General features: G+C 39.8%; 107 protein-coding genes, 1 pseudogene, 1 riboswitch and 1 other annotated feature (1 of these 110 cut by a window edge). Of the genes and pseudogenes, 97 read left to right on the top strand and 11 right to left on the bottom strand.

The features are described from left to right. The first annotated feature begins 161 nt into the window (after window positions 1-161). From QE450_RS11480 to lipB, 15 genes are all read left to right on the top strand, one after another. Window positions 162-1,094 carry a carbohydrate ABC transporter permease gene (locus QE450_RS11480; protein WP_273612922.1) on the top strand — a complete coding sequence of 311 codons (933 nt, stop codon included), beginning with the start codon at window positions 162-164 and terminating at the stop codon, window positions 1,092-1,094. Between the two features lie 124 nt (window positions 1,095-1,218). Then, a complete protein-coding gene (locus tag QE450_RS11475; RefSeq protein WP_274172901.1) occupies window positions 1,219-2,007 on the top strand; it encodes a carbohydrate ABC transporter permease in 789 nt (262 codons plus the stop codon). A 48-nt stretch (window positions 2,008-2,055) separates the two neighbouring features. Beyond that, complete coding sequence (locus QE450_RS11470; RefSeq protein ID WP_307299454.1) at window positions 2,056-3,375, top strand: ABC transporter substrate-binding protein; 1,320 nt, start codon at window positions 2,056-2,058, stop codon at window positions 3,373-3,375. Window positions 3,376-3,912: 537 nt separating this feature from the next. Continuing rightward, window positions 3,913-5,787, top strand: a complete 1,875-nt coding sequence (locus QE450_RS11465; RefSeq protein WP_307299452.1) for a sensor histidine kinase — start codon at window positions 3,913-3,915, stop codon at window positions 5,785-5,787. Between the two features lie 56 nt (window positions 5,788-5,843). Further along, window positions 5,844-7,457 carry a response regulator transcription factor gene (locus tag QE450_RS11460; protein WP_307299450.1) on the top strand — a complete coding sequence of 538 codons (1,614 nt, stop codon included), beginning with the start codon at window positions 5,844-5,846 and terminating at the stop codon, window positions 7,455-7,457. Then, entirely contained in the window at window positions 7,454-8,647 is a 1,194-nt protein-coding gene (locus QE450_RS11455; protein WP_307299448.1) for a glycoside hydrolase family protein, read from the top strand. The genes QE450_RS11460 and QE450_RS11455 overlap by 4 nt, the downstream gene beginning before the upstream one ends. A gap of 281 nt (window positions 8,648-8,928) precedes the next feature. After that, window positions 8,929-9,144: a hypothetical protein gene (locus QE450_RS11450; RefSeq protein ID WP_307299446.1), complete on the top strand. Its 216-nt coding sequence runs from the start codon at window positions 8,929-8,931 to the stop codon at window positions 9,142-9,144. A 289-nt stretch (window positions 9,145-9,433) separates the two neighbouring features. Continuing rightward, the gene (locus QE450_RS11445) at window positions 9,434-9,898 is read left to right on the top strand and encodes a MarR family transcriptional regulator (RefSeq protein ID WP_307299444.1); all 465 of its coding nucleotides are present in this window, start codon (window positions 9,434-9,436) and stop codon (window positions 9,896-9,898) included. Between the two features lie 118 nt (window positions 9,899-10,016). After that, window positions 10,017-10,430: a nuclear transport factor 2 family protein gene (locus QE450_RS11440; RefSeq protein WP_307299442.1), complete on the top strand. Its 414-nt coding sequence runs from the start codon at window positions 10,017-10,019 to the stop codon at window positions 10,428-10,430. Window positions 10,431-11,299: 869 nt separating this feature from the next. Then, window positions 11,300-12,007 (top strand): class I SAM-dependent methyltransferase, encoded by a 708-nt coding sequence (locus QE450_RS11435; RefSeq protein ID WP_307299441.1) that lies wholly within the window; start codon window positions 11,300-11,302, stop codon window positions 12,005-12,007. A gap of 61 nt (window positions 12,008-12,068) precedes the next feature. Beyond that, a complete protein-coding gene (gene lpdA, locus QE450_RS11430) occupies window positions 12,069-13,493 on the top strand; it encodes a dihydrolipoyl dehydrogenase (RefSeq protein ID WP_307299439.1) in 1,425 nt (474 codons plus the stop codon). A 312-nt stretch (window positions 13,494-13,805) separates the two neighbouring features. After that, window positions 13,806-14,834 (top strand): thiamine pyrophosphate-dependent dehydrogenase E1 component subunit alpha, encoded by a 1,029-nt coding sequence (locus QE450_RS11425; RefSeq protein ID WP_301263241.1) that lies wholly within the window; start codon window positions 13,806-13,808, stop codon window positions 14,832-14,834. After that, a complete protein-coding gene (locus QE450_RS11420) occupies window positions 14,834-15,820 on the top strand; it encodes an alpha-ketoacid dehydrogenase subunit beta (protein ID WP_273612911.1) in 987 nt (328 codons plus the stop codon). The genes QE450_RS11425 and QE450_RS11420 overlap by 1 nt, the downstream gene beginning before the upstream one ends. A 118-nt stretch (window positions 15,821-15,938) precedes the next feature. Next, the gene (locus tag QE450_RS11415; RefSeq protein WP_307299436.1) at window positions 15,939-17,408 is read left to right on the top strand and encodes a dihydrolipoamide acetyltransferase family protein; all 1,470 of its coding nucleotides are present in this window, start codon (window positions 15,939-15,941) and stop codon (window positions 17,406-17,408) included. Window positions 17,409-17,482: 74 nt separating this feature from the next. Then, window positions 17,483-18,175, top strand: a complete 693-nt coding sequence (gene lipB, locus QE450_RS11410) for a lipoyl(octanoyl) transferase LipB (protein ID WP_273612909.1) — start codon at window positions 17,483-17,485, stop codon at window positions 18,173-18,175. Here lipB and prli42 read toward each other — a convergent pair. Then, window positions 18,170-18,265 (bottom strand): stressosome-associated protein Prli42, encoded by a 96-nt coding sequence (gene prli42, locus QE450_RS11405; RefSeq protein WP_137220660.1) that lies wholly within the window; start codon window positions 18,263-18,265, stop codon window positions 18,170-18,172. The two genes, lipB and prli42, sit on opposite strands and share 6 nt — an antisense overlap. A gap of 138 nt (window positions 18,266-18,403) precedes the next feature. Between prli42 and QE450_RS11400 the strand changes: the two genes are divergently transcribed. From QE450_RS11400 to QE450_RS11365, 8 genes are all read left to right on the top strand, one after another. Further along, a complete protein-coding gene (locus QE450_RS11400; protein ID WP_307299434.1) occupies window positions 18,404-19,543 on the top strand; it encodes a M20/M25/M40 family metallo-hydrolase in 1,140 nt (379 codons plus the stop codon). A 45-nt stretch (window positions 19,544-19,588) separates the two neighbouring features. Further along, window positions 19,589-20,149: an NUDIX hydrolase gene (locus tag QE450_RS11395; RefSeq protein WP_307299432.1), complete on the top strand. Its 561-nt coding sequence runs from the start codon at window positions 19,589-19,591 to the stop codon at window positions 20,147-20,149. Then, entirely contained in the window at window positions 20,146-21,330 is a 1,185-nt protein-coding gene (locus QE450_RS11390; protein WP_307299430.1) for an endonuclease Q family protein, read from the top strand. Before QE450_RS11395 ends, QE450_RS11390 begins: the two co-directional genes overlap by 4 nt. 157 nt (window positions 21,331-21,487) lie before the next feature. Further along, window positions 21,488-21,961, top strand: a complete 474-nt coding sequence (gene fur / locus QE450_RS11385; protein WP_273612905.1) for a ferric iron uptake transcriptional regulator — start codon at window positions 21,488-21,490, stop codon at window positions 21,959-21,961. A gap of 90 nt (window positions 21,962-22,051) precedes the next feature. Next, on the top strand, window positions 22,052-22,951 hold the full coding sequence (gene xerD, locus QE450_RS11380) for a site-specific tyrosine recombinase XerD (protein ID WP_273612904.1): 900 nt from the start codon (window positions 22,052-22,054) through the stop codon (window positions 22,949-22,951). A gap of 28 nt (window positions 22,952-22,979) precedes the next feature. After that, the gene (locus QE450_RS11375; RefSeq protein ID WP_301263245.1) at window positions 22,980-24,170 is read left to right on the top strand and encodes a phosphopentomutase; all 1,191 of its coding nucleotides are present in this window, start codon (window positions 22,980-22,982) and stop codon (window positions 24,168-24,170) included. A gap of 73 nt (window positions 24,171-24,243) precedes the next feature. After that, window positions 24,244-25,068, top strand: a complete 825-nt coding sequence (locus QE450_RS11370; protein ID WP_204823471.1) for a purine-nucleoside phosphorylase — start codon at window positions 24,244-24,246, stop codon at window positions 25,066-25,068. A 182-nt stretch (window positions 25,069-25,250) separates the two neighbouring features. Further along, the gene (locus tag QE450_RS11365; RefSeq protein ID WP_307299425.1) at window positions 25,251-25,388 is read left to right on the top strand and encodes a hypothetical protein; all 138 of its coding nucleotides are present in this window, start codon (window positions 25,251-25,253) and stop codon (window positions 25,386-25,388) included. 418 nt (window positions 25,389-25,806) lie between these two features. Here the strand turns inward: QE450_RS11365 and QE450_RS11360 are convergent, their stop codons facing one another. Next, the gene (locus QE450_RS11360) at window positions 25,807-27,366 is read right to left on the bottom strand and encodes a M14 family zinc carboxypeptidase (protein ID WP_307299424.1); all 1,560 of its coding nucleotides are present in this window, start codon (window positions 27,364-27,366) and stop codon (window positions 25,807-25,809) included. 280 nt (window positions 27,367-27,646) lie between these two features. Here QE450_RS11360 and lysA point away from each other — a divergent pair, with 280 nt between their 5' ends. After that, entirely contained in the window at window positions 27,647-28,981 is a 1,335-nt protein-coding gene (lysA, locus tag QE450_RS11355) for a diaminopimelate decarboxylase (protein WP_307299422.1), read from the top strand. Window positions 28,982-29,234: 253 nt separating this feature from the next. On the opposite strand, the gene QE450_RS11350 is transcribed toward lysA, so the two are convergent. After that, window positions 29,235-31,121: an ABC1 kinase family protein gene (locus QE450_RS11350; RefSeq protein ID WP_307299420.1), complete on the bottom strand. Its 1,887-nt coding sequence runs from the start codon at window positions 31,119-31,121 to the stop codon at window positions 29,235-29,237. A 596-nt stretch (window positions 31,122-31,717) separates the two neighbouring features. Between QE450_RS11350 and QE450_RS11345 the strand changes: the two genes are divergently transcribed. From QE450_RS11345 to QE450_RS11330, 4 genes are all read left to right on the top strand, one after another. Next, on the top strand, window positions 31,718-32,149 hold the full coding sequence (locus tag QE450_RS11345) for a peptidylprolyl isomerase (RefSeq protein ID WP_069327881.1): 432 nt from the start codon (window positions 31,718-31,720) through the stop codon (window positions 32,147-32,149). A gap of 166 nt (window positions 32,150-32,315) precedes the next feature. Then, window positions 32,316-33,365, top strand: coding sequence for a Kiwa anti-phage protein KwaB-like domain-containing protein (locus tag QE450_RS11340; RefSeq protein ID WP_307299418.1), 1,050 nt, complete (start codon window positions 32,316-32,318; stop codon window positions 33,363-33,365). A gap of 43 nt (window positions 33,366-33,408) precedes the next feature. Further along, window positions 33,409-34,062, top strand: coding sequence for a hypothetical protein (locus tag QE450_RS11335; protein ID WP_307299416.1), 654 nt, complete (start codon window positions 33,409-33,411; stop codon window positions 34,060-34,062). Window positions 34,063-34,101: 39 nt separating this feature from the next. Beyond that, a complete protein-coding gene (locus QE450_RS11330) occupies window positions 34,102-35,703 on the top strand; it encodes an amidohydrolase (RefSeq protein ID WP_307299414.1) in 1,602 nt (533 codons plus the stop codon). A gap of 109 nt (window positions 35,704-35,812) precedes the next feature. Here QE450_RS11330 and QE450_RS11325 read toward each other — a convergent pair whose 3' ends face one another. Beyond that, entirely contained in the window at window positions 35,813-36,184 is a 372-nt protein-coding gene (locus tag QE450_RS11325) for a hypothetical protein (RefSeq protein ID WP_307299412.1), read from the bottom strand. A gap of 250 nt (window positions 36,185-36,434) precedes the next feature. Continuing rightward, window positions 36,435-36,596, top strand: a riboswitch (FMN riboswitch). A gap of 467 nt (window positions 36,597-37,063) precedes the next feature. Here QE450_RS11325 and ribD point away from each other — a divergent pair. The 6 genes and pseudogenes from ribD to scpB all read left to right on the top strand — a co-directional run bounded on the left by ribD (window position 37,064) and on the right by scpB (window position 42,019). After that, window positions 37,064-38,165: pseudogene (ribD, locus tag QE450_RS11320) on the top strand (bifunctional diaminohydroxyphosphoribosylaminopyrimidine deaminase/5-amino-6-(5-phosphoribosylamino)uracil reductase RibD). Window positions 38,166-38,206: 41 nt separating this feature from the next. Beyond that, the gene (gene ribE / locus QE450_RS11315; RefSeq protein ID WP_274172391.1) at window positions 38,207-38,878 is read left to right on the top strand and encodes a riboflavin synthase; all 672 of its coding nucleotides are present in this window, start codon (window positions 38,207-38,209) and stop codon (window positions 38,876-38,878) included. A 192-nt stretch (window positions 38,879-39,070) separates the two neighbouring features. Then, window positions 39,071-39,721, top strand: a complete 651-nt coding sequence (gene ribB, locus QE450_RS11310) for a 3,4-dihydroxy-2-butanone-4-phosphate synthase (RefSeq protein ID WP_307299411.1) — start codon at window positions 39,071-39,073, stop codon at window positions 39,719-39,721. A gap of 24 nt (window positions 39,722-39,745) precedes the next feature. Then, window positions 39,746-40,213, top strand: coding sequence for a 6,7-dimethyl-8-ribityllumazine synthase (gene ribH / locus QE450_RS11305; protein WP_137220647.1), 468 nt, complete (start codon window positions 39,746-39,748; stop codon window positions 40,211-40,213). Window positions 40,214-40,518: 305 nt separating this feature from the next. After that, a complete protein-coding gene (locus QE450_RS11300; protein WP_204823481.1) occupies window positions 40,519-41,313 on the top strand; it encodes a segregation and condensation protein A in 795 nt (264 codons plus the stop codon). Continuing rightward, entirely contained in the window at window positions 41,282-42,019 is a 738-nt protein-coding gene (gene scpB / locus QE450_RS11295; protein ID WP_307299408.1) for an SMC-Scp complex subunit ScpB, read from the top strand. The genes QE450_RS11300 and scpB overlap by 32 nt, the downstream gene beginning before the upstream one ends. Window positions 42,020-42,174: 155 nt before the next feature. Here scpB and QE450_RS11290 read toward each other — a convergent pair whose 3' ends face one another. From QE450_RS11290 to QE450_RS11280, 3 genes are all read right to left on the bottom strand, one after another. Then, entirely contained in the window at window positions 42,175-43,182 is a 1,008-nt protein-coding gene (locus QE450_RS11290) for a FecCD family ABC transporter permease (RefSeq protein ID WP_307302680.1), read from the bottom strand. Beyond that, complete coding sequence (locus tag QE450_RS11285; RefSeq protein ID WP_307299406.1) at window positions 43,182-44,198, bottom strand: FecCD family ABC transporter permease; 1,017 nt, start codon at window positions 44,196-44,198, stop codon at window positions 43,182-43,184. Before QE450_RS11285 ends, QE450_RS11290 begins: the two co-directional genes overlap by 1 nt. A gap of 77 nt (window positions 44,199-44,275) precedes the next feature. Next, the gene (locus QE450_RS11280) at window positions 44,276-45,226 is read right to left on the bottom strand and encodes an iron-hydroxamate ABC transporter substrate-binding protein (protein ID WP_307299404.1); all 951 of its coding nucleotides are present in this window, start codon (window positions 45,224-45,226) and stop codon (window positions 44,276-44,278) included. A 339-nt stretch (window positions 45,227-45,565) separates the two neighbouring features. On the opposite strand from QE450_RS11280, the gene QE450_RS11275 reads away from it, so the two are divergent. From QE450_RS11275 to QE450_RS11225, 11 genes are all read left to right on the top strand, one after another. Beyond that, window positions 45,566-48,199 (top strand): beta-mannosidase, encoded by a 2,634-nt coding sequence (locus tag QE450_RS11275; RefSeq protein WP_307299402.1) that lies wholly within the window; start codon window positions 45,566-45,568, stop codon window positions 48,197-48,199. A gap of 152 nt (window positions 48,200-48,351) precedes the next feature. Beyond that, a complete protein-coding gene (locus QE450_RS11270) occupies window positions 48,352-49,074 on the top strand; it encodes a pseudouridine synthase (protein ID WP_273612891.1) in 723 nt (240 codons plus the stop codon). A 48-nt stretch (window positions 49,075-49,122) separates the two neighbouring features. After that, on the top strand, window positions 49,123-49,839 hold the full coding sequence (locus QE450_RS11265) for a response regulator transcription factor (protein WP_069327893.1): 717 nt from the start codon (window positions 49,123-49,125) through the stop codon (window positions 49,837-49,839). Further along, the gene (locus tag QE450_RS11260; RefSeq protein ID WP_307299398.1) at window positions 49,840-51,288 is read left to right on the top strand and encodes an ATP-binding protein; all 1,449 of its coding nucleotides are present in this window, start codon (window positions 49,840-49,842) and stop codon (window positions 51,286-51,288) included. Between the two features lie 195 nt (window positions 51,289-51,483). Then, window positions 51,484-53,748: a carbohydrate-binding protein gene (locus QE450_RS11255; protein ID WP_307299396.1), complete on the top strand. Its 2,265-nt coding sequence runs from the start codon at window positions 51,484-51,486 to the stop codon at window positions 53,746-53,748. 172 nt (window positions 53,749-53,920) lie between these two features. Then, window positions 53,921-55,651 carry a sensor histidine kinase gene (locus QE450_RS11250; RefSeq protein ID WP_307299394.1) on the top strand — a complete coding sequence of 577 codons (1,731 nt, stop codon included), beginning with the start codon at window positions 53,921-53,923 and terminating at the stop codon, window positions 55,649-55,651. Continuing rightward, a complete protein-coding gene (locus QE450_RS11245; RefSeq protein WP_307299392.1) occupies window positions 55,648-57,276 on the top strand; it encodes a response regulator in 1,629 nt (542 codons plus the stop codon). Before QE450_RS11250 ends, QE450_RS11245 begins: the two co-directional genes overlap by 4 nt. A 116-nt stretch (window positions 57,277-57,392) precedes the next feature. Further along, the gene (locus QE450_RS11240; protein ID WP_307299391.1) at window positions 57,393-58,706 is read left to right on the top strand and encodes an ABC transporter substrate-binding protein; all 1,314 of its coding nucleotides are present in this window, start codon (window positions 57,393-57,395) and stop codon (window positions 58,704-58,706) included. Between the two features lie 91 nt (window positions 58,707-58,797). Next, the gene (locus tag QE450_RS11235) at window positions 58,798-59,688 is read left to right on the top strand and encodes a carbohydrate ABC transporter permease (protein WP_307299389.1); all 891 of its coding nucleotides are present in this window, start codon (window positions 58,798-58,800) and stop codon (window positions 59,686-59,688) included. A 24-nt stretch (window positions 59,689-59,712) separates the two neighbouring features. Continuing rightward, window positions 59,713-60,558, top strand: coding sequence for a carbohydrate ABC transporter permease (locus QE450_RS11230; RefSeq protein ID WP_301262217.1), 846 nt, complete (start codon window positions 59,713-59,715; stop codon window positions 60,556-60,558). A gap of 42 nt (window positions 60,559-60,600) precedes the next feature. Beyond that, window positions 60,601-62,709, top strand: coding sequence for an alpha-galactosidase (locus QE450_RS11225; protein ID WP_307299387.1), 2,109 nt, complete (start codon window positions 60,601-60,603; stop codon window positions 62,707-62,709). Between the two features lie 131 nt (window positions 62,710-62,840). On the opposite strand, the gene serA is transcribed toward QE450_RS11225, so the two are convergent. Then, window positions 62,841-64,433, bottom strand: a complete 1,593-nt coding sequence (gene serA, locus QE450_RS11220) for a phosphoglycerate dehydrogenase (protein WP_274172405.1) — start codon at window positions 64,431-64,433, stop codon at window positions 62,841-62,843. Window positions 64,434-64,641: 208 nt separating this feature from the next. Then, window positions 64,642-64,871 (bottom strand) — a binding site (T-box leader). A 234-nt stretch (window positions 64,872-65,105) separates the two neighbouring features. On the opposite strand from serA, the gene QE450_RS11215 reads away from it, so the two are divergent. Both QE450_RS11215 and QE450_RS11210 read left to right on the top strand, forming a co-directional pair. Next, the gene (locus QE450_RS11215; RefSeq protein WP_307299385.1) at window positions 65,106-65,699 is read left to right on the top strand and encodes a type II CAAX endopeptidase family protein; all 594 of its coding nucleotides are present in this window, start codon (window positions 65,106-65,108) and stop codon (window positions 65,697-65,699) included. Next, the gene (locus QE450_RS11210) at window positions 65,696-66,136 is read left to right on the top strand and encodes a hypothetical protein (RefSeq protein ID WP_273612881.1); all 441 of its coding nucleotides are present in this window, start codon (window positions 65,696-65,698) and stop codon (window positions 66,134-66,136) included. Before QE450_RS11215 ends, QE450_RS11210 begins: the two co-directional genes overlap by 4 nt. Before the next feature lie 91 nt (window positions 66,137-66,227). On the opposite strand, the gene QE450_RS11205 is transcribed toward QE450_RS11210, so the two are convergent. Then, entirely contained in the window at window positions 66,228-67,127 is a 900-nt protein-coding gene (locus QE450_RS11205; RefSeq protein ID WP_273612880.1) for a polysaccharide deacetylase family protein, read from the bottom strand. A 397-nt stretch (window positions 67,128-67,524) separates the two neighbouring features. On the opposite strand from QE450_RS11205, the gene QE450_RS11200 reads away from it, so the two are divergent. From QE450_RS11200 to QE450_RS11010, 39 genes are all read left to right on the top strand, one after another. Next, window positions 67,525-68,136 carry a genetic competence negative regulator gene (locus tag QE450_RS11200; RefSeq protein WP_069327899.1) on the top strand — a complete coding sequence of 204 codons (612 nt, stop codon included), beginning with the start codon at window positions 67,525-67,527 and terminating at the stop codon, window positions 68,134-68,136. Between the two features lie 129 nt (window positions 68,137-68,265). Further along, on the top strand, window positions 68,266-68,964 hold the full coding sequence (prsW, locus tag QE450_RS11195) for a glutamic-type intramembrane protease PrsW (RefSeq protein WP_204823492.1): 699 nt from the start codon (window positions 68,266-68,268) through the stop codon (window positions 68,962-68,964). A 205-nt stretch (window positions 68,965-69,169) separates the two neighbouring features. After that, window positions 69,170-69,814, top strand: coding sequence for a flagellar brake protein (locus QE450_RS11190; RefSeq protein ID WP_307299381.1), 645 nt, complete (start codon window positions 69,170-69,172; stop codon window positions 69,812-69,814). A gap of 110 nt (window positions 69,815-69,924) precedes the next feature. Next, window positions 69,925-70,626: a (d)CMP kinase gene (cmk, locus tag QE450_RS11185; protein ID WP_373461972.1), complete on the top strand. Its 702-nt coding sequence runs from the start codon at window positions 69,925-69,927 to the stop codon at window positions 70,624-70,626. A 3-nt stretch (window positions 70,627-70,629) separates the two neighbouring features. Beyond that, window positions 70,630-71,208: a lysophospholipid acyltransferase family protein gene (locus QE450_RS11180; RefSeq protein WP_204823498.1), complete on the top strand. Its 579-nt coding sequence runs from the start codon at window positions 70,630-70,632 to the stop codon at window positions 71,206-71,208. 73 nt (window positions 71,209-71,281) lie between these two features. Then, complete coding sequence (gene rpsA / locus QE450_RS11175) at window positions 71,282-72,517, top strand: 30S ribosomal protein S1 (RefSeq protein WP_204823499.1); 1,236 nt, start codon at window positions 71,282-71,284, stop codon at window positions 72,515-72,517. A 316-nt stretch (window positions 72,518-72,833) separates the two neighbouring features. Beyond that, window positions 72,834-74,159, top strand: a complete 1,326-nt coding sequence (der, locus tag QE450_RS11170) for a ribosome biogenesis GTPase Der (RefSeq protein ID WP_274172408.1) — start codon at window positions 72,834-72,836, stop codon at window positions 74,157-74,159. A gap of 12 nt (window positions 74,160-74,171) precedes the next feature. After that, window positions 74,172-74,807 carry a glycerol-3-phosphate 1-O-acyltransferase PlsY gene (gene plsY / locus QE450_RS11165; RefSeq protein ID WP_273612877.1) on the top strand — a complete coding sequence of 212 codons (636 nt, stop codon included), beginning with the start codon at window positions 74,172-74,174 and terminating at the stop codon, window positions 74,805-74,807. Beyond that, complete coding sequence (locus tag QE450_RS11160; protein ID WP_273612876.1) at window positions 74,800-75,843, top strand: NAD(P)H-dependent glycerol-3-phosphate dehydrogenase; 1,044 nt, start codon at window positions 74,800-74,802, stop codon at window positions 75,841-75,843. The genes plsY and QE450_RS11160 overlap by 8 nt, the downstream gene beginning before the upstream one ends. 73 nt (window positions 75,844-75,916) lie before the next feature. Then, window positions 75,917-76,534 (top strand): hypothetical protein, encoded by a 618-nt coding sequence (locus QE450_RS11155; protein ID WP_273612875.1) that lies wholly within the window; start codon window positions 75,917-75,919, stop codon window positions 76,532-76,534. 12 nt (window positions 76,535-76,546) lie between these two features. Next, complete coding sequence (locus tag QE450_RS11150; protein ID WP_273612874.1) at window positions 76,547-76,921, top strand: 2Fe-2S iron-sulfur cluster-binding protein; 375 nt, start codon at window positions 76,547-76,549, stop codon at window positions 76,919-76,921. Window positions 76,922-77,109: 188 nt separating this feature from the next. Then, window positions 77,110-77,382 carry an HU family DNA-binding protein gene (locus QE450_RS11145; RefSeq protein ID WP_069327910.1) on the top strand — a complete coding sequence of 91 codons (273 nt, stop codon included), beginning with the start codon at window positions 77,110-77,112 and terminating at the stop codon, window positions 77,380-77,382. A gap of 98 nt (window positions 77,383-77,480) precedes the next feature. Continuing rightward, window positions 77,481-77,717 (top strand): trp RNA-binding attenuation protein MtrB, encoded by a 237-nt coding sequence (gene mtrB / locus QE450_RS11140; RefSeq protein ID WP_204823510.1) that lies wholly within the window; start codon window positions 77,481-77,483, stop codon window positions 77,715-77,717. 247 nt (window positions 77,718-77,964) lie between these two features. After that, on the top strand, window positions 77,965-78,825 hold the full coding sequence (locus tag QE450_RS11135) for a heptaprenyl diphosphate synthase component 1 (protein WP_307299370.1): 861 nt from the start codon (window positions 77,965-77,967) through the stop codon (window positions 78,823-78,825). Window positions 78,826-78,884: 59 nt separating this feature from the next. Next, entirely contained in the window at window positions 78,885-79,607 is a 723-nt protein-coding gene (locus tag QE450_RS11130) for a demethylmenaquinone methyltransferase (protein WP_273612872.1), read from the top strand. 1 nt (window position 79,608) lies between these two features. Further along, on the top strand, window positions 79,609-80,484 hold the full coding sequence (locus QE450_RS11125; RefSeq protein WP_274172412.1) for a UbiA-like polyprenyltransferase: 876 nt from the start codon (window positions 79,609-79,611) through the stop codon (window positions 80,482-80,484). After that, window positions 80,478-81,107, top strand: a complete 630-nt coding sequence (locus QE450_RS11120; protein WP_274172904.1) for a UbiX family flavin prenyltransferase — start codon at window positions 80,478-80,480, stop codon at window positions 81,105-81,107. The genes QE450_RS11125 and QE450_RS11120 overlap by 7 nt, the downstream gene beginning before the upstream one ends. Next, on the top strand, window positions 81,088-81,957 hold the full coding sequence (locus QE450_RS11115) for a menaquinone biosynthesis protein (RefSeq protein ID WP_274172905.1): 870 nt from the start codon (window positions 81,088-81,090) through the stop codon (window positions 81,955-81,957). Before QE450_RS11120 ends, QE450_RS11115 begins: the two co-directional genes overlap by 20 nt. After that, window positions 81,954-82,928, top strand: coding sequence for a polyprenyl synthetase family protein (locus QE450_RS11110; protein ID WP_069327916.1), 975 nt, complete (start codon window positions 81,954-81,956; stop codon window positions 82,926-82,928). The genes QE450_RS11115 and QE450_RS11110 overlap by 4 nt, the downstream gene beginning before the upstream one ends. Window positions 82,929-83,283: 355 nt before the next feature. Further along, window positions 83,284-83,727, top strand: a complete 444-nt coding sequence (gene ndk, locus QE450_RS11105; protein ID WP_204823516.1) for a nucleoside-diphosphate kinase — start codon at window positions 83,284-83,286, stop codon at window positions 83,725-83,727. Between the two features lie 51 nt (window positions 83,728-83,778). Then, complete coding sequence (locus tag QE450_RS11100; protein ID WP_273612868.1) at window positions 83,779-84,582, top strand: CheR family methyltransferase; 804 nt, start codon at window positions 83,779-83,781, stop codon at window positions 84,580-84,582. Between the two features lie 312 nt (window positions 84,583-84,894). After that, window positions 84,895-86,064 carry a chorismate synthase gene (gene aroC, locus QE450_RS11095; RefSeq protein WP_274172413.1) on the top strand — a complete coding sequence of 390 codons (1,170 nt, stop codon included), beginning with the start codon at window positions 84,895-84,897 and terminating at the stop codon, window positions 86,062-86,064. 8 nt (window positions 86,065-86,072) lie between these two features. Further along, on the top strand, window positions 86,073-87,167 hold the full coding sequence (aroB, locus tag QE450_RS11090; RefSeq protein WP_307302675.1) for a 3-dehydroquinate synthase: 1,095 nt from the start codon (window positions 86,073-86,075) through the stop codon (window positions 87,165-87,167). Window positions 87,168-87,170: 3 nt separating this feature from the next. Continuing rightward, the gene (aroH, locus tag QE450_RS11085; RefSeq protein WP_273612866.1) at window positions 87,171-87,542 is read left to right on the top strand and encodes a chorismate mutase; all 372 of its coding nucleotides are present in this window, start codon (window positions 87,171-87,173) and stop codon (window positions 87,540-87,542) included. A gap of 619 nt (window positions 87,543-88,161) precedes the next feature. Beyond that, the gene (gene trpE, locus QE450_RS11080) at window positions 88,162-89,718 is read left to right on the top strand and encodes an anthranilate synthase component I (protein ID WP_307299361.1); all 1,557 of its coding nucleotides are present in this window, start codon (window positions 88,162-88,164) and stop codon (window positions 89,716-89,718) included. A 52-nt stretch (window positions 89,719-89,770) separates the two neighbouring features. After that, window positions 89,771-90,811, top strand: a complete 1,041-nt coding sequence (trpD, locus tag QE450_RS11075) for an anthranilate phosphoribosyltransferase (RefSeq protein WP_307299359.1) — start codon at window positions 89,771-89,773, stop codon at window positions 90,809-90,811. Continuing rightward, window positions 90,801-91,637: an indole-3-glycerol phosphate synthase TrpC gene (gene trpC / locus QE450_RS11070; RefSeq protein WP_273612863.1), complete on the top strand. Its 837-nt coding sequence runs from the start codon at window positions 90,801-90,803 to the stop codon at window positions 91,635-91,637. Before trpD ends, trpC begins: the two co-directional genes overlap by 11 nt. Further along, a complete protein-coding gene (locus QE450_RS11065; protein ID WP_307299357.1) occupies window positions 91,630-92,337 on the top strand; it encodes a phosphoribosylanthranilate isomerase in 708 nt (235 codons plus the stop codon). Before trpC ends, QE450_RS11065 begins: the two co-directional genes overlap by 8 nt. Continuing rightward, window positions 92,337-93,530, top strand: a complete 1,194-nt coding sequence (gene trpB, locus QE450_RS11060; RefSeq protein WP_273612861.1) for a tryptophan synthase subunit beta — start codon at window positions 92,337-92,339, stop codon at window positions 93,528-93,530. Before QE450_RS11065 ends, trpB begins: the two co-directional genes overlap by 1 nt. Beyond that, window positions 93,527-94,354 (top strand): tryptophan synthase subunit alpha, encoded by an 828-nt coding sequence (gene trpA / locus QE450_RS11055; RefSeq protein ID WP_373461971.1) that lies wholly within the window; start codon window positions 93,527-93,529, stop codon window positions 94,352-94,354. The genes trpB and trpA overlap by 4 nt, the downstream gene beginning before the upstream one ends. A 72-nt stretch (window positions 94,355-94,426) precedes the next feature. Continuing rightward, window positions 94,427-95,524, top strand: a complete 1,098-nt coding sequence (hisC, locus tag QE450_RS11050; protein ID WP_273612860.1) for a histidinol-phosphate transaminase — start codon at window positions 94,427-94,429, stop codon at window positions 95,522-95,524. 117 nt (window positions 95,525-95,641) lie between these two features. Continuing rightward, window positions 95,642-96,739 carry a prephenate dehydrogenase gene (locus QE450_RS11045; RefSeq protein WP_301262201.1) on the top strand — a complete coding sequence of 366 codons (1,098 nt, stop codon included), beginning with the start codon at window positions 95,642-95,644 and terminating at the stop codon, window positions 96,737-96,739. Window positions 96,740-97,240: 501 nt separating this feature from the next. Next, window positions 97,241-97,690 carry an ASCH domain-containing protein gene (locus QE450_RS11040; protein ID WP_307299354.1) on the top strand — a complete coding sequence of 150 codons (450 nt, stop codon included), beginning with the start codon at window positions 97,241-97,243 and terminating at the stop codon, window positions 97,688-97,690. 497 nt (window positions 97,691-98,187) lie between these two features. Continuing rightward, window positions 98,188-98,787 carry an RNA polymerase sigma factor gene (locus QE450_RS11035; protein WP_204823529.1) on the top strand — a complete coding sequence of 200 codons (600 nt, stop codon included), beginning with the start codon at window positions 98,188-98,190 and terminating at the stop codon, window positions 98,785-98,787. Continuing rightward, entirely contained in the window at window positions 98,784-99,413 is a 630-nt protein-coding gene (locus QE450_RS11030) for an anti-sigma factor family protein (RefSeq protein WP_273612856.1), read from the top strand. Before QE450_RS11035 ends, QE450_RS11030 begins: the two co-directional genes overlap by 4 nt. 158 nt (window positions 99,414-99,571) lie before the next feature. Beyond that, window positions 99,572-100,153, top strand: a complete 582-nt coding sequence (locus tag QE450_RS11025) for a histidine phosphatase family protein (RefSeq protein WP_274172422.1) — start codon at window positions 99,572-99,574, stop codon at window positions 100,151-100,153. Window positions 100,154-100,250: 97 nt separating this feature from the next. Then, on the top strand, window positions 100,251-100,757 hold the full coding sequence (locus tag QE450_RS11020; protein WP_307299351.1) for a gamma carbonic anhydrase family protein: 507 nt from the start codon (window positions 100,251-100,253) through the stop codon (window positions 100,755-100,757). A gap of 24 nt (window positions 100,758-100,781) precedes the next feature. Then, window positions 100,782-101,021 carry an IDEAL domain-containing protein gene (locus tag QE450_RS11015; RefSeq protein ID WP_273612853.1) on the top strand — a complete coding sequence of 80 codons (240 nt, stop codon included), beginning with the start codon at window positions 100,782-100,784 and terminating at the stop codon, window positions 101,019-101,021. Between the two features lie 290 nt (window positions 101,022-101,311). Next, the gene (locus QE450_RS11010; RefSeq protein WP_307299348.1) at window positions 101,312-101,950 is read left to right on the top strand and encodes a DUF1405 domain-containing protein; all 639 of its coding nucleotides are present in this window, start codon (window positions 101,312-101,314) and stop codon (window positions 101,948-101,950) included. A gap of 318 nt (window positions 101,951-102,268) precedes the next feature. Here the strand turns inward: QE450_RS11010 and QE450_RS11005 are convergent, their stop codons facing one another. Next, entirely contained in the window at window positions 102,269-103,141 is an 873-nt protein-coding gene (locus tag QE450_RS11005; protein WP_274172425.1) for a YitT family protein, read from the bottom strand. Window positions 103,142-103,360: 219 nt separating this feature from the next. Here QE450_RS11005 and QE450_RS11000 point away from each other — a divergent pair, with 219 nt between their 5' ends. The 10 genes from QE450_RS11000 to panD all read left to right on the top strand — a co-directional run bounded on the left by QE450_RS11000 (window position 103,361) and on the right by panD (window position 111,986). Further along, window positions 103,361-103,708, top strand: coding sequence for a nucleotide pyrophosphohydrolase (locus QE450_RS11000; protein WP_274172426.1), 348 nt, complete (start codon window positions 103,361-103,363; stop codon window positions 103,706-103,708). 37 nt (window positions 103,709-103,745) lie between these two features. Further along, on the top strand, window positions 103,746-104,549 hold the full coding sequence (gene dapB, locus QE450_RS10995; RefSeq protein WP_273612849.1) for a 4-hydroxy-tetrahydrodipicolinate reductase: 804 nt from the start codon (window positions 103,746-103,748) through the stop codon (window positions 104,547-104,549). A 33-nt stretch (window positions 104,550-104,582) separates the two neighbouring features. Continuing rightward, a complete protein-coding gene (locus QE450_RS10990; RefSeq protein ID WP_273612848.1) occupies window positions 104,583-105,002 on the top strand; it encodes a methylglyoxal synthase in 420 nt (139 codons plus the stop codon). Continuing rightward, window positions 105,002-105,700, top strand: a complete 699-nt coding sequence (gene bshB1 / locus QE450_RS10985; protein WP_273612847.1) for a bacillithiol biosynthesis deacetylase BshB1 — start codon at window positions 105,002-105,004, stop codon at window positions 105,698-105,700. Before QE450_RS10990 ends, bshB1 begins: the two co-directional genes overlap by 1 nt. A gap of 124 nt (window positions 105,701-105,824) precedes the next feature. Continuing rightward, window positions 105,825-106,985 (top strand): N-acetyl-alpha-D-glucosaminyl L-malate synthase BshA, encoded by a 1,161-nt coding sequence (bshA, locus tag QE450_RS10980; RefSeq protein WP_273612846.1) that lies wholly within the window; start codon window positions 105,825-105,827, stop codon window positions 106,983-106,985. A gap of 12 nt (window positions 106,986-106,997) precedes the next feature. After that, complete coding sequence (locus QE450_RS10975) at window positions 106,998-108,326, top strand: CCA tRNA nucleotidyltransferase (protein WP_307299341.1); 1,329 nt, start codon at window positions 106,998-107,000, stop codon at window positions 108,324-108,326. Next, window positions 108,323-109,294: a biotin--[acetyl-CoA-carboxylase] ligase gene (locus QE450_RS10970; protein WP_307299339.1), complete on the top strand. Its 972-nt coding sequence runs from the start codon at window positions 108,323-108,325 to the stop codon at window positions 109,292-109,294. Before QE450_RS10975 ends, QE450_RS10970 begins: the two co-directional genes overlap by 4 nt. A gap of 541 nt (window positions 109,295-109,835) precedes the next feature. After that, complete coding sequence (gene panB, locus QE450_RS10965) at window positions 109,836-110,708, top strand: 3-methyl-2-oxobutanoate hydroxymethyltransferase (RefSeq protein WP_273612843.1); 873 nt, start codon at window positions 109,836-109,838, stop codon at window positions 110,706-110,708. Then, the gene (gene panC / locus QE450_RS10960) at window positions 110,705-111,610 is read left to right on the top strand and encodes a pantoate--beta-alanine ligase (RefSeq protein ID WP_307299334.1); all 906 of its coding nucleotides are present in this window, start codon (window positions 110,705-110,707) and stop codon (window positions 111,608-111,610) included. The genes panB and panC overlap by 4 nt, the downstream gene beginning before the upstream one ends. Next, on the top strand, window positions 111,603-111,986 hold the full coding sequence (panD, locus tag QE450_RS10955; protein ID WP_273612841.1) for an aspartate 1-decarboxylase: 384 nt from the start codon (window positions 111,603-111,605) through the stop codon (window positions 111,984-111,986). Before panC ends, panD begins: the two co-directional genes overlap by 8 nt. A 398-nt stretch (window positions 111,987-112,384) precedes the next feature. On the opposite strand, the gene QE450_RS10950 is transcribed toward panD, so the two are convergent. Further along, complete coding sequence (locus tag QE450_RS10950; RefSeq protein ID WP_307299331.1) at window positions 112,385-112,597, bottom strand: hypothetical protein; 213 nt, start codon at window positions 112,595-112,597, stop codon at window positions 112,385-112,387. Between the two features lie 81 nt (window positions 112,598-112,678). Between QE450_RS10950 and dinG the strand changes: the two genes are divergently transcribed. Beyond that, on the top strand, window positions 112,679-115,343 hold the 5' portion of the coding sequence (dinG, locus tag QE450_RS10945; protein ID WP_307299330.1) for an ATP-dependent DNA helicase DinG. Its footprint extends 230 nt past the window's final position; the window shows 2,665 of its 2,895 coding nt (coding positions 1-2,665); the start codon lies at window positions 112,679-112,681; the stop codon falls past the right edge of the window.

Here is a 115,343-nt window from a genome sequence, read left to right as displayed (position 1 = left end):
AATTTCTCATGAAATCGTAAAAGGTAAAAATTGTTTGTAAACAGGTCAGTTCTGTGTCTTAAATGAACAACTGTTCCACGATACACTTAGAACATAAGATATCAACTGAATACCTGCTACAGTCCGCGGCTGTGGCACTATTCTACAAGGAGGTACCAATCGTGGAACGTTCTGCATCGCAATCTACAGCTTCATCTTCGTCCAAGCGCTGGCTTTCAACAACAGCCAAAGAAACGATTGCTGGTTATCTATTTGCTGCTCCGATGTTGATCGGACTTACCGTTTTTATTTTAATTCCGATGGTCTCACTCTTTTTTATAAGTCTAACCAAGTGGAACTTTATTCAAGGGTTTCGCGGAGTTGAGATGATCGGACTTGATAATTTCCGTCATTTGTTCCAAGATAAATCGTTTTTTGTATCGATGCTGAACAATATCAAATTACTATTAGCTGTACCATTCACACTTTTATTTTCATTAGTTATAGCGATTGTAGTGGATGAGAAAGTGTATTTCAAAAGCTTTTTCAAAATTATTTACTTTATGCCGTATATTTCAAGTGTGGTTGCCGTAGCAATTGTATTTCAGATTTTATTTCATCCTTCTCAAGGGCCTGTAAATGGATTTCTAATGTCTCTAGGTGTTACCAATCCACCGAAATGGTTAGCAGATCCTACCTATGCGCTACCTTCGATTATGATGATTACAGTCTGGACATCGATAGGCTTCAATATGGTCGTCTATCTAGCAGGGTTACAGTCGATTCCCAAAGACTTGTACGAAGCAGCCGATATTGATGGAGCTTCATCATGGCGTAAGTTCCGTTCGATCACTGTACCGATGTTATCACCAACTACATTTTTCTTATTGATTACAGGTATCATTTATTCGTTCAAAACGTTCGACCTGATCGCTGTACTGACACAAGGTGGCCCTGCCAAATCAACCAATGTTATGGTCTATGAAATTTATGATCAAGCTTTTGTAAATTTGAAAATGGGATACGCCGCCGCAGAATCGGTCTTTCTGTTCGCTGTGATTTTACTGATTACAGTTGTTCAATTTTGGGGTCAGAAAAAGTGGGTTAACTACTAAATTATTATGATGCTATAAGGAGGTGTAGCTGTTGGAACATCCGATTTCAGCTCCACATGTATCTTCATCTCAACGTCCGACAAAAGATAAACTGTCTTTGACGAAAATTATTGTAACCGTTATCATGCTGGTGATAGGCGTTATCTTTTTACTACCTTTTATCTGGATGTTGTCAGCATCGTTCAAGCCAGAAGCTGATGTATTCAAATATCCGGTGCAATGGATTCCGCATAACTGGAATGTAGTCGAAAATTATCGTGCTGTCTGGTTCGGTGATCCGCCATTTATGCTGTATTACTGGAACTCGATCAAAGTATCGGTGATGACCATTCTAATCTCAGTCATTACCTCAGCAATGGCAGCATATGCGTTCTCCAAAATCTATTTTCGCGGTCGGGATACATTATTTATTATCGTCTTACTGACTTTTATGATTCCAGGGCAGGCGGTACTGGTTCCTCAATTTATTATGTATCGCAGTCTAGGGCTTTTTGATACCCATATCGGATTGGTATTGCTCGAATCGTTCAGCGCACTAGGCACATTTATGTTACGACAAGCATTTATGTCGATTCATAGTGAATTTATTGAATCCGCTAAGATTGATGGAGCAGGGCATCTACGAATTTTTGCTCAAATAGCATTACCGTTAGTGCAACCATTTATCGCTACATATGCGATTCTGCGTTTTATCTGGACATGGAACGATTATCAAGCACCTCTAATCTTTCTACGTTCGCCAGAACTATTTACGGTTCAACTAGGAATTAACCGCTTTGCCGATGCGACCGGCGAATACTATTCGCTGATTATGGCAGGTACATGCTCGGCTATTTTACCGCTAGTGATCGTCTTTTTACTGGCTCAAAAACATGTGATTGGTGGCATTGCACTCGGTGGTGTCAAAGGATAAACGTAATTTATTTTTATACACAATGTATACATTCTAAGGGGGATTATCATGAAATTGAATCTACGATGGAAATCAATGATTATTATAAGTTGCTGTCTACTATTGGTACTCGCAGGATGTGGCCCGGCTAAAGATGCAGCAACAACCGCAGATGGTAAAACGAAAATCACATTTTACACATGGTATACCAAAGATCAATTCCATTGGGATGATGTCTATACAGCATGGCAAAAAAAGAATCCAGATATCGAAGTGCAATATGTAGGCTTGTCTGAAAAAAGTGATACTGATGAATATATCAAAAAGTTAGACCTTGCCGCAGGTTCGGGTGATCCGATCGATGTTGTGATGGTCAACAATGCCAATACGTATGCTCAACGTGTCGATATGGGACTATTTGCACCGCTAGACGATCTGATTGATTTTAAATATGAAGATGAATATCTAGCAGACTTCGCTGTCGATGGTAAACGTTATGCACTGCCAGGTAAGCGTGCAATTACGTATGTATTGTTAAATAAAGATCGTCTGGATAAAGCAGGCTTAAAAGTACCTACCGATTGGACATGGGACGAATTTCGAGAATATGCCAAAAAATTAACAGCACCGGATCATAGCTACTATGGTGTATACTTCCATACATGGGCATCTCAGACGCTACTAGAACTATTGAATCAACCGGAGAACAATAGTTATCTCAAAGCAGACGGAACATCCAATATGGACGATCCGAATTTCCGAGCATCGTTTGAACTTCGGTATAATGCAGAACATGAAGACAAATCCGCTGTTCCTTATAGCGATGCTATTTCCCAAAAGTTAAACTATCGTGATCAATTTCTAGGTGGATCGGCAAGTATGTTAGTCATGGGAAGCTGGATGAACTCTAATATCGCAGGTAGCAAAGAATCTGCACCAGACTTCAAAGTAGCTGTCGCACCTTATCCCAAAAATAGCGCAGATGCCAAAGAAATCTATTCTAGCAATGACTACGATTACTATGGAATCGGTGCAGGTTCAGACAAACAAGACGCTTCGATGAAATTTATCCGCTGGATGACTACAGAAGGTATTCAAGCGCAAGGCACAGATATTTCTTCTTGGCAAAAAGCAGATGTAAGCAAAGCATTGGAGAGTATTATCAACAATGGTACCCATCCAGAAAATGTCGATCTAGACTCACTCATCTATACTTTCAAAGTCAGCAAAGGCATCAACAAAGCTCCTGCTGTCCCATATTTGAGTGAAATCGAACAAGAAGTCAACGCCGAGTTCGAAAAATATATCCTACAAAAACAAGACATCGACACCACCATCACCAACGCCAAAGCCATCGTCCAACAAATCATAGACGCCAACAAAAGCTAATCTATAGCATCTATACAAAGACTATAAAAAAACCAAATCATAAACCAAACAAAAAAAATGAAATGAATTTCTCTAAAATAAAAACAAACCTATATACTAACTAAACCAACTAAAAATAAAATCACACCATTCATCTAAAACATTCTTATAAAATAGCCAAAACTCTATACTAAAGAACTCTATACTAAAGCTACAAAACCCATAACAAAGAAATCCCAATCACCACAAAACCAACTATTCTTATAAAACAAACTAATTTCTTTCAGCCCTAAAACGGCTACCCCAAATTAAGAAAGCTTTACATCAAGAAATTGCGTGGGAGCTAAGGAGCGTCGGAGCGGAGGTAAAGGAAATTGTCCTGAAAAAGCGAAGCGGTCGCCTTTGAATAAAAATACCGACCGTTCAGGTCAATCAAGGTATTTTTGTTCAACAGCGATGACAAGGACAATTCCTTTACCGCAGCGGACAACCTCCTTCACGCTCCCACCCACCATTTTTGATGTAAACTTTTAATCCACAATGAAAGGTCATATGAGCATGAAGGCATGGAGGAGAATCTGGCACACTTCACTAAGGGGCAAGCTAATTGCCTCCGTAGCCTGTTGCTTACTGTTAACGATCGGCGCAGGCACAATGTTATCTAGCTGGCTAACCAAAGACATGATGAAAGAAACCGTTTTGCAAAATGCAGGCAATTCATTGGATGCAGCGAATCTGTACTTAACCGATCAGATCAATCGGCTGATCTATATTTCCAATTACCTGTACTTGGATCAAGAACTCAATCTAGCACTTAAATATCGGCGTAGCGGAATCTATGTAGGACAGACCGAAGCATCTGATGTCACCAAAAAGCTAGACAATCTTTCTTATGCAGGCGAACAAGTCTATATTTCGGTCTGGACAGGAAATGGTAAAATGGTATATAGCAATTTCCAGTCGGATCAATACCAGCTTGATAAGCTCGATATCCATCAACTGACCAATAGCGGTTCATTTGTAACAGGTGGGAAGCTGAATTTTTTACTTCATCCATCGTATCTGCAATCGAAAGAAGAACCACCAACATATATGCTTTCGGTAGCTCGTAGTCTACGTTTATTATCAGGTAAAGTCTATGGTTATGTGATCGTGAGTATGAATGAAGAACAACTCAAAGCCGTACTCAATAAGTACAATTCTACGATTCAGATGATGATCGTTGGAGCCGATAACAAGATTATTTCTCATCCGAATAACGCATGGATCGGTAGCGATTTTACACAGCTATATCAACAACGAGAAGGTATTCTTGAACTGGAAAGAGACATGTCTGTCGCTGGATGGAGATTGGAAGGATTAGTTCCTTATGGCGTTGCCGCTGAAAAGATTAATCGTATCTATCAAGTGACTAATTTTGTACAGATGGCAGTGTTGATCGTTTTTCTGATTTTGCTGGTACTAGGGATTGCACGTTTGACCCGTCCGATTGTCAAATTAACAGGAGTTGTTCGCAAAATTGATAACGATAATCTCAGTATTCGTTCCGGTATTCGTGGAGAAGATGAAGCAGGTGTACTCGGTCAATCGCTAGATGCGATGTTAGATCGAGTTGAAGAGATGATTATCCAGATAGAATGCGAACAAAGCGAACGTCGCAAAGCAGAGCTGGAAATGCTCCAAGCACAGATCAATCCTCATTTTCTTTTTAATATTCTAGGTGCGATCCGGATGGATCTATTGTTAAAAGGTTCTGAAGAAGCGGCAGTGTTACTAGGCTCACTATCTTCATTGCTACGCATGACAGTGAATCGGGGCAATGAGTGTATTCCACTACAAGAAGAAATAGAAACGGTACAACATTATATTCGTTTGGTGGATTTTCAGCGCGAAGTTAAAGTACATGTAGAAATGGAATTAGCTACAGATACGGTTGGTATTTATGTTCCACGATTTATTGTTCAACCATTGGTTGAGAACGCTTACCATCATGGATTATCGAAGTACGGCGGTATTTTGTGGATACAATCCTGGTTGAAAGGTAATGTGCTATGGATCAGTATTCGTGATAGTGGCGAAGGGATGAACGAAGAACGTTTGCAAGCAGTACAACAAGTGATAGATCAGATTCAGAAACCAAACATAGAATACGCTCAACATCCTTTATCATTATCAGCATCTACACATACGGACTTATCCAAAACAGATGTAGCAACAGCAGATACAGACAACATGAGTGAAAAGACATCATCCGATCATAGCTCAGCAGAATACAAGTCAAGTTCACCCTCTGTGCCTGCCATCTCAGGAATTGGTTTGACGAATGTGATCCGTCGTTTGCAAATGATCTATGGTTCTGCTGTACAAGTACACATCGAAAGTCATCCCGGCGAAGGAACAGAGATCAAGATCGGATTGCCGCATAAGCAATAGATTGGAGCCCTAGCTATAGAACATAATTTAGCTTGAGATATCAAAGGAGGTTGATGATGATGTATAGCGTCATACTGGTCGATGATAGCATGCCCGTACTTCATTATTTGTCTCGCGCTGTCCCGTGGGAGCAACTGGGCTTTCAGTTAGCAGGTTCTTTTAGTGATCCAGAGGAAGCGCTTACTTATGGGCAGGAACACACTCCAGATGTATTGATTACCGATATTGGAATGCCTAAGATCGATGGGATTCAATTCATTTCTACGCTCAAGCAGACACATCCATCACTAATGTCAGTCATTATTTCTTGTCATGGAGAATTTGCTTATGCACAACAAGCGGTGAAGTTAGGCGTACAAGATTATTTGCTCAAAGAAAATCTAACCGCAGATCAATTGGTACCTATCCTTGAACAGATACGCCAGCGACTGGATCAAGCTCAATCGCATTCCAGTGAACATCAACGGTTACAAGAAGATCATTTGCGACATCGATTATTAATTAAGCGCAAATTCACCAGTGAATTGTTGTCAGGTAGTATTCAAGATGAAGAATATGGGATTCAGCGATTGACTCATTTTGGATTAGACACACGTGGCAAATTGATTCTACCTGTCTATTACACTGTCACAGCCAATGAAGAGCGCAAACAGCGATTTCATGATCTAGATTTGCTTTCATTTACTGTAGAAAATATTGTCGAAGAAATAGTAGAACATTCAGGAACCGCTGTGCATTTGAGCAAAAGCCCTGGCGAAGGCTTTATCTGGTTTGCTTTGCCGATTCGCTCTAGTGCTGAACAAGAAAGAATACTGCATGAAGTGATGTACCAATTGATCTATAGTGTGCAGAAATTTGCCAAAGCAGAGATTGTTACCGTGTGTGGTTCCAAAACAATGCATTTGCAAGAAGCGATAAACGATACTATTCAATTGCAAGCAGAAGCTGATCGTTATTTTTACTTACCACCGTCTACACTATGCGATTCTAGCTATCGACTAGATTTTCAAAAAGAAAGTGATTTATTTGCCAATTATGGAACTGCGGCAGAATCATTGTCATTGGCACTTTTGCCTGATGGTGAGATTAATCTCTGGATTAGCAATTGGATTGAACGTCTCAAGCAAGAACGTTATCATCCAGAAACAGTCAAAACATTTATGCTCAAATTAGCAATCGACTGGCAATTAAAGCAACAACAATTGCATGAGCGACCGTTTGCGTTCTCAGTGGAAGAATTACACCGTGAAATGGGGCATATTCGTCATATCCATGAACTTACCGAATGGATGAATATCCGCTTTGGAGCGCTGGCTATATTATCAAGAGATTGGACATTACAAGCCAATTGTCGCTCTGAAATTATTCATGCTCGCAATTATGTCGAACAACATATGAATCGTCTGGTCAAATTAGAAGAGGTGGCAGAACATTTACATTTGAATGCCAGTTATTTTAGTCGATTGTTCAAAAAAGAAACCGGTGAGACCTTTATTGAATATGCGACACGTGTCAAAATGCAGCGTGCTAAAGAATGGATTACCGCAGGAAATGGTACAGTTGATGAAGTATCCCAGATGTTAGGTTATCAGTATAAAAGCTATTTTCTCAAGCTATACAAATTGTATACAGGGCATACGCCTGTGAAAAGCAAAGGAGATACGATATGAATACTACAGCACCGACCGTCTGGCAGACAGAAGCATGGAATTGGGTCGTTCAACAAACATCCACTACAGCCACAGTGATTCAAGATCAATTTCCTCATGTGGCTGAACAAGGTGAATATGATCGTCGTGAAGCAGAGTGGTGGACAGCAGGATTTTGGCCGGGATTGTTATGGTTGGTTCATTCTACACCTGCACGCCCGAATTCAGCTACAGATTCCTCTACGCAAGAACAAGCGATTAACAACCATATCGATGTCTCTGCATGGGCGGAAAGTTGTGAAGTTCAATTGGAGCAATGTCTCTATGATCCAGAAAAAGTCGATCATGATCTAGGATTTACATGGCTTCTTAGCGGAGTAGCACATTACCGATTATCCGGTAATTTAGAATCTCGTCGTCGTGGATTGCTAGCAGCGAATCTATTGGCAGCAAGATATAATGTGCGTGGTCGTTATATTCGTGCATGGAATTTTGGCTCTACTTTTATGGATACACGCGGGGTGGCTATTATTGATAGTATGATGAATCTACCGCTATTGTACTGGGCATCCAAAGAAACAGGAGATCCACGTTATCAAGCACTTGCGATAGAGCATGCCGATACGATAGCAAAAGAATTTGTACGGGAAGATCATTCGATCTGTCATGCAGTTGAATTTGATCCATTTACCGGCGAAAAGGTAAAAGAACATGGCGGACAAGGATTCGCTCCCGGTTCAGCATGGGCTAGAGGAACAGCATGGGCACTTCATGGATTTGCTTTGTCTTATGCCTACACAGGAGAACAACGATATCTGGAGATTGCGAAGCAAACAGCTCAATTTTTCCTGACCGAATTAGGCGAAGACATTGTGCCTTTCTGGGATTTTCGTGCACCGGATGAGCATCGGATAGCCTGGGATTCGTCAGCCGCAGCGATAGCAGCCAGTGGATTGTTAGAACTGGCTCGCCATGTACCAGAGCAAGAGCAGTCTTTTTATCAACGTGCAGGTGAATTGTTAGTGCAAGGATTATATGAACAATTTTCGTCGCGAGAAACAGGGGGCGAAGGATTGATCTCCAAAGGAACGGTTCATTATCCAGAGCAGAAGTATCTAAATGTCTCGATTATTTATGGAGATTACTTTTTTGCAGAAGCATTAGTGAAACTTCAAGGTAAGCAAGGATTGTTCACACCGGAAGCTTATTGAAGAACAAGCTTGATCTATCTGTAACGTAAATAGATTGACGATTATTATCATTTGTGGAACTATAAAAGGGTACTGATGTACCTGATAAGTATTAATCTATTGTTAGTATTGAACCGGGCGCACACTGTTGCCCGGTTTGTTGATGTTACAGATACAGTATATACAATAGCGGTCATCGTAAAATATGATAAGGTGTGGATATAACCTTTTAGGTAGAATCCAATGATGATCAAGCAACATACACAATAATGAATAATAATGTATGACAGAGGAGAATACCGATGAATGAAGAAGAGCGAATTTCTTTAGAACAACAACTGAATGAGTTGTTAACACGATCAGAATGGACAGCAGGTGATGCTCCTTTAATTGAGCAATTACTTCATACGTTACAGACCGTGTCTGCCGAAAATAAACGTCTGCGTACAGCATTGCTTAAAGTGAATGCTCAACAGCCCAAAATGTCCAGTCGTTTACGTGATGCTCTATACGAATAGTTTTTCTAAAAAAATCACGAGTAAACACATCATTGTGATACGAATATATTGCATAGAATAGTTAACTACCGGATATAAGACTATTACTTTACAGCTATCCCGATCAATAACAAGCCAGCTTTTCTACCCACTGTATTTCATAATCAGTTGGATAGGAGAACTGGCTTGATATGGTTTATACAACTCATACAGGTAGAACAGTCTGGCAAAAAAGCATGGTTGACAGACATATTGTTAACCAGTAAACTATTATTATTAACCGGTTAATAATATAAAAAGGAGTGCAGTTATGAATTCAATGCATGAGAAAGCATTTCAAGCGGTAGAGCAGCTATTGTTGAAACGTGAAGATAATATACAGCGACAACAGCAACTGGCTGAACAAATGGCAGCAGAGATGGAGGCGCCCACTCGCAAATGGACGATTACGCAGTTACATCTATTGTCTATTTTGCACATACAGGGTGAGGTAAATAATATGCATCTGGCTGAGCAATTACGCATTTCACGACCAGCTGTTACAAAAGCGACGGCTATACTTCTGAAGCATGAGCTAATTCGAGAAGTGCGCAGCCCCCATAATCTGAAAGAAGTCTATTATACACTTACACCAACAGGCGAGCAGCTCGCCACCATTCATGAACGACTTCATGATCGTCTACTGGAACAATATGAGCAGTTGTTTAGTCAGTTTGATGAGGGAGAACTGTCTACAATTATTCGCTTTTTGCATACGTGGACAGAGTATATATAATGACTTTGATATTTGATATCGATATGGCTTAGTAGCTGAATCTGCCTGAATGTACAAAAACGCGCGCATCTAATGAAATATAGATAAATCACTTTTATACAAACTGGAGGATTACACAATGATTAGACAATTAAACAAATCCGAAGCAATGATATTTTTAAACGAAATGTACCGCGATATTGTTATCGGTATGGATGATACCTGTATTGATCAGTATTTTGTACCAGAATACGTACAGGTTACCGATGGTGTACGTAGTGATCTAGCGGAATTTAAGCATCATATTCGTATGCTACGACAAGAGTTACAATCTGTACAAATTTCGCCATTTACCCATTATGTATATGACGAACCGTTACAAACAGCCACTTTACGTTATACAGTCGATGTGGAAAAGAAAAACGGCAAGCGTGGACAGGTGGAGCTAATTGCTATTTTTGAGCTACAAGGAGAGAAGATACTGCGTTGCTATGAGTTGTCCTGTCCGTTAGATCAAAAAGCTGAATTTAAGGAAATTGCCAGCTTGAGCTAACGCTGTAGAAGTTCCATAATCTCCATATTCACTACAACATGCTCACTGTCCAATCGCAGTCCTAAATTGTAGCTGTCTGGTATCAATAATTTATGACCGATTACGAGTAAATGATTAAACTGAATCAAGTGAGCCAGTTAAGAACTATTGCCTCTGTTTATACCTAATGATTCGCCTTACAGCATTAATTGGGATCGTGTTCTTTATCTGGTTGTTGGTAGGATTATTGATCTACTTCGCTTTTGGACGTAATTATAGTATAATCTCTCTCAACGAAAATCCTCTGAATTGTGGTCTATTCCACAGTTTAGAGGATTTTTTATATATAATTATTCATTCTATGCCGACCCCACATTATGATATGCTAAAATAGTTCAATCAAGAATTGATTATAGCTCTTCAACCATAGGATGCGGCGGCATTCTTTTTTTGCATTTATATATGATCGACCACATACAGATGAGCAACTGTTGCCGATATCGTAGCATAGGAGCAGCCTGTTTCCTCATGAAATAAGGAAGCAGGCTGCTCCTATAAGTGGGTCAAAATCGCCTCATTTGTAAATCATAATGTATTATGTTCTTGACGGTAGTGTTCATGAATCAGCTCTCCTTTGGATACCTAAAATGAATAACCATATACAAAGTTGCTGAATAGTCTCGATACTTTGCAGCCGTTCAATCATTTCCTGCATCTGTGTATCATTGAACATCATGAACAGGCTGTGCAGTACGGTAATGAGCGCAGCAGCATAAGAACTGAGCAGACTTGTAGCTATAGATATGTTAAAATAGACGGGCAACATAGAGGTTGCACCAAAATGGTAGATGAGCCGAGCATAGTTGAGCTGAGAAAGGAATTGAGCTGAGATGAGTGAGAAGGTACATGCAGGTGGTCTTCATTTAGATCGGATTATATTTATAGGCAGAACGTACAACGAGTATATGTCCATGTTTGATCTAACCGAAAAGCAGTTGCAAGGACGACGAATATTGGATTGTCCGGCAGGTGCATGCTCGTTTACAGCTAAAGCTTCAAAGTATGGGTTGGATGTGATAGCTACAGATATCGCGTATACATTTGATACTGATGCTCTGCACGCTAAAGGAACACAAGATATTGCCCATATGTTAGAACATATGCAGATAGCACATCATGAATATGACTGGACGATGATGGGAACGATAGAGCAATTAGGCAATACACGACTATTTGCACTGGAAACGTTCTGTCAGGATCGAGCACAGTATGACCAACGTTATATTTCGGCTACTTTGCCACAGTTACCATTACCGGATAAGTCTGTAGATTTGACTTTGTCTGCTCATTTTTTGTTTATGTATGCAGATCGGTTAGATTTGTCGTTTCATATTCAATGTTTGCGTGAGATGATGCGTGTAACTACTCAAGAAATACGCATTTTTCCGTTAGTCAATCTGCAAGGAGAACGTGTTTCTTTTATAGAAGAAGCGATCTTTACAGCAAGTGCAGGAGAATGGATAAGCGAAGAAAAGCCGACGCCTTATATTTTTCAAAAAGGTGCAGAATCAATGCTTATTTTAAAACGAAAATTATAAAAAACTCATTTTAACGCAATAGTACTGTATATAGATATAGAAAAGAGAGTGACTGTTAACGATGACGATTAATTGTGATATTGCAATACTAGGTGGAGGAACAGGTGGCTATGTGGCTGCGATTCGTGCGGCTCAATTAGGGAAAGAAGTAGTGATTATTGAACAGGATAAATTAGGCGGAACTTGTCTACATCGCGGCTGTATTCCAAGCAAAAGCTTACTGCGTAGTGCAGAGGTGTTTGCACTTATGCAAGAAAGCGAAGACTATGGCATCGCAGCAGACAATATCACATTACAATTTGCCAAAGTACAAGCTCGTAAGCAAGGTATTGTCGATCAATTGCATCAAGGTGTACAGTATTTGATGCGTAAAAATAAAATCAAAGTTGTTCAAGGTAAAGGACGTGTAATCGGGCCTTCTATCTTTTCTCCGCAAAGTGGAGCAGTTGCTGTCGAGTATGAAGATGGCGAAATGGAAACGGTCGTCTCCAAAAATCTAATTATCGCTACAGGGTCTCGTCCTCGTGCTCTTCCAGGACTTGAAGCAGACGGTCAACTTATTCTGAATAGTGATCATGCGCTTCAATTGGAATCATTGCCTGAATCGATGTTAATTGTCGGTGGCGGTGTGATCGGAATGGAATGGGCTTCGATGTTAAGTGATTTTGGTGTGAAGATTACTGTGGTTGAAGCGGCTTCTCAAATTCTACCTGCTGAAGATCAAGAAGTAGCTCGCGAATTGCGTAAATTGCTCGAAAAACGCGGAGTAACTATTTATACAGAAGCGACTTTGCTTACAGATACATATGCACCTGCATCGGATCAACAGCAACTATCAATTACGATCCGTCATCAAGAACAAGAGCATGTGTTAACCGTATCCAAAGTACTGGTATCGATCGGTCGCCAAGCCAATGCCGAAACGATCGGACTTGCTAATACCGATGTACAGATCGTGAACGGATTTATCAAAGTCAATAACAAAATGCAGACTACAGAATCACATATTTATGCAATCGGCGATGTCATTGGCGGGCTTCAATTAGCACATGCAGCCAGTCATGAAGGTATCGCAGCAGTGAATCATATTTGCGGAGAAGAGGTTCACTACAATCCGCTTCAAGTTTCCCGTTGCGTTTATACACGTCCGGAAGTGGCAAGTACAGGTATTACAGAACAAGAAGCAACAGCGCAAGGAATAGATGTCAAAGTAGGCAAGTTTCCTTTCAAAGCGATCGGTAAAGCTCTAGTCTATGGAGAAAGTGACGGTTTTGTGAAAGTGATCGCCGATCGCAAGACAGATGATCTGCTCGGCGTTCAGATTATAGGACCACAAGCGACCGACTTGATTAGCGAAGCGGCACTGGCGCAATTCCTTGATGCCACGCCGTGGGAAGTTGCTCAGACGGTTCATGCTCATCCGACACTTGCCGAAATTTTGGGTGAAGCAATGTTAGCTGTAGATGGTAAATCTATCGGAATGTAATCTCAATTCTACTCTTTTTGACACTAAATATAACGATTTATAAGCGAAGATGGAGAAATCCGTCTTTTCTTTTTGTCCGTGATGTGATTATAATAGGTTTAGGCTCAAGTCTTAGTACCAGGTTTTAAGACAAGCATTAACCTGTACTTGAAGTCGAACAACCTGATTGTTGAATAATCTGTTCCAGTAGCTTAAAATAACTGATCAAAGGTTGTTGTAGTGACGGACACGTATTGTACAATCTTCTATTTTAATCAAAAAGACAAGCTAGCTTCGCTATAAAGCTTATCTAATTTTAAGGAGGTACCTGCTATGAAAGCGGAAGGTACTATTGACCAACAAACTAGACATGAACAAATAGGATTGACCGATGCTCAAGCAATCGAGATGTACAAATATATGCTTTTGGCACGTAAATTCGACGAACGTTGTCATTTATTACAACGTGCAGGTAAAATCAATTTCCACGTATCCGGTGTAGGACATGAAGCGGCGCAAGTGGGTGCTGCATTTGCTCTAGATCGGGAAGAAGATTATTTTTTACCGTATTATCGTGATTATGGATTCGTTCTATCTGTCGGTATGACAGCGCGTGAATTGATGTTGTCTGCGTTTGCCAAAGCAGAAGATCCGAATAGTGGTGGACGACAAATGCCAGGTCACTTTGGTAGCAAGCGTCTACGCATTGTGACAGGTTCCAGTCCGGTAACGACTCAAGTTCCTCATGCAGTCGGTGTTGCACTTGCAGCCAAAATGAAAAATAAAAAGTTAGTTTCTTTTGTTACATTTGGTGAAGGGTCAAGCAATCAAGGTGATTTCCACGAAGGCTGTAACTTTGCTGGCGTACATAAATTGCCAGTTATTATGATGTGTCAAAATAACCAGTATGCGATCTCTGTACCTGCACATAAGCAGATCAGTGGTAAAATCAGCGATCGTGCATTAGGTTATGGATTCCCGGGTGTACAAGTAGATGGTAATGATGTGCTTGAAGTATATCGTGTTACCAAAGAAGCGCGTGAACGTGCGATCAATGGTGAAGGCCCTACTTTGATTGAAGCGATGTTATATCGTCTGTCTCCACACTCTACATCAGATAATGATCTGGCTTATCGTACTCAAGAAGAAGTAGATGAGAACTGGAAAAAAGATAGCTTGCCTCGTTATAAAAAATACCTGATGGATTGTGGTATTTGGACAGAAGAGCAAGATGCAGAATTAAGCAAAGAATACGTTCAAATTATGAAAGAAGCTACGGAATATGCGGACAATGCCCCTTATCCGCGCGCTGAAGATACATTGCTGCATGTGTTTGCAGGCGATGAGGAGGGTAATCAGTAATGGCTATGATGGAATATATCGATGCAATTCGTCTGGCAATGAAAGAAGAAATGGCGCTGGACGATAATGTATTTGTTTTGGGAGAAGATGTAGGACTTAAAGGTGGCGTATTTACAACCACCAAAGGATTGCAGGAACAATTTGGAGAAGATCGTGTAATGGATACACCGCTTGCAGAATCTGCTATCGCAGGTGTAGCTATCGGAGCAGCGATGTACGGGATGAAGCCTATCGCAGAGATGCAATATTCTGATTTTATGTTACCAGCAACGAATCAGATTATTAGTGAAGCTGCCAAAATTCGTTACCGTTCCAATAACGATTGGAGTTGTCCATTAGTGGTACGTGCTCCTATCGGGGGTGGCGTATTCGGAGGTCTTTACCATTCTCAGTGTATGGAATCAGTATTTTTTGGTACAGCAGGATTGAAGATTGTAGCACCTTATTCGGCTTATGATGCTAAAGGTCTATTGAAAGCCGCTGTTCGTGACCCTGATCCAGTACTCTTTTTTGAAAATAAAAAATGTTACAAACTAATCAAAGGTGATGTACCTGATGATGATTATGTTGTGCCAATCGGTGAAGCGAATCTGCTACGTTCAGGCGATGATATTACAGTGATTAGTTATAGCTTACCGTTACACTTTATTATGCAAGCGGCAGAAGAGTTAGAACAAGAAGATGGCATTACCAGTCATGTTCTGGATCTGCGTACGATTCAACCGTTAGATCGTCAAGCAATTATTGATGCTGCTCGTCATACTGGTAAAGTATTGATTGTGCATGAAGATAATCTAACAGGCGGTGTAGGCGGAGAAGTTGCGGCTATTATCGCAGAAGAATGTTTATTCGAACTAGATGCGCCTATTCGTCGTCTTGCTGGACCGGATACACCACCAATGCCTATCAATCCACCGCAAGAGAAATTCTTTATGTTGAACAAAGATAAAGTAAAAACAGCTATGCGTGATCTAGCTTTATTTTAAAATGAACGAATGACTTTAACGCTGATGTGTTGATGTGTTGATGCCATCAGCGTAACTATACAAATTGTGAGAAGATGTTTGCATAGCAAAATATCTAATCCTTTAGGAGTGAAATGATATGTCTGCAAAAGGAAATCCGACAGATGTGGTAATGCCACAACTTGCGGAATCTCTTGTATCTGCAACGATTGCCAAATGGCTCAAACAACCAGGCGAATCTGTAGATCAATATGAACCGATCTGTGAAGTGATTACCGATAAAGTCAACGCTGAGATTCCTTCTGTATTAGAAGGTATTATGGGCGATATTATTGCATTAGAAGGTCAGGAAGTAGCTGTCGGTGAAGTGATCTGTCAGATTCATACCGAGCAAGCACCATCTGCGACTACAGAAGATATTTCTCCAGCTTCACCTGAAATTACAGTGCATGATGATCTACCTGCGGAGACGTTAGCAACACCAGCTACTTCTCAATCAACATTATCTGTAGCATCTACACCATCTGCACGTCCGGCAACAGCTCAAAGTTCTAATAATGGATCAATGAGTGGACGATATTCACCTGCTGTCCAGTCTCTTGCAGCAGAACATAATGTGAATCTATCCGGTATTCAAGGTACAGGAGCAGGTGGACGTGTTACTCGTCGTGATGTGCTCAAAGCATTGGATAATGGAACAGCTCATACACCAACAGCTACACCTGTTTCGAATAATAGCAATGCAGCACAGCAAGCACCTTCAACAGCTAGCAATACAACAGCACCAACAGCCGCAAATATGCCGACATCTTCTACTGAATATGAAGTACGTCACTCCGGTATTCATTTATCAGAGACACCAGCTATTCCTAAAATCGTTATGGAAGAAGATCAAGCGAATCAATTGGGTCAAAGCGAGCATTTGATCAATGTTACGCCTCTTCGTAATGCGATTGCACGTAATATGCGTCAAAGTGTATCCGAGATTCCACATGCATGGACCATGATTGAAGTCGATGTAACAAATCTAGTTATGTTACGCAACAAAGTAAAAGATGAATTTAAACGTAAAGAAGGCATCAATTTAACCTATCTATCGTTCTTGCTCAAAGCGGTAGTCAATGCGATTAAAGATTATCCAATTATGAACTCTGTCTGGGCAGTTGATAAAATTATCGTCAAACGCGATATCAATATTGCGCTTGCTGTAGGTACAGAAGATTCAGTGATGACGCCTGTTATTCACAAAGCAGATCAAAAAAATATCGCTGGTCTTGCCCATGAAGTTGAAGATTTGGCACGCCGTACACGTGATGGTAAGCTCAAATTGGATGATATGCAGGGTGGTACATTTACAGTGAATAATACAGGTTCATTTGGTTCGATTTTATCGTATCCGATTATTAACTATCCACAAGCAGCGATTTTGACATTTGAATCGATTGTCAAAAAACCTGTTGTTATTAACGATATGATTGCCGTTCGTTCAATGGCGAATCTGTGTCTATCCTTAGATCATCGTATTCTAGATGGGGTTATCTGTGGGCGTTTCTTACAACGTGTCAAAGACAACTTAGAAAGCTATAATACCGATACAAAGTTGTATTAAGAACCTCAATACGGTAAATTAAGATAAAGGTACACTACAATAGAATAGTCATCAGGGAAGGGACGTGTCTGCATATGAGTAAATTCATTCAAGTCTCCTATACGCCCTCGATGGATTACGCGCAAGCGTGGGAGAAGCAGAAGGAGATTGTTCGCGGGATTGATGCCGGTGAGCAAGAGGAACACCTTCTGCTTCTTCAGCATCCACCGACGTATACTATCGGTTCTCAGCGTCATCCAGAACATTTATTATGGAATGAACAAGAGCTGGCAGAGCGAGGCATTACACTGTTTCAGATTGATCGAGGCGGTGATATTACATACCATGGCCCAGGGCAGTTGGTCGGTTATCCGATTCTGCTACTGGATGCCGCCAAAGGCATCGATCCTCATCGATATTTGAGAACACTGGAACAAGTTATTATTGATTATTTAGCAGAGCAGGGTATTGAAGCTGGACGCAAAGAAGAATACACCGGCGTATGGATCGGTGATCTCAAAATCGCTGCGATAGGCATTAAATTTAATAAATGTCGTCATCGCAAAGGGTTTATTACCAGTCATGGATTTGCGTTTAATATTTCTTCGGGGATTCAAAATGAAGGGTTTAGCGGTATAGTTCCATGTGGCATCGAGCAATATGGAGTGACTTCGCTTGAGGATATTACCGGCCGTACATTTACAGTTGAGCAAGTGGCACAGGAGATTTTGCCACATTTTATGCGCCATTTTGAGTATGCACAGCCGGACGAACCATTATCCTTATAAAAACGGTTGAATGACCATCAGTAGAGTAGAACCGACCATTGCAATCAACATGATATAAATAAAGACTTTGAACCATTTTTTCTTTTCCATAAGCGTACTCCTTTATGTCTGTAAAATAGGGATTGGTACATGTACCAATCCATCTCATCATACCGATTATAAGGCTATTTTGCAAAAGGAAGTACGCGAATATGTGTATATTTACGTAAACTCAAAGGGGCGAATATTGTGATATCTGAATCTCGTTTAATAGAAGAATTTAAAGAGCTTGTCCAAATTGATAGTGAAACTAAACAAGAACGTGCAATAGCCGATCATTTGACTGAAAAGCTAATCGCTCTTGGATTCACGGTGATTGAAGACGAATCTGCTGCTAAGACCGGTCATGCGGCAGGGAATTTGATTGCAACATTGCCTGCTAATACAGACAAAGCAATCCCTAAATTATTTTTCACTTCTCATATGGATACAGTTAAGCCGGGTATTGGTATCGTACCGGTTATCGATGAAGCTGGTTATATTACAAGCTCTACCGATACGATTCTAGGTGCAGATGACAAAGCAGGCATCGCTGCTCTTTTTGAAATGATTCGTGTATTAAAAGAACAACAAATCGAGCATGGACAGATTCAACTGATTATTACTGCGGGTGAAGAATCAGGTCTGATGGGTGCACGTTCAATGGATTCATCTTTGGTCGATGCTGACTTTGGCTATGCGCTTGATTCCAATGGAACAGTAGGCACGATTGCTGTGGCTGCACCTACTCAAGCACGCATTGTCATGGAGATTTTTGGCAAGTCTGCTCATGCAGGGGTAAATCCTGAAGATGGCATTAGTGCAATTCAAGTGGCTGGCAAAGCAATCTCACGGATGAAATTAGGACGGATCGATCATGAGACGACTGCGAATATTGGTAAATTTGAAGGCGGCGAAGCAACCAATGTAATCTGTGATTATGCACGCTTGGAAGCAGAAGCACGCAGTCTTGTACATGAAAAAGTAGAAGTGCAATTAGCGGCTATGAAGCAATCTTTAGAGAGCACATGTGCCGATTTTGGAGCGACCGGTAAATTTCAAAGTGTTATCGTCTATCCAGGGTTCAAATTTACAGAAGACGATGCAGTAGTACAACTGGCGCAACGTGCAGCGAGCAAGCTAGGCGTACCTAACGATATTTTTCATACAGGTGGCGGTAGTGACGCGAATATTTTCAATAGCTTTGGGATTCCGACAGCGAATCTAGCGGTAGGCTACGAATTTATTCATACAACAGATGAGCGTATTCACAAAGACGAATTGATTCGTGCAGCCCATCTAGTAACAGAAATTGTACGTGAGACTGCTCAATTAACAGAGTGGAAATAAAACAACCAACGTATTGAACGATAAACGATAAGTGGAGGAATTGAGATGACAGCGAACAAAGCATTAGACGAAATCACACTGTCCACCGAATCTATCTTTGAAGGGAAAGTAATCTCTTTACAAGTGGATACTGTACAACTTCCTAATGGCAATACCAGTAAGCGCGAGATTGTTCGTCATCCGGGAGCAGTAGCTGTATTGGCGATTCACAATGATCGTATGTTAGTCGTAGAGCAATATCGTCAAGCATTAGGTCGGACAGAAGTGGAAATTCCTGCTGGTAAATTGGAAAAAGGGGAACAACCGGAAGAAGCGATCAAGCGTGAACTGGCAGAAGAAACAGGCTATCGCTGTGATCAAGTGACCTTGCTGAATTCCTTTTATACATCACCAGGATTTGCAGATGAGATCATTCATTTATACCTTGCTGAAAATCTAGAAGCAGGTGAGCTCAATCCAGATGACGATGAATTTCTGGAAGTGACAGAGATTACACTGGAAGAAGCATATGAACAGATTCGTGATGGACGTATTAGCGATGCGAAGACGATTATTGCGGTACAAGCTTGGCATCTAATCAAAGTGACAGGCAAACCAAGTCTGTGAGTGAATTGCAATCTGTCTACGCTGATCTTCATATTCATATCGGTAGAAGTGAAGATGGACAACCGGTGAAGATCAGTGGTAGCCGTAATCTGACTTTTGCTAATATCGCCAAAGAATCTTCAGAACGCAAAGGAATCGGATTAACTGGAATTATCGATTGTCATTCTCCCGGTGTACAGCAAGATATCCGCAACTATATCGCTAGCGGTGAAATGGTCGAAGTGCCCGGTGGAGGTATTCGCTATAAGGATACAACCATTTTACTGGGTTCAGAGATTGAGATACGTGAACCGGGTTATCATGAAGCCCATGTACTGGTCTATTTTCGTGATCTAGCGACGATCACTGACTTTAGTCAATGGATGAGCAAGCATATGAAAAATGTCCAGCTAAGTTCACAGCGTCTGCATGTATCGTTTCACGAATTACAGAAGCAAGTGAAACAACGTAACGGTATTTTTATGCCTGCGCATATGTTTACTCCGCATAAAGGAATCTACGGAAGTACGGTAGCACGTATGAGTGAAGTGTTAGATTTGAATCAAATAGATGGTGGAGAACTGGGGTTAAGTGCCGACACTACGATGTCGAGTTATATTAGTGAACTTGATCGCTATCCGCTACTGACTAATTCAGATGCGCATTCACTTGGCAAAATTGGACGGGAATACAATATTTTTGCGATGCGTGAAGCAAGTTTTGATGAATGGGTATCGGTATTACGCGGAGAAGAAGGACGTCATATTGTTGCGAATTATGGACTAGATCCTAGACTCGGCAAATACCATCGTACGTACTGTATGAACTGTAATAGCATTATTGATGATGCTTCACCGGCTATTGAGCGTTGCCCTTATTGTGGTAGTACCAAATTAACAGTAGGTGTGATGGATCGGATTCTTCAGATTGCAGATCGAGAACAATCGATTGTTGATGCTAAGCGTCCTCCATATCATTATCAGGTGCCCCTTTCATTTATTCCGGGCTTAGGGCCTGCGAAGATGAATCGATTGCTGGCTGAATTTGGGACAGAGATGAATATATTGCACCAGAGTTCGACTCAACAACTCACCGATATTGTAGGTACTGAAATAGCTTTGTCGATTGTTCAAGCGCGCAGTGGCGAATTGCTGTTAAGCTCCGGTGGTGGCGGAACATATGGCAAAGTCATGAAGAAGTAACATCATAGCATATTGACGTGATAAACTTAGGGATTTGCTTTGAATTGCAAGCAGACACACCTGTTCTAAAAAGTTTGACTTTGTCAAAGAATTCCCCCTATAATAATAGAAGTGAGCATTTACACGATGCAGTGATTTCCACAGGGGGAGGTATAGAATGGAAGCACGGATCGATAAAATTAAACAACAATTGCAATCCAAAGGTTATAAATTAACGCCCCAGCGGGAAGCCACCGTTCGAGTGCTTCTTGAGAATGAAGAAGATCATCTAAGTGCAGAGGATGTCTTCATGTTAGTGAAGCAAAAAGCTCCCGAAATCGGTCTTGCCACTGTGTACCGTACCCTTGAACTTCTGAGTGAACTGCATGTCGTGGAAAAAATCAACTTCGGTGACGGTGTAGCGCGATATGATTTGCGTACCGACACCAGCAAGCACCATCATCATCATCTTATATGTGTGCAATGCGGAAGTATGGATGAGATCCGCGAAGATTGGCTAGGACCACTCGAAGAACGACTGGATAAAGAATTCGATTTTACGGTTCTGGACCATAGACTCGACTTTTACGGAATTTGCTACCGTTGCAAAGACAAAAACGATAGCAATCAAGACGAACAACCTGACAACTAAAATGGATACCAGAGACTCTCGCCCGATATTTGGCTGTTCGGGAGAGAGTCTTTTTGCCGTAACCATTCCTATGAAGGGACCTGATTTCCGATGAATGAATATTTGCAGACGTTTATCCGCTATTTAGCCGAAGAAAAAGCACTATCTCGAAATACCCTAGAATCGTACCAACGTGATTTAAATCAATTTCTAGAATTTGCAAAACAGCGCGATTTACAAACGCCGGATCAAATTCGTAAAACACATATCGCTCTTTTTTTAGGAGAAATGAGACAAATGGGAAGAGCATCGTCCACGATTACGCGGATGACTGTTTCAATTCGTTCATTTTGTCATCATCTTGTAAGAGAAGGGATTATTCAGCAAGATCCTTCAGTACATATGGAAGCGCCCAAAGCAGAAAAGCGTCTACCGAATGTGATGACGATCGAACAAGTAGGGCATTTAATCGATGCTCCTGACCGTCAATCACCGCAAGGCAGACGTGATCGTGCTATGTTAGAAATGTTGTATGCTACAGGTATACGCGTTTCTGAATTAATATCGGTCAATGTCGATGATGTGCGTCTGGATTTGAAGTTTTTGCGCTGTGCGAATAATGCAGGCAAAGAACGGATTATTCCGATCACAGGTGTCACAGCGAAGCGTGTAGGTGAATATATAGAACAGGGTCGCCAGCAACTCATTCGTAATCATCCTGAAGAACTGGCACTCTTTGTGAATCAGCTTGGCACAAGACTTACACGACAAGGCTTTTGGAAAATTATCAAAAAGTATGCTCGTGAAGCTGGAATAGAAGCAGATATTACACCTCATACGTTGCGTCATTCTTTTGCGACTCATCTGTTGGAGAGCGGAGCCGACTTGCGTTCAGTACAAGAAATGTTAGGACATGCTGATATTTCGACGACTCAGATTTACACACAGGTATCCAAAAAGAATATGAAAGATGTGTATGAAGCTCACCATCCACGTGCCAATGTAACCTGATTCACCACAGAATAGGGAGGCATTGATCATGACACAATCAGACACACGGTTTAAACGTATTAGCGTTATTGTAATGGATAGTGTAGGTATCGGTGAATTACCTGATGCATCGAAATTCGGTGATAAAGGTGCACATACATTAGGTCACATTTTGGAACAAGTTCCAGATATTAAGATCCCTCACTTGCAACAATTGGGACTCGCAAATATTACGTCTTTATCACCATTGGAACCGGTAGAACAACCACAAGCGTATTATGGCAAAATGGCACAAACGTCGATCGGCAAAGATACGATGACCGGTCATTGGGAAATGATGGGCTTACAGATTAGTTCTCCATTTAATACGTATCCGCATGGGTTCCCTCAGGATCTTATCACTGAACTCGAAAAGCTTACCGGTAGACGTGTAATCGGTAACAAATCGGGTGCAGGGTTAGATATGATCGAACAATATGGCGAAGAACAGATGAAAAGTGGAGCATGGATCATTTATACTTCTGCCGACAGTGTGATGCAGATAGCGGCTCATGAAGATATTATTCCACTAAATAAATTGTATGAAGCTTGCAAAATCGCACGTCAACTGACCATGTCGCCTGAACATTCTGTTGGACGTATTATTGCTCGTCCTTATCGCGGGGAACCCGGACAATTTGTGCGTACCGCCAATCGTCGTGATTTTGCGGTGAATCCACCAGAACCTACTGTATTGAATACATTGCAGAACTTTGGCTATGATGTTATTTCAGTCGGCAAAATCAACGATATTTTCTCAGGTCACGGCATCACAGCAACCCATCCGACCAAAGGAAATGAAAATGGGATTCAAGTGACAACCAACTTGTTGCGACAGGACTTTAACGGATTGTTATTTACCAATCTGATTGATTTTGATTCGTTATACGGACATCGTCGTGATCCGCAAGGATACGCTAGAGCATTAGAACAATTCGATCAAGCTTTACCTGATATGTTATCTGCTATAGGTGAACAAGATTTGCTGATTATTACCGCAGATCATGGTAATGATCCAGTGCACAAAGGAACCGATCATACACGCGAGTATGTACCTTTGTTAGTCTATAGTCCATCTCTTCAACCGGGTACGGATCTAGGGATTCGGGCTACGTATAGTGATATTGGTGCCACGATTGCAGATAATTTTAGAACAGGTGGTCCATTGCATGGAGAAAGCTTTTTAGATAAATTAAAATAACATGCAGACGACTATGTATATAGTGGCTTGCAGTCATTTTATAAATGAATAGATATTCAAGGAGGATATAGTAATGACAACTATTACACAAGCAACGATTCAAGAAGCAGCTGCTTATATTCGTAGTCAAAGTGATATCAAACCAGAAATCGGATTGATTTTGGGTTCAGGATTAGGTATTTTAGCAGATTTGATCGAAGATAGCGTAGCGATTGATTATCATCATATTCCACATTTCCCTGTATCGACAGTAGAAGGTCATGAAGGCGAATTGTTACTAGGTACGATTCAAGGTCGCCCTGTAGTGATGATGAAAGGTCGCTTCCATATGTATGAAGGATACGGCCCGGAAGTAACAGCATTCCCTGTACGTGTCATGAAAGAATTGGGAATCTCTACATTGCTGGTTACCAATGCAGCGGGTGGCGTAAATACTTCTTACGAGCCAGGTGATCTGATGGTACTTAGCGATCATTTGAATATGACAGGTCGCAACCCATTGATCGGACCGAACGATTCTGCACTGGGTGTACGTTTCCCTGATATGTCTGAAGCGTATAGCCGTCGTCTACGTGCTGTATTCAAAGAAACAGCAGCACAACAAGGATTGAAAGTTCAAGAAGGTGTGTATGCTGGATTGCTTGGTCCAACGTACGAAACGCCTGCTGAGATCGTGATGTTGCGTACATTGGGTGCAGATGCTGTAGGAATGTCTACGGTGTCAGAAACGATTGTAGCGCGTCATGCAGGGATCGAAGTATTGGGTATTTCTTGTATTACGAATATGGCAGCAGGTATTTTGGATCAACCGTTATCTCATGATGAAGTAATGGAGACAGCTGATCGTGTACGTGATCAGTTCTTGAAATTGGTATTGGCGATTATTCCTCAAATGTAATGGTTTTGGGGTGGTTTTGAAGATGACTGGGGTGGGTGGAGACCGCTACAGGAAAAAATGATTCTTACCGTCGCTGGTGAAATGGAATCCCTTAATTAGACTGCGATGCAGTCGGGATTCCACTTCAAAGGCGACTTTCAGAATGATTTTTTCCTTTCGCTCTGCTGAGGAAGACCGCAGTCATGAAACAAAAGCCAGGCTTATGGTGGGGTTGGCAGGTAGGTAGTGCGATAGAAGTAAATCAATATATAGGTAATGTGAAAAAGGCTTCTGAATCCTATGGTATAGGATTGGAAGCTTTTTTGTTGGAAAGGATGTAGTATTCGAGAGAATTTGAGTTAGATGGGAAAAATACTGATGATTGTTGGTCATGATTCCTTTCGTTTTGGAAGTAGGCTGATTTCAAAATGGGGTTTGAAATTGTTTGGATTTAAGAATAGCTTATCTATTAAATGTAGTTAAGCTTATTATAGATTTTATGTATAAGAATGGGGATATTAATTGTTTATGTGTTTGGTGATATGAATTTATAGATGTTAGATAGATTTTTTTATTTTAAATATTTTGTTTTAGCTATTTGTAGGTTGGTGATGATTGGAGGTTGGAAATAATCTTACATATATATTGGGATTAAAAAAACTCGCTAGATCATTGTTGATCTAGCGAGTTTTTTGATGGTTTATCGTTTTATCGTCATAGTGCAAATAAGTTTGAAGAAGAAAGTGACGCTTGTTTTACTTAGGATTCGCCTGCATCAGGGTCGGGGGCTACAGTGGGTTGTTCTGTAGGTGATGGCTCTGGTATAGGCGTTGAAGAAGGATTAGCATCTTCTGTTATGATTTCTGCTGCTGGTGATGGAGTGGTAGTGTCTGGACTGGTCAGTGTTAAAGTGTCTCCTTTGTCATTCATAGTGATTGCGATTCCTGTTACTTGGCTGATCAATGAAATAGGTACATAGACAGTTCCATCGAGATTAATAGGTGCACCTTGCAGTATAGTCGATACGCCGTTAATTTCAGCGGCTGTTTGATTGAGTGTAAATGTGGCTGTACCGGAAGCGCTGGATGTTGCTGTAATCTTCTGGTTAGCTTGATCCCAGAAAAAAGCGAATCCGTACGGTGTGAGTAATGGTTTATATGAAATATAAGCAACTTTGTTTTGGACAAAAGCAGGGATTTCTTTTTTCACATTTACGCCGTCTAAAGTGACATTTAAAGATCGACGTAATGGATTAGCTGGTGGCTGTGTTGGTGTTGTCGGTGAAGCAGGTGTAGTTGGATTCTTTTTCAACCAGAGTGAATATCCTTCTTGAGCAATCCATAGTCCAACTTTTTTATTTCGGCGCCATTCTTCGTTGAAAGCAGACAAGGGCAGATTGGTCTCGCCTGTTTTGATTCCGATCTCCGGTGTAAATGCAGGTCTGCCAAAGGTAGTGATGAACCAATCCGTATATCCGCCACCAGAAGGGTTGTTATTTGGACGCACCTGACGATATCCGGTAAAGCTTGTGAAGATGTTCGCCAACCTTTGATCACGACTGAGATTTTGCGGAAGGGTATGAAAGTTCCAATACAGAATACGTCCTGCAGAATGATACGAAACAGCGATCTCAGGATCGATTTCGTATGTAAATGAAGTGGTCGCTTGATTTTCAGCAGTCTGAACAGCAGATGTTCCTTTATGATTTTTCCAGAATGGATATGGAATATTATCTTCTATCGTGCGCCAATAAGCATCATACTGGCGATTGGGATCGATACCTTGAGCATTAGCTTTCCAGCGTTTAAAGTTAGTGCTTCCGCCATTCATTTTTACTAACGCTTGCCGAACTGAAGCTGGAAAAGCACCCGTTCCTTGCTGTTGTAGTGTTACTCCATCTGGATTGACCATCGGGACGAACCAGATCGTTGTCCGGTCTAAAATCTGACGTGTATTATATCCTTCAAATGGATGATTGGCAGTATACGCTATCGCATATTGCTCTAACATATACATATTGATTGTAGTCGTCATCCATTCGCGCGCATGATGAGAACCATTGATAAATACAGTAGCTTGTCCATGACCCAGTCCTACTGCCCATATATCACGACCATACTTGGTTTTACCTATCGATTTGTACTGGATCAGATCAGGATACTTCTGAGCTAACGATTGAATATGGCGGGTCATCGCTGCATATGTATAAGTGACAGACGGGTTAACCACCGTATGATTTGCCGCTTCTGCTACATTCTGTAATAGTAGAGTCGGTACAAATAGTATAAATGTAAGCATAAAGTATCCAATCTTTTTCAATGCCATCCTCCTCGGTAAATAAATGATAAAATATAGGGATTGTAATCATCTACAACCCTGATGTAATGCGATATTACGGTGTCTCTATACAGCATAGTAGCATCTTATTTGAAGTATCGTAAATGCTTATTTTTTCCATATGTAAGTACATTAATAAGCAAGTCCACTCTTTGTAAAGTCACATAAAACACAAATGTTCAGCAAAATAGTCCATTCTGCTATAATATGCACAATGGTTATACTGACTATACACTTCAAGTGAATGAACGGAGGACAACAGATGTATTTACATGGAACAAGTCAAATAAATGATCAAGGTCATCTTGTGATCGGTGGTTGTGATACCGTTCAGTTAAAAGAACAATATGGTACCCCTTTATATATTATGGATGAACATTTAATTCGTAGTCGTTGTCAGGAATATATGCAAGCTTTTGAAGCATCAGGATTAACTTTTCAAGTAGCTTACGCTAGCAAAGCTTTTTGTACGATGGCGATGTGCCGGATTGTAGAAGAAGAAGGATTGTCGATGGATGTGGTATCTGAAGGTGAATTATACACAGCGATGCAAGCTGGATTCCCTGTAGAACGGATACATTTTCATGGTAATAACAAAACACCTGATGAATTAGATATGGCTTTAGAGGCAGGAATTGGTTGCTTTGTAGTCGATAACTTTGTCGAACTGCAAGTATTAAATGCGATAGCCGCTTCCAAAAATCTGATCCCTAATATTTTGTTACGTGTAACGCCAGGGGTAGAAGCACATACCCATGAATATATTTCAACCGGTCAAGAAGATTCCAAATTCGGATTCGATGTAGGCAATGGAACAGCTTATCAAGCCGTCAAAGAAGCTCATCAATTGCAAAATGTTAAATTGCTTGGTATTCATTCTCATATCGGTTCACAGATTTTTGAAGTGGATGGTTTTCAAGTAGCTGTAGAGCGTGTTGCGGCTTTTGCGCTTGAAGTACAGCAACAAGAAGGTATTTCATTTACGGTGATCAATCTGGGTGGAGGATTCGGTATTCGGTATACAGCCGAAGATACGCCATTACAAGTAGCTGATTATGTAGAAGCGATCACGACAGCAGTGAAAGAACACTTTGACAAATTAGAAGGAACATTACCGCAAATCTGGGTAGAACCCGGTCGCAGTATTGTAGGCGATGCCGGAACGACATTATACACAGTAGGCTCGAACAAAGATATTCCCAATGTACGTAAATATGTATCGGTCGATGGCGGCATGACAGATAATCCGCGTCTCGCTCTATATGAAGCAAAATATGAAGCAGTGATTGCCAATCGAGCAACAGATGAAGAGACAGAACTGGTATCCGTAGCTGGTAAATGTTGCGAAAGTGGCGATATGTTGATCTGGGATATAGAGCTTGCTTCTCCGGTAGCTGGCGATCTATTAGCTATAGCGTGCACAGGTGCATACAATTATTCAATGGCAAGCAATTACAATCGAATTCGTCGCCCGGCAGTTGTATTAGTCAAAGACGGTAAAAGTGATGTGATTGTAGAACGGGAAACACTTGCAGATATTACAGGCAATGACGTTATTCCTGCGCGCCTAAGCAAAGCTACGATTACCGCTTCATAAGCTGATTTGAATAGCAAAGTTAGTTGCTAGTAATGTCGTTTGTTAACATAATTAAACTTATCAAAGATTGCACTTTATCTATGATGAGAATTGTTGACACAATGGTCAAAGAAAAAACAGTATGCAAGCAAAACGACTAAACATTGTTTTGCTTGTATACTGTTTTTTTCGTAAAAATAAACAAAAAAGCAGTTATTAACTACTAATGCACTGAAAAATAATGTACTAAAAAGGATTATTAAAGTCTTACATGTTACCACCTAAGCTTAAGCTGTCTGATCACTAATGTAATCAAAACGATCATGCCTACACCAAAGCCGGATATCGACAACGGAGAAAGTACAAATCGTATCATTTCACCATGAATGAAAAAGCTAGCTAGCATGACCACCAGACAGATTATTGTAAAGATGCTAATAGTAAAAGTCATCATCATATCACGCGAACTATGATTTTCATCATGAGCAATCATAATTCGATTGTTTTTAAGAAGGGGCAATTCTAACAACTTGGGAATATAGTCTTCTATTTGCCCTTTAACCTTATCGAGCCGATCTTTGACCATATGTTCTTTATTCATACTACTTGCATACGATTGACTTGATTCCGATAAAGAAAAAGTTGGATCAACAGAAGACAATGTACCATCTAGGGTGATAATGGCCCGAAATGCACCAGCAACAGTGGGCTTTAAAGAAAGTCCCATATCAGTAATCAAGATGACCAAGCGTCTCATCATGGTACTGGTAGGATCATGTGAAAAGGATGCTTCTACTAGAAGGCGACTTAGCCGCTGTTCTACTATTCGTTCATCGAGCAAAGAATTTTCTTCACAAACGTTAATCAAGCCTTTTGCCATTTGTTTAATATCTTGATTACCATAACCAATCAGAAAACTTAACATACCGTTTCGTTCATCATCTGATAAATAACCAACCGAACCAAAATCGATTAATGCTACTTTTCCATCGTTTGTTAGTATTAAGTTACCTGGATGGGGGTCTGCATGAAAGACACCAATGATCAAAATTTGAGTTAAAAAAGCATGCATAAGCATTTCGGCAACATCATGACTCACTGCTTGAGTAAAGCTATTCCCTTTAATATATTCCATAGTAAGTACCTGTTTGTTTGAATACTCGGAGTAAATTTTAGGCACAATAATCGGAATACGATTCTCTTGAAATGCTTTAGCTAATAGATTGGTGTTGAGTGCTTCGATATCAAAGTCTGTTTCTTCGAGTAGATTTTGCTTAAAACCCTCAGCAAGCTGAATCAAGCCCAGTCTTTTAATTTGTTTTGAACGCTCAGATAGCCATGATACAAATTGAATGAGCAGATCAAGATCTATCGTCATCTTTTGTTTCACTTGAGGGCGTAAAATTTTGACTACTACCTGTTCTTTAGTAGACTTTAACTGCGCTAGATGCACTTGTCCGATCGAAGCGGCAGCAATCGAATCCATATTGAATGAAGCATACATATCTTCAATATTGCCAATTTTGCTATCAATAATCGCTTTCAGCTCATCTTTACTAAGAGGCTGTACATTATCATGCAAATTGGAGAAAGCTTCGATATAATGACTAGGGAGTACGTCTTTTTTTGTAGATAATACTTGAGCAAATTTAACAAAAACGCCGCCCATTTGATCTAGCACATCAGCTATTGCATAAGGAAGTTGGGCATGATCCTGTTGAATTAAATGATTCAGTCCTTTACGCGAAATGATCCAGAATAGATGAACCATACGTCTAAAACGACGAATCTGATTGATCACATACCCGAACGGATTGGATGTTTGTAATATTTTGAAATTAAATACACAGAGTAGCATATACATATAGCAAGCGATAAATATAATAAGCAACGGATAATAGATAAACATTACACGAAGAACCTCAGAATCGGAAGGGGCTATCGTTTGATTAAAATATGTAAAAGATAATACAACCGTTACCACAGATACGCTGAATAACACAGCTAAAGTGAGTTTTAGTTGCCCGTGTTTAAATGTATTGATATTGCCAATAATAAAATAAAAAATAAACGCTACTACCAAAATGCTGCTTAAATAAAACTGTTCTAACACTTGTAGTATCGTACTGATCAATAGTGAACTGAATAATGATATAATCACCTTATGTCTCGTATGAAAGAAAGAAGAAATTAACCAGAATAAGCCAAAAAATATAAGCCATATTAAGAAAAAAAACATCCAAGTCCCACCTTTATATGATGATATTTATAAAAAAAGAATGATTAAATAACAACCATAATTAGTATACAATTCCAGCCACTCTTTATTATAAAATAAGAGCAAATCATATTTGAAAAAGAAAGTGAATTTTTTCTCAAATATAACTATGCAATCTACATGAGTCTGATAGATCGTTTGATAGACAATATTTCACCGATAGTACATCACTATATTTATTCTATAATATGATAATATAGTATCTTAAAACAACAAGAATTGAGCAACATATAAATGTTCAGCATAATAGTCTATGAAGCAAATAAACATTATTATCTCTATATGAACTGGATTTTTGAGTGTATTGCTCAGCATATCAAACGATAAATGAGTGAACATGCCTTTGCGCAGAATTGATTTTCATAGTAAACTAAATAGGATGCTGTCCTACAGAACTAATTGTTGTTTAATCGTACTCGAGTGAAGTAGTGGCAAGCATCCTAATTTCTGTTTTTAATTGAGAGGAGATTTATTATATTATGTCTAAACAAGCGAACATCAAACTTGCAAACGGTGGAGAGATCGTTATCGACCTGTTTGATCAAGATGCACCGAATACGGTTGCTAACTTTGAAAAATTAGCAAATGATGGTTTCTACAACGGATTAACATTTCACCGTGTAATCCCTGGTTTTGTAGCTCAAGGTGGATGCCCGAATGGTACTGGTACTGGCGGTCCTGGTTACACAATCAACTGCGAAATCAACCCGAACAAACACGAGCGCGGTTCTTTGGCTATGGCTCATGCAGGACGCAACACAGGCGGAAGCCAGTTCTACATCTGCTACCAACCACAACCACACTTGGATGGACAACATACAGTGTTCGGTAAAGTAGTAAAAGGTTTGGAATATGTTGATGCTCTTAAAGGTAGCGACAAAATGGAAACTGTTGCAATTGTAGAAGCGTAAGCTTTTTTCAACAACAATAGGATTCAATTACTTATAATAATTATCATCAAGAACTTGTTCTCTTTCGAGAGCAGGTTCTTTTTTTATATATACATTTTGACTTTGTAGCTTTTCATGTTAATAATTGAACATATCGAATAATTGGATAAAAAAGGAAGGTGAATATATGAATATTAATCATGCTGAACATCCTGTACAGCTTTTAATAGCATGCGATACAGAGGAAAAGAAATATCAAATTGATCTCAAATTTTTTCTTGTTCGCAAAGAGAAAGAAGCTGACCACTATTACCGGAGCAAAGTCATTATATTAGCAGAAGAGGTCATAATCTGGTTAAAAGATCAATTGATTGATTCTTTTAAAAGTTTTCAGCATACAGAAGGTGAGAAAGCTATATTTGCAGTGAGCGATTATCATTTAGAAGTCCAAAAAAATGAGCAACTGGCTAAGCTGGTCATCAACGAACAATACCGTACATTGAATACCCGTAAAAACGGCCTACTTCATGCTTTAACAGAAACAGATCAAACTATCGAAGAACAGGATACCCATTTTCAAATGATACGATTAGATATAGAGCAACATAAAATATATTGTTGTTTTTATCGTAAACCCAAAGCAGGCGCAAAAAAGAGAAAATTAGCGATAAAAGACTCTAATGTTTTTCATTTTGTTAACGATGATTTGTTAGAATTAGGTGGGAAAATTGATTTTTTTATGATCAATAAAGAGGTCTATATTTCCAATCTACTATCTTTTGAAAATATGTTTGATTATCGTGATCATATTCACGAAGCTAGAGACTACAATCTGAATCAAATTTTGAATCTGCCTTTTTTTGCAGGAGAACATTCCAATAAGCATATCTTTGAGCAACATTGCAAACAACATGTCTATTCGAGAAGTCTGGCACAATTGAATTCTGACAATCTAGCAGCATTAGAAGAAAATTTTGAAGAACGCTGTGATGAGCTGAAATTAATTAAAAAAAGACTGCCTAGAAATCCACAAAAAGCTGAAGAATATCTAAAAAAATATGCAGCAATCTGGGAATTGTATTCTTTTATTGATCTTGAGCACTATCAAATTAAATATGAGCCTAATCAAAAACCAACCACATTAATTCACTTTTTTGCTGATAAAATAAAACAATCTTTTTTAACTAAAAACTTTAGTATTGCTTTAGATATAGACACAATAAGTGAAGATGTATAAAGTGTATCTTCCCATCTAAAGTAACTTGAGAAGGAGATTGAGAATGTGGTCTAAAAAAGAACAAATTATTTTATGGACAACTGCCTATTTTCCGCTTCTTTTTTTAATGATTGCTGGATTTTTATATGAGAACGATCTGTTACCGCTATGGCTTCAGAAGAAAAATGTACAGTTGTGGTTTACTAATCAATGGCTAGGTGAAGCTGTATTCATTGTCATTGTATTGGTGTTATCTATTTTATTATATCGAATTGTGATTATGTGGTTACTTGCTGGTATCGAGCAAAAGTTAATATCTAAAAGTATAGGCACTCATTATGCTGTGCGTCATTTTGAAAAATTATCGGCTAGCGAATATTCTTTCTTTTTGATCACTTTATTACTACCTCGTATTGCATTGGATTATTCATCTATAATGAATGTAGCTCTTTCTCTATTAGTCATCATATTTATTATTTCCGTGTATGTAAAAACAGATACAATTTCTTCATGTCCGTTATTTTTTGTTTCCGGTAGGCAGGTATTAAAGGGAATCATATCAGAGCATACATTTGAAGAAGAACAAGCTCATCCAGCGTTTCGTAGAAATGTTATATTTATTGTGCGAGAAAAAGATTTGAATTTATCTACTTCATATAGAGGACAGCATTTGGTAAGTAATATGTATATGATTGCTAAAGAAAAGACAATTGAGTAAATTAAGTAGAGTAATAACAGTGAAAAGGAGTGTAAACCAATGTCAGGAACATTATTCACGCATGGCAAATTTGCATTTAGCTCTCATCTTCCCGCAGAAGCAGATGCAGTTTACATAGAAAATGGAATCATTTCTGCAATAGGTACGACGCAAGAGCTATCACTACAATTATCAGGCAAAGATTACCGTCAAGTGGACTGGGATGGTGCTTATGTATTGCCTGGCTTAGTCGATTCACATATGCATTTATCTATGCATGGAATGAAATTATCTATGCTCGACTTTTCAGACGTGACCTCCAAAGAAGACATGATTCAGTTGATCCGTCAGCGTGCAGAAGTAACACCTGTAGGCGAATGGATTGTTGGATTGAACTGGAATGAAAATAATTTTGATCCACCGATTCCGCCACTACGAACAGAGTTGGATGAGATTACGACGAACCATCCTATTTATCTCACCCGTACATGTTTTCATGCTTTTTTAGGTAATAGTGTAGCCTTTGCCAAAGCAGGAGTGACTTCATCTTCACCTGATCCTGAAGCGGGTTCGTTTGGAAGGGATGAAGCTGGAGAGTTGAACGGATGGATTTATGAAGAAGCTTCAGCGGCTTTTACCGCAGTACAGCCAGAACCAGATTATACTACCAAAAAAGAAGCGATTCGGCGCGCTTGTCAGGATGCACTTCGATTAGGATTGACCGCATCCCATACCGAAGATTTACGATTTTTGGGAAGTATAGAGACTATGCTACAGATTTATCGTGAATTGCGTGCAGAAGGACTACCATTCCGCACTCATCAATTGATTTTTTATACTCATTTAAAAGAAGCCCAAGCATTGGGATTACGGGCAGGTGATGGAGATGAGTGGTTACGCATTGGTGCAGCCAAATTGTTCTCTGACGGAGCGATTGGAGGGCGTACAGCGCTATTACAAAAACCGTATAGTGATGCACCTCATACATGCGGAATGGCGATTCATACGACGGCACAGTTAAATGAAATTACATCATATGCTCGTTCGCTAGGCTATCCGATTGCTGTACATGCTATTGGTGATGGTGCGGCAGATCTTACATTATCGACGATGGAAGCCCATCCGTTGCAAGGCATTTCACACTTGCCCGATCGATTTATCCATGCGCAGGTATTGGATCAACAACTGCTTGAGCGAATGACGCAATTACCACTTATTGCAGATATCCAGCCTCGATTTGTTGCCAGTGATTTCCCCTGGGTGATGGAGCGTGTAGGTGCAGAACGTACTGATTATTTATATGCCTGGAAAAAGTTAATAGATGCTGGTGTGATCTGTGCAGGTGGAAGCGATGCACCTATTGAACCGCTTGATCCGATGCTTGGTATCCATGCCGCCGTTACCCGTCGTAGACCTTATGTTACAGAGCCAGCCGAAGGATATTTACCACAAGAGCGACTTAGTATTGCTGAAGCGATTCATTTGTTTACAGTAGGCAGTGCACAAGCAGCAGGCGAAGAACAACAACGTGGTAGTATTCACGTTGGCAAAGCGGCTGATTTTACAGTGATTGATCGAGATATTACTACCGATTCCGAATCTCTGTTGCAGACGACTGTTCATATGACAGTGGTGAATGGACAGATTGCTTATCAAGCGTAGAAGGTTAAGGTATATCTACTAAATACACAGATACAGATATTTCACAACCCTAATAACCTTTCTTTTACAACTGTAGAAGAGGGTTAATTAGGGTTTTTTTGCGCTCTATTTATGTATTGACTATATGGTCATGTAAAAAATCTAAAAACTCTTGTTGCATCTTACCGAGTGGAATAATCTTTTTGAGAATTTGAAAGCGCCATGATTGTCCTTTACTTTGAAATGACCATATTGAAGCCAGCGAAATTCCTTGATTATAATGATGCTCTTGTAGATCAGCAATCGGTAATTCAGCAGTATGGATCACTTTGTAAGAAAAGAAGTTAAGAAATAAGACGATGAGTTTCTCATCATTAAGTAGCAATATAGCTTTACTGGAATACGCTGAAAAGTGTTGAGGTGTAGTATAACAGATATGCATATTCATTTCTTGATAAGGTGCAGTCAATTTGCGGATTAGTTTTTTGTTGATTAAAAACATAATAATCACCTTTCGATTAGTATAATGGTAAGGATATTAGACGGAAAACAATCTATCATTTAAAAAAAATAAAACGCGAATTTATTATACAACAATAGAGGTAGTAGAGTCATGAGAGCACTTGTAGATAAAATAAATAATGATGATATCAGAGCATGTAGCCTATAGAAAAAGTTAGGTTTCTTGATTTTTGCGTGTGTGGATGATATGATTTCAGCATCACAGTGAAATAGTGATAATAACTTCATAATTTATCCTTCGGGGCGGGGCGAAATTCCCCACCGGCGGTGTTGAGATCAAGATAATATGTGATCTCTAAGTCCGTGACCCGGCTATGTGTGTAATAACCATAGACGGTGGATCTGGTGAGAATCCGGAGCCGACAGTATAGTCTGGATGGGAGAGGGATACAGAGGTCGCTTGCACAGCGATTTCTGAATTAAGGTGCACTTATTTGAGTGTATAGTTTACTATTTTGATGAAGCAAGATACCTGAGCATCTTTAGGTTTCTTTGGCATCTAAATAGGTTCTATACGTAGCACATATGTAAAAATTGGATCAGTGGATTAAACTGAAACCAGCAGTAGGTATACAGTCTTTGCGCTGTAGATATACAGACATATGCGCACTCTATAAGAGGTACATTAGATTCTTACTCCTATACATTATTATGTTAAGCCCTGTAAACATTCGGATACTATTCCGGTTTACAGGGCTTTTTGCTTGTCATTGTATCGGTATACACTTTATAATTTAGTTATTAAATTATGAATAGTAACTAAATATGATGATACTACGATCAAACTCGTAACAGCACTTTGATCAAGTGCAAAGTATGCAGTTATGAATTTTTTATGGTGTCAAAGGAGCCCTGAATAATGAACGTAATCAATGATGAATTTTACATGACTCTAGCACTGGACTTGGCAGAAAAAGCTCAAGGGCAGACAGATATTAATCCTGTGGTCGGTTGTGTGGTTGTGAAAGACGGCAGAATCGTAGGAATGGGTGCACATTTACAGCGAGGAACCGGACATGCTGAAGTACATGCACTTAATATGGCAGGAGATCAAGCAGAAGGCGCTACAGCATATGTGACGTTAGAACCATGCAGTCATTATGGCAAAACGCCACCTTGCAGTGATCGTCTGATTAAAGAAAAAGTAAAACGAGTCGTTGTTGCTGCTGTAGACCCGAATCCACAGGTAGCAGGTTCTGGAATCGAACGACTGCGTAATCATGGAATCGAAGTGGTGACCGGTGTATTGGCGAAGCGCTCGGCACGACTTAACGAAACGTTTAACAAATATATTACAACAGGGCTCCCTTTTGTGACGCTCAAAACAGCCAGTACGTTAGATGGTCGTCTAGCGTCTCGTACCGGTGATAGCAAATGGATCTCTAATAGCGATGCTCGTGCGATCGTTCATACGATGCGTCATCGTCATCAAGGTATTATGGTGGGAATCGGCACAGTATTAGCCGATGATCCTGAGCTGACGACACGTACAGAAGTGACTGGCGTTCAGCCTACCCGTATTGTGATTGACTCACAACTACGCATTCCAGATACCGCCAAGTTATTGAATACAGATGTAGCGCCTACGATTATTGTCACTACTTATCAAGCGGATCGGGATCGTATCCATGAACTGCAAGAACGTGGTATCACCGTTATCATCTGTGGTAGCGGGCCCGTATGTAGATCTTCCTTTTGCGATGAAAAAGCTTGGCGAACTTGAGATCTCTTCGATTTTGTTAGAAGGTGGCGGTACATTAAATGGTTCGATGCTTGAAGCAGGACTGATCGATCGAGTCACTTTATTTTTTGCTCCTAAGATTATTGGCGGTACGTTATCAACATTCGCTTTTGATGGATTTGAAAAAATGAATCAAGCTGTAACACTAGATGAGATCGAAATAGAGACGTTAGATGACAATATTTATATCAGTGGATTACCACGTTATCATCATCTCTAATATTCAAATAGCAGACCATCTTGGTAGAAAGGAGGATGTCTATGTTTACCGGACTAATCGAAGAAATAGGTACACTCCGACAAAATGGACGGCGCGGTGAAACGATGGTACTTGGTATTCAAGCATCACGTATTATGGACGGACTTCAGATCGGAGATAGTGTCTCATGCAACGGGGTATGCTTAACGGTTACCACGATAGCTGATTCTCTATTTACCGTAGATGTCATGCCAGAAACGTATCGTTCTTCTAGCCTTAAACAGTTAAAAACAGGCAGCCCTATTAATCTAGAGCGAGCAATGATAGCGAATGGACGCTTCGGAGGGCATATCGTACAAGGTCATGTGGATGGCACAGCACATATTGAACAGATACAAAGCAACCAGAATGCTGTTATTTTCCAGATTGCTCCGACTGATCATGATCTATTTCGTTATATTATTCCGAAAGGGTCTATCACTGTCGATGGCATCAGCTTGACGGTTGTATCGGTAACAACGACTTCATTCACAATCTCTATCATTCCACATACACTCAAAGAAACTGTACTTGCTTATCGAAAAGCAGGCGATATGGTCAATATTGAATGCGATGTGCTTGGTAAGTATGTAGAACATTTACTACAATACCAATCGAATACAGCAAATGATGCCACCAGTCAGAAAAAGCCATCAATCACAAGCCAATTTTTGCAAGAAAATGGATATATGTAAGCGCTTGGAAGTAAAAGCGCGACAAGGTTTCAATAAAAAATGATTTTTGCAAAGCAAAATATCTTACAGTAAGCGCTTGGTACTATAAGCGCGACAAGATTCAATAAAAAAATGATTTTTGCAAAGCAAAATATCTTACAGTAAGCGCTTGGCACCATAAGCGCGACAAGGTTCAAGAGGGAGGTTATATCGATGAATCACAAATCATCTACAAACTTAGATGCGATAGAAGCAGCAGTAGCTGATCTTAAACAGGGCAAAGTGATTATCGTAGTCGATGATGAAGATCGGGAAAATGAAGGCGACTTTATCGCTTTGGCAGATCGTGCTACCCCTGAAGTGATTAACTTTATGGTCACAGAAGGTCGAGGCTTGGTATGTGCTCCGATCACAAGTGGACGTGCTGCCGAGTTAGAACTGATTCCGATGGTAGCGCAAAATACTGATTATCATGGAACAGCTTTTACGGTATCCGTCGATCATATTAGCACTTCTACAGGTATCTCTGCACAAGAGCGATCTATGACAGTGATAGGTCTGACCGATCCAGAAGCTACACCAGCTCATTTTCGCCGCCCGGGTCATATGTTTCCATTGATCGCAAGTGAAGGCGGTGTACGGCAACGTCCCGGGCATACAGAAGCAGCGATTGATTTGGCACGCTTATGTGATGCTCCACCTGCTGGTGTGATCTGTGAAATTATGAATACAGACGGCACGATGGCACGTTTGCCGGAGCTCGAAGCAATCGCCAAGCAACACCATCTTCAATTAATCAGCATTCAAGCTTTAATAGCTTATTTGGAGCAGACGTCTCCAACCGTCAATACCCACTCAAACTAACCTACCGAAAAGAGGATGAACACTATGGCTAATATTTTTGAAGGACATTTAATCGCGCAGGATCTTAAATTTGGTATCGTTGTTGGACGTTTTAATGAGTTTATTACCACCAAATTGTTAGGTGGAGCACTTGATGCGCTCAAGCGTCATGGTACTGCTGAAAATGATATTGATGTGGCATGGGTTCCAGGAGCTTTTGAAATTCCTTTAGTTGCGCAAAAAATGGCTGAAAGCGGAAAGTATGATGCAGTAATCACATTAGGTACAGTGATCCGTGGATCTACAACTCATTATGATTATGTATGTAATGAAGTAGCCAAAGGTGTATCTGCCATTAATTTGAAAACAGGCGTACCTGTTATTTTCGGTATTGTAACGACTGAAAGTATTGAACAAGCGATTGAACGCGCAGGAACCAAAGCAGGTAACAAAGGTTGGGATTCAGCTAACGCAGCGATCGAAATGGCGAATTTAACTAAAATGATGAAATAATATATCAAGTCTATCTTTGAGCAATAAGCACGTGCGCTTGAATGTAGTTTGATATGGTATATGTTTTAGTTCATTTGGTAATCATTCATCTTGTACAATAAAAGATTGTTTTGATGTTATTGATATCGTGTTTACTGCAAATGTATATATTATATCTACAATATTTATCGTATGATAATAAAATAATAAGCGAAAAAAAGGGCAGAAACAGGGATTGCCCTTTTTTTGCTGAATATATACTGTGAAAAGTGCGCGATTAAGATACAATAAGAGATGAGAATCTATTGATTAAGAGGAGTGGTCCAGTGACGACTGTACTGTACAAACTGGAAACGTTTGAAGGGCCGCTCGATTTGTTGCTTCATTTAATTGATGAATCTGAAATTAATATCCAGGATATTCCGATCAGCAAAATTACAGATCAATATCTGGAATATCTTCATAGCATGAAAGAATTGGAACTTGAAGTGACCAGTGAATTTCTAGTGATGGCAGCGACATTATTGTCGATCAAAAGCAAATTGCTATTGCCACGTCCGCCTGTGATGGAGATGGATGATTTTGATTATTATGAGGAAGACGATCTGGACCCGCGTGCAGAGTTAGTACGCAAGCTGGTGGAATACCGCAAGTACAAAGGAATTGCTGTGCATTTGCGAGAAATGGAAACCGAGCGTAGCCTGATTTTTACAAAAGAACCGGAAGATTTGACCCCTTTTATGCCGAAAGACGATGTGAATCCAGTGGAAGGTCTGCATACGATAGATTTGATGGAGGCTTTTCGCAAAGCTCTTCGTAAAGTCGTACGCCGTACACAGGTGACCCGGATTCAGCGTGATGAGATTTCGGTGAAGGATCGGATACGTGAAGTGTCTACCCGGTTTCAAGGGTTAGGAAAAGGAGAAAGCTTGTTGTTTTCCAAACTGCTACACCAGGAAATGTATCGTCATGAGATCGTGGTGACTTTTTTGGCTGTGCTGGAATTAATGAAAATGAAGCAAATTTCCTGCTACCAAAGCCGGCTTTTTGACGATATCGTGATGGAGTGGAGAGGTGAAATAAGTAACAATGAAGTCCCAGAAATTGAAGTCGATTATTGAAGGTATGTTATTTCTGGCTGGAGAAGAAGGATTGAATGCGAAGCAGATTTCAGAAGTAACCGATCAACCGGTACAAACGGTACAGATCGCTATCGAAGAACTGCAAGCTGATCTGAAAAAAGCAAGACGGGGGATTCAGGTGGTTAATATCGCAGGTGGCTATCAGTTATCTACAATACGCGCGCATGCTGAATATTATGAACGATTGGCATACTCACCTTCCCGTTCTTCTTTATCTCAAGCCGCGCTTGAAACATTATCAATTGTAGCGTATCGCCAGCCGATTACACGAATTGAGATTGAAGAGATTCGTGGTGTCAAATCCGAGCGTGCAATTTACACATTAGTCAATAAAGATTTGATTCAAGAAACAGGACGGGCTGAAGCAATAGGACGCCCTATTTTATACGGTACGACCAAATCATTTTTAGATTATTTCGGACTTGGCAATATTCGTGAACTTCCCGATGCGTCTGCTTTTGAAAATGCGGAAGATCTCGAAGGGGAAACACAGCTATTGTTCGAACGTTTGGAAGAACAGGTTCATAGTGAAGATATAGAAGCGTTAGAAGAATTGGGTGAAGAGCTCACAGAAATAGCAGAAGATATGGTATCTGATCAGGGATCAGGTGCAGAAGAACGTTCTACTTCTGATCAGACTATCTCTACACCGTCGGACTCTTCCAAAAATACACCACTAGATTAACCTGAGCTATCCAGCACACAAGTAATCTAAATAGAATCGTTAGATAAGATGATATAATCCAAAAAAAGCCAAAATGTTTGGGAATTGATCCGACAATCATTTTGGCTTTTTGGGTATCTTTTTACTGGTAATTATACAGTTCTTTTCGATAAGTATTACTTTTTCAACAGCAAGTAAAGAAAATACGGTGCTCCGATCAAAGCGACTACGATTCCCGCAGGCATTCCATCAGGATCAGCAAGGTTACGACCGATTGTATCTGCAAGCAATAATAACCAACCACCGATCAAAATCGATACAGGTACAAATAGTTGATGTCGTGGGCCTACTAGTGCTCTCGCGATATGAGGAGCCATCAGCCCGATAAAAGCAATACCGCCTGTAACAGATACCGCAGATGCGGCAAGAGCGACAGCAGCTAACATAAGCAAAATGCGATCTTTTTGAATCGGTACACCTGCACCAATCGCTGTTCCTTCATTGAGTGCTAATAGATTCAGCGAACAGGATTTGTACAATACAAATGGAACCAGCACAATCAACCAGGGTAGCAGTGCGATCACAAATGGCCAATCTGTTCCCCACACATTGCCAGCTAACCATCTTGAAATAAAATCGACTTTTACTCGATCTACCGAAGAGATCAACACAATCATACAACCGGATAATGCTAATGAAAATCCGACTCCTGTGATAATGAATTTCATCGGTTGCATACCTTCAGTACGACTATAGGAAAAGAGGTAAATCAATATAGCGGTAATCAATGCTCCTGCAAAAGCAACGACAGGCAATATGTAGACAAATGTTCCAACTTCAAGTGGGGCAAATAAGAAAAATACAGTTACACCCAGACCTGCACCTGCATTAATACCGACAATCCCGGGATCAGCTAATTCATTGCGAGTAACACCTTGCAACACAGAACCCGCCAAAGCAAGCGCCATTCCTGCTAACAATGTCACTAACATACGTGGCAATCGAATCGAGAACAGTACAAAGTCATCTACAAATGTACCGTTTCCCAGCAATGTAGGAATCAGTCGGTCAAACGATACAGAAGAAGCACCAACACTGAGTGCAATCACCATTGTAATTAAAATAATAATGGTCAATATACCAAGAATCATTTTTTGCTGACGGGCAGGTTGTAGTTGCTTCATCATAATGAGCGCACTCCTTTCCGCACAATCAGTAGAAAGAAAGGCAGTCCAATAATAGCGATAATAGCTGCAATCGGTGTCTCAAAAGGAGCATTGATCATTCGTGCTAACGTATCTGCAAATACCATAAAGGTAGCGCCAGCTATCGCAGATAGTGGCAAAATCGTACGATAATCAGTACCTGCAATCATACGCACAAGATGAGGAATCATCAGCCCGATAAATGTCAGATTTCCAACCAGTGCTACTGATGCTCCTGCAAGTAATGTAATTAGTACAAATAAAATCATTTTGATCTGATGTGTTTGCAGACCCAATCCTACAGCAGTGCTTTCATTTAAGCTAAGAATGGTTAATTGACGTGAACAGAGAATAGCGATCACAATACAGATTACGATAACAGGGGTAATACTCTGAATCTGTCCCCATGTAGTACCGATCAATCCGCCAGATGTCCACATTGTTACACTTTTAGAAATTTTAAATTGTAGACTGATTCCTTCAGCGACAGCCAATAACAAAGCCGAAACGGCTGCTCCTGCCAGCACCATACGTAATGGCGACATATTCCGTTTACGCAGTGCGGTCAATCCAAAAACAAGTAACATGCCTACAGCAGCTCCGATAAAACAAGCGATCATAATACCGAAGTAACCAACGCTTGGTAGAAAAACGAGAGCGACAGCCAGTGCAGCATTTGCACCAGAACTTAATCCGAGTAAACCGGGATCGGCTAAAGGATTACGCGTAAGACCTTGCATAATAGCCCCGGCCACAGCGAGCGCAGCTCCTACCAGCACGCCGCCAATCTCACGCGGCAGACGCAATTCACGAATAATCGAAATATCGCCACCTGTGATTTGCGGATGAAATATCGCATTCCAGATATCAGATAATGAAATATTTTTAGCACCGACCATAATAGCGATTACAAATACAACAACAAATAGCAACAACATCAATATTAACTTGATCAGAAAAGCTTGAAAATGTTTGGTAGTCATAGCATTTTTCATTATACGGATCGTTTCCTTCTCTGTATTTAGAAAAGAAGGAACGCTAGGCGCTCCTTCTTTTCATTTGTCATTTACATTTAAGATTTACCTAGCAACGATTTGGTAATAAAGTCAAGCTGATAATCAAGTGATGCTGCATCATTAAAGTAGAATCCACGTGCATCCACTTCAAATACACGGTTGTTTTTAACAGCCGGAATATTTTTGTACGTATCTGTATCCTGGAACGAAGCATCTACGCTAGGGTCTTTACTATAGAAAACATAATCTCCTAGATATTCAGGCAATACTTCAAGCGATAGATCATAATATCCTTTTTTCGAAGTCATTTCTTTTACTTTTTCAGGCATTTTCAGACCCATCGCTTGATAAATAATTTCTGTACCCCGTCCCCAAGCGCTACCGAACACATACAGTTGCTTAGAATCGCCTTCCATAACAGTTACAGTAGCATCATCACCGATTTTAGCTTTGATTTCAGCACCTGCTTTTTGTGCACGTTCTTTAAAGTCAGCAATCCACGCAGCGCCTTTGTCTGCTTGATTTACCGCTTTAGCGATTTCTTCAATCTGTGTTAAATAATCGACTTTGTTATAAGTATAAGTAACAACTGGAGCGAGTTTTTTTAATTTTTCTATGTTTTTAGTATCGCTTGCCGCAATAATTAGATCTGGTTTGAGTTCGATTATTTTTTCTAAATTATCATCAGATACTTCAGCGACATCTTTTAATTGCTCTGCAAAGTTAGGATCAGCTTTGGTCCATGAATCTACACCAACTAGAGGAACACCAAGAGCAATTAAGTTACCTGCATAACCTGCTAGAGCGATTACACGTTGTGGATTAGCAGGAACTTCTACAGGGCCTGTCTCGGATTGATAAGTGATAGTACCGGTAGTAGCTGGAGCAGAAGTGCCTGTTTCTGTAGAGCTTGCTTTATCGGTAGTAGCCGTATTACTAGACTGATTACCACATGCGCTTAATACCAACACAATCACCATCATTAATGGTAACAACATTTTTTTCATACGTAAATTCCCCTTTAATATAGAATGAAATTGATAATCATTATCATACAACGACTCTCAAACTTTAAAACGATGTGATTTTTTTGTCAATATTTATTTTAAAAATGTAATCAAAATCATGCAGAAAGAGGGTAAGTTTGAAAGCAAAATAGATACCAAAATATTCAAGTGATACGTCAGTCTTAAAAACAGTAAAACCGTGTAATCGATTGCAAATTGTCGTATTCAGTCATGTAATCTAGTAACATAGACGTTAGAGCGTAGTAGTCGATTTGCTTCTTAAATGCAGTCGTAGTAAGGTGTACTCATAACCTAATATTGGAAGGATGAATTTGTCTTATGACTAATTTGCAAGCGCTACAATTTCGTCAATCGTTAAAGCAATGGACTTTCAAAGCTGTCGATGAATCAGAATGGTTACCGGCTACTGTGCCCGGAACAGTGCATACTGACTTATTAGATAATGGTAAAATTTCGAATCCTTTTTATGGTACGAATGAAAAAGACGTACAATGGATTGATAAAAAAGATTGGGAGTACATAACAACGATTGATGTAGAAGCACCTGTGCTCAATCATTCGCATATTGAACTTGTATTTGCTGGTCTGGATACCTATGCAGATGTATATGTTAATGAACAGCATGTACTATCAGCAGATAATATGTTCCGCACATGGCGTGCAGATGTAAAGCCCTATGTAAAATTAGGCGCTAACGATATTCGTATTCATTTCCGCTCTCCTATTATGGAAGACTTACCGAAGCTAAAAGCATTAGGTTACGGATTACCTGCGAGCAATGATCAATCTGAAGTTGGTGAGCTAGGAGATCAAAGAGTGAGTATATTTGCTCGTAAAGCTCCTTATCATTATGGCTGGGATTGGGGTCCACGTTTTGTAACTAGCGGTATCTGGCGTGAAGCTGAATTAGTCGCATGGTCAGACGTACGTATCGAAAATGTATATATTCGTCAAAATCAAGTGCATGTAGAATCTGCTGATCTTACAGCTGTTGTCCAAATTTATTCAGAACAAGAACGTCAGGTGAACTTGCGTGTATATGCAGATGGACAGAATTGGGAACAGACAGTGACATTAGCGGAAGGTACAGATGCTGTACAGATTCCACTTTTACTGGATAATCCTAAATTATGGTGGTCAAGAGGTCTAGGAGAAGCTCATCTGTATACGTTTACAGTAGAGGTGTTAGAGCAGAATCAGACACTGGCTGTGAAATCAGAACGGACAGGTATTCGCTCCATCCGTCTGGTGACTGAACCTCATCCAGATTATCCGGGCACTTCGTTTTATTTTGAACTGAATGGTGTACCTGTCTTTGCTAAAGGGGCGAACCATATTCCGAATGACAGCTTCTCACCACGAGTGACATTAGAGCGTTATCGTCATGAGATTGTAACGGCTGTAGAATCCAATATGAATATGCTTCGTGTATGGGGTGGCGGTATTTATGAAAATGATGAATTCTATGACCTCTGTGACGAATACGGTATTCTGGTATGGCAGGACTTTATGTTTGCTTGCAGTATGTATCCAGGTGATGAAGAGTTTTTAGATAGTGTTCAAGCCGAAGCCGAAGATAATATTCGTCGACTACGTAATCATCCAAGTATTGTACTCTGGTGTGGTAATAATGAGATCGATTCTGCGTGGTCTCAATATGTAGAAGATGGTGGTTGGGGTTGGAAAAAAGACTACAATACAGAACAGCGTGCACAGATCTGGGCTGATTATGAGTCATTATTCCATGAGTTATTACCAGAAGTAGTGCGGGTAGAGCATCCGGGTATCTCATACTGGCCGTCATCGCCAATTGTTGCAGTGACAAATAATGAAAAACAACATACACACGGCATAACAGATTCTGGAGATATCCACTATTGGGGTGTATGGCATAACAGTGAGCCATTTGAACGCTACAATACGTATATCGGTCGATTTATGAGTGAGTATGGGTTCCAATCGTTTCCAGAATACAAATCGGTTCGTACGTATGCTGAAGAATCCGATTTGGAATTAGAATCTGAAGTCATGCTTCGTCATCAGAAAAATGGAGCAGGCAATCGATTGATCAAAGAATACATGGATAAATATTTACCAGCACCTAAAGATTTTCCTTCGTTTCTCTATATGAGTCAGGTTCTACAAGCTGAAGCGATGAAAACTGCCATCGAAGCTCATCGTCGTCGTAAACCGTATTGTATGGGAACATTATACTGGCAAATGAATGATTGCTGGCCTGTTGCATCATGGTCGAGTATGGATTACTATGGTCGCTGGAAAGCTGTTCAATATTATGCCAAACGTAGCTTTGAAGATATTTTACTATCGATCGATAATTCAGTTTCAGGTACAGTCAATATTCATCTTGTCTCTGATCTGATTGCACCCAAATCATTAACAGTTCGTGTCAAAGTACTTGGAATAGACGGTACATTGTACAAAGAAATGCCGCAATCTCTTACCCTTGCAGGCGGAGAAGCGATTCAATTACTATCTTTGACGACAGAACAGTTACTTGGAGACGTGAATCCAGCAGAAGCGATTCTGGTAGCAGAATTAGAACACGAAAATCAACTACTTCATACAGAGATTGCTTATTTTGTATCTGCAACCGAGTTACCTTTGCAACAACCGAATATTCAAGTCGTAGAAACAGAAGTCGATGGCGTTATTGCTTATGAATTGACCACAGATGTGTTGGCGCGTCAGATATGGTTAAATACAGCCAGCGAAGGCATCTTTAGCGACAACTTCTTTGATCTGATTCCTGGAGTGACCAAAACAATTCAATTCAAGCAATTACAGACACTAGAAGATGTGCACCATGCTAACGAAATGCAGTCTGAATCCAATATTGTACAACCATCGGTATCTCATTCACCACAATTTGTACCTGCGAAGCCAGAAGATTTGCAAGTTCAATCGATGGCAGATTTTATCCATATTTCGTAAGATTTGATCTAGATTGATGAAATAGTCAGTTGTGCTTCTCTATATATCCTTTCAAAATCACATGAAACTCCCTAAAATCACAATAAACTTGGGGAGTGTCTTGTGATTTTGTGCATAGATGAGTATCATTAGTGTGAGGTGAATTAACTATTATGGAACGATTGCAAAAAATATTAGCACAAGCAGGTATAGCTTCCCGACGTAAATGTGAAGAGTTAATTGTAGCAGGTAAAGTAACTCTCAATGGTGAAGTTGTCACTGAGCTTGGAACCAAAGCAGATCCAACAGTGGACGAGATTATTGTTAATGGACGATCGATTGCTGCGGAGAAAAAAGTATATATTATGTTCAACAAACCTAAAGGGGTTATTACAAGTGCTTCTGATCCAGAAGGACGTAAAATTGTAGGCGATTATCTTAAAGGTGTTCGTGAACGTGTATACCCTGTAGGACGACTGGATTACGATTCAGAAGGTCTTTTAATTTTGACGAATGATGGAGAACTGGCTAATCGCTTAACTCATCCAAGACATCACGTACCCAAAACATATCATGTAACGGTAGAAGGCGTACCACACGGTACAGCACTAGAGAAATTCCGCCAAGGAATTCAATTGGAAGATGGAATGACTCAACCTGCTGAAGCGGATTATTATGATATTGATACAGAGAAGAAGCAAGCAACGATACGTGTAACGATTCATGAAGGTAGAAACCGTCAGATTCGTCGTATGTTCGAAGCTTTATCTCATAAAGTGATTCGGTTGAAACGGATTTCTTTTGGCGAATTACTTGTAGGTAATTTGAAACGTGGTCTATATCGCCACCTGACCAAAGAAGAAATTGATAAGCTAAAAAGCAGCGGTAAAGCATAACATAGAGATCATTTATATCCATTGATGACAGCTAGGAGGCTTTAGTGAATGAGTGACCAGATGAATCGCATTTTAGTAGTGGATGACGAAGAACGTATTCGCCGTTTACTACGCATGTATTTAGAAAAAGAAGGCTATGAGATTGATGAAGCTGAAGACGGAGAAGCTGCGCTACGCAAAGCAGTAGCAGAAGATTACGGCTTAATTATGCTTGATCTAATGTTGCCGGGAATCGATGGTATCGAAGTATGTAGTCGTCTACGTCAAGTCAAATCAACACCAGTATTGATGCTTACCGCTAAAGGGGAAGAAGTCAATCGTGTGCAAGGATTTGAAGTGGGCGCAGATGATTATGTCGTTAAGCCATTCAGTCCGCGTGAAGTGATCTATCGGGTCAAAGCGATTATGCGTCGCTCTTCAGCAACAGCGTACCTTTCTCAAGAAAACAACTCAAGCAACAATATCGTATTTCCAAACCTGATTATTGAGCATGATGCGCATCGTGTAACCGCAAGTGGACACGAGATTAGCTTAACGCCGAAAGAATACGAATTGCTCCATTTTCTAGCGGTATCGCCGGATAAAGTATTCTCACGTGAAGAATTGCTCAAAGATGTATGGAATTATGAGTTTTTTGGTGATTTGCGTACAGTAGATACCCATGTAAAACGGTTGCGTGAAAAGCTAAACAAAGTATCACCTGAATCAGCCGCAATGATCACTACGGTATGGGGAGTTGGTTACAAGTTAGAGGTTCCAAAATAAGTGGACTTCTGGAGAACGCTTGTCGGTAAGTTGTGGCTGACGATTAGCGCATTAGTGGCTTGTGTACTGTTAACACTCGGTTTATTTTTGCTACCTTATATCGATAGTACATTTACCAATTCCGGTTCGATCAAACGGTTATTTACCTATGTCTCGATCGTAGGATTCTCGATGACTACTTTTTTTGCTCTTTTTTTATTGACCAAAATTACACAACCGATGCAGCAATTAATTCAAGCAGCAGACGGGATTCGCAAAGGAAAATACAATACCCGCGTATCTTTGCAAACCAGTGATGAGATCGGTCAATTAGCAAGTGCATTTAATCATATGGCAGAAGAATTGGAAAAAAATATTCAGAATTTACAGCTGGAAAAAGAACAAATGGCAAGCATACTCCGCAGTATGGGAGATGCAGTGATTACATTCGATAAATCCGGAAATATGATTCTGCATAATCCACCAGGCGAAATGATTATGGATACGTGGCACAAAGCGGGCTGGGAACGTCAAGAACAAGATGGAACAACGGCTGATAGCAAAGTGCCAGAACCTCTATATCCGATGTTCCAGAGCGTTATTCGAGAACGTCAGGATCAAAGTTCTAATATTCATGTCAAACAGCAAGTCTGGTCTGTTAATATGGCTCCTTTATACTCGGGTAACGATGTACGCGGAACCGTATCGGTATTGCGTAACGTGACAGATGAGGTCAAAGCAGAGAAGATGCGTCGTGACTTTGTAGCTAATGTATCTCATGAGATTCGTACACCTTTGCAGATGATTCAAGGGTATAGTGAAGCATTGCTTGATGGGATGGCTACGTCCAAAGAAGAAAGCGACGAATTGGTGCAGGTCATCTATGATGAATCATTACGTATGGGTAGATTAGTGCAAGATTTATTAGATCTTGCACGCATGGAAGCTGGTCATATCGATATGAATTTTGATGAGATTGATCTGAATGAATTAATGGATCGAGTCTATCGCAAATTTACTGTTCGAGCCAAAGAAAGAGAACTCAAACTTAACTTTGTACGTGACGAGTTCTTGCATTTGTATGCCGATGTCGATCGGTTAGAGCAAATATTCACCAACTTGCTTGATAATGCTTTTCGTCATACTTCTGCCGGTGGAACAATTACCGTAACGGCTCATATGGAAAAAGAGCATGTGCGTGTGGTGTTCCAGGATACAGGAGCCGGTATACCGATGGACGATCTTCCTTTTATTTTTGAACGCTTTTACAAAGCAGACAAAGCTCGTGTACGCGGCGAAGCTGGTGGTACAGGTCTGGGTCTTGCGATTGTACGTAATATCGTAGAAGCTCATCATGGAAGTATTACAGCAGATAGTATTATCGGCAAAGGCACTGAATTTACGTTATTGCTCCCGATTCAGCATTCTGAAGAAGTGTCGTCAAATGCAATAGGAACATATACCAAATAAAAAAAGGCTAGCAAATATGCTAGTCTTTTTTATTTGTCAAAAATATCGAATTTCTGAATATAAAAAACAGTATTCTAAGTTTTGTCTCCTATAAAGCCGCTTTTGTAACTGATAAAGTATGTATTGTAAACGAAAATGTAATCGCTTACTTTTTTGATGGTTGTAAAAACTATATGTTAAAAGGAGCTTGATGCTATGAGAAGTAGAAAGTGGAGTTCAGTTTTAGTAGTGACAACTGTACTAGTGAGTATGTGGGGAGGATCAGGATCAGCTAAAGCAGCTAGCCCGCAGATTGTAGTAGACCTTGCTAGCAATACTGGCAGTATTAAGTACGGAGCATCTGGTTTTTTATATGGGTTGGGCAGTGATGGAGTTCCTTCATCTACTATGCTAGCACCTCTAAATCCTCAAGCGATTGCGCAAAAAGCTCCTGATGGCGCACAACATCCGAATGGTGATGCTTTAAAAGTAGCACCGGAATTTATTAAAGCCGGCGGCAAAGAAATTCAAATTTATATGCAGGATATTTATGAAAATTGGCCTTATGAGAACTTGGGATTACAAGATTATTTGAAAAAGATTGATGTGATGGTACCTAAAGTAGTAGCAGATCCTAATCATTCCAAATTCGTCTATGTTCCTTTTAATGAGCCTGATGGCATCTGGTATCAAGGCATAAATAATTACAATGATGCGAGTGGACAAGAAGCAAGAAATAAATTTTTTGCAGATTGGAAAACAGTCTATAATCATATTCGCTCATTGGACTCTCAAGCCAAAATAGCTGGGCCAAATCTCGCTGCTTATCATGCTCAATTCTATAATGATTTCTTTACTTATGCCAAAAATAATAATGTTTTACCGGATGTCACCACATGGCATGAGCTGGGCAATGATTTCTTTACAGACTGGTATAACCATTATAATCATTATCGTAATGTTGAAAAAAAATTAGGAATTTCAGCTACACCGATTGCAATTAACGAATATGCACGTATTTCTGGCGATCTTGGAGTACCTGGTAATTTAATACAATGGATGACTCGTTTAGAAAATAGCAAAGTAGATGGAATGCTAGCTTATTGGACGGCTGCCGGAACATTAAATGATCTAGTGACCGAGAACAATAAACCTACAGGCGGTTGGTGGTTGTACAAATGGTATGGTCAATTAACAGGTCATACGGTTACAGTTACTCCACCAACAACCAATGGATCACTACAAGCATTAGCAGCTCTTGATCCCGATAAAAAACAAGCTAGAATCCTATTTGGCGGTTCTGTTAATCCTTCAGATGTATACTCAACAGATGTTGTGATTAAAGGTTTGGATACTGCATCATACATGAGCAAAAATGTGCATGTATCTATTATAGGCGTAGATAATTCAGGTACTAATCCTGCAAATGATCCTTATAGTGTGCAAGAGCAAAATTATCCAGTTACCAATGGTCAGATTACAGTACCTATTCATAATTTAAAAGCTCTTTCTGCTTATCAAATTATTGTAAGTCCTAATACAAATAGCCAAACCATTAACAACAGTTCAAATCGTTATGAAGCCGAATATGCAAAATTAAATGGAACAGCTAAAGTGACTTATGGTTCAAATACAGGATACTCTGGCACTTATTTTGTAGAAGGTTATGGAAATACAAATAATGCGTCAACAGAGTTTATAGTGAGTGCACCTACAAATGGTTATTATAATTTGAATCTGCGCTATAGTGCTGGCCCATTTAGCAATGCACCTACTACCCGTCAATTAAAATTAGTTCTCAATGGAAGTGATTTAACAACTGTTAATCTGGATTCTACAGCAAATTGGAATACATGGAATACAAAAACAACTTCTGTATTTTTAAATGCAGGTATTAATCGTATCAGTTACAATGCTTTCACAACGGATGAATCCGATGCAGTGAATCTGGATTATTTAGAGATTAGCCCCAATACAACAGCGATCAATTCATATGAAGCTGAAAGTAACAGCAATGTGTTAGGAGGGACTGCAATTGTAACAGATGATGCAGCAGCATCTGGTGGAAAATATGTTGGTTATATCGGCAATGGAGCGAGTAATACTTTACAATTTAACGATATTACTGCGCCAAAAGCAGGGAAGTACCGAATGGTTGTCACATTTGCAAATGCAGAAGTAAAAGGGGAACATTCGTACAATAATAACGTTGTCGAACGTGTAGCTACTATTACAGTTAATGGAAATCAAGCGCAAAGTCCTAATTTCTTTAATACGCGTCAGTGGAATAATTATAAGACTATGGTATTTGATGTGAATTTGAAAGCAGGTACAAATACGATTAAATTTACTAACGCTTCAGCCTATGCGCCAAACATTGATCGTATTCAAATCGCAATGCCGATTATTAATAATACTGGCAATTCAATAGCAAATAACGATTCAGTTATAGCTGATGTTTATTCTTCGAATCAAAGTTAAACGGCATTGCAGAGAAAACTGTCTGATACAAGGCAGTTTTCTCTCTGTTTTCTTTCAAAAATCGCAATGCCTAATCCTTACATACCTAAGAAAATAAGAGTGACAAGATATTAACTAAATTTTAAATATATTCATTATAATAAATACATCCGAGAATGAGGTGGGATGATTGATGTCTATAAAGCATAAAAGTGTACGTTTAAAAATTTTATTAGCAATGCTAGTTACCACGATTTGTCCACTAATTTTAACTTCGCTTATTATTTTATATCAAATCTCTCAAAATGATCGAGAAGACCAAAATATTGCTCAAAATCGAATCCAACAAGATTTGAGAATCCAATTAGAGCAGTATCTAGATCAGCTACAAGAAAGCTCCTATTTAATCTATTCTCAATATGAACTTGTGAACAGTCTACATACTATTAGCAAGTCTAATTCACGACAAGAATTGGATTATGAAACAAGATTACAAATCAAACAATTTTATTTAAATATATATAACAATTCTAATATCGAACATATTTTAGGAATGTATGTAATTGATTTTCAAGGCAGACATTACAATGGATTTTTTCCTAATTATTATTTGCAATTAGAATCTTCTTATAATCAATCGCTAATTAACCATTTGCATGCCCCTTACAAAACCCCAACACTCGTATTTGATTATAACAGTCCTTATAATCAGCCTATTATTCATTATTTATATCCTATTAAATGGATGGGTGATCCATTCGCTGTGTTAACTATTGATATGCAAGTACAACCATTCACAACGATGGTAGAACGATACAATACCTTTTATAAAGGTAAAATTATTATTTCAGATCATGATCAAAACATTATTTATCATTCTGATCATAGTCAGATCGGTACGACATATCATTATGCGGATAATGATAAACAGAGCAAAATGATCCAAACCCCACTCGGTTCAAATGGTCTTATTTTGCATTATGAATTTCAAACCAATCCGCAATTAATCTTTTTCCGACATTTGGCATTTGCAATTATCATAGGTTCGCTTGTTATTATGATTTTGTTATCTATTTTGCTGAGTTATAGTATCACTCGTCCTATTATTGAACTTCGGAAAAAAATGAATGAAATCGAAAAAGGTAATTACAATGCTAGAGTACAGATTTTAGCTTATGATGAAATCGGATTTTTGAGTAAACATTTTAATCGTATGATCGACAAAATCCAAAATCATATGAACTATGAATTGAAATTACAATTGATCAATCAACAGTCACAAATTAAAGCATTACAAGCGCAGATATCGCCACATTTTTTGTTCAATACCTTACAACTAATTTCTAATATTGCTGCTGTAAATCAAGTTCCAGAGATGCGTATCATCTGTCAATCGCTTAGCAATATGTATAGATACAATATCAATATCAATGAAGAATGGGTTCAAGTCAAAAGTGAAATTTCTCATATTCGTAATTACTTATTAATTATCAACAAGCGATTGCCAGAAGGCATAGGGATTCGTATTCATGTAAGTCCTGAAATAAACTCGGTATGGATTCCCAAACTTATTTTGCAGCCTGTTATTGAAAATGCAGTTGAACACGGATTAATTCCACAGCTGAATAGTAGGAAATTAATGCGTCTTACCGCTTCTATAGACTATATTCACTCTGAAATTATTATTCGATTATTAGATAACGGAATAGGCATATCTGAAGAAAATATTCACCAATTGTCATCTGTGTTAGAGCAGTATCATACCGCTTCACAACAAACATTAGATTCTATCGGATTAATTAATATTCAGACACGTATTAAGTTAATTTGTGGAACTCAATATGGCATACAAGTATATAGTAAGGCAGGTACTGGAACCATGATTGTGTTCCGTCTGCCATTAAAGGAGTTTAACCCCAGATGAAAGTTCTTATTGTAGATGATGAAATGACTATACACAATCAATTAAAACAATGTATCCATTGGGAGCACTATGGTTGGTCTATTGTAGGTCATGCGTATAACGGAGAAGAAGCATGTCAAATGGTAGAACAACATCAACCTGATGTGATCTTAACTGATATTCGAATGCCTCATATGGATGGCTTAGAATTTTTGGCATGGTTAAAAAATTCCTCTTATACTGCCAAAGCGATTGCTTTAAGCGGATATAACGATTTTGATTATTCACGTCCTGCCTTTTTATTAAATGTAGTCGATTACTTACTCAAACCTTTAAATGAAGCTGAATTGCTAATCTTACTAAGTAAATTAGAAGAGCAAATAAAACAAGAATCCAAACAACAACATGAATCTCGTAATCAGAATGCTCGATTGTATCAAGGTATCCAATTAATGCAAGATGAATGGTTAAGTCATCTTTTAAGTACAGCGCAACGAGAAGAAAATGAATTGATTGTTGAAGCAGATCAACTTAAATTTCCATTACCAGAGTATCCGTATTATATCGTTACTATCAAATTATTTGATTTAACCTCTAATATGAATAGTCGTTACAAAGGAGATTTGTCTATTTTTTATTTTGCTGCTCGAAATATTATTAAAGAAAACGTTGCAACGTATTATGCAGAAACAGAAGTGTTTAGAAACTTGAATGAATTGAATGAATTTTTATTTTTTGTACGTGCAGATATATCGGAACATTTGTTTACACATTGGCTTAAAAGAATTCATACTGCATTAACTGCTTATTTGCATATTACAATCAAAATTGGTGTGAGTGCTAAAAAGCAGCGTATTACAGCTATAAAGAAAGCATATACTGAATCGATTCATGCTATCGATCATTTAACACTATCCCACACAGATACTATTTCTTTTTTTGGTAAAGATGAAGCTGAAGTTCAACATCACAAATCTGTTGGTGAAGAAATATGGAAAGAGCTAAATACATTGTTGAAAATTACAATTGAAACCGCATCAGAACGTAGTGGACAACAATTTATAGAACAGCTCAATCACGTATTTGAGAAGGAAGCAATCGACAAGATGAGTAGTCGAGAAATCAAGATAGGTATTGTTCAGTTACTTAACCGGGTCGAAGCAAGCACTGATCATGCTCAAATTATGCTGTTATTAGTAGAAGCCAAATTCCATTTAGTAGAACTAAATATTGAAAAAGTAAAATATATCTTTCAACAAATAATAGAGCTACATGTACAACAAGTTTCCAGGAATCTACGTACCAAATCAGGTAGTCAGTTAATCAAAACAATCAAAGTATACAGCCAAGAAAATTATAATACTGTCACTTTAGAAAATATTTCACAACGATTTTTTATTAATAAAAATTATTTTTGTACGTTATTTAAAAACGAAACAGGTGAAGGATTTTTAGAGTTTTTGACAAAAATCAGGATAGAAAAAGCTAAAACATTATTGGTAAGCACAGATTTAAAAACATATGAAATTGCTGAAAAAGTAGGATATAGCGATGCACGTTATTTTAGTCAGGTTTTCAAAAAAATAGTAGGTACTCAACCAAGTCTATTTAAGCAACATCATAAAACCGAAAATAATGAGTCTTAATAATGTTGAATAAATTAAACATTTATCTGAATTTATTCACATATAAAGGATTATTGATATCGCTTACAATAAATTCAGAAACTACTTCATTCATGAAATACAAAGGGGAGAAGACCATGAGACAACAACCAATGAGATACAAAAAGATGAGCAAGTTAGCGATTGTAGCTATGGCAGCAATTGTTATGATGACAGGCTGTAGTGGCAGTGCTTCTAACGCTACAACATCTAATGAAGGTTCCACTAATCAAGCAGTAACTTTAAATTTTTGGGCTGCACTTGATCCTAGTACGACGGAGGGTAAAACGATAGAACAACAGATCAAAAAGTTCGATCAAGAACATACAGATATCAATATCAATCTACAAGTGATTACGTATGATGTATTGCATGACAAATTAGTAGCTGCTATAACAGCCGGTGATTCTCCTGATCTTAGTTGGGGGCTAGGCGAATGGGTAGGCGAGTTTAATCAAATGAATGCGCTTGCTGATTTGACACCTTATATGAATGAATGGAAAGACAAAGATATTTTTTATCCAAATGTAATGAAGGCGTTAACAATTGATGAAAAAGTAAAAGCTTTGCCTAACTATTTAGGTATAAGAGCATTGCTATATCATGAAAATATTTTAAAACAAGCTGGTTATGATGCACCACCAAAAACGTGGGATGAGTTACTTCAAATGGGACCTGTTATCAAAGCAAAAACGAACAAATATGCTTTTGGATTTGCTGGTACAGGAGTTCGTGCTTCACAAGAGTTGATGACATATTTAGCGCAAAAAGGTCTATCTATAGCAGAAAAACAAGCAGATGGAAAATATAAAAATACGTGGCAAGATAATCCGCAAGCATTACAAAAAGTAGCAGAAGTGTTCCAATTTTATAAAGATATGAATGCGCAACAAGTAGTAGATCCTAATGCCAAAACATGGGGTTGGGAAGAAGAAGATCAGAACTTTGTATTGGCTCAATACGCAATGGTTGTAAATGGAGCTTGGATTGAAGGACGTACATCCGAAAATCCAGAAGGAATGAGTGATGTCAAAATTGCTGCTCCACCGCATAGCGACCGACCAGCTACGTTTATGGAGGTAGCGCCATTATTTGTGTATAACACCGAACATACCAAACAAGCTTGGGAATTTGCTTCATTTTTAATGAGCAAAGAATATCAACAAGCTGTCAACCCATCCAAATCTGCTCGAACCGATGTAGAAAGTGATAAATGGGGCAAAGAGTTTATGAAGTTGACATCCCAAGGCGTTTCGTTTCCGCCAGTATCTTTAAGTGGGATCAGTCAATCAATGGAAGACTCTATTGCTCGCTTGATGCTCAAAAACGATTCACCTGAACAAATAGCTAGTTGGTTGTCACAAGCTATTAATGAGAATTTGCAAAAAACCAATCAATTGAGTGGCAGTTAATTTCGTTTAACTTGAACGAGCTAAAGCCTAAATAGATATTGTTCAAACCACATTATCTATTTAGGTTATCTTGAAAAAAGTGGTGAATATGATGTTGACATTGAGAGAAAAACGAATACGATTAGTTGCTTATTATTTTGTTTTACCTGCTTTTGCTTTTTTTTTACTTTTAAATGCGTACCCTTTAATTACAGTAGTGTGGGATAGTTTTCAATTCAAAAATATGCTCAATGCAGCTCAAACGGGTTTTGCTCATTTAGCCAATTATCGAGAAGTATTATCAAATGAATATTTTTTGACTGCATTGCGAAATACAATTATCTGGACGTTATTGTCTGTAACTGGAGAATATATACTTGGTTTAAGTTCAGCTATTGCTTTGAATCAACCTATACGTGGGAGAACATTATTTCGTGGAATCATTATTATACCGTGGGTAGTGCCGATCGTTATTGCAGGGATGACTTGGACATGGATGCTTGCACCTGATTATGGCGTAATTAACTATTGGTTGATCCAATTAGGCGTCATTGATCAACCGTACTATTGGTTAGGAGAAATGAATACTGCTTTATTCACTATCGTTTTTGTAAACATATGGAGAAGCTTTCCTTTCTTTACAATCAGCTTATTAGCTGGATTACAAACTGTATCCAAAGAAGTGATGGAAGCAGCAGCTATTGATGGTGCAGGCATCCGCGTGCGCTTTTTTTATATCGTATTACCACAATTAAAAACGATATCGTTAACCCTTATTTTTGTACATTTAATTTGGACAGCTATCAACTTCGACTTTATATGGATTATGACACAAGGTGGCCCATTGTATTCTTCAGAGACGTTGCCGATTCAGATTTATCGCTATGCGATGGAAGATTATAACTTTGGAAATGCTTCGGCATTATCTTCTATGATGCTTGGAGTAATGATGACAGCATTTATTATGTATTATGTGATCAATAGTCGTAAATCTAAAAACTAGACTATAGGTAAGGAGTAGATAGATATGCTTATAAGCAAACGGAAACAATGGATAGTACAAAGTATTACTTATATTGTACTCATCGGATTTTCTTTCTATTGTTTGTTTCCATTCTTATGGATGGTAGTGACTTCATTAAAACCTGATAATGAGATTCGTACATTAACACCCAGTTTTTTGATTCAGCATCCTACAATAGAACACTTTACTAATGTATTAACAAGTTCTAGCTTTTTAACCTTTTTCAAAAATAGCGTATATGTTTCTTTAGTAGTAACAGCAGCATCGTTGATCATTTCTATTTTTGCAGGATATGCGTTAAGTCGATTTGTTCGCTTTCGCGGTGTGAAGTTGTTTGGTGTAGCGATGTTACTCTCACAGATGATTCCAGGAGTATTATTATTAATTCCTTTATACCTAACGATGAAAGAACTTCATTTAATTAATACGTATAGTTCGCTTATATTGGCATATACAACATTTACAGTACCCTTATGTACATTTATGATGAAAGGTTTTTTTGACTCGATTCCAATTGATATGGAAGAGTCCGCTGAAATCGATGGTTGCACACGAGTAGGTACTATTTTTCGGATTTTGTTACCTGTGTCATTACCCAGTCTAGTCTCTACAAGTATGTTCGGGTTTTTGAATTCATGGAATGAATTTATGTTCGGATTCGTATTTATTAATGATGAACAGCACCGTACACTAACACCGGGAATATACTTATTTAAAGGATTGTATCAGACCGATTGGGGTAGCATGATGGCTTCTTCTGTATTGAGCGTACTTCCTGTAGTTATTATGTTTTTATTTCTACAACGTTTCCTTGTAGAAGGTATGACAGCAGGTGCAGTAAAAGGTTAACTATAACGCAATCACAAAAATAATGAACTAGGAGCCTACTTTATGTTTTTACAACCCGCTCAATGGTTAGAAATTGAAGAAAATGGTATTCATATATTAATCGAAATTACTGAAGACCAAGATGTACGATTATTGTATATTGGGACACATGCTTATCCAGAAGCCAAGCAATGGTCTGAAAAAAAGAGAGCTAAATTCAGAATGGTAGAAATACAAGCCAGTGGTGAAAATCACGATGATCATCATGGTTCTAAGCACACCGGTACATTACCTGCTAAAAGGCTTCATTTACAGCAGATAGAAGATATGCCTACAGATAAAGGTCGAAAACTTGTATTTCAGATGATAGATGTAAAAACAGATTTAGAAGTAGAAGTTCATATTCAGTTTTATAATCAAATTCCAGTAATTCGTTGTTGGACCACTATTACGAATAAAGGAAACCAATCGGTTGGATTAGAATATGTTTCATCGTTTGTGTATACAGGGTTATTGCCCGGCGGGAAGCAACCGAGAGATCAGCGTTATCAATTATCGATTCCCCATAATACGTGGTACGGTGAAGTACAATGGCAACACTATACTCTAGCACAGCTTGGGTTGCATCATGTCAATGAATTTTCGATGAAACGATTGAGTTATCAATCGACAGGAACATGGTCAAGCTCTCAGTATTTACCTTTAGCTTATATCGAAAATAAAGAAACTGGATCAGGTCTAGCATGGCAAATTGAGCACAATGGGTCTTGGCACTGGGAAATAAGTGATATGGTAGACATGTTGTATATTCAGGCGAGCGGACCGACAGAACAAGAACATCAATGGTGGAAAAATCTACAACCAGGTATGAGCTTTACTTCTGTTGCTGTTAGTGTTGCCTTATCAGCAAAAGGTATAGACCAAGCATTAGCCATTTTGACAGATTATCGTCGTGTTATCCGTAGACCTAATAAAGATAATCAACAATTGCCTGTCATTTTTAACGATTATATGAATTGTCTGTTTGGAGAACCGACTACAGAAGCATTGCTTCCTTTAATTGATGCCGCTGCTGAAATAGGATGTGAATATTATTGTATTGATTGTGGTTGGTATTCAGACGGTTATTGGTGGGATGGAGTAGGGGAATGGTTGCCTTCTCAAGCTCGCTTTCCTAATGGAATTGAAGAAGTATTAGCATATATTCGTCAAAAAGGTATGGTGCCGGGATTATGGTTAGAACTTGAAGTGATGGGAGTTGCTTGCGAGTTAGCGGATCAAGTGCCAGCCGAATGGTTTTTTACACGTCATGGACATCGTGTTATTGATCATGCTCGTTATCAGCTTGATTTCCGCCATCCAGGAGTGATTGAGCATGCCAATCGTGTGATTAACCGCTTAGTGAACGAATACAAAGTAGGTTATATCAAAATGGATTATAATATCAATGCAGGTGTAGGCACCGAATGGCAAGCAGATAGTTTTGGAGATGGATTGTTACAACATAATCAAGCCTATCTGAACTGGCTTGATCAGATCTGGTTACAATATCCTGATCTTGTGATTGAAAACTGTGGTAGTGGTGGATTGAGAATGGATTACGCTTTGCTCAGTAGACATAGTATTCAATCAACAAGTGATCAAACGGATTATCGCAAAAATGCTGTGATTGCAGCTGCATCGGCTTCAGCTGTGACACCAGAGCAAGCTGCTGTCTGGTCTTATCCATTGCGTGATGGACATAGCGAAGAAGTGATTATGAATATGGTTAATACGTTATTATTGCGTATTCATCAAAGTGGACATATAGCAGAAATTCAAGCAGATCATATAGCCTTTATTCGTGAAGCTATAACGTATTACAAAACGATCCGTCAACAGTTAGCACAAGGACAACCTTTTTGGCCATTAGGCTTACCTAGTTTTGGAGATGATTGGCTTGCCTTCGCAATGAATTGTGATAAAGTCATTTATTTGGCGGTATGGCGTATGACAGGAGAACCTGTACAATCTATACCTTTATCTGATTGGACTAACAAACAACTGTATATAAAACAAGCTTATCCTGCTGTACAAGACAGTACATTTGAGTGGAATCCGATTACTGGACTACTCAGTATAGAATTACCATCAGCATATTCGGCACGTCTTTATGAACTACATGGTATATAGAACGGGTTCATAATTTATTCTGAAAAGCAAAATAAAAAGCCAGCTGTTGTTAGGTATGATATCCTAAAACAGCTGGCTTTTTTGCTGATTTTATGAAGTAAGATATGAGTCACTACTATAATAGAAGTGTTTTATACCAGTACCACTTCTTGTGCTTTGTTCAAGTTAGGCAATTCGACAAGAGCGGATAGAACATCTTTGTTGACATCTTTATCAACTGTTAAGATCATAATCGCTTCGCCGCCTTCTTGCTTACGTCCTACTTGCATTGAAGCAATATTGACATCTTTTTGTCCAAGCAATGAACCTACATTACCAATAATACCCGGCTTATCCGTATGAGAGATCAAGATTTGGTGACCGCTTGGCAATACATCGACAGAGTAATCATTGATACGGACGATACGCTCGCCGTAACCTGCTAACAATGTTCCTGCTACACGAGGTTCTTCACCATTTTGTCCTTTAAGACTCACAGTGATCAAGTTCGTAAAGCCTTTTGTCGATGGAGCGCTTGTAATAATCACATTAAGATCACGTACTTTGGCAAGGTGCATCGAGTTCACGATATTCGCTTCATCACCCATATGACGGGCAAGAATCCCTTTTAGAATATAACGTGTTAATGGTTGTGTATCGACTTCAGATAGATCGCCTGCATAATCGATACGGATTTCTTGAATCGCTTGCGTTGCCATTTGAGCAGCAAAACTACCTAGTTTCTCACCGAGGGAGAAGTAAGGTTGTAATTTGTTCATCACACTTGCAGCTACTGGAGGCATATTAACCGCATTTTTGAACGGCTCATCACGTAAAATGTGTAATACTTGCTCGGATACATCAATCGCTACATTTTCCTGTGCTTCAATCGTAGATGCACCTAGATGTGGAGTAACGATAATTTGCGGATGACTCAAAAATGGATGATCAGCTTGAGGAGGTTCGCTTTCGAATACGTCAAAAGCAGCACCTGCAACAATACCATCATTTACAGCAGTGATTAGAGCCGTCTCGTCGATTACACCGCCACGTGCACAGTTAATAATACGCATGCCTTTTTTCATGACCTGGAATTGTGCTGTAGAGATCATATGTTTCGTTTCTGGTGTTAACGGTGTATGTACCGTCATAAAATCAGCATTACGTATAATTTCATCGACACTCGCTAAAGTAACGCCCATTTTATCTGCACGTTCTTGTGTTAAGAAAGGATCATATCCTAGAATCTCCATACCGAATGCTTTGGCACGCTTCGCTACTTCACTACCGATGCGGCCCATACCCAGTACGCCTAATGTTTTGTTACGTAATTCAACCCCGAGGAAAGATTTACGATCCCAAGTACCGCCAATCGTTTTGGCATAAGCTTGAGGGATATGACGAGCAAGAGCCATCATCATCGCAAAAGTATGTTCACAGGTAGTAATGGTGTTACCGTCTGGTGCATTAATCACAATGATACCGCGTTCTGTTGCAGCATTTAGATCAATATTGTCTACGCCTACGCCCGCACGTCCAACGACTTTGAGCTTGGTGGCAGCTTCCATGATTTTTTTGGTTACTGTCGTCTGACTACGTACAAGTAGAGCATCGTAGTCACCGATAATACCGACTAATTCATCTTCGCTAAGTCCAGTCTGCTTATCCACAATAATATCTTGAGCATCTACCAATTGTTGAATTCCTAGATCACTGATCGGGTCTGATACCAATACCTTAAACATTATTTCTTTCCTCCTCCAAAATGGTCAGTCTCTGTAAAATAATGAGTTATCATCTATATAAACATTCGTATCTGCTGTCAGCGCTAAAACAGCGATACAATGTTAATATCGTACCTAATTGAATTTGAAAGTTCAACGGGTGAACGCACTACCGCATGAAAGTGAAAATCATACAAAAAAAGCACTCATCCGCACACTACTACTGTAGCAAAGGGACGAGAGCTGTCGTGGTACCACCCTAATTCGCTGTTCTCTCACAAGAATCAGCCTTATGGTCAATGTTTTGACCGGATCGCTAACGGGATCAACCGACTGTACCTACTTGATTTCAATACAGTGACTCAGGATCGCTCAAAGATAACATTTGGCTTACCGGTTTGCACCAACCACCGGCTCTCTGAAAACCATCATGCTACTTTTTTCCTTCATAGACGTTAGAATCATTTAATTTTTCATAATGTAACATGGGTTACATATCATGTCAATACAGCAAAGAGAGAAAGTAATCAGAAAATTTCAAAATGAATTTTACACGAAACGATAATTGTATTCTAACGTAAAGATGTGAGAACAGCCAATCTTGAATAATTAGGAGCAGAGATAGAAGCTTGTATTCAATAAAGTGATATAATAGACCGATACACTATTTTATGCAGCCAAAGGATTGTGATTATGAGAAAAAGCAAGTTCCGTTCATTCAAAATTAAACGCGTACAACCTGAACAATTAACCGATAAATTATTATTGATTAATTTGTATTTAACTCAAGGCTTGACCTTGCTTGTTGGATTGATATGGATTTGGTTACAAGGACGCAACCCTTTAACATTATTACAATTGCCAACAGAACTTACTTTTATCGCATGGGGATTGGGACTTGCAGCGCTGATGCTCGTCGTAGATCTATTTATTTCCAAAGTTGTTCCTGAAAATAGTATGGACGATGGCGGAATTAATGAAATGATCTTCAAAAATCGCCCGTTATGGCATATTATTATTATTACACTACTGGTAGGGGTCTGCGAAGAAATATTGTTCCGTGGAGCTATTCAATATGCAGTTGGGCCTTATTGGACCAGCATTATATTTGCAGCTATTCATTTCCGTTACCTACGACATTGGATTCCTACAGCATGGGTATTCGTCAGTAGCTACGCACTTGGGTATATATATATTGAATCCGGAACATTGTGGGCACCTATATTATGTCACTTTGCGATTGACCTGATATCCGGTCTAATTATTTCATTGCGGAGGGAAAAATGAGCGAGCGCCTAAGCAGGTTAGAACGTTATAGTAATACAGCAACACGAGAAAGCAGACAATCGAGTAGAGTAGCCAGATATAGTTCTGGAGAAGAAGGGCTTCTAACAGGAAGTCGTATTCGCTTACCTGCGGGTCGTAAAAAGAATGCTACCAACACTGTTCGTGGAGCTATCAACGAACAAGGAGTGTTGACGCGTTCTAGAACAGGTGAAGTTAGTGAAACAGACGAAGAAGAGAACGAAAAAGATAAAGATTACGTACCTAGAAGTACGATTTATCCATCTCGCAAAATTAAAATTGCCAAGTTTTTTTACGGGTATCTTATTTTCTTATTTGTTGCATTGACGATTATGTTGTTATGGTGGGGGATTAAGCTGTCTGGGTTTATGCCGAATTGGTACTGGCTTCAGAATTTAGCGGGTCGTTCAGGTCTATAATAACTAGCTTGGTTATCATTATGAACATGAAAAAAGCAAGGGCACCAGTTATTCAACGGTGCCCTTGCTTTTTATCATTGTTTAAAGTGAATTAACGCATTTTAGGTTCAATCGCATTTGGATCAACAAAGGTATAACCTTTAGCTTCAAGCTTGGTCAAAAGTTCATCCAAAGCTTCTACCGTCCAAGGCAATTCATGCATCAAAATAATACTGCCGGAGTGCAATTGATCCATAACGTTCGAAATAACAGCGTCCGGATCTTTTTGATTGACCCAGTCAAGTGAACCTACAGACCAGTTCATATACAGCATGTCATGTTTTTTCGCTAATGCATGTACTGTATCGTTGGTAGCACCATTTGGAGCACGTAAAAAGCGCGGTGCTTCATTAATCGTATCTTCAATCAGCTTTTGAGTGTCTTCAATTTGCTGGGTTACTTTAGCTTTGGATTCATGTTTAAGTACGATATGATCTTGTGTATGATTACCGATAATACCACCACGATCATGAATTAGCTTCAGCAGTTCAGGATGAGTTTTGATCCGATAGCCATTTACGAAGAAGATCGCTTTGGCATGATGTTTGTCCAATGTATCCATCATACTATTGATCATTTTTTTCTCTTTCGGACCGTCATCAAAAGTCAAAAGAACTACTTTTTTAGGAGTTTCTTTGGATTCTTCGTTAGGTACGATATCATAATTTTTGTTCATATGATATGTATACTCAGCAGGAGCGGTAGCTTCAGTATCTTTAGCAGTTGTGCTTTCAGAAGACTGCTCAGGTGTAGTCGCTTCAGTAGAAGTTGTACCCTCGGTTGCTGGTGTGGTAGCTGTTTCGCTACTTTCTGGCGTTGTTGCAGGTGTGTTACTAGTACTTTGTTCGGTAGTGGCGGCAGGTGTCTCTGTAGTGGATGCTGGAGCTTGATTGCTACAAGCAGACAACATAATTACAGATAACAACAACCAACTTGCTGTTTTTTTTAACATACATTCACGCTCTTTTCTGTCTGAATTGTTAGAAAATAAAATCAATCAAAAGCACGGTGGAGCAAAATTCCGCATATGTAAATTAAATCCTTAAAGCATACGTAAGGTCAACCATAAATATGTAACGATAAGTTACAATATAGCCATAAATAGCAGTCGACGTTAAATGCACAAACTATCTTTTAAACCAAAAGAGGAAGAAATGAAACAAATTCCGAAAAAAAGATTGACAATACGTATTATTCTTATTCAGGCGTTTTAGTGCGTGCATTTAAGGATAATAAATGGTAACATACCTAATATAGCATTGCTATATCTATCATCGATATAAATAGGCAGTGACATAACCTGTATTCTACGATGGTTATGACCTATGTTTTCCAAGGGGGATCCTATTATGAAAATAGAACGACTAAGCTCAGACAAAATACGGATTTTCCTTACGTTTGATGATCTTACTGAGCGTGGAATTCAAAAAGAAGACATGTGGCAGGAAATTCCAAAAGTCCATGATCTTTTTACCGAAATGATGGATCAAGCTTATAGCGAGCTTGGATTTGATGCTACCGGTCCTCTTGCAGTCGAAGTATTTGCACTTCCTGCGCAAGGAATGGTTGTTATCGTGACGCGTGGCAAGTATGACCAACACTTGGGCACGATCAATGAAGAAGATATGGCTGACGAAATATATGAAATGGAAGTTACGCTAGAAGAAACTGATTTTATTGCGTATTCTTTCAAAGATTTTGAAGTTCTTATCGAAGCAGCTCATACTCTCTCCAAAAATGTCACTGAAGCCGGACGGCTGTACCATTATAAAGATAAATGGATTTTGACTATGGATCCTGCGGATGTTGATTTGACCAAACACGCCGCTTTGATCGCGGTATTAGCTGAATTTGGCGATACCACATCGTTAACGGAAGCAGTATTAGAAGAATACGGAAAAGTTGTTATGGCTGAAAATGCAATTGCGACAATCTGTGAACATTTTGATCGTAACGACTAAGTCCAATATAAAGGCACCTCAGGTATATCCTTCATCTTCATAGCGTGAACCGACCGGAAGGAGTTCCTAATATTATGATTTGGCACAACGTCGGACTGGGTTTACGCAAGAATGGAGGGAGAATATCGAGTGTCTTTATTTTCGATCATGATGGCAGCAATAGCTCCGGGTATTGCTCTGTTGATCTATTTTTACCTCAAGGACAGATATGAACCAGAACCACTCCATTTGGTTATCAAATTCTTTTTCTTAGGCGTGGCGATTGTATTCCCGCTTATGATTATACAACGGGCTATGGTGCTTGGATTAGGCGATAGTCCTTATGTGTTTTCCTTTCTCACTTCAGCAGGTGTAGAAGAATTTGCCAAATGGTTTATTATCTATCATATTTTGTACAATCATACAGAGTTTGACGAGCCTTATGATGGAATACTGTATACAGTAGCGCTATCATTAGGATTTGCAACTTTGGAAAATGTGCTATATGCCTTATATAACTCGATGTCAGTCATGTCGTTATTGTTACGGGGATTGCTTCCTGTTTCAGGACATGCGCTCTTTGGAGTGATCATGGGTGACTATATTGGTAAAGCCAAATTTACTACTACCAAACGCAAACGTAATATATTCCTTGCTTTAGGATTAATTCTTCCTATTTTCTGGCATGGATTATACGATCTGATTTTGCATATGATGAGTCAATATTGGTTATGGTACATTATCCCGTTGATGATCGTTCTCTGGTATGGAGGAATGAGTAAGATCACCCGAGCGAGCAACCGTTCACCTTTCCGCTTTATCAAACGTGAGGAAGAAGTTAATTTGTAATATTGTCATCAAAAGCAATCCGCTAATCTGTAGCTATAGTACAGAAAAGTGTGATTGCTTTTTTTTGTCTAAAATAGCAATTTATGAAGTATCATTTATACAACAAGATGGTATAATTCGTATAACTATATGATCATAAAGAAACAAGGCAGAAATATAGAAAAAGTATAGAAATGGTTAGATATTGTTCAAGGGGGAAGAAAGGATGTCAGTGAAGTCGGGTGACATGATTTATTTTCAATTTCAAGCGGTAGAAGGAGATCAGACAGAGATATATCAATCGATTGTAGGACGAGCGGATGACGATTCATTATATATCGGCCCATTAAGTCATAAAAAATCTTCTTCTGGCAAAAAGTTAACGTTGGGCGAAGAGTTGTATGCTTATTATTTAATCGACAACGAAATCAAACATTATTTCAGTACTATTGTAACAGGCTTCGATTCCACCTCTTCCTTGAGTCGTATTCGCAAACCTCTTCAAGAAGAAATTTCAGTCGTTCAAAGACGGCAATATTTACGAGTCAAAGCACAAATAGAAGTAGCAGTCAAAAAAGAAGATCATCGATTTGTAGCTATCACTGATAATGTAAGCGCTGGCGGTTTATCATTTACAACAGATGTAATGAACAAAGTGCAAAAAAATGATGTTTTAGAATGCTGGTTATTGATCCATATGAAAAATGGAAAGATCGATCATATTCCATTAACAGCGAAAGTAATGAATGTGCTTGACTCCACATCACTTACACCAAGATATTTATTGGAGTATACAGTGATATCGGAAACCGATCGGCAAAAAATGATCCGCTATTGTTTTGAACGCCAATTCGATTTTAGAGTGTTGTAAATGACTCGGGGTTTTTGCATGTTATATAGGACTGTGGTATAATTTGCTTGTCGCAGGCAATGCCTGCTTTTTTAGCGAGTTGTAGTATGAAGGTTGAGGGGGATTCCCGATTGGTACGCCAAGCATTAGAATATAGCGGGAAAATGAACATTGCGATTGACGGTCCTGCTGGGGCTGGTAAAAGTACAATAGCCCGATTAGTGGCTAAACGTCTCGGTTACGTATATGTGGACACCGGTGCAATGTACAGAGCAGTAACATGGCATATGCTACAGCGAAATATCGATCCAGAAAATACTGTAGAAGTGCTTCAAGAGGCGAAGAATCTGGTGATTGAATTGATACCGGATGAACATGGACAAAAAGTTCTAGCTAATGAAGTAGACGTTACAGCAGATATTCGTAGTCTTGCCGTAAACCGGATTGTGTCACGATATGCGCAAATCGAGGGGCTGAGAGTGAAGCTTGCAACTTTACAGCGGCAAATGGCTTTGCGCAAAGGCGTTGTAATGGATGGACGCGATATCGGTACTCATGTGCTTCCGGATGCAGAAGTAAAAGTATTTATGACTGCTACTGTCCAAGAGCGAGCAAGACGAAGATTTGCAGAAATGGATGGTTCGGAAAGTATTACATTAGAGCAACTTGAACGTGAAATTGCAGCGCGCGATCAATTGGATGAACAGCGTGAATTTTCTCCGCTCGTTTGTGCAGAAGACGCAACAGTGCTGGATACGACTTCGATGTCTATCGAAGAAGTTGTTGAAAGTATTATTGCAATGGCACAGAGTGTGCAGTCAGGGAGAGTCTGATTCATGGTATACACCATTTGTAGTACGATTCTACGCATTTTGTATATGTTTTTATTTAGGCTAAAAGCTGTAGGCAAAGAGCATGTTCCCGAGCAAGGTGGAGTATTACTTTGTTCTAATCATATTAGTAATTTGGATCCACCTACTGTAGGCATTATGCTGAATCGTAAAGTTCGCTTTATGGCTAAGGAAGAGTTATTCAAAGTTCCTGTTTTGGGACCTTTGATTAGACAACTTGGTGCTTATCCTGTCAAACGTGGCGGTGTAAGTAAAGAATCGATCAAAACATCTCTTCTGATTTTACGTGAAGGCGGTGTATTGGGGATTTTTCCTGAAGGTAGTCGTAATGCAGGGGATGCTGCTGCCAAAAATGGTGCTGCAAGCTTTGCACTACGAACAGATGCGGCTGTCGTGCCTGTAGCGATTGTAGGTCATTACAAGCTATTCGGCAAAACAAAAGTAGTCTATGGGCCACCTATTAATCTTGATGATTATCGAGGTAAAGGGGCAATAGGTACTGTAGATGAAGCGACAGACAAAATCATGCTAGCTATACGCCAATTAATTCAAGAAAATCAATAATGTTTAATGATGTTTTGAACTCTGCATTTTGCGGGTTTAAATAAATGGGGTTTGAATTGAGGAGGGTATTGACATGTCGGAAGAAAATAATAACCAAGAAACTACCGAAGTTACAAACCAGGAGGCGCTTGATCAGTTCGTCTCACTGAACAAAGGTGACACTGTCACAGGAACGATCGTCAAAATTGAAGATAACCAAGCTTATGTAAGCATCGGATATAAATATGACGGTATCATTCCGATCCGTGAACTTTCTTCACTACAAGTAGACAATGCTGCTGCAGCTGTTGAAGTAGGACAAGAAGTAGAATGTAAAGTTGTAAGTATCGACGATGAGAAAGAGAAATTGGTTCTTTCCAAACGTGCGATTGATAGCGAAAATGCTTGGGAAGTTCTTGAAAAGAATTTCGAATCAGGCGAAGTATTTGAAGTGACTGTATCAGACGTGGTTAAAGGTGGCGTAGTTGCTGATGTTGGCGTACGCGGTTTTATCCCGGCTTCTATGGTAGAACGTCATTTCGTAGAAGATTTCAGCGATTACAAAGGACGCACTTTGCGCGTTAAAGTAAAAGAATTGGATCGCGAAAACAACAAAGTCATTCTTTCACAAAAAGATGTTTTGGAAGCTGAATACGAAGCTAACAAACACACAGTGATGGAAAGTCTTAAAGAAGGACAAGAATTGACAGGTACAGTACAACGCTTGACTCAATTCGGTGCTTTTGTAGACGTTGGCGGCGTAGACGGTTTGGTTCACGTATCTGAGATCGCTTGGAATCACGTAGACAAACCATCTGATGTATTGTCTGAAGGCGACGAAGTCAAAGTAAAAGTACTTCGTGTTGACCCTGAAAAAGGTAAAATCAGCTTGAGTATCAAAGCTGCTCAACCAGGACCTTGGGATTCAGCTTCTGACAAATTCAACATCGGTGATATCGTTACTGGTGAAGTAAAACGTCTTGTGAACTTCGGTGCTTTCGTTGAGATCGCTCCAGGAGTAGAAGGTTTGGTTCATATTTCCCAAATCTCTCACAAACACATTGGTACTCCACAAGAAGTTCTTGAAGAAGGACAAACGGTTTCTGTTAAAGTACTTGATGTGAACACTGAAGAAAAACGTGTTAGCTTGAGTATTAAAGAAACAGAAGAAGCTCCTGCGCAATCTGCTAAACCAGAACGCAGCAACAACCGTGGCGACAGAGCTCCTAAACAAGAAGAATTAAACAACCCTAACGTATCTTTAAGCAACCAAGGATTGAGCATCACTCTTGGCGAACGTTTCGGTGACAAACTAAGCAAATTCAAGTGATTACGAGCGAGTGATTTTCTCGCTCGGTAAACGTCAACGTTCTAATGACGTTTACTCCTTAATCATAAGCGAGTGATTTTCTCGCAAAATAATCTAAATCATAGTACGGGCTTTTTATGGACGGTCCATTGATAGTAAAGCGACCGCCTTTCTAGTAAAAGTCACTCAATCAATCGGCGAATCCGCAATGGATTCGTCGATTATTGCTTTTAAAGGAATAAATGAATCCGTTGTAAAGTTCATCATAATGTTAGCCAAGTGCAATGTTTTTTGCTATGATGAAAAGCGGAAAGAATGAACAGGAGGAATGGATCGTATGGCAAGACCTGTAGTTGCAATCGTGGGCCGCCCGAATGTGGGAAAATCCACAGTATTTAACCGCATGATCGGTGATCGGCTAGCAATTGTCGAAGATAAACCTGGTATTACGCGTGACCGTATCTATGGAACATCTGAATGGAATGGTAAAGCATTCAGTGTTATTGATACCGGAGGTATCGAATTAGATGGGGAAGATATGATGCTGAAGTCGATTCGTATGCAAGCTGAACTTGCAATCGAAGAAGCAGATGTTATCGTATTTATGTGTGATGTCAAAAGCGGATTGACTCAATCTGATGAAGAAGTAGCTGGAATACTATATCGTTCAGGCAAGCCTATTGTTGTTGCGATTAATAAAGTAGATAACATGGGTCGTATGAATGATATTTATGAATTTTATAATTTAGGATTTGGCGATCCGATTGGAATCTCAGGAAGTCATGGTAGTGGTATGGGTGATTTGCTAGATGCGGTTGTCAAAGAATTACCTGAAACGGTTGAAGATGAATACGGCGACGATGTTATTCGTGTAGCTCTAATCGGTCGTCCAAATGTAGGTAAATCTTCATTGGTGAATGCAATTTTGGGAGAAGAACGTGTTATTGTAAGTAATGTAGCAGGTACGACTCGTGATGCGATTGATACACCTTTTGAACGTGATGGACAACGTTATGTATTGATCGATACAGCAGGTATGCGTAAGCGTGGTAAAGTCTATGAGAATACAGAAAAATACAGTGTAATGCGTGCGATGAAAGCGATTGAACGTGCAGATGTTGTATTAACTGTAATCAATGGTGAAGAAGGTATTATCGACCAGGACAAACACGTAGCTGGATATGCACATGATGCAGGTAAAGCAGCTATATTTGTAGTCAATAAATGGGATGTTGTTGAAAAAGATGACAAAACGATGCGTCAATTCGAATCGAATATTCGCGATCATTTCTTATTTATGAGTTATGCGCCTGTTGTATTTTTGTCTGCATTGACCAAACAACGTGTTCACAAATTGTTACCGGTTGTACAACAAGTTGCTGAACAACATGCATTGCGTATTCCTACTCATTTATTAAATGATGTAGTATCTGATGCAATTGCTATTAATCCTCCACCTACAGATAAAGGGAAACGGATGCGTATTAACTATGTAACTCAAGTTGCAGTTAAGCCACCAACCGTTATCGTATTTGTAAATGAACCTGAAATGATGCACTTTTCGTACGAGCGTTATTTGGAAAATAAAATTCGAGCGGCATTTGACTTTATCGGTACGCCGATTCGAATATTTACACGTCGAAAATCAGCATCAGATAATTAAGGAGAGAAGCATGTGATTTTATCAGTCGTGGCTATTATTATTAGTTATCTGATTGGTTCGATCAGCTTTAGTGTACTTATTGCTAAATGGCTGAAAGGAATCGATATCCGTGATCACGGAAGCGGCAACGCCGGAGCAACCAATACATTGCGCGTACTAGGCAAAGGACCTGCTATATTTGTACTTTTGTTAGATGCGCTCAAAGGTGTGGCAGCTATATGGCTTGGTGTTTGGTTCAGTATCGGGTTATCAGGACATACCATGTACTGGGTTCCTGCTTTGTGCGGAATAGCTGCTATTTTAGGGCATAACTGGCCGATTTATTTCCGTTTTCGCGGAGGTAAAGGAATTGCGACAACAATTGGCGTGTTGGCAACATTATGTATTGTGCCCACATTAATTGCAGGTGTATTTGCAATTGCATCCATTGTTATTACTCGTTATGTATCTTTAGGATCGTTAATTTTTGTAACGTTAACACCTATTGTTTTACTGATTCAGGGTTACTCTGCACCGATCATTACAGTGAGCATTATCATCTGGTTGCTTGCAGTATGGCGGCATCAGACGAATATTGTCAAAATATTCAAAGGCACTGAAAATAAAATCGGATCCAAAGCGGACAAGGGAGGAAACAAAGTTGTCTGAAAAAGTGACCGTTCTAGTAGCTGGTAGTTGGGGAACTGCGCTTGCTTCTGTTCTTGCAGACAATGGTCTACAAGTGACAATATGGGCACGCAGTGAAGAGCAAGTTGCCGAGATTAATCAACAGCACACCAATACAAAGTATTTGCCAGATGCAGTTCTGTCCACTCAAATTACAGCAACTTCTGATCTTGCTGCTGCTATGGATGGAACAAAAGCAGTTGTGATTGTGGCACCTTCCAAAGCGATGCGTCAAGTATGTAGCGATCTTAAACCATATTACCATCCTGATATGCTCTGTATTCATGCTACCAAAGGATTCGAAACGAAGACACTCAAACGTATGTCTACTGTCATCAGCGAAGAACTGGACTGTCTAGAGTCAGATGTAGTGGTCTTGTCTGGTCCTAGCCATGCGGAAGAAGTGGTTAAGCGTTTACCGACTACGGTAGTTGTCGCTTCTCACAATGCCAAAGCGGCAGCAGCGGCACAATCTTTATTTATGAATGAAGAATATTTCCGGGTGTATACAAATCTGGATCTGGTCGGAGTAGAGCTTGCCGGTGCACTTAAAAATATTATTGCATTGGGAGCCGGTATGGTAGATGGTCTTGGATTTGGTGATAATGCCAAAGCGGCTTTACTTACCCGCGGACTGGCTGAAATGGTACGTGTTGGTAGTGAAATGGGCGCTAATCCGTTGACCTTTTCTGGACTTGCAGGTATTGGTGACTTAATGGTAACTGCAAGCAGTCAACACAGTCGTAACTGGAGAGCAGGCTATATGTTAGGTCAAGGCAAATCACTGGATGAAGTGATGGCTTCGATGAATATGGTAGTTGAAGGTGTACGGACTACAGAAGCAGCACGTGATATTTCGCTAAAATACAATGTACAAATGCCGATCGCAGAGCAGTTGTATCATGTGTTATTTGAGCAAAGTGATCCTCGTACAGCCGTCGAGACACTTATGGGACGTAATCCCAAAAATGAAATGGAAGTCATGAAGCTAGAAACATGGCAACAATGGCATTCCTAATAAAGAAATAGGCAGGAACGATGGGGTATCAATAATCCTTTCGTTCTTTTTGCACAGGAAGGAGTAGGAAATCATGGTGGAAACGCAGCAGCAGGTACAGCAGAAAAAAGAGCTGATACCATCTCTGGAGCAGCTTGTTCGTCTGCTTCAACCGTTGGAGGAGCAATCTCCCTGGTTGCTTGGTGGAAGCTGTGGTCTTTTACTACATGGTGTGAAGTTAGATAAAGCTCCACGCGATATAGATCTTTATACAGATGAGATTCGAATAGAACATATTCATGGACAGTTAGCTAGTAAATTGCCTGTGTTAGATTATCCGGTACTTGACGAGACAAGAACATATCGCTCGACACTTAGTCATTACCAGTTAGATGCGTACACTGTCGAATTAGTCGGGGGATTTGAAGTACGGGCGAGAGAATCGTATTATCGTGTACATGTAGAGCCTGTTCTTTATCCTGCTGCTCCTGTATATACGCTAGAGGCTGGAAATGTTCATTTGATGCCATTAGCACATGAATTGATTTTTAATCTATTACGTGATCGACCAGATCGCTATGAGCCGATTAGTGAACGAATACGTGAGAACTCTCAGGATCATGCGTTACTTATCGAGCAGATGATACAACATAATGGATTTCATCCTCAATTTAGACAACGTATCCTTCGATTAGCTGGAATAGAACGGTAAAAGGAGAAAACAATGTCCAGAACAGACAAAGCTCAAGTCACCTTTTTGCCATCCGGTAAATCTATTCAGGTCAATACAGGAACAACAGTGCTGACAGCGGCACGCAAAGCAGGAGTTCATATTGCAGTTCGCTGTGACGGCAAAGCTGCTTGTTTGATGTGCAAAGTGAATACCCCTCATCCTTATGATGATGAAGGTCATTTGTGTATTTCAGCCGCAGAGCCAGCCGAATCACGTAAATTAGGAAGTTCCATAGGACAAGGTGTACGATTATCCTGTCAAGCTAGAGTACTTGGTGATTTGACGGTGGAAGTGCCCGAAGATCGACTAAAAGCCGCGATTCGCAAACAAATGGAGCAACAAAACGAAGATCTGAGTGATTGGTAGACAAAAAAGCGCAAAATGCTTGAAATTAAAGGGTGAGTATATTACTATAGGTTTGTTCCGCCTTCTGCGCTCTATAGGCAGCAGGTGATATTTTCGAAAATTCCGCGGTGTTTACTTATATTTCGTGCAAACGAAAAACCAAGCAGCAAGTGGAGCAATCGATATAAATACTTTGGGAGGTGAAATATATGAACAAATCCGAATTGATCGCGCAAGTATCAGAAACGACTGATTTGCCGAAAAAAGATGTAACTAAAGCAGTTGATGCTGTTTTTGAAGCTATCGCTGGTGCACTACAAAGTGGTGATAAAGTACAATTGGTTGGATTTGGTAACTTCGAAGTTCGTGAGCGTTCTGCACGTAAAGGACGTAACCCACAAACAGGTGAAGAGATCGATATCGCAGCTAGCAAAATCCCGGCTTTTAAACCTGGTAAAGCATTGAAAGATGGAATTAAATAAGTTATTACATATTCCATGTGCAGGAAAGACCGTGACGATCATGTTCACGGTCTTTTCCATATCTGATCTATGTTAAATACGAAAAGGGGATAACATTTATGGAATCACCGGACAACCATTATACGAATAGTGACTATATTGTGATCAAGGCGAAAGACAACGGAGTACAGGTAATCGGTCTAACCCGCGGACGCGATACTCGTTTTCATCATACAGAGAAGTTGGATAAAGGCGAAATCATGGTCGTTCAATTTACAGAGAATACATCAGCGATTAAAGTACGTGGCAAAGCAGAAGTGATGACCAAGCATGGCTCTATGAATACAGAAGATTGATATATGTTACAGTTGATCGTAAATAAACAATCTACCTAAATACTGGCTTCCTCATGTTTAATAGTTGATTAAGGTTGAGGAAACCAGTATTTTTCTATGCCATTCATTGACTTACAAATCTTCACTAGCCCTGTCTTGTCAAAAAAACATATGGTATAATGAACTGAAATGGCTTAAAAGTTATGTTTTAGGCTATACTATGTTTGTGAAAATAAAGACTTGCACTATAAAGGCGTCGGAGGCTGAGATGAAACCATACCGTTTGTTGGAAACATCCCGAAAATACACAGAATACGATATGATTCAAAAGCATACAGGAGTTCCCGAGTTTCCAGACACTCGTGTACATTTACTTCATGCCTTTTTGAATATGACAGATCATGATGAAAGTGTCTCACATCGTGGAGAATTATTCCCACTTGTAGCAGGTATTGTGCAGATGGCAATGGATACTCATGATATGATCGATACACTGGCTGTCCATCAGGAAGAAGAAGCGATGCGTTCTCGACAGTTGAATGTATTAGCAGGAGACTTTTTCAGTAGTCGCTTTTACGAGTTGTTAGCCAAAGCTGGCGAGATTGAGATGATTTCTTTGCTTAGCGCGGCAATCTGCGAAACGAACCGTCTTAAAATGAATTTATATCATGATGTTCAAAGTAAACACTTTACTGCTGAGCAATATGTGCAGTCGCTTACACAGCTTAAAATGGAGCTGTTTATTTTGTTTACACCGTATATTTCTACAGAAGTATCGTCATTATGGCAAGCGTTGTTGACTGATTTTAGCCGTGCTGAGATTCTGGCTAACGAATTAACACGTCTACATGGAGAACAAGGTCCATTTGGCAGCTTTGCTTTGTATCAGGTACTTGAGCATGTACAAGCACAGACTAAAGAGCATCTAGTGAATGATCACGTAACAGTACAACAATGGAATGAATGGGATCAGACTTATCAGATCACTGCACATCTTCGTTCAGAGCTAAGCAGTGTATTAGCGGATATCTCACAACGTCTAGAACAAGCAGGTCATGCGGAGTTGCAGACTGAAGTATTACAGTTAACGGACTCTTATCAAGCATTAGTGTTGAATCAAGAGCAATAATGTTAGTGCGAAAGCAGAATATTGCCAGAGTACCTATTTTAAAATGAGGTGATTGTATCGTGACCAAACCAGAAGCTGTCAAACCGAAAGAGCAATTCGTACAATCCGTTTTTGAGTCGATTGCTCCAAAATACGATATGATGAACGATTTGCTTAGTTTCCGTCGTCACAAAGCATGGCGCAAATTTACAATGAAAAAAATGAATGTACAACCAGGCAGTTCAGCACTGGATGTATGTTGTGGAACATGTGATTGGACACTCAGTATTGCTGAAGCTAGCGGTACCGGTCAAATCAAAGGGCTGGATTTCAGTCCAAATATGTTACAAGTTGGTCAGAACAAAATCAATCGTGATGGCTGGAGAGACAATATTACACTTACTCAAGGGAATGCAATGGATCTTCCATACGAAGATAATTCTTTTGATTATGTAACGATAGGATTCGGACTACGTAATGTGCCAGATCTGGTGCAAGTGTTAAAAGAAATGCAGCGTGTGGTAAAGCCTGGCGGTATGGTTGTTTGTTTAGAACTTTCCAAACCAACATGGCAACCGTTTAAAGGGCTGTATTATTTTTATTTCCAAAACTTATTGCCACTTATGGGCAAACTTGTAGCCAAACATTACGAGCAATACAAATGGCTGCCTGATTCACTCAAGCTGTTCCCGGGACGTGCAGAACTGGCGCAAATATTCCGAGATGTTGGGCTAGATAATGTTCAGGCGTACCCCTTAACAGGCGGTATTGCGGCACTTCATATTGGGATCAAGGAGAAGTAGAATGTTTAAGAAATTTAAAGTATTTTTAGAAATGATTAAAATAGAGCATACGCTGTTTGCGTTGCCTTTTGCTTTTATGGGAACCATTTTAGGATCATATGTAATCAATGGTCACTTGCCTTCATGGACACAGATTGGTTGGATTTTGCTAGCGATGATTGGTGCGCGTACAGCTGCAATGAGTCTTAACCGTCTAATTGATCAGGTGTTTGATGGTAAAAATCCACGTACAATGATGCGTGCGATTCCAGCCGGTCTTTTGCGTTCAAGCGAAGTTGTACTATTTACACTAATTTCGTTAGTTATCTTTTTCTGGGCAGTAACACAATTAGATCCGTTAGCATTAAAATTATTACCGATTGCTATCTTTATGCTTGTGATCTATTCCTATACCAAACGTTTTACTTGGCTGTGTCATGTCGTGCTTGGGATGACACTAGGTCTAGCGCCATTAGGTGGTTGGATAGCAGTAACCGGTCAATTTAGCTGGACAGCGATTGTATTTTATATTGCGATTACGTTTTGGACAGCAGGTTTTGATGTGATTTATGCTTGTGCTGATGAAGAATTTGACCGCGAAGAAGGATTATATTCGATTCCAAGTCGCTTCGGAATTGCTAAAGCACTTAAAATTGCACAAGGATTTCATGTGATTACAGCAATCGGTCTAATTGCGATTGGTGTTATGGCTGGACTGGGCTGGTGGTATTTTATCGGTGCTGTGATCGCACTGGCTATTTTGTTCTATCAGCATTATATTTTGACACCAAAAGATTTAAGCCGTCTACAAACATCCTTTTTCACCTTAAATAGTACACTTAGTCTGATCGTATTTGTATTTACATTGATCGATCTGGTGGTGAAACAGTGGTGGTAAATTCTACAGAACATACAGCGAAACAACGCTATATTGTAGGAATTACAGGAGCTAGTGGTTCTATATACGGTATTCGATTAACCGAGGTGTTGTTATCCCTCGGTTATACTGTTCATTTAGTGATCTCGAATGCGGGTTGGCGCGTACTTAAAGAAGAGATGGATTGGGAAGCGTCTAGCAGAGAAGAAATGTTAGAGCAATATTTTGGTAAATGGTCAGAACAATTGGTATATCATTCCTTTTCTGATATCGGAGCAACGATTGCTAGCGGTTCTTTTCGGGTTAAAGCGATGATCATTGTTCCTTGTTCGATGGGGACTCTTGCTAATATTGCAGGTGGAATGTCAGCGAACTTAATGACACGAGCAGCAGATGTTGTGCTTAAAGAGGAGCGTAAATTGGTTATAGTACCAAGAGAGACTCCACTTCAAGCGATACATTTAGAAAATATGTTAAAACTAGCACGTATGGGCGTGAGTATTGTTCCGGCTATGCCTGCTTTTTATTATCGTCCCAAAACATTGGATGATACGGTCGACTTCATGGTTGGCAAGGTGCTCGATATTCTGGACATCGAACATCAATTATTTGAACGATGGGGGAATGGTCGTGAAAAGTTTTGAACAACCTTTCAAAATTGGTAAAATAGAATATACAAACGATTGGCCGGTGTATCATCATTTTGATCCGTCGGCTCTATCCTTGCCCGCAGAGATTCATAGCGATCTTCCTGCTAACTTGAATCGGGGTTTGTTAGAAGAAACATTGTATCTTACACCGGTGTCTTCATTTGCTTATGGTACGCGCTCGTCTGATTTCTGGTTATTGCCTGATCTATCTGTGAGTGCTAAAAATGCAGTCGGATCGATTCTTCTGTTTTCCAGAAAGCCAATTGCAGAACTGGGAAATGGAACGATCGCGCTGACTAATACGTCAGCTACTTCTATCAATCTTCTCAAAATTATTCTGAATAAGCGTTATCACCTTACGCCAGAATACATTTCGATGGACCCGAGCTTGGATGAAATGATGGAACAAGCGGATGCAGCTTTATTGATCGGTGATCATGCGATTGCCGCCGCGCAAAAAGATACAGGTTATATCGTGACTGATCTAGGACAAGAATGGAAGTCATGGACAGGGCTAAGTATGACATTTGCTGTATGGGCTGTTAACAAACAATTTGCAGCTACATATCCTGAATTTGTAACCGAAACAGCACAGCAATTGGTAAAAAGTAAACAGCGTTCTATCGCCGATCTGAATCCAGTGATTCAAGAAGCTCAGCAAAAAATGGGTGGCGATCATGCGTATTGGAAACACTATTTTCAGCAATTATGGTATGATTTTGGAGAAGCAGAGCAAAAAGGTTTAGCATTGTATTTTCAATATGCATATGAGCTTGGATTGCTAGATCATGAAGTACACATGGAATTATGGACTGACAATACACTAACACGGGTGAACGAATGAAACTACTGGATATTTTCGGGACACTAAAAAAAGACATGAATGTGATAGAACGACAGCTTAGTCATAGTATAGACAGTGAACATCCTCTATTAAATGAAACATCACTTCATTTGCTCAAAGCGGGAGGCAAACGGCTTCGTCCCGCTTTTGTGTTGCTTGGAGGCAAGTATGGTACGTACGATCTGGATCGTCTAAGCAATGTAGCCGTTGCTTTGGAATTGATTCATATGGCTTCACTTGTACATGATGATGTAATTGATGATGCAGACACACGCCGCGGTCAACCGACCGTCAAATCCAAATGGGATAACCGGATTGCCATGTACACAGGCGATTATATTTATGCCAAAGCATTGATGATTGTAGCACGTTTGGAAAATCCGCAAATTCATCAGGTATTATCGAAAGCGATGGTACAGATGTCTATTGGTGAGATGGAACAGATTAGAGACTTTTTCAATACAGGACAAAGTATTCGTCGTTATTTACTACGGATTCGTCGCAAAACAGCGCTATTGATCGCAATCAGTTGTCAATTGGGTGGAATTGCTGCTAATGCGCCCAAAGAAATCACGCGTGAATTATACCGATACGGTTATAACGTCGGTATGGCTTTTCAGATTCGTGATGATGTGCTGGATCTCTGCGGAACCGAGAAACAACTAGGTAAACCACCTGGTAGCGATCTGCGTCAAGGGAATATTACGATTCCTGTTTTGTATGCACTTCAAGATGAATCACGTAGAGAGCCGTTACTTGCAGAGATTACAAGAATCCATAATGCTAATGGCGAGACAGATGTCACTACAGCAGTACGTATGGTACGTGAAAGTCAGGGAATACAAGAAGCTGAATTATTAGCGGATCGTTATATTCAAAAAGCGATGCATGCGCTTAGTCAGTTGCCAGCAGGTAGAACGCAAAAGCACTTGCAAGAGATTGCTAAATTTGTAGCTAATCGTTCACATTAATCTACAACAATGTTCGACAATTTTATGTTTTATTGCAGAATATAGAAGATTGTGCAAAATAAAATGCTTGGCTATACGTAAAATATTTACTAATTGCTAATAGAGTGGGATCATACGGTCGATATATACATTACAAAGCATATTGAATAGCGGTTCAAATCACTATTTTGTCCAAATATTCGATATGTCCAGTAATGTATACCGTTCAGGTTTGAGTACAATCAGAAAATGTCGAAAATTGCTATGAAACGCTTCCTTTCTGTAAACAGTGGTTTCTGTTAGAATACACAGGTGGGCATCATTACCAACTATGCCCAGTAGCAGATCACATTGTAGATAATGGGAGAGTGAACCAATGGAACGCACATTTTTGATGATTAAACCTGATGGTGTGCAGCGGGGGTTAATAGGACGCATTGTCAGTCGTTTGGAGGACAAAGGCTTTAAGCTGGTAGGTGGCAAGTTCGTAACCGCAACAGAGGAACAGGCAAAGCGTCATTATGCAGAGCACGAAGGCAAAGCATTCTATGATGGTTTGATCAGCTTTATTACTTCAGGTCCGGTGTTCGCTATGGTCTGGGAAGGTGATGATATTATCACAATCTCTCGCATGGTTATCGGCAAAACCAAAGTAACTGAAGCACAACCTGGAACGATTCGTGGTGACTTTGCTAATCATACTCCACTCAATCTGATTCACGGTTCCGATTCAGTTGAAAGTGCTGAACGGGAGATTGCTAATTTTTTTGACGAGAACGAATTAAGCGTTTACGACAAAAATATTTCAGCATGGATCTAAACATACCCTCGCATGGACTGCACTTATAATGATGATCAAGGAAGTGATCCCATGCTTATTAATGATACTATTCATTCAGACCCGGACTATGTAGGTTTTATAAAAAAAGTAAAAGATAATACTGGAATCGATTTGTCTCAATACAAAGAAGCTCAAATGAAGCGTCGTCTGACAACATTACGTACCAAAAATGGATTTTCTACATTTAGCGCGTTTTTCGATGCAATGTTGAAAGACAAAACGTTATTTTATGAATTTTTGGATCGTATGACAATCAACGTGTCTGAATTTTGGCGTAACCCCAACCGTTGGGAAGTATTGCGTGATTCGATTTTACCGCAATTGCAAAAAAACAACGGTAAAAACTTAAAAGTATGGAGCGCAGCTTGTTCTACAGGTGAAGAGCCATATACATTGTCGATGATCCTGTCTGACAAAAATCTTTTATCCAGTACTACTTTACATGCTACGGATATTGATGACGGTGCATTGGAAAAAGCTAAAAAAGGAATGTATTTGGAACGTTCATTAAAAGATGTTCCTGCTGATGTTGCCAAACGCCATTTTACAGCAGATGGTCACATGTTCCATATTAGTGACTCGCTGAAAAAAGCGGTAAATTTCCGTAAAGGTAACCTACTGACCGATACGTTTGAAACAGGATACGATCTAATCGTATGTCGCAACGTGATGATTTATTTTACAGAAGAAGCCAAAAACATGCTGTATCATAAATTCGCAAACAGTCTGCGTCCTGGTGGAGTATTATTTGTAGGCAGTACGGAGCAGATTTTTTCTCCGGCACAATATGGGTTCGAGACATCGGAAACATTCTTTTATTACAAAAAAGGCTGATTTTCGCTTGATCTGTAATAAAAAGTGCACATGACTGAGGCTAGAAATACGCGATACTTATTCATGTATAGACTCATTTTCTAGATCTAATCTACAGAGAATCTATGCAATCCATTTAAATAAAAACACGCTGCTGGTATCGTCTATGACGAAAAGGTGGCGTGTTTTTTATGATAAATAGCTAGTAACAATAGATTACATCAATGTTTTACCCTTTCTTGTCAAACCAATAGATGCTGTACTATAATAAGCAAAGATAATTACGGATTTTAGCAATGCACAGTTTAACAGTTTAAAGGTGGGAACGCAACAATGAGTTTACGTTATTTAACAGCAGGGGAGACACATGGTCCCCAATTGACTGCGATTATCGAAGGATTACCAAGCCAGCTAGAGCTGGATTTTGAAGCATTGAATTTCCAATTGGCACGTCGTCAGAAAGGATATGGACGAGGTCGCCGGATGCAAATTGAAAAAGATACAGCTGATATCGTAGGCGGTGTACGTCATGGATATACAACAGGAGCACCGGTAGCCTTGGTTGTAGCTAATAATGACTGGAAGCACTGGACTAAAATTATGAATATTGAGCCGATGGAAGGTACAGACGAAGAAAAACGTCGTGTACATCGTCCACGTCCAGGTCATGCTGATCTGAATGGCGGTCTTAAATATAATCACAAAGATTTGCGTAACGTGTTAGAACGTTCTAGTGCACGTGAGACAGCGATTCGTGTCGCTTGTGGAGCTGTAGCACGTCAATTTCTTGAAGCATTTGGTATCAAAGTTGCCGGACAAGTCATTCGTATCGGTGAAATTGTAGCACCACCTCATAATCTTCCACTGGATGAGTTAATTGCACAAACGGAAGAATCTTCTGTACGTGTGGTTGATAAAGAAACCGAGCAAAAAATGGAAGCTTATATCGAACAAATCAAAAAAGAAGGCGACTCGATCGGTGGAGTGGTTGAATGTATTATTGAAGGCGTTCCTGTCGGTCTGGGAAGTTTTGTTCAATATGACCGTAAGCTCGATGCACGTATCGCTCAAGCCGTTATGTCGATCAATGCTTTTAAAGGTGTAGAGATCGGTATTGGTTTTGAAGCAGGAGAACTTCGTGGTTCACAAGTACATGATGAGATTTTATATAACGAAGAGCGTGGATATCATCGTGCTAGCAACCGTCTGGGTGGATTTGAAGGTGGAATGACGAATGGTATGCCGATCGTTGTCCGCGGAGTAATGAAGCCTATTCCAACATTGTACAAACCGCTACAAAGTGTAGATATCGATACCAAAGAAGCTTTTACTGCTCAAGTGGAACGTTCTGATGCTTGTGCTGTACCTGCCGCTAGCGTTGTGCTTGAAAGTGTTGTTGCCTGGGAAGTAGCCAAGGCTTTCCTTGAGAAATTTGGCGGCGACTCGATGGATGAGATTCGTAACAATCTTAAAAATTACCTTGCTCAAGTGGAGCAATACTAATGTCTGCGGTGAGAACCGTTGATGTCCAACTTGGCGAACGTTCCTATCCAATTTATATTGGAGAAGATTTGTTGCAACAGGCAGGAACTTATTTAGACAATCATCACATTTCTAAGCAAAGCCCGGTATTGATCGTTACCGATGAACATGTGGCTGATCCTTATCTGAATATTGTGGAGCAGTCATTGACTGCTTCTGGATTTACAGTCGTGACTGCGATTGTAGGTGCAGGAGAACAGTCCAAATCGATGTCTGTATTTGAAGAAGTCATGACCAAAGCGATTCAAGGTGGTCTGGATCGCAAATCAACTGTCATCGCTTTGGGTGGCGGTGTAGTAGGTGATCTGGCTGGGTTTGTTGCTGGTTCCTATATGCGCGGTATCCGGTTTATTCAGATGCCGACTAGCGTACTTGCTCATGATAGTAGTGTAGGTGGAAAAGTAGCGATTAATCATCGTCTGGCTAAAAATATGATCGGTGTTTTCCATCAACCAGAGTTCGTATTATATGATCTGACAACACTTCAAACATTACCCAAACGTGAAATTAATGCTGGACTTGCAGAGATGGTGAAGCATGGTTTAATCTGGGATAAAGAATTTGCTTATTGGTGTCTCGAACATGCTGAAGAGTTGAAATCTGTAGACATGACAGCGATGGGTTATGGACTGGAAAAAGGATGTTCGATCAAAGCAATCGTCGTTTCACGTGATGAACGCGAAAATGATCTACGAGCAATTCTTAATCTAGGACACACTATAGGACATGCTATTGAAGCGGTAGCAGGATATGGTGAGATTATTCATGGAGAAGCGATCTCTATTGGTATGGTCGGTTCTGCGCTGATCGGGGAACAATTAGGTGGAGAACCCGGTCTGGTGGATACGACACGTCGGATGTTAACAGCACTTGGACTGCCTACTGTATTGCCTGAGCGTCTGGATACTGATCGGATTATGGAAGCGATGATGCATGATAAAAAGTTTCAAGAAGGATCAATGACATTTATCGTTCCCAAATCGATTGGTGTTGTAGAGATCAATCACAATGTTGATTATGATCTGGTACGCCGTGTAGTCGAGCAATTAAAGGAAGAGGTGTAAACGATGTACAATCGAGGAATTCGTGGGGCTACTACAGTAATCAATAATGACAAACAGGAAATATTGGATGAAACCGTAGTATTGCTGAAGGAGATTGTAGGCCGTAATCAATTTGAACCTGAAGATATCAGCTGTATCTGGATTACGATGACACCTGATCTGGATGCTATTTTTCCAGCATTAGCGATTCGTGAAATGGAAGGTTGGAATATGGTTCCTTTAATGTGTGCGGTGGAAGCAGCAGTACAGAACAGCTTACCTAAATGTATCCGACTGATGATTCAAGTAAATACGACAAAATCACAACAAGAAATCAAACATGTCTATTTAAACGAAGCCAAGCGATTACGTCCAGATTTAGTCATTTCAGAATAGGGATATGATGTAAGGGTTGCGTTAGACGTTTCTTTTGCTGTATAGTAGTCGTTAAGATAAATAGTAAGAGCCGTGTAATGAGCTGAGATGCAAGTAGAGGTAGAGAAGAGTATAGATGAGAATGAAACGTAAGCCTTGTCGGCGGGCAGAGCGGATTGATCCATAAGTGTGAAGACACTGTATGTTATTCAATTCGGATCGTGTGCCAGCAGGAAGACAATAGCGAAGACGTTTCAAGCAGTATAACGTGGTACAGCTAGAAATAGACAATAGAAGTATCTGTATAGCACAATCGTAAGTATCACCTAAAATGATGATTATCAGAATTATGGATATAACGAGAGGTACAAGAGTGTATCACTGTTATCATAAATGGGTAATCATATCAAAGTGGTGCTAACTAGATAGCTGACAGATGATGAATATTAGTATGCAGATGTATAATATCTGTTTACTTATTTCTTTGTACTATTTGTAGTGGGAATACTTCGATTCTGCCGGAATCCCAAGTAATCGATTCTGACATTTGTACATTTTGTACGTCTATTGCAGCCTTCATGCGTCGACACGCGTGAAGGCTTTTTTAGTACCCAAAATACAAATCTGAGGAGCGAATACTATGATTCAGCCCAATATTGAACAAGTGATTGCAACATCGAAAGAATATAATTTGATTCCTATTGTCAAACGTTTGCTAGGCGATATGGAGACCCCGATTCGGATTTTTCAACGTTATGCTGATCATAAACGTGCCTTTCTACTGGAAAGTGTAGAAGGCGGTAGTAAATGGGCGCGATATTCGTTTATCGGTAGTGATCCATTTCTTCTGATCTCTGGCAAAAAGGGCAGAATCAAACTTGAAATCAACGGTCAGGAAGCCGAATTAGCAGGCAAGCCTATTGAACAACTCAAAACATTATTGCAACGTTACCGTAGCCCCAAAGTAGATGGATTGCCTCCATTTACAGGCGGAGCGATAGGATTTTTCGGCTATGATCTACAACAGTATTATGAAAAATTACCTGCTCATCGGATAGATGATATGCAGATGGATGATATTCAATTTATGTTCTGTGATCAGATTGTAGTATTTGACCATGTAAAACAACATATTTTGTTAGTTGGTAATGTGCATGTACCGGATAACGCTACAGAACAACAAATTCGTGAAGCTTATATCAAAGCGAGTCGTAAGCTAGAAGCGACAGAAGATTTATTAAAAACCCAACCTTCTATTAGCACGATGGGACGTAGCCCGGTATCAGAAGATGTAGAGATGGGCGAAATTCAATCCAATATGACCAAAGAAGAATATTTGGATGGTGTAGATCGGGCAAAAGAATATATTCGTGCTGGGGATATTTTTCAAGTGGTTTTATCTCAACGTTTTCATATTGAGACAGAAGTATCGCCGCTTGAAGTATATCGTGTATTACGCACAATGAATCCATCGCCGTATATGTATTATTTGAAAATGGATGATGAGATCATTGTAGGTACATCGCCAGAAGCACTTGTAAAAGTAGCCGGCGATCGCTTAGAGACACGTCCTATCGCTGGAACGCGCCCTCGTGGTCAGACAGAAGCCGAAGACCAAGCATTAGCTGAAGAATTGCTTCAAGACGAGAAAGAGCGTGCAGAACATCTAATGTTAGTCGATCTCGGTCGTAACGATCTAGGACGAGTATCTGAATTCGGAAGTGTCAAAACAGATACATTTATGGAAATCGAACGGTATTCCCATGTGATGCATATTGTATCTGGCGTATCAGGTACATTGCACAAAGATAAAGACTTTTTCGATGCTTTCTTATCCTGTCTGCCTGCCGGAACCGTATCTGGTGCACCGAAATTAAGAGCGATGGAAATTATTGCTGAAATCGAAAATGAAGCACGCGGTGCTTATGCAGGAGCAATCGGTTATCTAGGATTCTCCGGCAATATGGATGCTTGTATTACGATTCGAACGATTATTTTCAAAAACGGTAAAGCTTATGTACAAGCAGGAGCAGGTATCGTCTGGGATTCGGTTCCAGAAAAAGAATACGAAGAAACAGTGAACAAAGCCAAAGGAATGCTCAAATCGATTCGTGTTGCTGAAGCGATGTTTTTACCAAAAGAACAAGAGAACGAGTCTGAAATCAATCAAGATTATATGTACGGATATGATCGTTAAACATCCTTGTAAATAAATAGATAAAGATAAAAGAGGTAAAGGAGAGACAGAGATGGTTGGAAATGAACTGATGCAACAAGCAATTGCTACGATTATTGAAGGCAAGCACTTAACACGCGAACAATCGAGTCAAGTGATGAATGTGATTATGAGCGGTATTGCTACTCCTTCTCAAATCGGAGGCTTACTGACAGCTCTTCGAATCAAAGGAGAAACAGTAGAAGAAATTACCGGCTTAGCCGAAGCGATGCGTACTAATGGAGGTAGTGTTCCTGTATTGTCAGATGGATTGTTAGATACATGCGGAACAGGTGGCTCGGGGATTCATAAATTTAATATTTCAACGGTATCTGCGATTATTGCTTCTTCTATCGGTGTCCGTGTTGCCAAGCATGGTAATCGATCTGCTTCTGGCAAAGCAGGAAGTGCAGATGTATTAGAAGCTCTCGGTGTAAATATTACGCTAAATCCCGATCAAGCGGCTGCATGTTTGGAAGATATCGGTATTTGCTTTATGTTTGCGCAAGTGTTTCATCCATCTATGAAGTATGCTGCTGCTACTCGCCGCGAGTTAGGAGTGCGTACGGTCTTTAATATGTTAGGGCCTTTAACCAATCCAGCCGGAGCTGACCGTCAGTTGATTGGGTTGTACGATATTAGTAAGATTGAGACAGTAGCCCATACACTTCATTTACTAGGATTGAAGCGTGCACTGGTTGTAGCTAGTCTGGATGGACTTGATGAAATTAGTATATCTGCCCCTACAAGAGTAGCAGAGCTAAAAGATGGTCAAGTACACACCTATGAGATTAGTCCGGCAGATTTTGGTCTACCTACACATTCAATAGAACATACATTAGGCGGAGACGCTATGGAAAATGCTGATATTATTCGCAGTGTACTGCGCGGAGAAGAAAGTGCTTATCGTGATGTCGTAGTCGCAAATAGTGCAGCCTGTATCTACCTTTCAGGTCAGGCCGATTCACTTGCGCAAGGAGCCGTTATAGCAGCTCAAGCTATCGATTCAGGAGCTGCTGCTCATAAGTTACAACAATTAATAGACACAACGGAGGGATTAAGTCATGTATCTTGATCGTATTGTAGTAACCAAACAACAGGAAGTTGAACAATTGAAAAAGTCATTTTCGGTAGAACAAGCCAAAGAGCAGATTAAAACTTTACCTGCAACAAAAGGTTTTCGAAAAGCATTAATCCAACATCCGCATCATTCGATGGGATTGATTGCAGAAGTGAAAAAAGCTTCTCCATCAAAAGGATTGATTCGTCCGGACTTTGATCCTGTTGAAATTGCTAAAGCGTATGAAGATGCAGGGGCAGATTGTATCTCTGTATTAACAGATGTCGATTATTTCCAGGGAAATAAAGAATACTTAACCGCTATTCACCATGCAGTACAACTTCCGTTACTGCGTAAAGATTTTATTATTGATGAGGTGCAGATTTATGAAGCACGCTTAATCGGTGCAGATGCTATTTTGTTAATCGCAGCTATTTTGACACCAGAACAATTACAATCGTTTTTTGATCTGGCATTATCTATTGGGCTGGATGTATTGATTGAAGTACATGATCGCGAAGAATTAGCGACCGTATTACAAATTAAAGGAGCCGCTGAACATGGATTAATTGGTGTAAACAATCGCAATCTCAAAACATTTGAGACATCACTTGCGACTACGGTTGAACTGATTAATCTCGTTCCAGCCAATGTTCCTTTAATCAGTGAAAGTGGAATTTCTGGAGTGGATGATATGATTTATTTATCAGGTGCAGGAGCTAAAGGCGTACTGGTTGGAGAGTACTTTATGCGTAAAGACGATATTCGTAACGCTGTAACAACGCTTATGGAACCTACCAAAACTGCCAACTTCAATGATTCTAAAAGCACACATGAATAAAGCTCAACAATCATCCACTCAGCAAAGGAACAGCGAAAAAAAATACGTAAAAATTTGTGGACTTCAAAGCGTTGAAGTGCTAAAATCTATGATACAATTACCGATTGATTACATCGGTTTCGTTTTTGCTACAAGCAAGCGTCAAGTGAATCGTGATCAAGCAGCTATGCTGATCAAAACGTTGCATCAATGGCAAAACGATACGGTTCCTCAAAGTGTCGGTGTGTTTGTAAATCCGACATTGGATGAATTAAAAGATATCGTTGAGGTAGCGCCACTTGATGTAATCCAGCTTCATGGTCAAGAGTCTCCTGAACTGTGCAGACAGATTCAAGAGCAATTGCAGAAGCAGGTATTCAAAGTGATTTCACTGACAAATACAGCACAACAACAATCTGTAGAACAACAACTTTTACCTTACCAAGGCGTTGTCAATGCCTTTTTATTAGATACGTATGATCCTCTATATGGAGGAGGTTCAGGTAAAACGTTTGCCTGGGACCAAATAGAACCTTATCATCAGTGGACATTTACACATGATATTCCATTGCTTGTCGCTGGAGGATTAACACCAGACAATGTATCATCTCTGCTCCATCATCATTCGCTTGAAGGCGTCGATGTATCAAGTGGAGTAGAAACGGACGGAATCAAAGACATCACGAAAATAACAACATTTGTAGAAAGGGTGAAGGCATAATGACTACATTACCAGATGCAAAAGGACGTTTCGGCGATTTTGGAGGAAGATATGTGCCTGAGACTCTGATGAATGCACTTATTGAATTGGAACAATCTTATTATCAATATGCAGAAGATGAAGAATTTCAGACAGAACTTAAATATTTGCTTAAAGAATATTCTGGAAGAGAAACACCATTATATTATGCACAACGGTTGAGCGAAGAATTGGGCGGCCCTAAAATCTATCTAAAACGTGAAGATTTGAACCATACAGGGGCTCATAAAATCAATAATGCACTTGCTCAAGGGTTACTCGCCAAGCGCACAGGGAAAAAGAAAGTGATTGCTGAAACGGGTGCAGGTCAACATGGTGTAGCTACAGCTACGGTAGCGGCATTGTTCGGGCTTGAATGTAAAGTATTTATGGGCGAAGAAGATATTCGTCGTCAGCAGTTAAATGTATTTCGAATGAAATTGCTAGGAGCAGAAGTGGTTCCTGTTACCTCGGGCACAATGACCCTTAAAGATGCAGGAAATGAAGCATTACGCTACTGGGTAAGTAATGTAGAAGATACATTTTATATTCTAGGTTCAGCAGTAGGGCCTCATCCATATCCAATGATGGTACGTAATTTCCAACGCATTATTGGAGACGAGACACGCCGCCAAATTTTAGACATCGAAAATCGTTTACCAGATACAGTTGTTGCTTGTATTGGAGGCGGTAGCAACGCAATCGGTATGTTTTACCCGTTTATAGAAGATACAGACGTTAACCTGATCGGTGTCGAAGCCGCTGGACGAGGTATTGATACACCTCTACATGCAGCAACGATGAGTCTGGGAACGAAAGGTGTTTTTCAAGGATCGATGAGTTATCTATTGCAAGATGAATACGGACAGGTTCAACCTGCACATTCGATCTCAGCCGGTCTTGATTATCCGGGAGTAGGCCCTGAACACTCTTATCTAAAAGACATTAAGCGTGTACAGTATGTGCCTGTAACCGATGCAGAAGCTTTGGATGCTTTGAAATTGCTTTGCCGTACCGAAGGTATTATTCCTGCTTTGGAATCTTCTCATGCGATTGCACATGTGGTCAAAATCGCTAAAGATATGAGCAGTGATCAACTTCTAGTGATCTGCCTTTCCGGTCGTGGCGACAAAGATGTAGAGTCCATTATGCAGTATGAGGAGGGCGTACAATGAGCATGACCGATCAAAGTCAGAATCGTATGGACGCTACGTTTGCCCGCCTGAAAGAAGAAGGCAAAACAGCCTTAATTCCTTTTCTTACAGTAGGTGATCCTGATCCACAGACTACTATTGATATTATTGTAGAAATGGAAGCGGCTGGAGCCGATATTTTGGAGTTAGGTGTACCTTATTCCGATCCACTAGCAGATGGGCCTGTAATTCAGCGTGCTTCTCAGCGTGCGCTTACTCATCAGGTGACGATTCATACTTGTCTAGAAGTAGCAGATGGAGCACGTCAGCGTGGAGTAGAAATGCCATTTATTTTGTTTACGTATTATAATCCGATATTGCAATTTGGATTGGATACTTTTTTTGAAACGATGCAAGCTCATGGAATCAGCGGGATGATTATTCCTGATCTACCTGTTGAAGAGTCTGGTGAAATGAGAGAACGTGCCAAAGCAGTAGGTGTGAGCTTGATTCCTCTTGTAGCTCCTACATCCAATGACCGAATCGCAGCGATTCTAGATGGCGCTCAAGGATTCGTATATTGCGTATCTTCACTTGGAGTAACTGGAGAACGAGCTTCGTTTCATAATAATGTAGAGCAATTTATCCGCGATGTAAAAAGCAATACCGATCTTCCTGTAGCCGTTGGATTTGGGATTTCGAGTAGCGAACAAGTAAGAGAATTTTCTAAATTCTGTGATGGCGTGGTAGTAGGTAGTGCGATTGTACGTCAGATCGAATCGCAAATTCCTCTTTTAACCAATCCTGAACGCAAAATCGAAGGATTATTGCAAATTCGCAAATTTGTGGCAGAATTAAAAGAATAAAAAATTACTATATTAATAAAGATGGAGCCCTATCATAGCGGCTCCAACTTTTACATGAAGGAGTTAAAAAGAATGAAGCCTAAATCTCGTATTGTTAACATTCCTGTATACCAACCAGGTAAACCTTTAGAAGAAGTTAAACGTGAGCTCGGTCTAAGTGAAGTAATCAAATTAGCATCTAACGAAAATCCTTACGGTTCTGCTCCATCAGTACAAGAAGCGATTGCTAAAGAATTAACTCAGCTACATATTTATCCTGATGGTGGAGCTGTAGAATTAACAGCACAGCTAGGCGCACATTTGGGTGTTGAACCGAATCAGATTATTTTTGGTTGTGGATCAGATGAAATTATTGCTTTGATTACACGTGCTTTTTTAGAGCCGGGTGATGAGACTATTATGGCAGATCAGACGTTTTCGGTATATAAAAGCAATGCCGATATCGAAGGCGCACTTGTCCATGAAGTGCCTTTAAAAGACGGTGTACACGATCTGGAAGGTATGATGGCGCAAGTCAATGGACGTACTAAAATTATCTGGGTGTGTAATCCCAATAATCCAACAGGTACAATTGTATCGCATGAAGAATTAATCGGCTTTTTGGAACAGGTTCCGAGTAGTGTAATGGTTGTTCTGGATGAAGCTTACTATGAATATGTAACAGATGCGGCTTACCCGCAAAGTCTTAAACTACTAGAAAAATATACAAATGTCGTCATTTTGCGTACATTCTCCAAAATTTATGGTCTAGCTGCGCTTCGTATTGGTTATGGTGTAGGTCATGCTGATGTGATCAAATTGATCAACCAAGTACGTGAACCGTTCAATACGTCTCGAATTGGTCAAGCTGCGGCACGTCAAGCATTAGCAGATCAACATTTTGTTCAAGAATGTCATGATAAAAACAAAGAAGGCATTCAATATTTAACAGCAGAATTTGATCGTCTGGGACTTCATTACTTCCCGTCACAGACTAACTTCATTATGGTAGATGTGAAGCATCAAGCATTAGAAATATTCCAATCGATGCTACGTCGCGGCGTTATTGTACGTGCAGGGCATCAGAAATACCCAACGTACATTCGTGTTACTGTCGGAACAGCACGTGAAAATGAAATCTTTATTCGTGCATTAGAAGAATCTATGCAAGAACAATCAACAACAGTGTAACTTCGTAAGTGCAAGTATAACAATATCAGGATCTATGCCCGCTTTTGTAACGATAAGCAGACATAGTCCTGATATTGATCATACTTGATATCAGATAAAGAATGAGTGGGATATGTGATGACAACTAAAATTGCAATTTTCGGTGTAGGGCTGATTGGTGGCTCGCTTGCACTATGTTTTAAAGGCAAGCCTGATCTATATGTAACGGGCTACACGCACCTCCCGGAATTAATACATACGTATCAAGAACGGGAAGTTGTTGACCATGCTACACTTTCGATCGAAGAGGCGGCACTGGATGCCGACTTTATTTTTTTATGTGTGCCTGTGAGTCTGATCGGTACTTATTTGGATAAATTAAGCCATTTGCCTCTAAAACAGGGTTGCATTATTACAGACGTAGGTAGTACCAAAGCATCTGTTATTGCTCATGCTGCACAATTGAATCTAGATTCCGTTTATTTTATAGGTGGTCATCCTATGGCGGGTTCAGAACGAGCAGGAGTAGGAGCGGCTTCAGCGCTTTTATTTGAAAATGCATATTATGTACTGACTCCTCCTGAAAACGTACCACAGGACGTTGTAGACCGATTAGGGAATCTGATAGAGCAGACAACAAGAGCACAGATTGTAAAAGTAGAACCTGTAATGCATGATGAGATTGTGGGAGCCATTAGTCATTTACCGCATGTGATTGCTGTAGCACTGGTCAATCAGATTCGTCAGTACAATCAAGAAAATCCATTGTATCGTATGTTAGCCGCAGGTGGATTTCGTGATATCACACGTATCGCTTCAAGTGATCCGATCGTCTGGCGCGATATTTTGCTCAATAATCGGCAGATCATCTTGTCTTTGCTAGAAGATTGGAATAGTGGGGTAGCTGAATTTATCGAGCTATTACGTCAACAAGATTCTCGTGGCATTGAAGAACAATTTGAAAAAGCCGGTGCTTTTCGTGATCAATTGCCTGAACGCCGGAAAGGAATGATTGCTTCGTTATATGATCTCTATTTGGAAGTTCCCGATCATCCAGGGATTATAGGCAAAATCACGACGGAAATCGGTAATCAAGGTATCAATATTAGCAATGTTCAGATCGTAGAGAGCCGAGAAGATGTACCGGGTGTCATGCGGTTATCATTTAGACAAGAACACGATATGGAAAAAGCGAAAATTATGCTTCAAGATCAACAATACAGTGTGTTTGTATAGGTAGTAAGAGCAAGCATTTGTTCAGCGAATAATCGAAACATCAAAAGTAAAACATTAAGGAAACCAGTCTACATCTTACAGTAAACTGGCTTCCAAATATGGATTTTTAAATTATTTTTAGGAAATTATGAAAATATTAGCTAAGAGTGTTGACAGAATGAAAGCGTATACAGTATACTGAAAGTACAGTATGGTTTCTCTCCACTCCTATCCAATACTAGATCCCCCTTCTTAGGTGGGAACAAACCGCTAACTTATGTTAGCGGTTTCTTTTTGTCTTTTGATATCGTAAGACTGTAGTAAAATGGATATTTAATACTTTGTTATACCCCAAATACATACACTATAAGAAAAATCTTTGAACAAGATTGTATATAGACGATAAGATTGAATATAATAGTCAGGGAGTGTCTGATGTAGAATGATCTAATCTATCTTACAATTCCTATGGACTACAGTTATCAGATTATATATGAATATTTATCGTAAAAGGAGGCAAAGATGAGAGCAGTCACGATCAGACAACCTTGGGCAACATTGATTGCTATCGGAGAAAAAAGATTTGAAACTCGCAGTTGGGCAACCAAACATCGCGGAGAAATAGCGATTCATGCTGGCAAAGCCATAGATAAAAAAGCTTGTGAAGATCCAGCTATAAAAATCATATTGACCAAGCATGGATATATGACGCCAGGTGATCTTCCGACAGGGGCTATTATTGCCACAGGAATGTTAATCGATTGCTGGCAGTCTTTTACACAGGAAGATCAGGTAATTCTAGAATCGGCAGGAAGAATGCGATCAATTACAGATTTTGAAGAACAGGTAGGGGATTATACGGAAGGCCGGTACGTGTGGGAATTGGATCAAATGAAAAGATTGCAAAATCCTGTACCTGCTAAAGGATATTTGAGTCTTTGGCATTGGGATCAAAATACAGATGACAACTAATCCTTGCTAAATAACTTCATAAAATATCTATCTCCAACCGATAATGATTTATAGTCAAAAGGAGACCTACATAAAGAAGCATAGATACAGCAAAATTAAGGGAATGTATCACCTTTATAACTTCCTCTTTTCCCATCTTGCAATCGAGCTTCAAAAATAATAATGAATTTTTAAATTTTTTTTCTAAAATCAGCAACCTTTTTTGTTTGTACTCCGTCTGATAATTAGATAGGATACAAAAGGACATTTTTCTGAGACTTATTTTATTAAATAAAGCTCTCTCAATCGTACCAACTAACGATAATTCATCGCTTATTATATTGCAGTTTAGTTACATTCGTAGTTTTATCATTTCAAATCCATTTTAAACTAGAGAAGTTGTTGTAAAGTTGTGGGAAATTCGTTTTCTACCGCAACTTTTGCCGTCCGTTTCGGTATTACTTAATATACAAGGAACGGAAAGATGCGGCGGCAGCAACGAGGAGGGTCGCATTAGAATGACAGATGATTCCCTGTTGATTCAGGAAATTAAAAACGGTGACGTGGAGTTATATTCAGAGCTGATGCGTCGTTATCAGCGCAAAATTTTAGCATTTGTATATCATATGCTTAAAAACTCCAATCTCGAGATGATGGCAGAAGATTTATGTTCAGAGACGTTCTACAAGGCTTACAAAAGCCTTCATTCCTTCCGGGAAGTAGATGCTTCGTTCTCGACATGGTTATATACAATTGCACGCAATACCGTACTTAGTGAACTGCGCAAACAAAAAAATGGCAGTGTACCACTCGAAGAAAGTGGTTTTGTTCCTTTAGCACCGAACAGCATGGTGCCAGAACAAGCTGCATTGCGTAACGAACGTGTACAGATGGTACGTGAAGCAATTGATCTTTTACCTGAAAAGCAAAGATCTGCATTGATCCTCCGCGAATATGACCAGATGGATTATCAGGAAATCGCTGAAATTCTTTCTCAGAGTGTAAGCTCCGTCAAGTCTCTTTTGTTCCGGGCAAGAGCGAGTGTAAAAGTTCGGTTAGAACCGTACTTCTATGATTCGGTCTATGATGAGCCTATTGAAGGGATGAAAAGAAAATGAATTGCAGAGAGGCCGAAGAGTTATTCGGGATATATCATGATCTTCCGAAAAATGATTCGCGCCGCCAGGCACTTGACCGTCATATAGAACAGTGTCCGGCTTGTGCGGCGGAATTTCAAATATGGCAGGAAAGTTATGATTTAATTCAGGCTCAGGTGGAAGAAGACAAAGCTTCTGAGCTGATAATGACTGCTGAGGCAGAAAAAATAAACCTTACAGTTATGGATCGTATTTACGCTGAATCTCCATGGGTGTTACAGACTGATCGTAAGCATGGACCTATATTGCGTTTGTTCCGCCGTCGTTTATCGGCCTGGATTCTCTGCTTGTTTGCTATATTTGTATGTAGTTCATTATATCTAACACTTGATTTCTCAGGAACATTCGATCGGGATGCAGCACAAGAACGTGTATCAGGGATTGTACCTACAGCGATTGCTACAAGCGATAATGCAACAGTAGCGAATTCTTCGTTACATTTTGTAGGCTCTGAGCGCGGTCTAATCGATCCTTTGGTCATTCCTATGAGTCCAAGTCATCCTCAATACTGGATGATTTTATCAGTAGTAGGTATGATGCTAGCATTACTTTCATTACGATGGCTTGCCAAAGCACGTCATTCATAAGTGATAGGTATCAGAGCAGTTCACAATCGTATCCATGAACGGAACATGGAGATTGTGAACTGCTTTTTTGTTTGGAATAGGTGCAAACTGTGGTAGTATAGATTATTCATTTGTATCACTTTTATATTCAATATCAATAGAAAGTAGGATATTTATCGATGCGTATAGGATTAATCAGACATGGACTAACCGATTGGAATGCTTTGGGACGTATTCAAGGACATAGCGATATTCCATTAAATGATGAAGGCAGAAGTCAAGCGAGACGATTAGCAGAACGTCTGGCTACAGAAAGTGAAGCTATATCATGGGATTTTATAGTGGCTAGTGAATTATCCCGCGCACAAGAGACCGCTCAAATAATAGCAGATCGGTTACATATTCCACTTTTGGAACCAGATCAACGTTTAAAAGAACGTGCTTTTGGACAAGTTGAAGGATTAACATGGCAAGAACGCGAAGAAAAGTGGGGCGCAGATTGGGAGACATTAGAACTAGGTCAAGAAAAAATAGAAGATATTCAAGCGCGTGGTATGGAATTTTTGAATCAGACGATAGAGCAATATCCTGAGCAAAATATTCTAGTGGTTAGTCATGGCGGATTTCTGTCTCAACTGTTTACTCTCCTGTTAAAAGAGGCTCATACCGAGCGAATTGGTAATCTGTCGTTGACGATTTTGGAGCGTACCGAACAGGAATGGACTACGATTTTGTACAACAATATCCAGCATTTAGAATAACCCTTCTTTTGACGGGTTATTTTTTATTTTATTTTTTTGTATAATAAGTGATGCGCTTACAAATAAATTGGTTAAATGCCATTAAGGGGTTAATCACATGTTATTGCCTTATCATAATCAACTACCGAATATCGATCCCAGTGTTTTTGTTGCAGAAGGTGCCAAATTAATTGGTAATGTGACTGCTGGCAAAGATAGCAGTATCTGGTTCAATGCTGTACTGCGTGGCGATCTAGCTCCAGTCATCATTGGGGAACGCTGCAATATTCAAGATTTAGTTGTAGGACATGTACATGAGAAACATCCGTTATGGATCGAAGATGATGTCTCTGTCGGACACTCCGCTATCGTACATGGTTGCCGAATAGGTAAAGGTTCTCTTATTGGAATGGGAGCTATTATTCTGAACGGCGCTGATATTGGAGAGTATGCATTGATTGGTGCAGGTTCACTTGTCACTGAGAACACAATAATACCACCTTATACTCTTTCTTTAGGTTCACCGGCACGCGTTATACGAGAGCTAACCGAACAAGATTTAGAGCGGATGGCACGTACAACACAGAGTTATGTGGACAAAGGAGTAGAGTTCAGGAATCCATGAAATAGCATTATGGAGGTGCGCCCTATGTACAAGATGAAAGTAACCTATGAAGTTATGCTGGGACTAGCGGCTGAAATGGTATGGGATCAAGTACTACGTGAGCATCGTATGAATGAATTACACCTATTGATTGATCAAGCACTTGCAGAAAGAGACGAAGATGCTTTTCAACGTTTAACGAATGAATTACGTACGCTAGCTTCTGCGGTTGTAGTGTTAGAGCCTGTCGTCGAAATCGTTGAACGCAAATCATTATCGTTTTAATGCCAAAAGTGTATGATACTCAATATCTGTTTGTAAGCGTAACAAGCAGAATCATCAGAAGTCGTATGGATGCCGTTGTCGGACGTTTAGGAAGAAACGGAATTTGATTATAAAAGGCAATGTATACTAGCCGGCGGAGTCTGCCTATATCAGGCAGGCTTTTTTGTGCGTATTCATAAATGATAAAAATTTCATAGCACTTGCGTGTAATTAGACATCCTATTAAAATGATATAGATTCGTGGCTAACCAAGAATACAGCAGAGTGGTAATAGATAAAGGGGAATGTTTATGTCGATTTCATTATTGTGGAGTAAAGCGCTGTTAACCGATCGTAGAGTGTTATGGTTACTGCTTATCTGTAATGCGATAGGAACAGTGTATGGATACATATGGTATGGATTACAGTTGGAATACACATTAGAGATCAAGCCAACTTGGATGATTATCTTTGTACCTGATAGTCCAACTGCAAGTTTATTTTTTACAGTAGCATTAGCTTTTATTTTATATTCACCCAAGCAACAATGGCTGATTGTTATTCGTAAATTATTTGAAGCACTGGCTGTTGTCACTTCTGTTAAATACGGGGTCTGGGCAGTCGTTATGATCTTCTGGGGCGTAGCATTAGGTGATCCATTATACTGGCAAGATTGGATGTTAACTGCTTCTCATTTGACTATGGCAGTAGAATCGCTGTTATTTGTTCGTTTTTTTGTTTTTGGTTGGAAATATCTTGTGATCGCTCTGGCATGGACATTACTCAACGATTATATGGATTATTCACAACATATCTATCCATGGCTGACTCCACTTTTAGTCGAACGTCTAGATCAAGTCCGTAATTTCACAGTGGTGCTAACTTTTGTATCTGCATTAGCTGGAGCATTAGCATTACGACAAGCCCGTAAAATACGGTCGTTTAATTAATAAACTTTTGCATATCTGTAGAAGTCGAAAAAAACTGCAAATGTAAGAACACGTTACAAAGATTCACTAAAAACAGTATATTCAACAAAAGAACCACAAACCTTTTTAAGGATTGTGGTTCTTTTTATCTATGAAAAGAAAAATATAGCACTCCACAACATAGCGTAAGTAAAATCATTGTTCTGGAGAGCGAATCGCTCGCTGTTGTAAACGAATAACGACTGCTAAGCAGTTAAGCAAAGTGTTCGTTTACAACAGCGATGTTGCTAGAGTGGATGATGCAAAAGCGAATATTTCGTTTACTTCAATTGTACCAACTCAGCTGTCTTCACGAAATCCTTCGCCATGCACATCATTGACTTCATTAATAATCATAAAAGCACGTGGATCAACAGAGCGTACAATCATTTGTACACGGCGAATCTCTTGTCTGGATACAACGCAATATGCAATTTCTTTGGCATGTTTAGAATAGGCGCCGATTGCAGGAATTAAAGTTACCCCTCGATCCAGTTCTTTCATAATAATTTCAGCAATTTCACCAGCATGATCGCTAATAATCGTAAATGCTTTTCCAGAATACGCACCATCTTGAATAAAATCTATTAATTTCGAAGCAATATAGACAGTCACTAATGTGTACAATACTAATTCTTTGCTAATAAAAAATAACGACGAGCCTATAATCACAATATCAATCACAAGCATAATCTGTCCCATACTCCAGCCGAATTTCAAATGAAGAATACGTGCAATAATATCCGAACCACCTGTAGTCCCCCCAAAGCGGAAAACAATTCCTAGCCCTGTACCTAACGTTACGCCAGCATACAAAGCAGCTAAAATATAATCATTTTTGGTCTGAAATGTACCAATCCAGCCTATTTTAATCATTCGTTCAAATAACCATAAGAAAAAGGTAAGCGAAGCGATTCCGACGCCAGTATAAATCATTTGACGTTTACCTAGCAATTTGAGCCCAATTAAAAATAAAGGAATATTGAGAATTAATGTAGATAAGGAGGGCGATATACCAAACGCATAATTCAAAAGCACTGTAATTCCTGTAACTCCACCTTCCATCAAGGTGTTGGGAATAATAAAATACAACAAACCAAATGCATACACGCTGGCTCCGAATATGATCGGAATAATCAATCTGAGCTGATTCCAATATTTGTGCTTCGACATCGCCGATACCTCCGTAAAATAAACTAACCTTTAATAGTATACATTTTTTTATGCATAATTGCATAAAAGTTATAAAAATAAGCAACTGAATAAATATTGAAAATATTGATTTGTGTTCAAAATCGCTTTAGGATAACATTGTAGTAACAATGAATACCGTTTATTTGTTGGGTATAAAAGGTACATAAGATTGAAAATGTGCAATGGAGGCTATAATTAATGACAGAGAAATCTTTAGCAGAAATGCAACGTGAAGTTGATGCGTATATCTCGCAATTTAAAGAAGGCTATTTTTCACCACTTGCAATGTTAGCGCGCATGTCTGAAGAAGTAGGCGAATTGGCGCGTGAAGTCAATCATTCATTTGGCGAAAAACCTAAAAAAAATGATGAAGATGACAATTCGATTGAACTGGAACTTGGTGATATTTTATTTATTACGATGTGTTTTGCCAATTCACTGGGGATTGATCTGACACAAGCACACAATCAAGTGATGCATAAATTTAATACACGCGATAAAGATCGCTGGACACGTATAGAAGAAAATAATACGGAAGAAAAATAAGTGCAAGAAATTTATTTCCAAGTAAAAGGAGTCTATAATGACAACATTGATTAAAGTAATTGTCGCCGGAGCAGGCGGTCGTATGGGTAAAGAGGTTGTAAAATTAGTACTAGGTGACAAACAGTTAGAATTAGCCGCGGCGATCGGACGTTCTGATGCTGGAAAAGATGCAGGGCAGTTAGTTGGCATGCCGACAGCCAATATAGAAGTAGTGGCTGATCTGAAGCAAGCATTAGCAGATTATCCAGCAGATGTACTGGTGGATTTCACAACACCTGAATTTGCTTATGAACATGCGTTGTTAGCGATTGAAGCAGGGGTTCGTCCGGTTATGGGTACTACAGGATATACACCGGAGCAAATACAAGAATTAGATCAGAAATGCCAGACAGCCGGTCTAGGCGGACTGATTGCTCCGAACTTCTCGATTGGAGCTATTTTGATGATGCGTTTTGCAACGCAAGCGGCGAAGCATTTTCCAAATGTAGAGATTATTGAATATCATGGAGATCAGAAATTAGATGCTCCTTCCGGTACAGCTGTCAAAACAGCAGAAATGATCTCAGAAGTTCGTCAACCAATCAAACAAGGTAATCCTAATGAAAAAGAAAATATACAAGGCGCTCGTGGCGGAGAATATGATGGATTCCGTATTCACAGTGTCCGTTTGCCAGGCGTATTCGCTCAACAAGAAGTGATTTTTGGCGGTGCTGGAGAATCACTCAAAATTCGCAATGATTCGTATGAGCGTTCTAGCTATATGCCAGGCGTGAAGCTAGGTATTCAGAAAGTAATGGAATATAGCGGTATGGTGTATGGATTTGAGCGTTTTATCGATTAATTTGAATAATACAGAAGTATAGGGGAGATTTCGATGTTTAATATCGCTTTTATTGCCCATGACCGCAAAAAAGATGAGATGGTCAACTTTGTGATTGCATATGAAAATGTTTTTGACGGGCATCAATTATATTCTACCGGTACTACAGGTATGCGTATTATGGAACATACGAATTTGAAAATCCACCGTTATTTATCAGGCCCATTGGGTGGAGATCAGCAGATTGGTGCGATGGTCGCGCAAAATGATATGGATTTGATTATTTTTTTACGTGATCCATTGATGGCACAGCCTCATGAACCGGATATTAGTGCATTGCTTCGCATCTGTGATGTACAAGGGATTCCTGTTGCTACCAATATTGCAACAGCTGAGATTCTGGTCAAAGCGTTAGATCGTGGCGATTTTGCTTGGCGTGAGTTAGTTCATAAATACAAGCCGGAGACACTGTAATGAGTGTTTCTGTCGATATTCTTGTATTTGGTGCTCATGCAGATGATGCAGAGATTGGAATGGCAGGTACGATTGCCAAGCATGCCGCCGCAGGTCTAAAAGTAGGTATTTGTGATTTGACTGAAGCAGAGATGTCTTCTAACGGGAATGTAGAATTGCGTAAGCAAGAAGCAGAAGCCGCTGGCAAAGTATTGGGATTAGCGTATCGCAGTAATTTAGGATTGCCAGATCGCCGGTTAGCACGTTCTACAGAGCAACTGGATGCGATTACTGCGGAGATTCGTAAGCTGTCGCCTAAGATTGTATTTGCTCCTTATTGGATTGATCGTCATCCAGATCATATGATCTGTAGTCAGCTTGTAGAAGAAGCAGTATTCAATGCGAAGCTACGCCGTTATATGCCAGAACTACCTCCAGTCACCGTACAACAGACGTATTATTATTTTATTAATGATCCTGCACCTACAGATCTACTTGTAGATGTCACCGATGTATATGAACAGAAAGAGCAAGCATTGCTTTGTTATCGTTCCCAATTTGGCGGCTTAGCAGATGTAGATATGGTAGAGACGCCACTTACCCAAGGATACGTAGAGCGTGTGCGATATCGGGATAGTCTGGCAGGTCAACGCAGTCAGATTCAATATGCAGAAGGGTTTGTAACTAAGACTCCTTTTGTCGTTGATCTTTTTCGTTAAAATCTCTTTTTTTGCTAACACAATTATAAAGAGTATGTATATAATATAAAGTAATGAACTTACCTGATATAAAACGTAGAGCTTACATCATGATTAATGAGGTAAGTGAAAGGAGACAGCCCTTATGGACACGATGCTCAAAATCGGCATCACATGTTATCCGTCGCTTGGCGGCTCTGGCGTCGTGGCAACAGAATTAGGCAAATTACTTGCTGAAAAAGGGCATCAAGTGCATTTTATTTCGCACAGTGTTCCTTTTCGATTAGGAACATTTCATAAAAATATTTTTTATCATGAAGTAGAAGTTAATGATTATTATGTGTTTAAATATCCACCGTATGATCTGACGTTAGCTAATAAAATGGCTCAAGTGGCTAAAATGCAGCAGTTGGATGTGTTACATGTGCATTATGCTGTGCCTCATGCCGTGTGTGCTTTTTTAGCGAAGCAAATGGTAGGCGATCATTTAAAAGTCGTAACCACTTTACATGGTACAGATATTACAGTGCTTGCACAGGATGAATCGTTAAAAGACTTGATTCGGTTAGCGATCAACGAAAGTGATGCTGTAACAGCAGTATCCAAAGATTTGATTCGTGAGACACATGAATTGTTAGATATTACACGTAATATTGATCTAACTTACAATTTTGTAGATAAACGAATGTATTATCCACGCGATACAACAGAACTGCACAAAGATTATGCGTTCGGTGATGATCGTGTGCTAATGCATGTCTCTAACTTTCGCCCGGTCAAACGTGTTAGCGATGTGGTAGAGATTTTTGCCAAAGTCAATGAGAAGATTCCTTCAAGGTTGCTACTGGTTGGCGAAGGCCCTGATCTGCCCAAAATTCAATTTCAGATTCAAGAACTAGGCTTGACCGAGCGCGTTATGTTTCTAGGGAAACAAGATGATATCCCGCAAGTGATTTCACTAGCTGATATTTTGTTGCTTCCTTCTGAAAAAGAAAGCTTCGGTCTGGTAGCACTGGAAGCAATGGCATGTGGTGTTCCAACCGTGGGATCACAAGCAGGTGGTATTCCAGAATTGATTATTCATGGCGAGACTGGATTTCTTGCGCCAATCGGTGATACAGATAAGATGGCAGAACATGCTATCGAATTATTAACCAACCATCAATTGATGCAGACGATGATCAAAAATTGTCTAGATCGTTCACAAAGTGAGTTCAGCAATGAACGTATGATGGCTGAATATGAAAAAATTTATTACCGGGTACTTGGACGTGAATTGTCTCAGCCTTCTCCGGTATGTGGTTGAGGGGATTATACCATGCAATGGAATTGGGTAGATCCGCAGACGGCGGAGCGGGGGCAATCTCTGCTCCGCCGTTTGACTGATCAGGGATATGAAGGATATTTTGTAGGTGGATGTGTACGTGATGAATTATTAGGACGACCGGTCAATGATATGGATATTGCAACCAATGCAACACCAGAGCAGGTGATTTCTTTATTTGAACGTACGATTCCTACAGGACTAGAACATGGCACGATTACCGTGTTGATTGACAATGAGCCTTTTGAAGTCACTACATACCGTACTGAAACTGAATATGTTGATCATCGCCGTCCAGAACAAGTACAATTTGTGCGAGAATTGAGTGAAGATTTACGCCGTCGTGATTTTACGATGAACGCTATTGCACGTGGGATTGATGGAGAATATACTGATCCTTTTCATGGGATTGATGATTTGAATAAAGGGATTATTCGTTGTGTAGGTATCGCTGATGAACGTTTTGAAGAAGATGCGTTGCGCATGGTAAGAGGGATTCGATTTGCGTCTGTATTTCATTTTGAAATAGAACAGCAGACCTGGCAAGCTCTTCTGCATCATCAAGCATTAATCTATCATATCGCTACTGAACGTATTCGCGTCGAAATGGAAAAAATGATTGCAGGGCCTTATCCTTATCAGGGTATTGAACTATTGTTAAGCAGTGGATTGATTCCACATATGAAAGTGTCTGTACCTTGTGAGGCATTAGATCAAGATCTGCTGCGTTCATTAGAACAATTACCTGCATCACCATCTATTTTGCGCTGGGCTTTAATTGCACTAGGACTTGGCATGGATGAACAGCAGATCAAAATTGTTTTCAAATCCTGGACATTTCCGAATATTATAACTGATCAAGTCTCCAAAATAATACGGATGAATGAGCGTTTATATAATGGGATAGTACAACGTGAAGCTGTACCTTTAGCTACTATAGAACATAAAGAGTCTATAGATACAGATGCAAATAGACATCACTCGTATGTGCTATTTGTAAGTTGTGTATTAGATTATGGCAAAGAGATTGCACAATACTGGCATACTCTTTTTCCTGTATTGCCACACGCATATCAACAACGTTTAGCGATCATAGGCAATCAAGCAGATAGATGGTTAGAACAGTTAACGGTATATAGTCTGGCTGATTTACCTGTCAAAGGGCAAGACGTTCTTCAACATTTAGAAATTGCCGCAGGCAAATGGCTAGGTGAACTACTGCATGAAATTTTACTTCTAGTTGCTACAGGACAATTGGACAATAACAAAGAGGTTATATTGCATTATGCGGATCAAGCCTCAGGAAGGAAGGGATTACGATGAATGATGAACATCTGCTTCAACTGCTGAATGAACATCCAGGACAATACATTTCAGGCGAAGAAATCAGTCGCCGAATGTCTGTTAGTCGTACAGCAATTTGGAAAGGTATTAATCGTTTGAAAGAAAAAGGCTATGAATTTGAATCAACGTCTCGCAAAGGATATCGAATCACACGTCGACCGGATCGATTCGATGTGACAGCTTTGCAACTAGCTTTGAGTCAAAAAGGATCATGGGGCCAGCCGTTACATTTGTTTGAATCGGTGGCTTCTACACAAGATGAAGCACGCATGTTTGCAGAACAACAGACTGCTGAAGGAACGTTAGTAATTGCTGAAGAACAGACAGCAGGTCGTGGCAGACAAGGCAGACCTTTCTACTCACCATCCGGTAGAGGCATCTGGATGAGTCTGGTGATGCGTCCGGTACAACCTTTACAGTATATGTCTCAATTGACATTGCTGGCTGCTGTAGCGGTATGTAGAGCGTTACGTAACACTACACAATTAGATATCGGGATCAAATGGCCAAATGATCTATTAATCGATGGACGCAAAGTATGCGGGATTCTGATCGAATCGGCTGCAGAAGATGGACGTGTACGTTATGCGATTGCAGGCATCGGTATAGATGCGAATCTAACAGCAGAAGATTTGCCAGAGCATTTGCAATCGATCGTGACTTCATTGCGTATCGAATCCGGTCAGGTAATAGATCGTACAACTGTAGTAGCAGAAGTTATCTCTGAATTAGAGTCATTGTATCAATTGTATACAGACGAAGGCTTTACACCGATTGCTGCGCTATGGGAAAGTATGGCGATTTCGATTGGCAAATCGATTCAAGTACACAATGCTCAAGGTTCTTTTCAAGGGATCGCTCAAGGTTTAGGAATGAACGGTGAACTTCTACTACGTCTTGCTGATGATCGGGTTATTCCTATTTATTCAGGAGATATTGAATTTTAATCTAGAAATAATTGTTAGATAAAATAGTGAATTTAACCATTTGTTCTGGTATACTATATCGGAAGACGGTATCGGCAAGACCGAACCGTACTTTCTGATGTTAACTTGATGTTACCAGCGCTTAGCAGTATAAGCGCGACCAAGTTCAATGAGAAAATGATTTTTGCAAAGCAAAATATCTTTCCATCAGCGCTTGGCAGTATAAGCTTTTAACGCAAGCCACTCTAAGGATTAGCTCAATAACCGGGGTTATCTGTCTGTTGAATAGATCACTGTTATTCAGCAGAAATAAACCTACAATTTTTGAGTCGCTAATTAGAGTAATAACTGAATAGGTATCCCATCCAGGATACATATGTGAAGCGAGGTGTTGGCTTACATTCAATTCTGCTCTGAGCCGTTTTATAGGACCGAGACAGAAGAGATGATCGCAAAGTGACTCTTTTTTGGACTCAGGACCTTTTTAGTGAACGACTAGACTAAAAGGTTTTTTATTTTGTTCGAAAGACTATACCCAACTTAAAAGGAGCTTGATGTCACCATGGCAGCCAAAATGCCGCTTAATATTTTGAAAATGAAAAAAATGAAACAGGAAGGTCATCCCATTACGATGATTACAGCCTACGATTATCCAACCGCTCAGCTTGCTGAAGAAGCAGGCGTAGATATGTTGCTCATTGGAGATTCATTAGGTAATGTCGTGCTTGGATATGATTCGACGATTCCTGTAACTATAGATGATATTGTATACCATTCACGTGCAGTTGCTCGCGGTGCGGGATCAACGTTTATTGTAGCTGATCTGCCGTTTATGACGTATCACGGAAGTATCGATGAGACACTGAAAAGTGTACGTCGATTAATGCAAGAAGGTCATGCGCATGCGATTAAGCTTGAAGGTGGCGCAGAGATTGCAGATACGGTCAAAGCTATTGTGCAAGCAGGGGTACCTGTCATTGCGCATATCGGTCTAACTCCACAGTCTGTACACCAAATTGGTGGATACCGGATTCAAGGGAAAGACGAAAAAGATGCACAACGTTTATTGGATGATGCACTTGCATTAGAAGCGGCAGGCGCATTCGGAATTGTATTGGAATTGGTTACCGAAGAAGCAGCTACCACAATTAGCCAACAATTATCGATCCCAACGATCGGTATTGGAGCAGGGCGTGGCTGTGATGGTCAAGTGCTTGTTTTTCATGATGCTGTGAAGTACACATCGTCTTATCGTGAAAAACGGTTTGTCAAAACGTATGCAGATGTAGGGAATACGATTCGTGCTGCTTTGCAAGAGTACGTTAATGAAGTGAGAAGCGGTGCATTTCCAGCTGAACAGCATGTATTCAGTGGAGATCAAGAAGCTTTGGGATCGTTATATGGAGCCAAACGGAAGGTGGAGACTCAATCGTGAAAGTTGTACGTAGCATCACCGAAATGAGAGCAGAAGTAAAACAATTACGCAAACAGCGTTCTACTATAGATCATGAAGCAACAGTTGGACTTGTTCCCACGATGGGATTTTTGCATGATGGGCATGCAAGCCTTATGCAAAAAGCAACTGAAATGAGCGATATTGTAGCAATCAGTATTTTTGTTAATCCGATTCAATTTGGACCGAATGAAGATTTCGAACGTTATCCTCGTGATGAAAAACGTGATCTAGCCTTAGCTGAAAAAAATGGAGTCGATTTGGTATTTATGCCTGGTGTAGAAGATATGTATCCTACACCGATCAAAACGCATGTTACTGTGGCAGATCTTACCGATACCCTATGTGGTGCTTCACGTCCCGGTCATTTTGATGGTGTATCTACAGTAGTGACCAAACTTTTTAATATTGTGAAGCCAGATTATGCCTTCTTCGGTACCAAAGATGCACAGCAAGTCGCTGTGCTTCGTCAAATGGTGACTGATTTGAATATGGATATTGAAATTGTTCCTTGCCCTATTGTACGTGAACAAGATGGTCTAGCGCTTAGTTCTCGTAACGTGTACCTATCTCGTGAAGAACGGGAGCAAGCATTAGTACTTTCACGCTCTTTACATCAGGTACAGCAACAAATGCGAGAGCAAGAAGAGATGACAGCAGGTCAAGTACGAGCATTTCTACGTACCTCAATCGGTCAGTCCGATATTGCTGAAATTGATTATGCAGACATTTTAAGTTTTCCACGATTAGAATCATTAGCAGAAGATACCGTTTTAGCTACATTGGATCATGAAGTGATTATTGCACTGGCTGTGAAATTTGGACGTACGCGTCTGATTGATAATGTTATTTTGGAAACGAAAGGTGTTGCCTTACATGTATAGAACGATGATGAAATCCAAGATTCACCGCGCTACTGTAACTGAAGCTAATCTAAATTATGTAGGTAGTATTACGATAGATGAAGATTTGATGGATGCAGCGGATTTGCTTGAAAATGAAAAAGTACAAATCGTTAATAACAACAACGGTGCTCGCTTAGAAACGTATGTTATCGTTGGTGAACGTGGTAGTGGTGTAGTGTGCTTGAACGGAGCAGCAGCACGCCTAGTACAGCCGGGAGACACTGTAATTATTATCTCGTATGCGATGATGAGTTCTGAAGAATTAGCGACTCACCGCCCAACGGTTGTATTTGTAGATGAAACAAACAAACCTGTTATGGAAGCTCATAAAGAAGTACACGCAACCATTATGTGAGAATGAGGGTTGAATAAAAGTGGGTTGGTAGTGTTGGTAGGTACCTCGCTTCGGGAATGGAATTGTTCTTGTCGTCGCTGGTTTACTAGAATCCCTTGAATATACCGCATAGCGGTAGGGATTATAGTAAAAAGGCGATCGCTTCGCTCTTTCAGAACAATTTCCATTCCCTTCGCTAGAGGAGATATCTACTACCCTATCCAAAGATTTTATTCAGGTTGGCTTGCCGGAGCATTCTTGGCAGGAGAACATTTTATAGATTGAAGGATTTTTAGACATTGTCTATTAGTTATATAACAGGGATAAAGAAAAGGATCTAGTATATATATGACTAGATCCTCTTTTTATTTAGAGAATAGATTAGTTCCTGCATATTTTTCCTGCTACTTTCTAAATGGTTATTCAACATTATGCTTATCCACTTGCACCAGCGGAGACGAGAAAATCGTTCTGAAAGAGCGAAGCGCTCGCCTTTGTAAACGAATCCTGCCTGTAAAGCAGTCATTCAAAGGATTGATTTGCAACAAGCGACGACAATAACGATTTTCTCCTCGCAGCGCCACCCCACGAAAAGCTAAAATTTGAATAACTCCCCACCCTTTGATTTTCAAAACGGTCTTCTTCTGGTATGCTGATAGGTGAACATTTCGACATCAGGTTGAGACGACAGCAAGGAGAGGATTTAGACATCCATGAAATTTGCCGTACTGGATTTTGAGACCACAGGTACTCAGTCCACCGATGATATTATTCAAGTTGGGCTTGCCATTATAGATCATGATTTAAGTATTTCCACTGTATATTCTTCTATGGTGAAGCCGGGAGTGCCGATTCCTCCTTTTATAGAAGGTTTAACAGGAATTAAAAATGAAGATGTAGAGAATGCTCCAGAGTTAGACGATGTTATCTTGGAGATGATTCCTCTATTAGAAGATGCTGTGCTTGTCGGGCACAATGTCGGTTTTGATTTAGGATTTTTGCAACGTGCTTTAGATCAGACCGGATATTTGGCATTTACAGGTCGAGTGCTGGATACGATGGATCTGTTACGTATCTTTTTCCCGAATCTATCGAGCTACCAGTTAAGCATGGTGAGCAGAGACTTGGGATTCGTCCATGATCGTCCTCATCAAGCAGATAGTGATGCGTTAGCGACCGCTCATGTATTTCTAAAGTGCTTGGAAGAGTTAAATGATCTACCATTAATTACAGTCCAGCGTTTATCTGAATTATTTGATAATCAGGATAGTGATCTGGGTTGGTATTTTGATGGCGTGCGGATGGAGAAAGAAGCACAGCCGATTCAAGATTTGGACGAACATCGCTTTTTCCGTCAATTGGCGTTAAAAGTAGGCGATTGGAATGAAATTTTGCCGGCTCATGAAGAGCGAGGTAATATGCCACTTGCAGATGTTTCATTTGATGAATTTTTAGATCAAGTGAAACAAAACTTACGTAATCTGCTTCCTAACTATGAAGAACGGGAACCGCAGAATCGTATGTTTGAAGAAGTGATCAAAGCGATGACCGATGATAAGCATCTATTGATCGAAGCAGGAACAGGAACAGGCAAATCGCTAGGATACTTATTACCTTCGATTTATCATAGTGTCAAAGAAAACGATCGTGTCATGGTAAGTACGCATACGATTAACTTGCAAGAACAGTTGCGAGAACGCGATATTCCATTATTGACTCAAGTTGTTCCATTTGCATTTCGTGCTGCCGTATTCAAAGGACGCCAGCATTATTTGTGTCTGCGCAAATTTGAGCATAAAATAAATACAAAAGAATTTCAAAGCCCTAAAGAAGATGTATTGATTGCAGCTCAAATGATTGTCTGGTTAAATGCGACAGAAACTGGCGATGATGAAGAACTCAATATGGGTAATCGTGGTGCTGACTTCTGGGAAACGGTAGCCAGTGATACCGATTCTTGTCTGGGTCGTGCATGTCCATGGTTCCGCAAATGTTTTTACCATCGTGCGAAGCATGAAGCAGGTACAGCAGATGTAGTCATTACCAATCACTCGAAATTATTTACCGATGTCAAAGCAGGACATCAATTGTTACCTGCTTATGATCGCTTGGTTATTGATGAAGCACATCATCTAGAAGATGTCGCAGGCAAGCACTTGGGTATGCATATGAAATATTTCACATTGGTTCATCCACTGTTACGATTGTTCAAAGACAGCAAAAATGGTCAGTTAGCGATTTTGCGTCAACAATTAGGCTCTTCTGGCAATGAACGTGGTATGGATTGGGCGATAGCGATTGATAATCTATATCCTGAAATTGTAGATGTCAAAGAAAACTGGGATAAATTGAGCGAGTTACTATTTGCTTTGTTACCTCAGCGTAGTGATGCCGCTCCTGGTGAAGCCGGGCAGTTTACACTTCGTCTTTTACCAGACAAGCAACCGACCGAATGGAATGTGATTACAGAGCTTGAGAATCAGATTCATATCGGACTGAGCCAGTTGATTCGTAAAGGCGAGCAAGTGATGAATCAGATCAAAGACAGCGATGAGCAGTTAGGCACAGATAGTCTGGTAACAGACGTATCAGGTCTATTCAAAGACTTAACAGTGGTACGAGATGATCTGCGTCAATTTGTGAAGCTGGAAAGTACAGATACGGTCTACTGGTATGAAGCTAATGGGAATTACCGTAGCAAGTCTTTACAGATGTATGCTGTACCGGTTGATGTGAGCAAGCAATTGAAAGAGTACTTTTTTGATAAAAAGAAAAGTATTATTTTGACATCAGCGACATTATCAATAGAAAAGAAATTCCAATATATGATTGAACAGTTAGGGCTTGTAGAGGCGGAAAAAGAAGGTCGATTGATGACCGAACAGTTATCTTCACCTTTCAATTATCGTGAGCAATCGCTGTTGTTAATTCCGCGAGATTTTCCAAGTGTCAAAGGCAGTGTTGGTGATGCGTTCTTTGTAGATACGTTAGCGAACTCATTAGCGGAGACTGCCAAAGCGACCAATGGACGAATGATGGTGTTATTTACCTCTTATCGGATGCTCAAGCAGGTGTATGAGCCATTGAAAGAGAAGTTATCACATAGCGATATTGCAGTATTTGGACAAGGGGTCGATGGAGGAAGTCGTACCAAGCTCACTCGAAGATTCCAAGAGCGTTCCGCTTCGGTGTTGCTGGGTACAAGTAGCTTCTGGGAAGGGGTCGATATTCCAGGCGAAGCGTTAACCTGTCTGGCGATCGTACGTTTACCTTTTCAACCGCCTAATCATCCACTGCTTGAAGCCAAAAGTGAACGGCTGAAAAAAGAAAAGAAAAATCCATTTATGAAATTATCTGTACCGCAAGCAGTTATCCGTT

Origin of the sequence: Paenibacillus sp. SORGH_AS_0306 (assembly GCF_030819345.1) — a bacterium.
Taxonomy (GTDB): Bacteria; Bacillota; Bacilli; order Paenibacillales; family Paenibacillaceae; genus Saccharibacillus; species Saccharibacillus kyungheensis.
The sequence above is the reverse complement of the archived record's forward strand: the minus strand, read 5'-3'. Positions and strand labels throughout refer to the sequence as shown.

Excerpts from the sequence above, each read along its gene's own strand:
- QE450_RS11045 (WP_301262201.1), top strand. The coding sequence starts at position 95,642 with ATGACAACTAAAATTGCAATTTTCGGTGTAGGGCTGATTGGTGGCTCG.
- QE450_RS11040 (WP_307299354.1), top strand. The coding sequence starts at position 97,241 with ATGAGAGCAGTCACGATCAGACAACCTTGGGCAACATTGATTGCTATC.
- QE450_RS11030 (WP_273612856.1), top strand. The coding sequence starts at position 98,784 with ATGAATTGCAGAGAGGCCGAAGAGTTATTCGGGATATATCATGATCTT.
- QE450_RS11465 (WP_307299452.1), top strand. The coding sequence starts at position 3,913 with ATGAAGGCATGGAGGAGAATCTGGCACACTTCACTAAGGGGCAAGCTA.
- QE450_RS11065 (WP_307299357.1), top strand. The coding sequence starts at position 91,630 with ATGAATAAAGCTCAACAATCATCCACTCAGCAAAGGAACAGCGAAAAA.
- QE450_RS10970 (WP_307299339.1), top strand. The coding sequence starts at position 108,323 with ATGAATGATGAACATCTGCTTCAACTGCTGAATGAACATCCAGGACAA.
- QE450_RS11460 (WP_307299450.1), top strand. The coding sequence starts at position 5,844 with ATGATGTATAGCGTCATACTGGTCGATGATAGCATGCCCGTACTTCAT.
- QE450_RS11135 (WP_307299370.1), top strand. The coding sequence starts at position 77,965 with ATGAAACCATACCGTTTGTTGGAAACATCCCGAAAATACACAGAATAC.
- QE450_RS11395 (WP_307299432.1), top strand. The coding sequence starts at position 19,589 with ATGACAGCGAACAAAGCATTAGACGAAATCACACTGTCCACCGAATCT.
- QE450_RS11205 (WP_273612880.1), bottom strand. The coding sequence starts at position 67,127 with ATGTTAAAAAAAACAGCAAGTTGGTTGTTGTTATCTGTAATTATGTTG.
- QE450_RS11155 (WP_273612875.1), top strand. The coding sequence starts at position 75,917 with ATGGTGGAAACGCAGCAGCAGGTACAGCAGAAAAAAGAGCTGATACCA.
- QE450_RS11325 (WP_307299412.1), bottom strand. The coding sequence starts at position 36,184 with ATGTTTTTAATCAACAAAAAACTAATCCGCAAATTGACTGCACCTTAT.
- lpdA (WP_307299439.1), top strand. The coding sequence starts at position 12,069 with ATGACGATTAATTGTGATATTGCAATACTAGGTGGAGGAACAGGTGGC.
- QE450_RS11250 (WP_307299394.1), top strand. The coding sequence starts at position 53,921 with ATGTCTATAAAGCATAAAAGTGTACGTTTAAAAATTTTATTAGCAATG.
- QE450_RS11240 (WP_307299391.1), top strand. The coding sequence starts at position 57,393 with ATGAGACAACAACCAATGAGATACAAAAAGATGAGCAAGTTAGCGATT.
- hisC (WP_273612860.1), top strand. The coding sequence starts at position 94,427 with ATGAAGCCTAAATCTCGTATTGTTAACATTCCTGTATACCAACCAGGT.
- trpA (WP_373461971.1), top strand. The coding sequence starts at position 93,527 with ATGAGCATGACCGATCAAAGTCAGAATCGTATGGACGCTACGTTTGCC.
- QE450_RS11450 (WP_307299446.1), top strand. The coding sequence starts at position 8,929 with ATGAATGAAGAAGAGCGAATTTCTTTAGAACAACAACTGAATGAGTTG.
- QE450_RS11225 (WP_307299387.1), top strand. The coding sequence starts at position 60,601 with ATGTTTTTACAACCCGCTCAATGGTTAGAAATTGAAGAAAATGGTATT.
- bshB1 (WP_273612847.1), top strand. The coding sequence starts at position 105,002 with ATGAGTGTTTCTGTCGATATTCTTGTATTTGGTGCTCATGCAGATGAT.
- QE450_RS11420 (WP_273612911.1), top strand. The coding sequence starts at position 14,834 with ATGGCTATGATGGAATATATCGATGCAATTCGTCTGGCAATGAAAGAA.
- ribB (WP_307299411.1), top strand. The coding sequence starts at position 39,071 with ATGAATCACAAATCATCTACAAACTTAGATGCGATAGAAGCAGCAGTA.
- QE450_RS11475 (WP_274172901.1), top strand. The coding sequence starts at position 1,219 with ATGCTGGTGATAGGCGTTATCTTTTTACTACCTTTTATCTGGATGTTG.
- QE450_RS11440 (WP_307299442.1), top strand. The coding sequence starts at position 10,017 with ATGATTAGACAATTAAACAAATCCGAAGCAATGATATTTTTAAACGAA.
- QE450_RS11265 (WP_069327893.1), top strand. The coding sequence starts at position 49,123 with ATGAGTGACCAGATGAATCGCATTTTAGTAGTGGATGACGAAGAACGT.
- ndk (WP_204823516.1), top strand. The coding sequence starts at position 83,284 with ATGGAACGCACATTTTTGATGATTAAACCTGATGGTGTGCAGCGGGGG.
- lysA (WP_307299422.1), top strand. The coding sequence starts at position 27,647 with ATGTATTTACATGGAACAAGTCAAATAAATGATCAAGGTCATCTTGTG.
- QE450_RS11230 (WP_301262217.1), top strand. The coding sequence starts at position 59,713 with ATGCTTATAAGCAAACGGAAACAATGGATAGTACAAAGTATTACTTAT.
- QE450_RS11035 (WP_204823529.1), top strand. The coding sequence starts at position 98,188 with ATGACAGATGATTCCCTGTTGATTCAGGAAATTAAAAACGGTGACGTG.
- ribE (WP_274172391.1), top strand. The coding sequence starts at position 38,207 with ATGTTTACCGGACTAATCGAAGAAATAGGTACACTCCGACAAAATGGA.
- trpE (WP_307299361.1), top strand. The coding sequence starts at position 88,162 with ATGATTCAGCCCAATATTGAACAAGTGATTGCAACATCGAAAGAATAT.
- QE450_RS11020 (WP_307299351.1), top strand. The coding sequence starts at position 100,251 with ATGTTATTGCCTTATCATAATCAACTACCGAATATCGATCCCAGTGTT.
- QE450_RS11470 (WP_307299454.1), top strand. The coding sequence starts at position 2,056 with ATGAAATTGAATCTACGATGGAAATCAATGATTATTATAAGTTGCTGT.
- panB (WP_273612843.1), top strand. The coding sequence starts at position 109,836 with ATGGCAGCCAAAATGCCGCTTAATATTTTGAAAATGAAAAAAATGAAA.
- QE450_RS11245 (WP_307299392.1), top strand. The coding sequence starts at position 55,648 with ATGAAAGTTCTTATTGTAGATGATGAAATGACTATACACAATCAATTA.
- QE450_RS11425 (WP_301263241.1), top strand. The coding sequence starts at position 13,806 with ATGAAAGCGGAAGGTACTATTGACCAACAAACTAGACATGAACAAATA.
- QE450_RS11190 (WP_307299381.1), top strand. The coding sequence starts at position 69,170 with ATGTCAGTGAAGTCGGGTGACATGATTTATTTTCAATTTCAAGCGGTA.
- QE450_RS11435 (WP_307299441.1), top strand. The coding sequence starts at position 11,300 with ATGAGTGAGAAGGTACATGCAGGTGGTCTTCATTTAGATCGGATTATA.
- dapB (WP_273612849.1), top strand. The coding sequence starts at position 103,746 with ATGACAACATTGATTAAAGTAATTGTCGCCGGAGCAGGCGGTCGTATG.
- QE450_RS11110 (WP_069327916.1), top strand. The coding sequence starts at position 81,954 with ATGAAACTACTGGATATTTTCGGGACACTAAAAAAAGACATGAATGTG.
- trpC (WP_273612863.1), top strand. The coding sequence starts at position 90,801 with ATGTATCTTGATCGTATTGTAGTAACCAAACAACAGGAAGTTGAACAA.
- QE450_RS11370 (WP_204823471.1), top strand. The coding sequence starts at position 24,244 with ATGACAACTATTACACAAGCAACGATTCAAGAAGCAGCTGCTTATATT.
- trpB (WP_273612861.1), top strand. The coding sequence starts at position 92,337 with ATGACTACATTACCAGATGCAAAAGGACGTTTCGGCGATTTTGGAGGA.
- QE450_RS11145 (WP_069327910.1), top strand. The coding sequence starts at position 77,110 with ATGAACAAATCCGAATTGATCGCGCAAGTATCAGAAACGACTGATTTG.
- ribH (WP_137220647.1), top strand. The coding sequence starts at position 39,746 with ATGGCTAATATTTTTGAAGGACATTTAATCGCGCAGGATCTTAAATTT.
- QE450_RS11000 (WP_274172426.1), top strand. The coding sequence starts at position 103,361 with ATGACAGAGAAATCTTTAGCAGAAATGCAACGTGAAGTTGATGCGTAT.
- QE450_RS11215 (WP_307299385.1), top strand. The coding sequence starts at position 65,106 with ATGAGAAAAAGCAAGTTCCGTTCATTCAAAATTAAACGCGTACAACCT.
- QE450_RS11015 (WP_273612853.1), top strand. The coding sequence starts at position 100,782 with ATGTACAAGATGAAAGTAACCTATGAAGTTATGCTGGGACTAGCGGCT.
- QE450_RS11255 (WP_307299396.1), top strand. The coding sequence starts at position 51,484 with ATGAGAAGTAGAAAGTGGAGTTCAGTTTTAGTAGTGACAACTGTACTA.
- QE450_RS11270 (WP_273612891.1), top strand. The coding sequence starts at position 48,352 with ATGGAACGATTGCAAAAAATATTAGCACAAGCAGGTATAGCTTCCCGA.
- QE450_RS11210 (WP_273612881.1), top strand. The coding sequence starts at position 65,696 with ATGAGCGAGCGCCTAAGCAGGTTAGAACGTTATAGTAATACAGCAACA.
- QE450_RS11330 (WP_307299414.1), top strand. The coding sequence starts at position 34,102 with ATGTCAGGAACATTATTCACGCATGGCAAATTTGCATTTAGCTCTCAT.
- der (WP_274172408.1), top strand. The coding sequence starts at position 72,834 with ATGGCAAGACCTGTAGTTGCAATCGTGGGCCGCCCGAATGTGGGAAAA.
- bshA (WP_273612846.1), top strand. The coding sequence starts at position 105,825 with ATGGACACGATGCTCAAAATCGGCATCACATGTTATCCGTCGCTTGGC.
- QE450_RS11200 (WP_069327899.1), top strand. The coding sequence starts at position 67,525 with ATGAAAATAGAACGACTAAGCTCAGACAAAATACGGATTTTCCTTACG.
- aroC (WP_274172413.1), top strand. The coding sequence starts at position 84,895 with ATGAGTTTACGTTATTTAACAGCAGGGGAGACACATGGTCCCCAATTG.
- aroH (WP_273612866.1), top strand. The coding sequence starts at position 87,171 with ATGTACAATCGAGGAATTCGTGGGGCTACTACAGTAATCAATAATGAC.
- QE450_RS10975 (WP_307299341.1), top strand. The coding sequence starts at position 106,998 with ATGCAATGGAATTGGGTAGATCCGCAGACGGCGGAGCGGGGGCAATCT.
- QE450_RS11275 (WP_307299402.1), top strand. The coding sequence starts at position 45,566 with ATGACTAATTTGCAAGCGCTACAATTTCGTCAATCGTTAAAGCAATGG.
- QE450_RS11445 (WP_307299444.1), top strand. The coding sequence starts at position 9,434 with ATGAATTCAATGCATGAGAAAGCATTTCAAGCGGTAGAGCAGCTATTG.
- QE450_RS11375 (WP_301263245.1), top strand. The coding sequence starts at position 22,980 with ATGACACAATCAGACACACGGTTTAAACGTATTAGCGTTATTGTAATG.
- mtrB (WP_204823510.1), top strand. The coding sequence starts at position 77,481 with ATGGAATCACCGGACAACCATTATACGAATAGTGACTATATTGTGATC.
- fur (WP_273612905.1), top strand. The coding sequence starts at position 21,488 with ATGGAAGCACGGATCGATAAAATTAAACAACAATTGCAATCCAAAGGT.
- QE450_RS11025 (WP_274172422.1), top strand. The coding sequence starts at position 99,572 with ATGCGTATAGGATTAATCAGACATGGACTAACCGATTGGAATGCTTTG.
- QE450_RS11345 (WP_069327881.1), top strand. The coding sequence starts at position 31,718 with ATGTCTAAACAAGCGAACATCAAACTTGCAAACGGTGGAGAGATCGTT.
- QE450_RS11115 (WP_274172905.1), top strand. The coding sequence starts at position 81,088 with ATGGTCGTGAAAAGTTTTGAACAACCTTTCAAAATTGGTAAAATAGAA.
- QE450_RS11280 (WP_307299404.1), bottom strand. The coding sequence starts at position 45,226 with ATGAAAAAAATGTTGTTACCATTAATGATGGTGATTGTGTTGGTATTA.
- QE450_RS11340 (WP_307299418.1), top strand. The coding sequence starts at position 32,316 with ATGAATATTAATCATGCTGAACATCCTGTACAGCTTTTAATAGCATGC.
- QE450_RS10990 (WP_273612848.1), top strand. The coding sequence starts at position 104,583 with ATGTTTAATATCGCTTTTATTGCCCATGACCGCAAAAAAGATGAGATG.
- QE450_RS11100 (WP_273612868.1), top strand. The coding sequence starts at position 83,779 with ATGCTTATTAATGATACTATTCATTCAGACCCGGACTATGTAGGTTTT.
- QE450_RS11290 (WP_307302680.1), bottom strand. The coding sequence starts at position 43,182 with ATGAAGCAACTACAACCTGCCCGTCAGCAAAAAATGATTCTTGGTATA.
- QE450_RS11335 (WP_307299416.1), top strand. The coding sequence starts at position 33,409 with ATGTGGTCTAAAAAAGAACAAATTATTTTATGGACAACTGCCTATTTT.
- scpB (WP_307299408.1), top strand. The coding sequence starts at position 41,282 with ATGAAGTCCCAGAAATTGAAGTCGATTATTGAAGGTATGTTATTTCTG.
- panD (WP_273612841.1), top strand. The coding sequence starts at position 111,603 with ATGTATAGAACGATGATGAAATCCAAGATTCACCGCGCTACTGTAACT.
- QE450_RS11010 (WP_307299348.1), top strand. The coding sequence starts at position 101,312 with ATGTCGATTTCATTATTGTGGAGTAAAGCGCTGTTAACCGATCGTAGA.
- QE450_RS11180 (WP_204823498.1), top strand. The coding sequence starts at position 70,630 with ATGGTATACACCATTTGTAGTACGATTCTACGCATTTTGTATATGTTT.
- QE450_RS11125 (WP_274172412.1), top strand. The coding sequence starts at position 79,609 with ATGTTTAAGAAATTTAAAGTATTTTTAGAAATGATTAAAATAGAGCAT.
- QE450_RS11005 (WP_274172425.1), bottom strand. The coding sequence starts at position 103,141 with ATGTCGAAGCACAAATATTGGAATCAGCTCAGATTGATTATTCCGATC.
- prli42 (WP_137220660.1), bottom strand. The coding sequence starts at position 18,265 with ATGGAAAAGAAAAAATGGTTCAAAGTCTTTATTTATATCATGTTGATT.
- QE450_RS11415 (WP_307299436.1), top strand. The coding sequence starts at position 15,939 with ATGTCTGCAAAAGGAAATCCGACAGATGTGGTAATGCCACAACTTGCG.
- trpD (WP_307299359.1), top strand. The coding sequence starts at position 89,771 with ATGGTTGGAAATGAACTGATGCAACAAGCAATTGCTACGATTATTGAA.
- xerD (WP_273612904.1), top strand. The coding sequence starts at position 22,052 with ATGAATGAATATTTGCAGACGTTTATCCGCTATTTAGCCGAAGAAAAA.
- lipB (WP_273612909.1), top strand. The coding sequence starts at position 17,483 with ATGAGTAAATTCATTCAAGTCTCCTATACGCCCTCGATGGATTACGCG.
- QE450_RS11150 (WP_273612874.1), top strand. The coding sequence starts at position 76,547 with ATGTCCAGAACAGACAAAGCTCAAGTCACCTTTTTGCCATCCGGTAAA.
- serA (WP_274172405.1), bottom strand. The coding sequence starts at position 64,433 with ATGTTTAAGGTATTGGTATCAGACCCGATCAGTGATCTAGGAATTCAA.
- QE450_RS11285 (WP_307299406.1), bottom strand. The coding sequence starts at position 44,198 with ATGAAAAATGCTATGACTACCAAACATTTTCAAGCTTTTCTGATCAAG.
- QE450_RS11455 (WP_307299448.1), top strand. The coding sequence starts at position 7,454 with ATGAATACTACAGCACCGACCGTCTGGCAGACAGAAGCATGGAATTGG.
- QE450_RS11235 (WP_307299389.1), top strand. The coding sequence starts at position 58,798 with ATGTTGACATTGAGAGAAAAACGAATACGATTAGTTGCTTATTATTTT.
- QE450_RS11365 (WP_307299425.1), top strand. The coding sequence starts at position 25,251 with ATGAAACAAAAGCCAGGCTTATGGTGGGGTTGGCAGGTAGGTAGTGCG.
- rpsA (WP_204823499.1), top strand. The coding sequence starts at position 71,282 with ATGTCGGAAGAAAATAATAACCAAGAAACTACCGAAGTTACAAACCAG.